Raw genomic sequence first — 115,343 nt, 5'->3', positions numbered from 1 at the left:
GTCGTAGCCGTGCATCGAGCCCGGCCGCGCCTTGTGGATCGGCGAAGCGTAGACGTGGCTGATGCCGAGTTTCGCCAGATAGGGGACGATCCTCGTCGCGTGGTCGAAGGTGAAGTCCTTGTGGAACTGCAGCCGGTAGGTCGCCCGCGGCGGCGGCGAGGCCAGCCGCGCGGCGCCCGAGCGCGGCCCACGCTCCTCTGCCGAGAGCGAGGCGGCGAGCTTGGCGAGCGGCCCGCCGGGGGCGGCGATGGCATCGAGGTCGCGGTCGAGCTTGCGGCGCCAGTTCGGGTAGCCCTCGGTGACGCCCGGCATGTTGGCCTGGCTCACCTCCCCGAGGATGTCCTCGTACTGCACGGCCGTCAGCACCGACGGGGCGCGGGCGAGGAAGCGCACGGCGGCCTCGAAGGGCGGCTGGTCCGGCACTTCCGCCGTCGGGATCAGACCCTCCTGGTTGAGCGCTTCGGCGAGGCGCCGCCGCTCGTGTACCCGCTCGTCGCGCTCGGGTCCCGCCCGGTCGGCATCGTAGAGGCCGAGCGACTGGCGCAGCTCGGTATCGACGCCGCGCCACCAGCCGACGAAGGTCGGCAGGTCGTGGGTGGTGATGGCGCAGAGCGCATCGCGCGGATACTCGGCCGGGCGCTTGAACACCCCGCCGTCGGCCCTTTCGAAGGACAGGATGCGGTAGCTCAGGATCCCGGCCTGCATCAGCGCGTCGGAGAATCCGGCCGGCGCGGTGCCGAGATCCTCGGCGATGACGAGGCACTTCGCCCGGTGGCTCTCCAGGCGCAGGACCGCCAGCATCGCTTCGAACGGCATCGCCACGTAGGCGCCGCCCTTGGCGCCCTGGCCGACCGGGATCAGGAACAGCCGGGCGAGCTGGAAGGCGTGGTCGATGCGGATCGCGCCGGCATGGCGCATGTTGGCCTGGACGAGGGCCCGGAACGCCGCGAGGCCGTCGCGCTCCAGTTCCAGCGGATCGAAGGGCGGCAGGCCCCAATCCTGGCCGCCCGGGGCCAGGATGTCCGGCGGTGCGCCGATCGACAGGCCGGCGGCGAAGCGCTCCGGATGCGACCAGATCTCCGAGCCGCCGCGATCGGCACCGACCGCGAGGTCGCGGTAGAGGCCGAGCCGCATGCCCGAGGCGAGCGCCAGCGCGGAGGCGCGGGCGAGCTGCCGGTCGGCGAGGAATTGCAGCCAGGCGTGATACGAGACCCGCTCCTGGTGCTCGGCGGCGAAGCCTGAGACCTCCGGCGTGCCGTTGCGGCGATAGGCTTCTGGCCAGTCGCCGAGCCAGTTCGCGCCGTTCGTCGCGAAATGCTCGGCCAGGGCCTCGAAGGTGGCGTGGGCTTCCAGGTTCTCACCGCCCGCAGCGCGGAAGGTCAGGAATTCGGTGTCCCGCCCGGCCCGGGCCGGCGATTCCAGCCAGAGGGCTTCGAGCACCGGGCTCAGGACCTGCCAGATTCCGGCATGATCCACCAGGGAGGCGTCGCGCAGGCGCGCGATCTCGGGGGCGGCCTCCGCCAGCAGACGCTCGGCCTGGCTGCCGGCAAGGCCGGGCAGCGTCGTGGGATCGATGAACAGCGTTTCGAGGAACAGGCGTGACGAGGGCGAGTAGGGCGAGACCTTCTGCCGGTCGGTGGGGAACAGCGCGTGGACCGGGCTCAAGCCCAGGAAGGCCGCGCCCCTCGCGCCGGCATCGGCGGCGGCCCGGCCGGCATCGGCATAGGTGCCGATGCCGAGATTGTCTTTCGAGCGCAGGCCGTAGAGCTGTGCGGCGAGGCCCCAGTCCCGGGCCCCCTCGTCGCCGAGCGCCCGCGGGCGCCAGCAGCGCTGGGGCGCGGCGATCACCGTCGCCTCGGCGCGCCGGTCGCCGAGCGTCACCGTGAGGCGGTGATAGCCGGGGGTGAGCGGCGGCAGCTCGATCGCGGCGGTCTCGAGCGCCAGCGCCACGCGCCCGTCGCGGGCGGTGCCGCGCTCGTCGACGATCCGCCAGCTCACCGTGCCGGCGGCCTCGCCCGACCGCACCGGCACCCGGGCGGCGCGGCGCGCCTCGACCGGGATCAGCGGCGGCACCAGGCCGTGGCGCAACGAGCGGATGCGGCCGAGGCTCGCCTGCGCCTCGTCCTCGGTGCCGGCCGGCAGGCCGAGGGCGGCGAGCAGGCCCCGGCGCACGTCGAGCGGGGTCTCGACGCGCTGGCCGAAGGCGTCGGTGTAGTCCGCGGCGATCCCCGCCTCATCGGCGAGCCGCGCGACGACATCCTCGGTCACGGCCATCTCAAGCCACCTCTTTCACGAACACGCCCGACCAAGCGGGCAGAACCAGGGATCCGCTGTCACCGTCCGCGACCGAGGGCGAGCGCCAGATGACGCGGCCCGTCGTCCGGGAGCCCGGCCCCCTCGCGAGCGTGAAGGCCTCGCCGCCGAACACCCCGACGAAGCGCAGGCTGCCGCCGGCGAAGGACCAGGTGACGTCGATCACGTCGGGCCGGGGCAACGTGTAGGAGCCCCCCCGCCAGGCGGTCTTCGTCAGCGGCACCACCTCGCGCTGGCGCAGGGCCAGGAGCGCCGTCGTGTCGGCCAGGACCTCGCGGTGCGGCGAGCGCTCCCGCTCCGCCCAATCGAGCGTGGAGCGCCGAAAGGTCTCCTCGGCGGTGGGGTCGGGGATGGTCTTCGCCTTCTCCTCGTCGGAGAAGGCGGCGAAGCTCTTGAACTCGCGCCGGCGCCCGTCGCGGACCGCCTTGTTCAGCTCCTCGTCGGGGGCGAAATCGACGAAGAACAGGAACGGCGTCGAGGCCGACCATTCCTCGCCCATCCACAGCATCGGGATCTGCGGGCTCAGGAGTAGCCCGGCCCGGGCCAGCGCCAGCCTCGACGGATCCGAAAGGTGGCTCAGCCGCTCGCCGAGCGCCCGGTTGCCGACTTGGTCGTGGTTCTGCAGGAAGGTGACGAAGGCCGACGGCGGCAGGTGGCCGGACATCTCGCCGCGGGGATGGTTGTCGAGGGTCTTGAACGGTTCGCCCTGGTAGGCGAAGCCCTCCGCCAGGCTCCGGGCGAGATGCGCCGCCGGCTTGTCGGAGAAGCTCTCGTAATAGCCGGAATCCTCGCCGGTGAGCAGGATGTGCCAGCCGTGATGGGTGTCGTCGGCCCATTGGGCGCTGTGCAGGATCGGCCCGCCCGTCCCGTCCCGCTCCAGCCAGCGGGCCTGGTTGGCCTCGTTCTCCAGCATCAGGTGGATCGGTCGCTCCGGATGCGCGGCGCGGATCCGCTCGGCCAGCTCGGCCAGGAAATGTTTCTCGGAATCGTCCAGGATCGCGTGGACCGCGTCGAACCGTAGCCCGTCGATGTGGAACTCCTCCAGCCAGTACAGGGAATTGTGGACGAAGTAGTCCCGCACCACCTGACCGCTGGTCTTGCCGTCGAAGTTGATGCCGGCGCCCCACGGTGTCTGGTGCCGCTCGGTGAAGAACGTCTTGGCGTAGGCGTGAAGGTAGTTCCCGGCCGGGCCGAAATGGTTGTAGACAACGTCGAGGAACACCATCAGGCCGAGGCCATGTGCGCGGTCCACCAGGCGGCGCAGGTCGTCGGGGGGGCCGTAGGCGGAATCCGGCGCGTAGGGCAGCACGCCGTCGTAGCCCCAGTTGCGGCGGCCCTTGAAGTCGGCGAGAGGCAGCAGCTCGATCGCGGTCACCCCGAGGTCGCGCAGGGATTCGAGCTTGTCGGCCAGGGCCGCGTAGGTGCCCTCCGGCGTCGCGGTGCCGACATGGCACTCGTAGATCACCGTCTCCTCGAACGGGCGCCCGGCCCAAGACCCGTCGGTCCAGGTGAAGGCACCGGGATCGATCACCTCGGAGAGCCCCGAGACATCCTCCGGCTGGAAGCGGGAGGCCGGATCTGGCACCACGAGGTCGCCGTCGATCCGGTAGCCGTAGCGGGCGCCTGCGCGCAGGCCGGGCACCGTCAGTCGGCGCCACCCTTCGCCCTGGTCGTCCAGCGGATGTTCCCGTCCGTCGACCATCAGGGCGACGCTCTTGGCAGTCGGCGCCCAGAGGGCGAAACGCACTCCCTCCGGTCCGATCTCCGCACCGAATGGCATGCTGTGGGCGCGCCGCATCGGGCCACCATCCTTCGAAAGCGTGAGTGAGCGAACGGCGTGGGGGCCGCTCTGGAAAAGTCGGTCGCCTCTGCCGGGTTCCGCGCGGGAGACCGGCGCGGCGCAGCGGGAGCTAAGGCGGCGAGCCGTCCCGGCAATGGCCGGCCGGACGGCGGCTGTGGACGGCCGGTCCCGTGCCGCGCGGCAGCCGGCTCAGACGGTCCGGTAGGTCAGAGCGCCCATGCCAGAGTAGCGGCGACGGCGGCCACGACCGCGGCTCCCGTCGCCGTCATCGTCACCCGGCCGATCCCCGTCGCCACGGACGCGACACCATCCTCGGCATAACCGAAGACCTGGCCGGCGGCGTGCTCGGCGCGGGCGAGAGAGAGGTGACGGGCGTGGCGGTTGGCGGCTTTCATCGTCGGGACGCTCCTGCGGCGCGGGCCTCCCGTCGGCGGAGGATCGACCGTCCGGACAACGGGCGGTCATGGCCGAGGTTCCGGGGAGCGCTCGCGCGTCACGGCCCTTTAAGGGAATTTGTTTACGTCTCGGTGACTCTGGTACGGGTTCTGCTGCAGGCGGATCCGTGCCGCCGTTCGACACCGACCGACCACGCCCGTTCGCCACACCCCGACGCCGCCGGAAAACCCTTTTTGTTCCGCGTTTGTTCCGGTATAGGGAGAGGATGACCTCGAATGCTGCCAGAGCCCTTCCCCCATCGCGAGGCCGTCGCGTGAGCGAGGCCGCACGAGACCTGTTCGGACCGGGAGGGAAGCCACCTGCCGGCACGGAGCCCGCCGGCAAGGAACGTGCCGGCAAACCGCTGGACCCGCTCAAGGCGGAGGCCGTCAAGCGCGCGAAACCGGTTGCCGTGCCCCCGCCCGCGGAGGCGGCGGAGGCCGGCTACGACGCCTCGGCGATCGAGGTGCTGGAGGGGCTGGAGCCGGTGCGGCGCCGGCCCGGCATGTATATCGGCGGCACCGACGAGAAGGCGCTGCATCACCTGTTCGCCGAGGTGATCGACAACTCGATGGACGAGGCGGTGGCAGGCCATGCCAGCTTCATCGAGGTCGAGCTGGAGGAGAGCGGTTGCCTCGTCGTGACCGATAACGGCCGCGGCATCCCGGTCGACCCGCACCCGAAGTTTCCGGGCAAGTCGGCGCTCGAGGTCATCATGACCACGCTGCATGCCGGCGGAAAGTTCGATTCGAAGGTCTACGAGACCTCGGGCGGCCTGCACGGCGTCGGCATCTCGGTGGTGAACGCGCTGTCGGACGTGCTCGAGGTCGAGGTCGCCCGCAACCAGACCCTCTACCGCCAGACCTTCTCGCGCGGCCACGCGCAAGGGAACCTGGAGACGGTCGGGCGGGTACAGAACCGGCGCGGCACGAGGGTGCGCTTCCATCCGGATGCCGAGATCTTCGGCGAGCACAAGTTGGATCCGCGCCGCCTGTTCAAGATGGCGCGCTCGAAGGCCTACCTGTTCGGCGGGGTCGAGATCCGCTGGCGCTGCGCTCCGGCCCTCCTGGAGGGCGTCGAGAACGTGCCGGCGGAGGCCGTGCACCGCTTCCCGGCCGGCCTCAAGGACTATCTCGCCCGCGAGATCGACGGCAAGGAGCTGGTCGCCGACAACGTCTTCTCGGGCAAGGTCACCAAGCCGGGCAGCCACGGCTCGCTCGAATGGGCGGTGGCATGGCTGTCGAACGACGACGGCTTCTCCTCGTCCTATTGCAACACCATCCCGACGCCCGAGGGCGGCACCCACGAGAGCGGGATGCGGGTGGCCCTGCTGCGGGGCCTGCGCGACCACGCCGAGCGGGTCGGCCAGGTCAAGCGGATGGCCTCGGTCACCGCCGACGACGTGATGGCGACCTGCGCGGCGATGTTGTCGGTCTTCATCCGCGAGCCCGAGTTCCAGGGCCAGACCAAGGACAAGCTCGCGACGCTGGAGGCTTCCCGCATCGTCGAGGCGGCGATCCGCGACGCCTTCGACCACTGGCTCGCCGCCTCCCCGGCCCAGGCCAACAAGCTGCTCGACTGGGTGATCGACCGGGCCGAGGAACGCCTGCGCCGGCGCCAGGAGAAGGAGGTCGCCCGCAAATCCGCGACCCGCAAGCTGCGCCTGCCGGGCAAGCTCGCCGATTGCTCGAAGGCAGGGGCCGCCGGCTCCGAGATCTTCATCGTCGAGGGCGATTCGGCCGGCGGCTCGGCCAAGCAGGCCCGCGACCGCGCCACCCAGGCGATCCTGCCTCTGCGCGGCAAGATCCTCAACGTCGCCTCGGCGAGCCGGGACAAGCTCGGGGCGAACCAGCTCCTGTCGGACCTGATCCTGGCCCTCGGCTGCGGTATCGGCAATCACTACCGGCACGACGACCTTCGCTACGAGAAGGTCATCATCATGACCGACGCCGACGTCGACGGCGCCCACATCGCTTCGCTCCTGATCACCTTCTTCTACCGGCAGATGCCGAAGCTGATCGAGCAAGGCCACCTCTACCTGGCGGTCCCTCCCCTCTACCGGCTGACGCAAGGCGCCAAGAGCGCCTACGCCCGGGACGACCGCCACAAGGAGCAGTTGCTCAAGACCACGTTCAAGTCGGGCAAGGTCGAGATCGGCCGCTTCAAGGGCCTCGGGGAAATGATGCCGGGCCAGCTCAAGGAGACCACGATGGACCCGAAGAAGCGCACGCTGCTGCGGGTCGAGGTGGTGGAGGAGGCGAAGGACGCCACCGGCGACACGGTCGAGCGGCTGATGGGCAACAAGCCCGAGGCCCGCTTCGCCTTCATCTCCGAGCGGGCGGTCTTCGCCGACGAGATCGAACTCGACATCTGATATCGACGGCCCAAGATGCCGACGCACCGACGTCGCTCTCGGGCGGGCCCGAGAGCGACGGGATCCCGGGCTCGGCGAACCTTCAAGAACGGAACCGAAGCTCGTTTCCAACGACCGTCGATAGGAACCCGGGTCCCGGGGACGCCCCCTTACCGGACCCTGACGACGAAGAAGGCCCGGCCGCGAGAGCGGCCGGGCCTTCTTCGTCTGGGGCCGGACCGGCGCGGGGAGCACGGCCCCGCAACGCGAAAAGCCCGGCCGTGAGGCCGGGCTCCGCTCCGCCGCGGGGACGGAAGGTCGAGACTAGAAGCCGTTGAACTTGTAGTTCAGGCCGGCGCGGACCACCGCGAACTCGCTCTCGCGACGGTTCTGGGCGCCGCTGACGACGACCACGCCCGGGGAGGCGGTGGTGATCAGGGTGCCGGCGTTGTTGACGGCGAAGGCGCCGCCCAGACCGCCGCGGTCCAGGTTCACGTACAGGCCCTCGACCTTCACGGTCACGGCGTTCGAACGGAAGAAGTTCAGGAACGAGTCGGTGGGCAGAGCGTACTCGACGCCGCCGCCGACGGTCCAGCCGGTCTGGAAGTCGTCGGAGGAGCGGTTCGGCAGGCCGAACTCGCGGCCGCCGCCGGCGCCGTAGGCGAAGCCGCCGGTGGCGTAAACGAGGGTGCGGTCCCAGGCGTAGCCGACGCGACCACGGACGGTGCCGAAGAAGTCGAGGCCCGAGACGCCGTTCGGGTTGAACACCGACTGGGCGGCGCAGCACGGCACGGTGCCGGCATACGAGAACCGGTTCCGGTCACGGCCGAAATCGGCGTACTGGGCATCGGCCTCGATGCCGACCACGAAGCCGGCGCCCGGGGTGAACTGATAGTTGTAGCCGATCTGGCCGCCGCCGACGAAGCCGTCGGTGCTGTTGCGGTTGCCGAAGGCGAGCACGCCGGTGCCGGGGACGCCGCCGGGGCCGGCCGGGATCAGGCCGGTGCGGTTGTCGATGCCGACGACGGTCGCGGCGCGGGTGTCAGCGGTGTTGAAGCCGTAACCAGCGTTGAAACCGGCGTAGAAGCCGGTCCAGGTGAAGACCGGCACCGGCGTGAAGACCGGCGGCGGAGCGACGCGGCGCGGCAGGTCGGCCGCAGAGGCGGCCGCGGACAGGCCGACGAGGGCCACGGAGGCGAGGAGGATCTTCTTCATTCTCTGACTGGTCCTGATTGGCGAGAGCCGGCGCGCTTCTATCCCCGGTCGGTCACCCGGTCTGTCGCATTCCTGCAACGAGGCTGGGTTTTACCCCCCCACCCGTCAACGAAAGATGAATCGAAGGCGAGCGTCGGCGCAAAAAATCGAGGTGCTGGGGTCACTTCCGATTAACCATGATCGTCCAGCGTGCCGGCTCGCATTGCCGTTGAGAAACCGACATGGCCGCTTCCGGGCACGAGACCGCGCCGCCCTCCCTCGTCCGCCGCACCTCTCTCGTCGGGAAGACCTGGCGCATGGCCCTGGTCGCCGTCGCCCTGTCGCTGGCGGCGACGCAGTACCTCGCCTCGCGCAGGCCTGCCGGGTCCGGTCCGGGCGCGACCGCCGCGCTACGCGGCGGCACCGAACCGGAGACCACCGGATCGATCGCCGGAAGCGCGGCCGGCACCCGCCTCGACCCTTGCGCGGCGACGCCGCGGCCGTAGGGCGGGCACGTACGGCGATGTCCCGCGCGGCGAACCGTCCACCGTCGGGCGGGACGGATCGGCTCACAAATCACGGTCAGCCCTTGACAAATGGACTCGCATCGGGCGTGTCCTGCGGGCGGTCGCGTGCCCGACGCGACGGAGCAATGGCGTGAACGTCCCGCCTCGGCGATCCGGCGCGGGACAGGCTGCGAAACGACCTTGCCTCCCGGCCGTTGCCGCGACGGTTTCTCCGCGCCGGCCCGATCCGCCCGCGCGCAACGGTATCTCTTCAGGATGTCATTCGCCGAACTGGGTTTAAGCGAGAAGGTCCAGCAGGCCGTCGAGGCGGCAGGCTACACCACGCCGACCCCGATCCAAGCCCAAGCCATTCCGCACGTGCTCGCGCGGCGTGACGTCCTCGGCGTCGCCCAGACCGGCACCGGCAAGACGGCGGCGTTCACGCTGCCGATGCTCACGATGCTCGAACAGGGCCGGGCCCGGGCGCGGATGCCGCGCACGCTCGTGCTCGAACCGACCCGCGAGCTCGCCGCGCAGGTCGTCGAGAACTTCGAGCGCTACGGCACGAACCACAAGCTCAACGTGGCGCTGCTGATCGGCGGCGTCTCGTTCGCCGACCAGGATCTCAAGATCACCCGCGGCGTCGACGTGCTGATCGCAACGCCCGGCCGGCTGCTCGACCATTTCGAGCGCGGCAAGCTGCTGCTCACCGGCGTCGAGCTGCTCGTCATCGACGAGGCCGACCGGATGCTCGACATGGGGTTCATCCCCGACATCGAGCGGATCGTGAAGATGGTGCCGTTCACGCGCCAGACGTTGTTCTTCTCCGCGACGATGCCGCCGGAGATCCAGCGTCTCGCCGACGACTTCCTGCACAATCCGGTCCGCATCGAGGTGGCGCGCCCCGCCTCCACCGCCAGCACCATCACCCAGCGCCTGGTCGCGACGGGCCCCGAGGGACACCAGAAGCGCAAGACCCTGCGCAAGCTGATCCGGGCGGCGGAGGAGCTGAACAACGGTATCGTCTTCTGCAACCGCAAGCGCGACGTCGCGCAGCTGCAGAAGTCGCTGTCGAACCATGGCTTCAACGTCGCGGCCCTGCACGGCGACATGGACCAGCGCGCCCGCATGGCGGCGCTCGACGCGTTCCGCTCCGGCGAGGTGCCGCTGCTCGTCGCTAGCGACGTGGCCGCCCGCGGCCTCGACATCCCGGCGGTGAGCCACGTCTTCAACTTCGACGTGCCGCACCACGCCGAGGATTACGTCCACCGGATCGGCCGCACCGGCCGGGCGGGCCGCTCCGGCGCCGCCTTCACCCTGGTCGGCCGCGGCGACGAGAAATCGCTCGCGGCGATCGAGACGCTGATCGGCCAGCCGATCCCTTGGGCGGAAGGCGACCTCGCCAGCCTGCCGGAGGACGAGGCACCCGAGCCGGGCGAGCGCCGCGGCCGCAACGGTCGCGGCCGACGGTCCGAAGGATCGCGCGCCGAAGGATCCCGCTCCGAGGGATCCCGCGGCGAAGGACGCCGCGAGGAAAGAAGCCGGGACGAGGGCCGGCGCGACGAGACGCGCCGGCGGCGCGCCCGCAGCCCACGGCCGGAGGAGGACGCGGCTCCGTCCCGCGCCAACGGCGAGGCGCCGCGCCCGTCCGAGGAGCGCCGCATGCCGGACGAGCGCCGTCCCCAGGCCGCACGGCGGTCACAGGACGACCGGCGTCCCCAAGAGGATCGGCGTCCCCAGGAGGATCGACGCCCGCACGACGACCGTTCCGCCGGCCGGCGGAGCGGCCGGCATCGCGACGACGACGCGATGCCGGAGGCGGAGATCGGCATGGGGGCTCACGTCCCTGCCTTCCTGCTACGGCCGGTTGTGCTGAAGAAGCGCACAGAGAGCGAATAGTCCGCGGATTTCGCGCCGGTGGGCGCTTCATGCGGTAACGCTTTAACTGCTTCTCCACCGACCGAGCTTACAGGTCGGAGCTAGGCGCCGACATCAAGACGGCGCCCAGCGCGGAGACGTTCGATGCCCGACATGAGCAGCGCCGAGCTTGATCGGAGCTTCCTGTTCGGTCAGCGGGCGATGGAACTGATGAAGGCGTACTGCTCACCGGCGACGCCGCGCAGCTACGCCGTGTGGTACACCTACGTGGCCGGCCTGAACCCGCCCCTCAACGAGGCGATCAAGCGGATCACCACCGAGCACGCGGTGCTCACCGACCGGACCATCGACCAGCTGTTCGAGACCTATCTCGACGGCAAGCGGCTGGCCTCCGAGACCGAGCGGGCCAGTGCCGGGGTGCTCACCGAGATCGAGCAGATCATGGAGATGCTGGATGCGGCGCTCGGCTCCACGGCCCGCTACGGCGCCTCGCTCCAGGCGTTCAGCCAGGATCTCGCGGCGCCGGCGGTGAACCGCGCCCGGGTGCGGGAGATCGTGTCCTCGCTCGTCGTCACCACCCGGGACGTGGCGGCCAACAACCGCACCCTCGAGGCGCGGATGCGCGAAAGCCGCACCGAGATCGAGACCCTGCGCGAGACCCTGGAGGCGGTCCGCGTCGAGTCCCTCACCGACCCCCTCACCGGCATCGGCAACCGCAAGCATTTCGAGGAAATGCTGCACAAGGCCGTCGACCACGCCGCCGTGCAGGGCCAGTCGCTCTGCCTCGTCGTGCTCGACATCGACCACTTCAAGCGCTTCAACGACCTCTACGGCCACCTTACCGGCGACCAGGTGCTGCGGCTCGTGGCGATGACGATGCGCGAATGCGTCGGAGCGCGGGCCACCATCGCGCGGTTCGGCGGCGAGGAGTTCGGGATCATCCTGCCGGATTGCGACAGGGTTGACGCCCGCGATGTGGCCGAGAAGGTCCGTACCAGCGTGATGGGGCGCGAACTGGTCAAGCGCTCCACCGGCGAAAGCCTGGGGCGGATTACCATCTCGGTCGGGCTGGCGGTCTACCGCCGCGGCGACACGGCGGTGTCGCTGCTGGAGCGCGCCGACCATTGCATGTTCACGGCCAAGCGCTCGGGCCGCAACCGCGTGGTCGACGATGCCGTCGCGGCCGAGACGATGAACGACGTCGCCTGAGCGGGGCCGGGCGGCGCAGGTCGCGCCGCCCTCCCCTGCGGGGTCAGGCGTGGGCGGAGGCCAGAGCGTTCGGGTCGGCCGGCGTGATCGCGACCGATTCGCCGCAGCCGCAGGCCGAAGTCTGGTTCGGATTGTTGAACACGAAATGCGACGCCAGCTTCGTGGTCTGGAAGTCCATCTCGGTGCCGAGCAGGAACAGCACCGCCTTCGGGTCGATGAAGACGCGGACGCCCTTGTCCTCGATCACGTCCTCGCCGGGCTTTCGGTCCTCGGCATATTCCATCGTGTAGCTCATCCCGGCGCAGCCGCCGTTCTTGACCCCGACGCGCAGGCCCGCGATCGGGCGTTCGGCGTCGGCCATGATGCCCTTGATCCGCTCGGCGGCGGCCTCGGTCAGCGACATCACCTTGAAGCTCGGTGCCATGTTCAAAACTCTCTCCGACGGCCGGGTTCAAGGCCCAGGCGGTTGAGGCGTGAGGTCACGTCTCGGAAGATAAGCATCCCGTTGCCGATGGTCCACCGGAGGGATGTGCTAGGGTAGGCCGTCACGGAGGCGGCGATGGCGGATGCGGCGCGGCGGCGGATGACGCCGGAGGAGTTCTTTCGGTGGCAGGAGGGCCAGGACGAGCCGTTCGAGCTCGTGGACGGCGTTCCGGTACCGAAGCATCGGATGATGACCGGGGCGAGCGTCCAGCATGATCGGGTGACGGTGAACGTCATCATCACCTTGGGCAATCAGCTTCGCGGCTCACGCTGCCGGCCGACGACGGACGATGTGTCGCTGCGCACCAGCATCACGACGATCCGGCGGCCCGACGTCACGGTCGAGTGTGGCGAATTGGTCTACGACACCCACGAGTCCCGCGAGCCGCGCCTCGTCGTCGAGGTCGCCTCCCCGTCCACCACCGCCGTCGACAGGACCGTGAAGCTGGAGGAGTACAAGCGCCATCCGACGCTCCGGTACATCCTGCTTCTCGAGACCGTGGCCCCCGTCGCCCTGCTCTATCGCCGCGAGGCGGAGAGCTGGCAACCGGAGCTGTTCGAAGGCCTCGATGCCGTGATCGCCTTGCCGGAGATCGGCGCGAGCCTGGCGCTGGCAGAGGTCTATGACGGCCTCACCTTCGCACCGCGCATCACCGACGCGATGCGCTGAACTCGCTCACCACATGTCGAGGGCGATGCGGGCCTCGTCCGACATCCGGCTCTGGTCCCACGGCGGGTCGAACACCATGGTGACGCTGCACCCTGCGATCCCCGGCACCGCCGAGACGGCGTTCTCGACCCAGCCCGGCATCTCGCCGGCGACCGGGCAGCCCGGCGCGGTCAGGGTCATGTCGATGGCGACGCTACGGTCGTCGGCGATGTCGACCCGGTAGATCAGGCCGAGCTCGTAAATGTCGGCCGGGATCTCCGGATCGTAGACGGACTTGAGCGCCGCCACGATGCCGTCGGTCAGGCGGTCCATCTCCTCCGGAGGGATCGCGGAGCCGCTCACCTGAGCGTTCACCGGCGGGGTCGTCGCGCCGCTCGCGGCGGGGGTATCGGTCATGGGGTCCTCACGCGAACATCCGTTCGGCCCGGGTCAGGGCCGAAACGAGGGCGTCGATCTCCGCCGTCGTATTATACAGGCCGAACGAGGCGCGACAGGTGGAAGTGGTGCCGAAGCGCTTGAGCAGCGGCATGGCGCAGTGGGTGCCGGCCCGCACCGCGACGCCCTGGCGGTCGATCACCGTCGCGACGTCGTGGGCGTGCGCGCCCTTCATCTCGAACGAGATCACCGCGCCCTTCTCCCGGGCCGTGCCGATGATCCGCAGGTTGTTCATCCCCCGCAACCGCTCCTGCGCATAGGCGAGGAGATGCGCCTCGTGGGCGGCGATGCGCTCGCGGCCGAGGCTCATCATGAATTCGAGCGCCGCGCCGAGACCGATCGCCTCGATGATCGCCGGGGTGCCGGCCTCGAAGCGGTGCGGGGGCGCATTGTAGGTAATGCGCTCCTCCTCGACGATCTCGATCATCTCGCCGCCGCCCTGGTAGGGCGGCAGGCGCTCCAGCCACTCCTTCTTGCCGTAGAGCACGCCGATGCCGGTCGGCCCGTAGACCTTGTGGCCGGTGAAGACGAAGAAGTCGCAATCGAGGGCCTGGACGTCGATCGCCTGGTGGACCGCGCTCTGGGCACCGTCGAGCAGCACCGGCACGCCATGGGCGTGCGCGATGCGGACGATCTCGGCCGCCGGCGTGACGGTGCCGAGAACGTTCGACATGTGGCTGATCGCCACCATCTTGGTCCGGGCTGAGAACAGCTTCTCGAATTCCTCGACCAGGAAGTTGCCCTCGTCGTCGACGGGAGCGAATTTCACCACGGCGCCGCGGCGCTCGCGCAGGAAGTGCCAGGGCACGATGTTGGAATGGTGCTCCATGATCGACAGGATGATCTCGTCACCCTCGCCGATCAGCCCGGCCCAGCCCATGCAGGTCGCGACCAGATTGTAGGCCTCGGTCGCGTTGCGGGTGAAGATGATCTCGTCGGTGGAGCGGGCATTGAGGAACTGGCGCGTCGTCTCGCGCGCGCCTTCGAAGCCCTCCGTCGCGGCATTCGCCATGAAGTGCAGGCCGCGATGCACGTTGGCGTAGGCCGTCTCCATCGCGCCCGACATGGCGTCGATCACCGCCCGCGGTTTCTGCGCCGAGGCGGCGTTGTCGAGATAGACCAGCGGCTTGCCGTAGACCTGCTGCGACAGGATCGGGAATTGCGCCCGGATCGCCTCGACGTCGTAGGGGGTCTGGAGGACGGGTGCGTTCATCTCGGGCTCTCGTGCAGGGCGTGAGAGAGGGGCCGGCCCGCAGGCCGGCCCGGTCGTATGTGCAAGCCGCGCAGGCTCAGCCGCGGCGAGCGAGCCAGGCCTCGGTCTCGGCGATCATCGCCGCGCGGGCCCCCTCGTGGGTGACCGCCTCGATCGCCTCGCCGAGGAAGGCCTGGACCAGCAGGCTCTCGGCCTGGGCGCGGGGCAGGCCGCGCGCCATCAGGTAGAACAGGAGGTCGTCGTCCGGCGCGCCGCAGGTGGCGCCGTGGCCGCAGGCCACGTCGTCGGCGAAGATCTCCAGCTCCGGCTTGTTCATCATCTGCCCCTCGTCGGTGAGGAGGAGGCAGTCCGACTTCATCTTGCCGTCGGTCTTCTGGGCGATCTGCCGGACGATGATCTTGCCCTGGAACACGCCAGTGGCGTCGCCGTCGATCACCGTCTTGAACTGCTCGCGGCTGATGCCGCCCAGAGCCGCGTGGTCGGCGAGCAAGGTCGAGTCGGCGAGCTGGCCGTCGCGGATCATCGCGGCGCCGTTGACGGTGGCGGTCGCGTCGTCGCCCGTGAAGTGCAGGTAGAGCTGGTGGCGCGACAGCACCGCCCCGGTCACCACGTTGACGGTCTCGATATGCGAGCCGGCACCGAGGCGGGCCGAGACGGTCGAGAGCGCGATGGCGGCATCGCCCTCGATGTTGAGCCGGCTGTGGAGCACGCGGGCACGGTCGCCGACCACGACGTCGAGGACGTCGTTGGGCTGGTAAGCGATCCCGTCCGGGCCCTCGTGGCTCTCCAGCAGAGTCACCTCGGACTCCTCGCCGGCCACGACCAGCACGCGGGTCGCGGTCGAGAACGCAGCCTCCCCGGTGCCGATGAAGCGCAGGTGCAGGGCCCGCTCGATCTTGGCGCCGGAGGCAACCCGGATCACCGCCCCGTCCGCCATGAAGGCGGCGTTGAGCTGGTAGATTGGGTTCTCGCGGGTCTGCTCGACCGGGGCGAGGTGATCGAGGAGCGGGTGACCCTCGGCCATCGCCTTCGCAAACGGCACCACCTCCAGGCCGTCCGGCAGGCCCGCGAGGTCGGAGAGCGCCGGCACGAGGTGGCCGTTGACGAAGGTCAGGCGCGCGGCCTCGATCCCGGCAAAGCCCCGGGCGGTCTTGACCGCGTTGCGGGCGGTCTCAGGCTCAGGCGCCTCAGCCGGCGGCGCCGCCTCGCGGAGAGCGGCACGCAGGTCGGTGTACTTGAACGCCTCGACGCGGCGGTGCGGCAGGCCCGCCGCCTCGAAATAGCGGAACGCCTCCTCGCGGGCGATGGCCGCCCCCGGGAGCTTGAGCCGCTGGACCTCGAACAGCTTCGACAGCCCGGTCTCGGCGGCGGTGCGGAGGGTGGTGACGTCGGCCATGGTCACGCGGCCTCGTTCGTCCGGTACTCGGCGTAGCCCGACGCCTCGAGCTCGAGGGCGAGCTCCTTGCCGCCGGACTTCACCACCCGGCCCTGCGCCATCACGTGCACGGTGTCGGGCACGATGTGGTTGAGCAGGCGCTGGTAGTGGGTGATGACCAGGAAGCTGCGGTTCTGGGCCCGCAGCGCGTTCACGCCCTCGGAGACGATGCGCAGCGCGTCGATGTCGAGGCCGGAATCGGTCTCGTCGAGGACGCAGAAGCGCGGCGACAGGAGCGCCATCTGCAGGATCTCCATGCGCTTCTTCTCGCCGCCGGAGAATCCCACATTGAGGGCGCGCTTGAGCATCTCGCGGTTGATCTCGAGCTTGTCGGCGGCCGCGAAGACCTGGCGCATGAAGTCGGGCGTGGTCAACTCGTCCTCGCCGCGGGTCTTGCGCTGGGCGTTCATCGCCGCCTTGAGGAACGTCATGGTGCCGACGCCCGGGATCTCCAGCGGGTACTGGAAGGCCAGGAAGATGCCGGCGGCGGCGCGGGCATCGGCCTCCATGTCCAGGATGTTCTCGCCGTCGAGCAGGATCTCGCCGTCGAGGACCTCGTAGTCTTCCTTGCCGGCGATGACGTAGGACAGGGTCGACTTGCCGGAGCCGTTCGGCCCCATGATGGCGGCGACCTCGCCGTCGTTGACGGTCAGGCTCAGGCCGTTGAGGATCCGCTTGTCCTCGATGTTGACGACCAGGTTCTTGATTTCGAGCATGGTAAAGCAGTCCTGACGGGAGTGGCCGGGCGGCACAGCATCCGTTGCAATGAATTCAGGGCGTTGGGCGGCTTCCGGCAACGAGCCGGAAGCCTGGAGACGATCAGCCCACCGAGCCTTCCAGGCTGATCGAGATCAGCTTCTGGGCCTCGACGGCGAACTCCATCGGCAGTTGCTGCAGCACGTCGCGGACGAAGCCGTTGACGATCAGCGCGGTCGCCTCCTCCTCGGAAAGGCCGCGCTGCAGGCAGTAGAACTTCTGGTCCTCGGAGATCTTCGAGGTGGTAGCCTCGTGCTCGAACACCGCGGAGGCGTTTTTCGACTCGATGTAGGGCACGGTATGCGCCCCGCACTGGTCGCCGATCAGCAGCGAGTCGCAATTGGTGAAGTTGCGCGCGCCCTTGGCCTTTTTGTGCGCCGAGACGAGGCCGCGATAGGTATTCTGCGACCGGCCGGCCGAGATACCCTTCGAGATGATCCGGCTCGTCGTGTTCTTGCCGAGATGGATCATCTTGGTGCCGGAATCGACCTGCTGCATGCCGTTCGACACCGCGATCGAGTAGAACTCGCCGCGGGAATTGTCGCCGCGCAAGATGCAGGACGGGTACTTCCAGGTGATCGCCGAGCCGGTCTCCACCTGCGTCCACGAGATCTTCGAGTTCGCGCCGCGGCAATCGCCGCGCTTGGTCACGAAGTTGTAGATGCCGCCGCGGCCTTCCGCGTCGCCCGGGTACCAGTTCTGCACCGTCGAGTATTTGATCTCGGCATCGTCGAGGGCGACGAGCTCGACCACCGCGGCGTGGAGCTGGTTGTCGTCGCGCTTCGGGGCGGTGCAGCCCTCGAGATACGAGACGTAGGAGCCTTTGTCGGCGATGATCAGCGTGCGCTCGAACTGGCCGGTATCACGCTCGTTGATGCGGAAGTAGGTCGACAGCTCCATCGGGCAGCGCACGCCCGGCGGGATGTAGACGAACGAACCGTCGGAGAAGACCGCCGAGTTCAACGTCGCGAAGTAGTTGTCGGTCACCGGGACCACCGAGCCGAGGTACTTCCGCACCAGCTCGGGATGCTCGCGCAGGGCTTCCGAGATCGGCATGAAGATCACGCCGGCCTTGGCGAGTTCCGCCTTGAAGGTGGTGGCGACCGAGACCGAATCGAACACCGCATCCACGGCGACGCGACGCTCGGGGGCGATGCCCTCCAGCACCTCGACCTCGCGCAGCGGAATGCCGAGCTTCTCGTAGGTCTTCAGGATCTCGGGATCGATCTCGTCGAGCGACTGCGCCGCCTTGCGCTTCGGCGCGGCGTAATAGTACAGCTCGTCGTAGTTGATCTTGTCGTACTCGACTCGCGCCCAGTTCGGCTCCTTCATGGTGAGCCAACGGCGATAGGCGTCGAGGCGCCATTCGAGCATCCACTCCGGCTCGTCCTTCTTGGCCGAGATGAAGCGGATCACGTCCTCGGAGAGGCCCTTCTCGGACTTCTCCATCTCGATCGTGGTCTCGAACCCGTATTTGTACTGATCGACGTCGATGGCGCGGACGCGATCGACCGTCTCCTGCACTGCAGGCATACCCGTCTCCTACCGCTGACGGCTTCAAGGGCCGCGAGGTGATGACACGGCCGGAATGGGCTGCATCCTCATGCGGCCCGTTCCCGGCGCTTATATAGGGACGAAACCAGCCGATCGAAGGCCGCGAGGAACCTTTCCCCGTCGTCTTGCCGACTGTTCCACCCCAAACTCACGCGCAGCGCCCCCGCGGACAGGGCCGGATCGACCCCCATCGCCGCGAGCACGCCGGAGCGCGAAACCTTTCCCGAGGCGCATGCCGCCCCGGACGAAACGGCCACGCCGTCGAGGTCGAGGGCGATCAGGGCCGTCTCGGCCTTGAGCCCCGGCACCGCCAGGTAGAGCGTGTTGGGCAGGCGCTCCGCCCCCGCCCCGAACACGACCGCATCGGACGCCCGCGCCCGCACGCCCGCCTCGATCCCGTCGCGCAGGGCCGCGAGGCGGGTCGCTTCCCCGGCAAGAGCCGCCCGCGCCGCCTCGGCCGCGATCCCGAAACCGACGATGCCGGGCACGTTCTCGGTGCCGCCGCGCAGGCGCGCTTCCTGCCCGCCGCCGCGGACGAGACCGGATTCGAGGGTCGCGCCCTCCCCGAGCACGATGGCCCCGACCCCCTTCGGTGCGCCGAGCTTGTGGCCCGAAAGGGTCATCGCATCCAGGCCGGTTATATTGTGCGCGACCGAAATCCGTCCAGCGGCCTGGACCGCGTCGCTGTGGAGCAGGGCGCCGTGCTGGCATGCCAGCGCCGCAACCCTCGCCAGGGGCTGGATCACCCCGGTCTCGTTGTTGGCGACCTGGACCGATACCAGCGCCGTGATGCCCCGAGCCGCCAGGGCGGCGAGCCGGGCCTCGAGCTCGTCGAGGCGCATCACCCCGTCGGCGTCGACCGGCAGGAACTCCGTCGCCTCGGCCGGGAAGCCGTGGCCCTGGAGACAGCAGGGATGCTCGGTCGCGCCGATCAGGAGCCGGGTCGGGGCCGGCAGGCCGCGCCGGCGCAGGGTTCCGGACAGGACGGCGTTCGCCGCCTCGGTGCCACCGCTGGTGAACACCACCCGGGCGGGCGCCACCCCGGCAAGGGCCGCCACCCGCCCCCGCGCCGCCTCGATGGCGGAGCGGGCGGCACGGCCCTCGCGGTGGATCGAGGACGGGTTGCCGGGAAGCTCGACGAGCGCGCGCGCGACCGCCTCCGCCACCTCGGGCCGCAGGGGCGAGGTCGCGTTGTGGTCGAGATAGACGCGCGCGCGCTCCATGCGCTGAATTCCTTTGCCTTTCCCCCCGGGGGCCGTGCTAAGGCCCGCACCGGACACGTGTAGTCAGATGGTGCGTGCTCGCCGGCGCGGAGCGCGGGATTGCGGCACCCGGTTGTTTAGAACGGTTCTAATCATTTAGAACCGTTCTAAGGGTGCTTTTATGGGAGACGGGACCCGAGTCAAGCTGCGGACCAGGTCTCCCCACCCGCGCCATCGCCGCACTCACGGACCGTTGAAGCCGGAAAGAGGTCGTTCATGCCCGAGGTCATCTTCGCCGGTCCCGCCGGTCGGCTGGAGGGGCGCTACCAGGCGCCGAAGCAGAAGGGTGCTCCGATCGCCATCGTGCTGCATCCGCACCCGCAATTCGGCGGCACGATGAACAACCAGATCGTCTACAACCTGTTCTATACGTTCGCGAATCGCGGTTTCGCGGCGTTGCGCTTCAACTTCCGCGGCGTCGGCCGCAGCCAGGGCTCGTTCGACCACGGCGTCGGCGAGCTGTCGGACGCCGCCGCCGCCCTCGACTGGGTTCAGGCGGTCAACCCCGAAGCGCGGGCGTGCTGGATCGCCGGCGTGTCGTTCGGCTCCTGGATCGGCATGCAGCTGCTGATGCGCCGCCCGGAGATCGAGGGCTTCATCTCGATCGCCGCGATGGCCAACCGCTACGATTTCAGCTTCCTCGCCCCCTGCCCGTCCTCCGGCCTGTTCGTGCACGGCTCCGAGGACCGGGTCGCGCCGGCCCGCGAGGTGATGCCGGTGATCGAGAAGGTGAAGACCCAGAAGGGCGTCATCATCGAGCACCAGATCGTCGAGGGCGCCAACCACTTCTTCGACGGCAAGGTCGACGAGCTGACCCAGACGGTCGACACCTACCTCGACAAGCGGCTGGGCAAGCGCGACGAGGCGGCGTGAGGAACGCACATCCGCGGGCCGAGCCGGTCCGCGGGTTCATGAGTACCTCCCACCCGCACCCTCAGGACGAGGGTGCGGGTGGGACGAGGGTTCCGATGCGGCCGGTCGATCCCGTCAATCCGGCACCGTGATCCCGCTCAGGTCCGCCTTCGGCTCCGGAAATTGCGGGTCCATCGCCTCGAGCGTGTCGGCGACGAGCCGTGCCACCGCGAGGTTGCGGAACCACTTCCGGTTCGCCGGGACCACGTGCCAGGGCGCGAGCCGCGTGCCGCAGAGCGTCAGGGCGTCCTGGAACGCCGCCTGGTAGGAGTGCCAAGCCTCCCGCTCGACGAGGTCGGCGGGGTCGAACTTCCAGTTCTTGGTCGGGTCGGTCAGCCGGCTCTCGAGCCGCTCCTTCTGCTCGGCCTTCGAGATGTGCAGGAAGATCTTGAGCACCGTGGTGCCCGAGAGAGTGAGCAGGCGCTCGAAGTCGTTGATGAGGTCGTAGCGCGGCCGCCACACCGACTCCGGCACCAGTTGCTTGACCCGGACGATCAGCACGTCCTCGTAATGGCTGCGGTTGAACACCCCGATCATGCCGCGGGCCGGGGCCTCCCGGTGGTAGCGCCACAGAAAATCGTGGTCGAGTTCCTCGGCGCTCGGCGTCTTGAACGACGAGACCTGACACCCTTGCGGATTCACCCCCTCGAAGACGTGCCGGATGGTGCCGTCCTTGCCGCCGGTATCGATCGCCTGGAGCACCACCAGCAGGCTGCGCTTGCGCTCGGCGTAGAGCCGTTCCTGCAGCGCCTGGATCCGGGCCCGCACCTGCGCCAGCTCGTCTTCCGCCGCCATCTTGCCGTCGGAGGAGCCCGGCGCGTCCGGATCGATCTCGTCGAGGCGGCACGGCGTCTCGGGCCGGCACTGGATCACGCCCGGCGGCGGCACCGGGACGGTCGCGCCGTGTTCGGCGAGGAAGCCCGGACTTGCCTGGGCCAGCGATCCGGCCTCGCTGGCCCAGGCCGCGGACGAGGGCCGCGGACGGCCGGGAAGCGAAACCGGCTTGTGTTTCGGGTTCTTCTTCGACATCGGGAGATTGGGGGCTCCGGCAGGGACAGCGGCGTGCGACGGATGGTGACGAGAACAACGGCGGGCAAGCGCGGCCGTTCCGAGGGACCGGGCCTGTGACCCGGCCGCCGATCTACTTCGTGCGCCACGGCGAGACCGACTGGAACGCCGAAGGCCGCCTGCAAGGCCAGCGCGACACGCCCCTCAACGCCAAGGGCCGCGGCCAGGCCGCCGAGGCCGGCGAGCGGCTGCGCGGCCTCATCGGCAGCGGCGTCGGCGACCTGCCCTACCTGGCGAGCCCGATGGAGCGCACCCGGCATACGATGGAGGGCCTGCGCGGCGCGCTCGGCCTCGATCCCGCCGGCTACGCGCTCGATCCGCGCCTGCGCGAGATCGGCTTCGGCGCCTGGGAGGGCCTGACCTGGAAGGAGGTGCGCCGCGCCGACCCCGCCCGGTCGCAGGTCCGCGACCGCGACCGCTGGGGCTTCTGCCCGCCGGGCGAGGGCGCGGAGAGCTACGCCATGGTGGCCGAGCGGGTGCGCCCGCTCCTCGACGCCCTCGACCGGCCGACGGTGATCGTCGCCCATGGCGGCGTCGCCCGCGCCGTCATGGTGACGCTGGGAGCGGCGAAGACCGAGGACGCACCCCATCTCGAGATCCTGCAGGGCCGGATCCTTGTGCTCGAGGGCGGCACGCGGCGCTGGGTCTGACGTCGCGTTTTGTCGCCGGCCGTGCCTTGAACCGGCCCCGGTTCTCGTCCACCTCCCGCCTGCCCGCCCGCGCCCTTCTCGGCGAGCGGGACAGATCCGCGCCGGATATCCGGTGATGCCGGCGTCGGGCCGGCGCCCACGCGTTCAAGGGCCCGCCCGGGCCAGCGGAGTCGCTTGATGAACCACACCGCCGGGACCGTCCGCCCGTCGAGCCACGCGGGGAGCCAGACGGCCCTGCCGCCCGCGGGAGCGGCGGTGCTGCGCGGCCCCGTGCGGCCGGATCTCATCCGCGACGAGGTGCTGGCCGAGATCTTTCGCGAGACGGCGCGGAGCCGGCCGGACCATACCGCGCTCGTCGACGCGGCGAGCGGCGGCGATTCGGCCTCGCGCTCTCGCCTGTCCTACGCTGCGGTCGACCGGCGCTCCGACGCGATCGCCGCGGGGCTGGCGGCGCGGGGCGTGAAGCCCGGCGACGTCGTGGGCCTGTGGATGGCGCGCTCGCCCGACCTGCTGGTGGCGCAGATCGGCATCACCAAGGCCGGCGCCGCCTGGCTGCCCTTCGACGCCGAGGCGCCCTCGGACCGGGTCGCCGTCTGCCTGAAGGATGCCGACGCCAAGGCGCTGGTCGTCTCGGGCGCCCTCAAGGACAAGGCGCCGACGGGTACCTGCCCGGCCCTGACCCCCGACGAGATCGCGAGCGCGGCGAACGGCCCGGCGCCCGACCTGCGCGCCGCCGGCCTGACGCCGGAGCACCCGGCCTACCTGATCTACACCTCGGGCTCGACCGGCGTGCCGAAGGGCATCGTCATCAGCCACCGCAACATCTGCCACTTCCTGCGCTCGGCCAACGACCTCTACGGTGTGACCGGCGACGACGTGGTGTTCCAGGGCGCCTCGGTGGCCTTCGATCTCTCGATGGAGGAGATCTGGGTCCCGTATCTCGCTGGCGCGACCCTGTTCGTGGCGAGCCCGGCCCAGATGGGCGACGCCGAGGCCCTGCCCGACATCCTGACCGAGGCCGGTATCACGGTCCTCGACACGGTGCCGACCTTGCTCGGGCTGATGACCAAGGACGTGCCGCGCCTGCGGCTGATCCTGCTCGGCGGCGAGGCCCTGCCCGAGCCGCTGATCACCCGCTGGGCGACACCGTCGCGAAAGCTGTTCAACACCTACGGGCCGACCGAGGCGACCGTGGTGGCGACCGCCGCCGAGATGAAGCCGGGCGATCCGGTCACGATCGGCGGGCCGATCGCCAATTACACCGCCTACATCGCCGACGAGGCGCTGAACCTCGTCGGTCCCGGCATGCAGGGCGAACTCCTGATCGGCGGGCCGGGCGTGGCCAAGGGCTACCTCGCCCGGCCGGAGCTGACGGCCGAGAAGTTCGTCGCCAACCCCTATGGCGGCGACGGCTCGGACCCGGTGCTCTACCGCTCCGGCGACGCGGTCTCGCTCGATCACGCCGGCCGCATCGTGTTCCACGGCCGCATCGACGACCAGGTGAAGGTTCGCGGCTTCCGGGTCGAGCTGGGCGAGATCGAATCCCGGATCCGGGTGCAACCCGGCATCGCCTCGGCGGCGGTGGTCCTGCGCCAGGATGACGGCGTCGACCGGCTGGTGGCCTTCGCGGTCCCCGAGCGGGGCGCGGAATTCGATCGCGGGCGCCTGCGCGCCGCGCTCGCCGAGACGATGCCGCCCTACATGATCCCGGCGCATTTCGAGGTGGTGGAGAGCCTCCCCGTCCTCGCCGCCTCCGGCAAGGTCGACCGCAAGGCCCTGCGCGCCGTAGCCCTCGCGGTGGTCGAGACCTCGGGCGAGCAGGAGGAGCCGCGCGACGAGACCGAGGAAGCCCTGCTCGCCGCGGCCCACAAGGTGTTCGGCAACCAGCCGATCCCGTTCGAGGCCGATTTCTTCGGCGATCTCGGCGGCCACTCGCTGCTCGCCGCCCGCTTCGTCTCGGCGGTGCGCGAGGTGCCGGCGCTCGCCGGCATCACCCTCCAGGACGTCTATAACGGCCGCACGCTCCGGGCGATGGCCGCGGCCTTGATCGAGCGGACCGGCGGCGCGGGGGCGGCCGCCGCGATCCACGACCTCTCCTTCGAGCCGCCGCCGCTCCGCCGGCGCTTCCTGTGCGGATTGGCGCAGGCCCTCGTGCTGCCCTTCATCATCGCGCTCGCCACCGCGCAGTGGCTCGGCATCTTCGTCACCTACCTGCTGATCACCGGCGGCGAGCTGGGCTTTTTCGCCGAGATGGCGGTGCTCCTGCTCGTCTATATCGGGCTCAACGCCGCCACCGCGCTCATCGCCATCGCCATGAAGTGGCTGGTCCTCGGGCGCACCCGGCCCGGGCGCTATCCCCTGTGGGGCACCTACTATTTCCGCTGGTGGCTGACCCAGCGCCTGACGCCGCTCGTCCACGTCAAGTGGCTCCAGGGCTCGCCGATGATCCGCATCTACCTGCGGCTGCTCGGCGCCAAGGTCGGCGAGGACGCGCTGATCTCCGACATCGAGATCGGCGCTCCGGACCTCGTCAGCATCGGCCGCGGCGCCTCCCTCGGCGGCCGGCTGACGCTGGCCAATGCCGAGGTGGTCGGCAACGAGCTGGTCATCGGCCGGGTCTCGATCGGCGACGACGTCGCCATCGGGACCTCCTGCGTCGTCGGCTACGACACGAGGATCGAGGACCATGCGGAGCTCGCCGACCTGACCACGGTGCCCTCCGGCACGCGGGTCGGCCGGGCCGAGGCCTGGGACGGCTCGCCCGGGCGCAAGGTCGGCATGGTCGACGTCTCGCACCTGCAGCCGGCGCCGGAGGCCTCGCCCCGGCGGCGGGCCGTGTTCTTCGTGATCTACGCGGTGCTGCTGGCGGCGATCCCGGCGGTCGGCCTTCTGCCGATCTTCCCGGCCTTCTACATCTTCGACCAGATCAGCGATTCGCTCGCGACGATGACCGACGTGGATTACCACGTCTACCTGCCGCTCCTGACCTGGCCGACGGCGATGCTGATGACCGCCGGCACGGTCGGGCTGATCGCCGGCATCCGCTGGCTGGTGCTGCCGCGCCTGCGCGAGGGCAGCTATTCGATCCATAGCGGCACCTACCTGCGCAAATGGGCGGTGGCGCTCGCCGCCGAGGTGACGCTGGAGACCCTCTCCTCGCTCTTCGCCACGGTCTACATGAGGGCCTGGTACCGGCTGATGGGTGCCGGGATGGGCCAGGGCGCCGAGATCTCGACCAACCTCGCGGGCCGCTACGACCTCGCGGAGGTGGGACCGCGCAACTTCATCGCCGACGAAGTGGTCTACGGCGAGGAGGAGGTACGCCGCGGCGTGATGGAGCTGGCGCCCGTCCGTACCGGTGCCCGGGTCTTCGTCGGAAACGACGCGGTGGTGCCGCCGGGCGCGATCATCCCGGACGACGTGCTGATCGGCATCAAGTCGAAGCCGCCGGCCAACGACCGCATGGCGCCGGGCGAGACCTGGTTCGGCTCGCCGCCGATCAAGCTGCCGTCCCGCCAGAAGGTCGATCTCGGTCAGGCCCAGACCTTCGAGCCCGGGATCTGGCCGCGGGTCCGCCGCGGCGTGTTCGAGGCGTTCACCTCCTCGTTCTCGCCGATGCTGTTCATCACCTTCGCCATCCTGGCGATCGATTTCGTGTTCTACCCGGCGATCCTGGCCGGCGACTGGGGCGGCCTCGCGGTCAGCTTCGTCGCCACCAGCGTGGTGATCGCGGTGCTGCAGACCCTGGTGGTGATCGCCGTCAAGTGGCTGCTGATGGGCCGCTACGAGCCCGGCATGCACCCGATGTGGTCGTGGTGGGCGATGCGCACCGAGGCCGTCGCGGTGATGTACTGGGGCCTGGCCGGCAAGGTGCTGCTCGAGCACCTGATGGGCACGCCGTTCCTGCCCTGGGTGTTGCGCCTCTTCGGCACCCGCACCGGCGAGGGCGTGTGCATGCTCGCCACCGACATCACCGAATTCGACTGCGTCACCATCGGCGACTTCGCCTCGGTCAACCGGATGTCGGCGCTCCAGACCCACCTGTACGAGGACCGGGTGATGAAGGTCGGCCGGATCGAGGTCGGCCGCGGCGTCAGCGTCGGCGCCTTCGCGACGGTGCTCTACGACACCAAGGTTGGCGACTACGCCCAGCTACGCCCGCTCACCATCGTGATGAAGGGCGAGACCATTCCGGCCAATTCCCGCTGGGAGGGCGCGCCGGCGGTGCCGGTGGTGCATCAGGCGCTGGCGGCGGAGTGACGGACAGCCCGTGACAAGGCCGTCGGCGCGCGTCTCGCTCCGATGGTTTTTCCACCCTCCTCGTCATCCCGGGACCGCGCAGCGGAACCCGGGATGACATCGTGGACGTCGGAACCGCCAGGGCAGGCCGAACGGGCCTACACCTCGGAGTTCAGCCCCAACGCCGCCAGACCCTCGTCGAGCAGGTCGCCGACATTGGGGATCCCGAGCAGGTAATCGGCGGTGCGGGTGCCGGCGGCCTCGCGCTCGCGGGCGAGGCGGACCGCGTCGGGGAATTCCTCCGGCTCCATGTCGCCGCGGCCGACGAACAGGATCGCCACCAGTTCGGCGCGCTCGTCGTCGTTGAGGCCGGCGATCATCTCGCGCAGCTCCTCCTCGGTCGCGTCGTCGGTGCCGTCGACCAGCACGTCCCGGGCGCCGTCGTCGATCGGGTTCGAGCCGGAATCGGGATCGCTCAAGCCCTCCTTCACGTCGAGGGCCCGGGCCCGCAGGATGAACTCACTGACCTTCTCAACGGCGATGTCCATCGGTCGAACCTCCTTGTGACGCACGCGACGTTTGGTGCAGCCTCAACCCGCGAAGCGCGGCGCGGTTCGCCCCTGGACGGCGAGGGCGTTCGACATCAAGTGTGCGGCGGCGAGTTCACGCCCGAGGTCCCGATGCTGATCAATTCCGCCTTCGCGGCCCTGCGGCAGGTCTTTTCCCCGCCGCTGCGCCAGATCCTGTGGAAGTCGCTCGGCCTCACGGTCGGGCTGCTGGTGCTGGTGTGGTTCGGCCTCACCAAGGCGATCGCGGCGCTGATCGCCGCGCACCCGATCTCGACCGACTACGCGATGGTCAACGCGGTGGCGTCTTTCCTCGCCGGAGCCGGGCTGTTCGTCGGGCTCGCCTACATCCTGCCGCCGGTCTCGATCCTGGTGGCGGGCTACTTCCTCGACGACGCCGCGGCGATCGTCGAGCGCACCGATTTCCCGGACGAGGTGCCGGGCCGGGCGATGCCGCTCGGGCAGGCGATGCTCTATACCCTGCGCTTCGCAGCACTCGCGCTCGCCGTGAACCTCGCGGCGCTGGCGCTGCTGCTGGTCCCGGGCATCAACGTCGCGGCGTTCTTCCTCGCCAACACCTACCTGCTCGGCCGCGAGTATTTCGAGCTCGCCGCCGCCCGGTTCCGGCCGCTGCCCGAGGCCGGCGCCATGCGGCGCCACCACACCGCCACCGTGATGCTCGCCGGCGCGCTCCTCGCCGGGCTGATGCTGGTGCCGGTCGTCAACCTGATCACGCCGCTCTTCGGCATCGCCCTGATGGTCCACGTCCACAAGGGCCTGAGCCGCGACCGGCTGCTGCGGGCGCCGGCCACCCGCCCGCCCCTGGCCATGGACCGCGACCGGATCGACGCGACCCGGCGTTGAGCCGGATCCCTCAGCCCGGGGCCGGAGGCGCCTGGACCACCGGCGCCGCCGCGGCGAGGATGGCGGCGCGGTCGCCGCCGGGGGGCGGGTAGATCCGGCTGCCGTTGATCGTCCGCTTGACGGCCTTGGCCGCCGCCCCGACCGAGACCAGGTGCTCCCGATCCCATCCCGCCGTGTAGGCGGCGCCCCAGGGACCGAGATCGAGGACCGTGACATAGTCGGGCGCCGCGAAGGGCAGGCTGTCCTGCCGGCATCCGGCGAGGTCGCAGACGGCGTTGTGGCCGGCGATCCGGCCCATCGGCCGGGCGTGCTGGCACGACATCACGGTGGCGTGGCCGGCGGCGTCGGCCCGCGCCGCCGCGACGTCGCCGGCGGCGAAGACCTCCGGCACGCCCTCGACCCGCAGGAACGCGTCGACCGGCAGCCGGCCGAGCGGATCGAGCGGAACGCCGAGCATTCCGGCGAGCGGACTCGCGCGCAATCCGGTGGCGAGCACGACCGTCAGGGCCGGCAGCCGCGTGCCGTCTGACAGGGTGACGCCGGCCGCGTCGATCGCCGCGACGCCGGCGCCGCCGCGATACGCAACGCCGGCCGCCACCAGGGCCTGCCGGATCGCCGGGCCGGCCGCGCCCATCGCCTGCCCGGCCTGGGCGGCGGGATCGACCAGCGTCGTGCCGACCGGGCCGGCGTCGCCCGCGTGGTCGCGGGCCCGCGCGAGGCGGGCCGGCAGCTCGCAGGCGATCTCCAGCCCGACGAGGCCGCCGCCGACCACGACCGCCTCCCAGCGGCCGGCGTGACGGCTTCCCGCCGCCGCGCGGGCGAGCCGCTCGAGATGGGCGGCGAGACGCTGGGCTCCCGCCAGGGTGTCGACGTCGAGGGCCGAATCGGCGCCAGGCACGTCGGGGCGCCGCAGCGCGCTGCCGGCGGCCAGGATCAGGCGGTCGTAGCCGAGGGCGACGGGCGTCGCGCCGACGGGATCGGGCTGCAGCACCACCCGGCACCCGGCCGGATCGACCGCCGCGACCGTCGCGTCGACATGCGCCACCCCGATCGGGCCGAGCACGTCGTCGTAGGGGACGCGCAGGGGCGCGAGGTCGGCCTCGTAGCAGCGCACCCGCACGATGTGGGACCGGCCGGGCGCCACCAGGGTGATGACGTCGTCGCGCCCGAGGGCGTCCCGGGTCCGCGCCGCCGCCGCGGCCGCCCACAGGCCGGCGAAGCCGCCTCCCACCACGACGATGCGCCCTGCCATCGCGGATCCCTCCCCGTCGGACCAGCCGTTCCTGATCGTAGCAGCGTGTCAGCCTCCGCCTCATCATCACCGAAAGGCGAGGGCCGTTGCGCCCTCCGCGGCCGCACGGCACCATCGCTGGATGACGACCGACACCCACGACGTCCTCAACCAGAGCCCGCCCTTCGGCGACGCGAACCTGTTCGCGGCCGATGCGGCCTTGCGGGGAGCGCTCGCGGCCCTCGGTACGCCGGCGGAGGCGGAGGGGCTTGACGCCTTCGGCGCCCGCTGGGGCTCGGCCGAGCGCCTCGAACTCGGCCGCCTCGCCAACGCGCATTCCCCCGTGCTGCGAACCCACGATGCGAGCGGGCACCGGGCCGACCGGGTCGAGTTCCATCCCGCCTACCACGCCCTGATGTCGGCGAGCGTCGCCGACGGCCTGCACGCCTCGATCTGGGACGGGGCCGACCCGGCGGGGCCGCGCCCGCACGGCCATCTCGCCCGGGCGGCAAGGGTGTTCCAAGTGGCCGGGGTCGAGAGCGGGCATCTCTGCCCGATGACCATGACGAGCGCGGCGGTGGCGGCGCTGGCGGCCGCGCCCGCTCACCTCGCCGCCTGGCTGCCGCGGATCGCGAGCCGTCGCTACGATCCGTCCTTCCGGCCCTGGTACGAGAAGGCGGGCGTCACCCTCGGCATGGGCATGACCGAGAAGCAGGGCGGCACGGATGTCCGCGCCAACACCACCCGGGCCGCGCCGACGGGCGGCGACAGCTATGCGCTCACCGGCCACAAGTGGTTCTTCTCGGCGCCGATGTCCGACGGCTTCCTGGTGCTGGGGCAGGCGCCCGGCGGCCTGACCTGCCTGCTGGTGCCGCGCCACCGGCCCGACGGGTCGGTCAACGCGCTGCACCTGCAACGCCTGAAGGACAAGCTCGGCAACCGCTCGAACGCCTCGTCGGAGGTCGAGTTCCGGCAGGCCTTCGGCTGGCGGATCGGCGAGGAAGGCCGCGGCGTCCCGACCATCCTGGCGATGGTGCAGCTGACGCGGCTCGATTGCGCGGTCGCCTCGGCGGGCCTGTGCCGCATGGCCCTGGTGCTGGCATTCCACCACGCCCGTCACCGCCGGGCGTTCGGCAAGCTCCTCGTCGACCAGCCGGCGATGCGCCGGGTGCTGGCCGACCTCGCCCTCGACAGCGAGGCGCAGACCGCCCTCGTCATGCGCCTCGCCGCCGCCTTCGACCGCGGCGAGGGGGTGCGCGCCCGGCTCCTCACCCCGGCGGTGAAGTACGCGGTGTGCAAGGCCGCGCCCGGCTTCGTCCACGAGGCGATGGAGGCGGTCGGCGGCAACGGCTACGTCGAGGAGAGCCCCCTGCCCCGGCTCTATCGCGAGGCACCGGTCAACGCGATCTGGGAGGGCTCCGGCACCGTCATGGCCCTCGACGTGCTGCGCGCCGCCGCCCGGGCGCCGGAGGAGGCGGTCGGCCTCGTGGCCGAACTCGCCGAGGACGCGGAGGGGCTGCCGGGCGTGCGCGAGGCGCAGGCCGATATCGTCGCGGCGCTCCGGGCACCCGATGCCGAGGCCCGTTCCCGCTTCGCCACCGGCCGCCTGGCGGCCCTCGCGGCCACGGCGGCCCTGGCGACCTGCGCGCCGCCGGCCCTCGCCGAGGCCTACGCGGCGACGCGGCTCGCCCGGGAGCGCGCGACGTACGGCGCCAACGGGGTCGGAGCGGTGACCGAGCTGATGCTGGGGCGGGTGCTTGCCTGAGAGCCTTTGTCGATGGGCCTCGATCAAGCCTACCGCGTCGCTCCGGGCTCCGCTGCGCGGCCTTCGGAATGACGCGAGGACGCCAGTATCGCCGGGAGCAGGCGAACAGGATCCGAGACTTCACCCGAACACGACATGCCCCATGATCCGCCCCGGCATCAGCGTGAACAATCCGGTGATCACCAGTGCTCCGAGATAGAGGCCGATCATCGTCCAGCGATGGGCCGCCACGTTGCCCCGTCGCGCGTAGAGCACCGCGCGCACCAGGGCGACGAGCGTGAACAGCGACAGGAGGTGGATCCAGCTGAACGGCCCGAACTGGCGCAGGCCCGAGATGCCGAAGGAGCTGAGCGCCACCACGGCCATCAGCCCGACCCAGAGCTTGCCCATCTGCCGATGCCGTCCCCCGCCCCGCGGCAACCCGAACTGGAGCGCTCCGAGCCCCAGGGCGGCGAGTGCCGCCGCAGCGTGGAGCTGGATCACCGGGGAGGCATGGAGGAGCGGCTGCACGGTCATGGCCGGACACCTTGCGCGGCTCGCGAGCGCGGCGGCTTGCGGCCCCTCTGGACAAGCCTATGTTGGCAGGCGCAACATACAGGGAATGTGGGCGTTGTCAACATCTGGCGAGGGGACGTACCATCATGGCAACCTGCGCCGCAGCCTGATCGCGGCGGCGCAGGCTCTCCTGCGAAGCGGCGGGATCGAGGCCGTCACCCTGCGGGAGGCGGCGCGGCAGGCCGGGGTGTCGCACAACGCGCCCTACCGGCACTTCCCGAGCCGGGAAGCCCTGCTGGCGGCAGTCGCGGCGGAGGGGTTCCGGACCCTGCACCGCACCCAGTCCGATGCGGCAGCGGAGGTCGATCCGGCGGACCGGCTCAAGGCGTTCGGACGGGCCTATCTGCGGTTCGCCGCGGAGGAGCGGGCGACCTTCCGGCTGATGTTCGGCGGCACACTCGACCCGGCGGACCATCCCGAGCTGGCGGCCGTCGCCAGGGGAACGTTCGGCGCCTTGGTGGCCGTCACGCAGGAGGACGCCACGTCCGGCAAGGGCATCGTCGGCCGGGACGCCTTGCGGGCCTGGGCCCTGGTCCACGGCCTCGCCCATCTCGTCGCCGACCGTCAGATCGACACCGCGCAGGCGGAGGCCTGCCTGATGTAGCGCCACGCTCGCTGTGGATTGTTCGCCTGCGAATGATGCAGCCTAAAAATAGGGCATTTTCGCTGGGCGAAATCCGCATCCCGAGATCAGTCAGGAGGCAGCGCTCAGTTGGCAGGGCTCTTGCAGCCACCTTCCCGTCAAACACCGACGGGGATCCTCCACGATGCCGCTGCTAACCCGCCTGCCCCTGCGCCCGTTCGGGCGGACCCTCTCGGGGCTCGCCCTCGCCCTCGCATTGACGGGGACCGCGAGCGCGCAGGGCGTGCTGCGCATCGGCATGACGGCTTCCGACATCCCGCTGACCACCGGCCAGGCCGACAATGGCGGCGAGGGCATGCGCTTCACCGGCTATACGGTGTACGACGCGCTCATCAACTGGGACCTCAGCCGGGCCGACAAGGCCTCCGACCTGACGCCCGGCCTCGCCACCTCCTGGACGATCGACCCGGCGGACAAGACCCGCTGGACCTTCAAGCTCCGCCCCGGCGTCACCTTCCACGACGGCTCGGCCTTCGACGCCAACGCCGTGGTGTGGAACCTCGACAAGCTCCTGAAGTCGGACAGCCCGCAATTCGACCCGCGCCAGTCGGCGCAGGGCCGCACCCGCATCCCGGCCGTGGCATCCTACAAGGCGGTCGACCCGATGACGGTCGAGATCGTCACCAAGAACCCGGACGCCACCTTCCCCTACCAGATCGCCTGGATCCTGATGTCGTCTCCCGCCAACTGGGAGAAGCAGGGCAAGAGCTGGGACGCCGTCGCCAAGGCGCCCTCCGGCACCGGGCCGTGGAAGGTGACCGGCTTTGTACCGCGCGAGCGCCTGGAGCTGGTGCCGAACAAGGACTACTGGGACAAGGGCCGTGTTCCGAAGCTCGATCGCATGGTCCTGGTGCCGCTCCCGGAGGCCAATGCCCGGGTCGCCGCGCTCCGCTCGGGCCAGGTCGACTGGATCGAGGCGCCGGCGCCGGACGCGGTGCCCTCGCTGAAGGCCGCGGGCTTTGCCCTCGTCACCAACCTCTACCCGCATAACTGGACCTGGCACCTGTCGCGAGCCGAGGGCTCGCCGTGGAACGACGTGCGCGTGCGCAAGGCCGCGAACCTCGCCATCGACCGCGAGGGCCTGAAGGAGTTCCTAGGGGGCCTCTCCACCCCGGCGGAGGGCTTCCTCACCCCCGGCCATCCCTGGTTCGGCAAGCCGAGCTTCAAGCTCGCGTATGATCCAGAGGCGGCGAAGAAGCTCCTCAAGGAAGCCGGCTACGGCCCGAACAAGCCGCTCGTCACCAAGGTGCTGATCTCGGCCTCGGGCTCGGGCCAGATGCAGCCGCTGCCGATGAACGAGTTCCTGCAGCAGAACCTCGCGGAGGTCGGCATCAAGGTCGATTACGAGGTCGTGGAGTGGAACACGCTGATCAACATCTGGCGCGCCGGATCGAAGTCCGACAGTGCCCGCGGCGGTACCGCGATGAACTATTCCTACCTGATCCAGGACCCGTTCACCGCCTTCATCCGCCACGCCCAGTGCAACCTGGCGCCGCCCAACGGCACCAACTGGGGCTATTACTGCGACCCGGCGATGGACAAGCTGTTCGACGAGGTCCGCACGACCTTCGAGCCGAAAAACCAGGTCGCAGTCCTGCAGAAGATCCACGAGAAATTCGTGGATGACGCGCTGTTCCTGATGGTCACCCACGACGTCAACCCGCGGGCGATGAGCAAGAAGGTACAGGGCTTCGTCCAGGCCCAGAGCTGGTTCCAGGATTTCTCGCCGATCACCATGGCGAAATGAGCGTCTGACCGATCTCCCGCCCGGCCCGCACCGGGCGGGACCACGACCCCGACAACCGGCGCTGCCTCCAGGATCCTCTCGCTCATGATCCTCTTCATCCTCAAGCGCATCGGCTACGCCGCCCCGGTCGCCCTGGGCGTCAGCCTGGTGTGCTTCCTCCTCGTCCACCTCGCGCCCGGCGATCCCCTGAGCGCGATCCTTCCCGTAGACGCCACCGCCGAGATGCAGACGCAGATGCGGGCGGCCTACGGCTTCGACAAGCCGCTGCCGGTGCAGTACGGCCTGTGGCTCTGGAAGGTGCTGCACGGCGACCTCGGCACCTCGATCGCCACCGGCCGCCCGGTCCTGGCGGAGGTCGGGCGCGCCGTCGGCAACAGCCTGATCCTCGCCTCCGTGGCGACGCTGATCGGCTTCACCTTCGGTACCTTCTTCGGCTTCGTCGCCGGCTATGCCCGCGATTCCTGGCTCGACCGGGTCGCCTCGTCGATCGCGGTGTTCGGGGTCAGCGTGCCGCATTACTGGCTCGGCATCGTGCTGGTGATCGTGTTCTCGGCCACCCTCGGCTGGCTGCCGCCGACCGGCGCGGGGCCGCAGGGGTCGGGCAACTGGGTCCCGGACCTCGAGCACCTGCGCTACATCCTGCTGCCGGCCGTCACCATGTCGGTGATCCCCATGGGGGTGATCTCTCGCACCGTCCGGGCGCTGGTCGGCGACATCCTGCACCAGGACTTCGTGCAGGCCTTGCGCGCCAAGGGCCTGTCGGAGTTCGGCGTCTTCCGCCACGTGGTCAAGAACGCGGCGCCGACCGCGATCGCCATCATGGGGCTGCAACTCGGCTACCTGCTCGGCGGCTCGATCCTGATCGAGACGGTGTTCGCCTGGCCGGGCACCGGCTTCCTCCTCAACGCGGCGATCTTCCAGCGCGACCTGCCGCTGCTCCAGGGCACGATCCTGGTCCTGGCGATGTTCTTCGTCACCCTCAACCTCCTGGTCGACGTGGTGCAGACCGCGCTGGACCCCCGCATCGAGAGGGCCTGACCGCATGTCCATCCAGACCTCGCTCGCCACCGGCGATCCCGTCGCGGCGGTCGCCGCCCCCGAGATCCCGGTCGTCGCCTCGCGCGGCTACTGGGGCAGCGTGCTGCGGCGGCTCGCCCGCGATCCGGTCGCGATGGCGGCGGGCTTCGTGATCCTGGCGATCGTGCTCGCGGCGATCTTCGCACCGCTGATCGCCCCGATGGACCCGTTCAAGGGCTCGATGATCCGGCGCCTGCGCCACGTGGGCGACGCCACCTACTGGCTCGGCTCGGACGAGCTCGGCCGCGACATGCTGACGAGGCTCCTCTATGCCGGCCGCCTGTCGCTGTTCATGGGCGTGCTGCCGGTCGTCATCGCGTTCTTCGTCGGATCGGCCCTGGGGATTCTCGCCGGCTATGCCGGCGGCTGGATCAACACGCTGATCATGCGCGTCGTCGACGTGTTCTTCGCCTTTCCCTCGGTGCTGCTAGCCATCGCGCTGTCGGGCGCGCTGGGGGCCGGCATCCTGAATTCCATCGTGTCGCTCACGGTCGTGTTCGTGCCGCAGATCACCCGCGTGGCGGAAAGCGTCACGGTGCAGATCCGCAACCGCGACTACGTCGAGGCGGCCCGGGTCTCGGGCGCGAACCCGTTCACGGTGGTGCGGGTGCAGGTGCTCGGCAACGTGCTGGGCCCGGTCTTCGTCTACGCCACCAGCCTGATCTCGGTCTCGATGATCCTGGCCTCGGGTCTCTCCTTCCTCGGTCTCGGCGTGAAGCCGCCGGAGCCGGAATGGGGCCTGATGCTCAACACCCTGCGCACCGCGATCTACGTCAACCCGGTCGTCGCGGCGCTCCCCGGCGTGATGATCTTCATCACCTCGATCTCGTTCAACCTGCTGTCGGACGGCCTGCGCTCGGCCATGGAGGTGCGCCAGTGACCGATCTCGATCCCCGCGACCGCGGCGGTCCCGGCCAGCCGCTCCTCACCGTCGACGGCCTCGTGAAGCACTTCGCCGGCAAGGGCAGCCTCTTCGGCAAGGGGCCGGCGGTGCGCGCCGTCGACGGCGTCGACTTCTCGGTGATGAAGGGCGAGACCCTCGGCGTCGTCGGCGAATCCGGCTGCGGCAAGTCGACGACGGCGCGCCTGCTGATGCAGATTTCCCGGCAGGACAAGGGCGACATCGTCTTCGACGGCGAGCTGCTGGGCTCCCGCGCCCTCGACCTGAAGGCCTATCGCCGCCAGGTCCAGATGGTGTTCCAGGATTCCTACGCCTCGCTCAACCCGCGGCTGACGGTCGAGGAATCGGTAGCCTTCGGGCCGAAGGCGCACGGCCTGTCCTCGGCGGCGGCGCTCGCCCGCGCCCACGACCTCCTGCGCCGGGTCGGCCTCGAGCCGCGACGCTTCGGCGGGCGCTACCCGCACGAGGTCTCGGGCGGGCAGCGCCAGCGGGTCAACATCGCCCGGGCCCTGGCCCTGGAGCCCCGCCTGCTCATCCTCGACGAAGCGGTCTCGGCCCTCGACAAGTCGGTGGAGGCGCAGGTGCTGAACCTGCTGACCGACCTCAAGCAGGAATTCGGGCTGACCTACATCTTCATCTCGCACGACCTGAATGTCGTGCGCTTCATGTCCGACCGGGTGATGGTGATGTATCTCGGCCGCGTCGCCGAGATCGGCCCGGCCGACGCGATCCTCGGGGCGCCGCGCCACCCCTACACGGCGGCATTGCTGGCCTCGCAGCCTTCCACCGACCCGGAGGCGCGGCTGGACGAGGCGCCGCTCACCGGCGACCCGCCCAACCCGATCAATCCGCCCCCGGGCTGCCGCTTCCACACCCGCTGCAAGTTCGCCGCGGATGTCTGCCGCACCCGCGAGCCCGGCCTCGCCGCGGTGGCGCCGGCGCATCTCGCGGCCTGCCATCTCGCGGTGCCGGGCTCCGGCCACCCGGATTCGTCCCCGGTCCCGATGGCGGCGTGAGGCTCGACCGATGAACGCACCCGTCCGCGCGAACGATACCGCCTCCTCCGACGCCCTGATCGAGGTCCGCGACCTCACGGTCGATTTCCTCGGCGGGCGAAAGCCGGTCCGGGCGGTCGGCGGGGTCGATTTCTCGATCCGCGCCGGCGAGGCCCTGGCTCTGCTCGGCGAATCGGGCTCGGGCAAGTCCGTGACCCTGCGGGCCCTGATGCGGCTCCTGCCCGAATCCCGTACCCGCATCGGCGGGCATCTCAGGGTCGATGGGCACGACGTGCTCGGGCTGAAGCCCAAGGCCCTCTCTGCCTATCGTGGCGGCACCGTCGCGATGATCTTCCAGGATCCGGGCCTCGCCCTCGATCCGGTCTACCGCATCGGCGACCAGATCGCGGAAGCCGTGATGCGCCACGAGGGCGTCTCCCGCGCCGCCGGGCGGGCCCGCGCCCTGGAGCTGTTCGAGCGCGTCCACATCCCTTCACCGGCCCGCCGCCTCGACGCCTATCCGCACGAGCTGTCGGGCGGGATGCGCCAGCGGGCGATGATCGCGCTGGCACTGGCCTGCCGGCCGAAGGTGCTGCTCGCCGACGAGCCGACCACGGCGCTCGACGCCACGGTGCAGATCCAGATCCTGCTGCTCCTGCGCGAGTTGCAGCGCGACCTCGGGCTGGCGGTGATCTTCGTCACGCACGACGTCGGCGTGGCGGTGCAGGTCGCCGACCGGGTGGCGGTGATGTATGGCGGCCACCTCGTCGAGGTCGGGGCGAGCGGCGCGGTGATCGGAACCCCGGCCCATCCCTACACGCGGGGGCTGCTGGCCTCCCGCATCACCCCGGATTCGCCGAAGGGGGTGCGGCTGGCCACCATCCCGGGCTCGCCTCCGGACCTCGCCGACCCCCCTCCGGGCTGCCCGTTCGAGCCGCGCTGCGGCCTCGTCGTGCCGGCCTGCCGCGAGGGCCTGCCCGCGCGGGTCGCGGTGGCGCCGGGCCACGCCGCGCGCTGCGTCCGGCTCGCCGGGGTCTGACGGCGAGACATCCGACACCGCGTCATGCCGCGTTGCACCCGACCCGGCCGGAGGTTAACTCCGGCGTGAGAGTCGGACGCGAGCGAGAGGCGGGGATGCGGTGAGCAAGGCGCCGGTGACGAAACGCGGGCCCGCGAAGGCGGCGGCTGCCCCCTTCGCCGAGATCGTGATGGTGTGCGCCAAGTGCGCCAAGCGGCAGGGCGTCGGCGCCAAGGCGGTCCGGGGCGGGCTGAAGCGCGCCCTCAAGGCGGACCGCCGCGGCCGCAAGGTCCGGGTGGTCGAGACCGGGTGCCTGGGCCTGTGCCCGAAGCGCAGCCTGACCCTCGCCACCGCCGGCTCCCTCGGCGCCGGCCGGCTGCTGGTGCTGGATCCCGCCCTCGACCCCGCGGCGATGCTCGACGCCCTTCTACCCGTGCGGGCAGAGGGGCCGTGACGGCGCCGACCCTCGCGGCGCGGCCGAGCCTCGGCCGGCGCCTGCTGCGGCGGGTGCCGCTCCTCGGGGCGGCGTTCGGCGTAGGGCTGGCATTGTGGCTCGTCGCCGCCAACGACGTCGGCGCGGTGGCGGATGCTTTCGGGCGGGTCGGGATCCCCGGCATCGTCGCCGTGGTGCTGGTCCGGATCGCGATCATCGCCCTGTGCGGCCTTGCCTGGGACCGCGTCCTCGCCGGGCTCGTGACCGTCGGCACCGGGCCGTTCGTGGTGCTGCGCTTCGTCCGCGAGGGCGTCAACGTGCTTCTGCCGGTCGCCTCGGTCGGCGGCGAGGTGCTGGGCGCGCGCCTCCTCACCTTCTGGGGCGTCACCGGCGCGGCGAGCGCCGCCGGCATCCTGGTCGACATGTTCTTCCAGGTCGTCACCCAGGCCCTGTTCGCGCTGACCGGCGTGGTACTGCTGTCGCAGATCGAGGGCGAGGAGGCGGCGACGCTGGCGGCCTGGTGCACCAAGGGGCTGGTTCTGACCGGCCTCGTGCTGGCCGCCTTCTTCGCGGTGCAGCGCTACGGCGGCGCCGCCTTCGTCGAGCGGCGGGTGACCGCGCTCGCCCGGCGCTTCGCGGCCGAGGGTGCGGCCCCGGCCGGCGGCGGCGTGCAGGCGGCCCTCGACGCGGTCTGGGACCGCCGGCGGTGGCTGCCCTTGAGCCAGGGCGTCCTACTCCACCTCGTCGCCTGGTTCCTCGGCGCGCTCGAGATCTGGATCGCGCTGCGCTGCATCGGCATCGAGGGGGTGACCCTCTCCGAGGCGGTGGTGCTCGAATCCTTGAGCCAGGCGATCAAGTCCGCCGCCTTCCCGGTCCCGAGCGGGCTCGGCGTGCAGGAGGGCGGCTTCGTGCTCCTCGGCGGCCTGTTCGGCATCGATCCGCACACCGCGCTCGCCTTGTCGCTGGTCAAGCGGGTGCCGGACGTGGTGCTGGGCCTGCCGGGGCTGATGGCCTGGCAGACGATCGAGGCGCGCCGCGGGCTGGTGGCGAAGCCGGTGCCGCCGGGAGTTTAGCGGGCGGAAGCCTGCTTGCACGCCGACGTCGATCGAGAGGCGTCGGCCCATGCGCCGGATCGACAGGTCGAGACATCGGACAGGGCCTCACCCCTTGGTCGCCCGCGCCAGCACCTCCGGCGTATCCGGCGCGTTCATCGCCCGGGCGGCGGTCTCGGCGGTGTGGCCGCCGGCGTCGCGGAGGCCCGGATCCGCGCCGCGGGCGAGCAGCGTCTCCACCATCTCGACCCGGTTGAACATCGCCGCGGTCATCAGGGCAGTGCGCCCGTCCGGCCCGGCGCCGTCGATCGCGGCCCCGCCGTCGAGGAGGGCGAGCACCACCGGCATCGTGCCCTTGAAGGCCGCCGCGGCGAGCGGGGTCTGGCCGCGGTCGTTGCCGATCTCCGGGTCGGCCTCGTGCGCCATCAGCACGCCGACCGTCTCGGCGTGGCCGTGATAGGCCGCCAGCATCAGGAGCGTGTCGCCCTTGTCGTTGCGCAGGTTGGGCGGCAGGCCCATCCCGAGCAGCTCGGCCAGCTCCACGTGGTGGCCGAGGCGGGCATACTGGAACACCCGGCCGGCGAAGGCGATCGTGTCCTCGTCCAGCGTCGGCTGCGCTGTCGCGCCCGGCTCGTCGTTCTGCATCGCGCTCGCATCCGTTTCGTCCGTCCGCCGGATATCGGACGGGACGGCCGGCTGCCAAGGGGCGGGGCGCAGGGAGCTGCCGCAGCATGACGTCAGGACATCTTGCGAATAGGAATTAAACCCACGTTCACTACGCTCGCTGGAAAGACCTGGAACGGCGAAGCTGTCGCATGGATGTTAGCCTCTGTTCCGGCACTTACAGAGGCACGGAGAGCCCGAGCGCCAGAGGCAAATTGTGACTGCCCTCTACAATTGCATTGTCGGAAATCACGATCTCAAGTTGGTTTTACTCGCGGCAGTTGTATGCAACCTGGCCGCAGCGACCAGCCTAACGCTCCTCGATCACGCCCGCGTGAGCGACGGCCGGCTGCGCCGGCTCTGGCTCCTCATCGCCGCCATGGCCGGCGGGACCGGGATCTGGGCGACGCATTTCATCGCCATGCTGGCCTTCTCGGCCGGCATTCCCACCGCCTACGATCTCGGCCTGACCGGCCTGTCCCTGGTGATCGGCGTCGTCATGACGGCGGCAGGCTTCTGGATCGCCCTGCGGCCGGGCCTGCCCGGCGCCGCCTGGCTCGGGGGGGCGCAGATCGGTCTCGGCGTCGGCGCCATGCACTTCACCGGCATGGCGGCCTTCGAGGTCGCCGGGCGGGTCATCTGGGATGCCGGCCTGGTGACGGCGGCGCTCGCCGCCGGGGCCGGGCTCGGGAGCCTGGCGCTCGCCGCCACCCTGCGCGACGGCTCGGTCCGGATGAAACTCACCGGGGCGCTCCTGATGGTCGCCGGCATCTGCGGCCTGCACTTCACCGCGATGACCGCCGCCGTGATCGTGCCGGACCCATCGGTCGCCCCGTCCGGCACCGCGGTGCCGGCGGAGATCCTGGCGGTGGCGGTGGCGCTCGCCAGCGTCACGATCCTGGTCCTGGCCTTCGCCGGCCTGTGGCTGCACCTGCGCGACGAGCGCCGGTCGGTCCTCGAAGGCGAGCGGATGCGCGGCCTCGCCAACGCCGCCGTCGAGGGGCTGGTCGTCTGCGACGACGACCGCATCGTCACCGTCAACGACAGCTTCGCCGACCTCGTCGGCCGCCCGGCCGAGGCGCTGACCGGCGCGTCCCTGTCGGACTTCCTGGACGATGCGGCCGCCCCGGGCCCCGCCGAGGCCGAGGCGCCGGAGGCCCAGCTGCGCCGGGCCGACGGCAGCCCGATCCCGGTCGAGGTGATCCGCCGCGTCATCGACTTCGCCGGCCGACCCCACGCCGCGCTCGCGGTCCGCGACCTCCGGGCGCGCAAGCGCGCCGAGGCGCGCATCGCCTACCTCGCCCATCACGACGCCCTCACCGGCGCGCCGAACCGCACCAGCTTCAACGACCGGCTGGCGCAGGAGATCGCGCTCGCCCGCGCCGCCGGCCGGACGCTCGCCGTCCTGTGCGCCGACCTCGACCGCTTCAAGGAGGTCAACGACCTGTTCGGCCACGCCGCCGGCGACGCCCTGCTGCGGACGGTCTGCGCGGCGATCACCGGCGCGCTCGGCCCCGGCCAGATGCTGGCGCGGCTCGGCGGCGACGAGTTCGCCGTCCTGGCGCCGAACCTCGACGCCGCCGCGGCCGAGACCCTGGGCGAGACGATCCTGGCGGCTCTGCGCCGGGCCGAGGCCGGACCGGCCGGGGCGATCGCGGCCGCGAGCCTCGGCATCGCGCTCTTCCCGCATGACGGCGACGATCCCGAGACCCTGATGGTCCAGGCCGACACCGCCCTCTATCGCGCCAAGCAGGAGGGCCGCGGCCGCCTGCGCTTCTACGAGGCGCGGATGGGGCTGCAGGTGCGCGAGCGGCGCCAGATCGAGCACGATCTGCGCCACGCCGTCGAGCGCGGCGAGCTGCGGGTGTTCTACCAGCCCCAGACCCGCATCGACAGCGGCGAGGCGGTCGGCTTCGAGGCGCTGCTGCGCTGGCAGCACCCGGAGCGCGGCACCGTGCCGCCGAACCTGTTCATCCCGATCGCCGAGGAGACCGGGAGCATCCTCGCCATCGGCGAGTGGGTCCTGCGCGAGACCTGCCGCGAGGCGGCCACCTGGGAAAAGCCCCTGCGCATCGCCGTCAACGTCTCGGCGGTGCAGGTCCATGCCCCCGGCTTCTCGGAGCTGGTCCACGAGGTCCTGTTCACCACCGGCCTCTCGCCGGCCCGGCTCGAACTCGAGATCACCGAGACGGCGCTGATCCGCGACCTGCCGCGGGCGCTCGCCACCCTGCGGCGGATCAAGGCGCTGGGGGTGCGGATCGCGATGGACGATTTCGGCACCGGCTACTCGTCGCTGTCGAACCTGCGCGCCTTCCCGTTCGACAAGATCAAGATCGACGCCTCCTTCACCCGCTCGGTCGATTCGAGCGAGCAGGCCGCCACCATCGTGCGCACGGTGCTGGGTCTGGGGCGGGGCCTCGGCCTGCCGGTCCTGGCGGAGGGCGTCGAGACCTCGGCGGAGCTCGCCTTCCTGGGGGCCGAGAACTGCCACGAGGCGCAAGGCTACCTCCTCGGCCGGCCGGCGCCGATCGGCACCTTCCACCACCTCACGGCCGGTACGGCCCCGGCGGCGGAGGATGCAGCGTAAAGCGCGCCTGCGGACTGGCAGGCGGCGGCGCGAGGCGGCATAAGCCGGGCTGGAGGGGCCGTCCGGCCCCGGAAAGCCCTACCGGGACGAGACCCCATGACCGTCAAGGCCGTCGCCACGCAGCCCTTCCCCGACCAGAAGCCCGGTACCTCGGGCCTGCGCAAGAAGGTGCCGGTCTTCCGCCAGCCCCGTTACGTCGAGAACTTCGTGCAGGCAATCGTCGACTGCCTGCCCGACCGGGCCGGCTCCACCCTGGTGGTCGGCGGCGACGGGCGCTTCCTCAACCGCGAGGTGGTGCAGACGACGCTCAGGATCGCGGCAGCCAACGGCTTCTCGCGCATCCTGGTCGGCCGCGGCGGCCTGCTCTCGACCCCGGCAGCCTCCTGCGTGATCCGGAAATACGGCGCGATCGGCGGCGTGGTGCTCTCCGCCAGCCACAACCCGGGCGGGCCCGAGGGCGATTTCGGCATCAAGTTCAACGGCCGCAACGGCGGCCCGGCGCCCGAGCCGGTGACCGAGGCGATCTTTGCCCGCACCAAGGCGATCACCGAGTACCGCATCGTCGAGGCCGCCGACATCGACCTCGACACGCTCGGCGACGTACGCCTCGGCGAGGCCATCGTCACGGTGATCGATCCGGTGGCGGATTACGCCGCGCTGATGGAGACGCTGATCGACTTCCCGGCCGTCGCGGCCCTGTTCCGCTCCGGCTTCCGGATGCGCTTCGACGCGATGAGCGCCGTGACCGGCCCCTACGCCGTGGAGATCCTGGAGCGGCGCCTCGGCGCGCCGGCCGGCACGGTGGTCAATGCTGAGCCGCTGCCCGATTTCGGAGGCCACCACCCGGACCCGAACCCGGTCCACGCCCACGACCTGATGGCGGAGATGACCGGCCCGGACGCCCCCGATTTCGGCGCGGCCTCCGACGGCGACGGCGACCGCAACATGATCGTGGCGCCCCACCTCTTCGTCACCCCGAGCGACAGCCTGGCGATCCTCGCCGCCCACGCCCATCTGGCGCCCGGGTACAAGGATGGACTGTCGGGCGTCGCCCGCTCGATGCCGACGAGCCGCGCCGCCGACCGGGTCGCCGCCGCTCTCGGGATCCCGGCCTTCGAGACCCCGACCGGCTGGAAGTTCTTCGGCAACCTGCTCGATGCCGGGCGGATCACCCTCTGCGGCGAGGAGAGCGCCGGCACCGGCTCGAATCACGTCCGCGAGAAGGACGGGCTCTGGGCGGTGCTGCTCTGGCTCAACCTGCTCGCCGCGACGGGCAAGCCCGCCGACCGGGTGGTGCGCGACCACTGGGGTTTGTTCGGCCGCGACTACTACGCCCGCCACGACTACGAGGAGGTCGAGAGCGCCGCCGCCGAGGGCCTGATGACGGCTCTGCGCGAAAAGCTCGCCGGCCTGCCGGGGCAGCGGATCGGGGACCTCACGGTCGAGGCCGCGGACGACTTCGCCTATACCGACCCGGTCGACGGCTCGGTGACGGCGCGCCAGGGCGTGCGGATCCTGTTCCGCGAGGATGCGCGCGTGGTGTTTCGCCTCTCGGGCACCGGCACCGTCGGGGCGACGCTGCGGGTCTATCTCGAGCGCTTCTCGAAGGACCGCCTCGACGCGCCCACCGCCGAGATGCTGGCCCCGGTCGTGGCCGCGGCCGAGGCGATCGCCGGCATCGCGCAGCGGACCGGCCGGACCGAGCCGTCGGTCGTGACGTAAGCGAGAGGCGCGCCCCGACCGCAAACACTCCCCCTTCCGCGGCGGAGGGTGGCCTGCGAAGCGGGCCGGGAGCGGGGAGCGCGGCGCTGATCCAGCGGCGCCCTCCGTAACGCGTGCGCCCCCTCCGGAAGCGGCGTCCCCTCTTCCGCCCCGCATGACGAAAAGCCCCCTTCCACCGCCGCCGGCCCCACAACCCCCTGGCCAAGGCCGGCAACCTGTGCTGGATATCCCCGGCCAGCAGCCGTGGAACGCACACCGCGTCGTCGGCCAATCCCGGGGATGCGGTCTCGTCTTGCGCAGGTCCGGAGAAAGCACAGCCACCGGGCGGCTCCGCCTGACGCCGAACGCGTTCGCGGAGCGCGTCGCCGGGCTCGGGCCCGGGGAGCGGCTGGCGGTGATCGGCCTCACCCGCGACGATGTCGGCGCGGTGCTGGCGGCGGGCGAGATCGGGCGGGGCGTGCTGCTCGTCGCCGCCGGGGACCTGCGCCACGCCCGGGGCGTGATCGACCGCCTGCTCGACGACCTCGCCGAGCTGGCCCTCGCCCGCTGGCCGGACTGGCCGGGTCGGGACGGGACCGCGCCCGGCACCTCCGGCCCCTGGCTCAAGGCCGCGGCGGCGTTCGCGGCGGCCGGGCAGCCGCCTCGGTTCCGGCGGGCGGCGCCGGCGCTCGAATTCGGGCAGCTGCTGCAGGCGGTGGATCCCGGCAGCGTGATCCTGGTGGCGGAGGTCGATCCGGCGGCGCCGGCCCAGGCCGCCCCGGTGATCGAGGCGTTGGAATGGTGTGCCGGGCACGGCGCCGCCTGCATCCTGGCTTTGCCGGCGCCGCCCCCCGATGCCCCGCCCTACGACCGCATCCTCTACGGCGCCTGCGAGATCGGCCGCTCCCCGAGCCCTGCGGCCGCGCGCTTCATCCCGTCGCGCTCGCGGGCGCACCCGGCCAGCCCGAGCGAGCAACGGATCGAGGCGGCGCTCGCGCGGGACCCGGAGCTCGCCGGCCTGTTCGTCGGCAACGAAGTGGTGCGGGTGGAGGGCGACGGCCGGCAACCGCGGGTCGACCTCCTGTGCCGTGAGCACCGCGTCGTCGTCGAGATCGACGGGCCGGAGCACCAGGGCAACCCGAAATTCGGCCAGGACCGTCACCGCGACTACGAGTTGCTGGTCGCCGGCTACCTCGTGCTGCGCCTCACCAACGAACAGGTCGCGGACGACCTGCCCCTCGCGGTCGAGAAGATCCGTCGGGTCGTCCGGCTGCGCCGTCCCGTTCCCGCCGGAGACCCGATTCGATGAGCGAGACGCCGACGCCGGCTCAGGCGCTGATCCTCTGGCGCCTGCTCGGCCGGCATGGCACCGCCCTCAACAGCGAGATCGCGCCGAAGAAGCCCGCGCGTGACGCCCTGGTGAGGGCCGGGCTGCTCGCGGTCGAGAAGGAGGGCCGCTCCTCGCGCCTGACCGTGACCGACAAGGGCTGGCACTGGGCCGGCGGCCACCTGCGCGATCCCCTGCCCCCGCCCCAGCGGGTGCTGCAGGACTGGCTGACGCGCCTCCACCACCACCTCGACGCCACCGGTGCGACCCTCGCCGAGTTCGTCGGCCCCGCCCCCGAGCGGGCGCCGCCGGAGAAGACGACCCGATCGTCCGCTTCGAGGGCGCCCCGCGGGCCGACGCCGCGCCGGCTCCGTGCCCGGATCGAGGCGGCCTACCTCGCCTGCACCGGTGGGCAGACAGCGAGGCCCGTGCGCCTCAGCGCCCTGCGGGCCGCGCTCTCCGACCTCGACCGCGCCACCGTCGATGCCGGGCTGGCGGCGATCCTGCGCCGCGACGAGACGATGCGGCTCACCCGGATCAGCGATCCGAAGGCCCTCGACGCCGCCGAGCGCGCGGCCGCCTTCAGCCCGGCCGGCGAACCTTTCCACGAGATCTGGATCCAGGCATGAGCGATCCTGGCATGAACGACGCCCTCGACGCCCTGCGCCGCGTCAACTTCGACTGGGTGCGGACCCTCGACAGCGTCTGGCTCGACGCCGAGCCGACCGGCGCCCCCAACGAGGCCCTGATCCCCAAGATCCTCGACGCGCTCCATGCCCAGGGTGCGGGCGCCCGCCCCCGCGGCCGGGTGCTGGTCGGCGAGCCGGGCATCGGCAAGACCCATCTCGTCGGCCAGATCCGGGGCGAGGTCTGGGCGACCGGCGGCTGGTTCGTGCTCCTCGACGTGCTCGGGCTCACCGATTTCTGGCGCAGCGCGGCGCTGAGCTACCTCACCGCCATGATGCATCCGATGCCGGACGGGCGGCGCCAGTCCGACGCGGTGCTGGCCGGGGTCGCCCGCCGCTTCCGGGTCGAGGAGCAGGTCGAGCAGGCGTTCAATACGCCCAACATCGACACGAGGCGGATCGTCGACCTCCTCGTCCGGGCGCTGATGCACGTCGATACGGGCCGGGCGCTCAAGCACCAGGACGTCTTTCGCGCGCTGTGCCTGCTGCGCTCGCAGGACCTCGCCGCCGTCGGGCTCGCCCATGCCTGGCTCCAGGGCTACGAGGCCGATCCGGCCGCCCGCGCCGGCCTCGGCTTCACGACGCCGCCTCCCGCCCCGATCGACCTGGTGCGCGGCATGGCCTGGATCATGGGACTCAGCGGCCCGACCCTCGTCGCCGTCGACCAGATCGACGGCGTGGTCGACGCGACCCGCCTGAGCCTCGACGACGATTTCGACGCCGGTCCCGGCCTCGCCGAGATGCTGGCGGCGGGCCTGATGGAGCTGCATGACGGCGCCGGCCGGGGCATGACCTTGGTCACTTGCCTGAGCGATTCCTGGCACCGGCTGCAAGAGCGCGGGCTGAAATCCGCCTTCGATCGCTTCGACCCACCCCTCATTTTGGAAGGCCTGAACGAGGCGGCCGCGGCCGCGGCACTCATTCGCAGCCGGCTCGCCCCCGCCTATGCCGATGCCGGCTTCGCACCGCCCTTCCCGACCTGGCCGTTCAGCGAGGCGGCGATCCGGGCCGCCTCCGACGCCGCGATGCGGCCGCGCACGCTGCTGATGCGCTGCGACGCCTTCCGCCGCGACTGCCTGGCGCAGGAGAGGGTGGCTCTCTGCCACGACCTCGTGGAGCCCGGCCTCACGCCGCCGCCGCACGCGGCCGAGCCGCCCTTCGACCTCGACGCCGAGCGCCGCGTCGCCGACATCTCCGGCATCCTCGACGACGAGGAGGGCGGGCTCGGCGAGCTGCTGCGGGCCGCCTTCGACCTCTATGCCCTCGAGGACGATCCCGACGACGCCGTCGACGTGGTGAGCAAGGGCGAGCCGGAGCAGCGCCTGCCGCCGCTGCATGGACGGCTGACCTTCCTCCACCGCGACGAGAACGACCGCGAGCGTCACGTCTGCTACCGCGCGCTGCTCCAGGCGCACCCGATCGCCTTCCAGGCCCGCCTGCGGGCGGCGCTGACCGCGTCGGGCATCTCGACGAAGATCCCGGGGCGCGAATTGCTGCTGGTGCGCCGCGGACCCGTGCCGGCCGGGGCCAAGACCGACGCCCTGGTCGACCGGTTCCTGGCCGCCGGCGGCAAGCTGATCGACCCGTCGGACGACGACCTGCGCACCTTCGTCGCCCTGCGCAGCTTGCGCGACCGGGCGATCCGGGACGGGAAGATGGACCGGTTCGAGCGCTGGATGCGCGACACCCTGCCGGTGCGCGGGACCCGGTTCTTCCGCGAAGCGGGCCTGCCGGGGGACGGGACGGCGGCGGAGCCGGCGCATCCGCGGCGCGGGCGCGTGCCCCTGCCGCCGCTGCCGCCCCGGCAGCCGAGGATGGCGGCCGATCCGGCCCCCGCCCACCCCGACGAGCCGGCAGCCCCCGCTCTGCGGAGCGGGCCGGAGACCCGCACGGCCGCGACCCGCGCCTTGGAGGCGCGCCCGGCCGAGGCCTCCGCGGCATCCCGACCGGCCGCACGACCGCACGCCGAGGTCGCGTCTCCCGTGCCCCCGCCGCCCGCCGCGGCGCCGTCCGCCCTCGCCCCGGCTCCCGACGCCATCCCGGTCGGCCACCGCCTCGCCCCGGACGCGCCGCCGGTCGCCCTGCCGCTGCGGCTGCTGCCCCGCCACACCGCGATCATCGCCGGCTCCGGCTCGGGCAAGACCGTGCTGCTGCGCCGCCTGGTCGAGGAGGCGGCGCTCGCCGGTATCCCGGCGATCGTGGTCGATCCGAACAACGACCTGTCGCGCCTCGGCGATCCCTGGCCGGAGCGGCCGGAGCGGTTCACCCCGGAGGACGACCGCAAGGCGGCGCGTTACGCCGAGCGGGTCGAGGTGGTGGTGTGGACGCCGGGGCTGCATGCCGGCAACCCGCTCTTCCTGTCGGTGATGCCGGACCTCGCGGCCAGCGACGACCGCGACGAGCGGGCGCAGGCGATCGAGATGGCGGCCGAGACCCTGGGACCGCTCGCCGGCGCCACCAGGACGCTTCAGCGCGGCGTGCTGGCCGATGCCCTGCGGGCCTTCGCGGCCCGGGACGGCGGCACGCTCGCCCATTTCACCGGCCTGCTCGCCGACCTGCCGGACGGCATCAGCCAGATCGGCAACGCCCAGAAACTCGCCGCCGCCATGGCGGACCAGCTCCTGGCGGCGGTCGCCACCAACCCGCTCCTGCGGGTCGAGGGAGCGGTACTCGATCCCGCCCGGCTGTTCCACGGCCCGGACCCGAGCCGCACCCGGATCTCGGTCGTCAACCTGTCGGGCCTCGCCTCGGAAGCGGCGCGGGAGGACTTCGTCAACCGGCTGCAGATGGCGTTGTTCGGCTGGATCAAGGCGCATCCGGCGCCCCGCGGCCTGCTCTACGTCGTCGACGAGGCGCAGACCTTCCTGCCCTCGGGGCGCACGCCGCCGAGCCTCGGCAGCGGCATCAAGCTGGTGGCGCAGGGGCGCAAATACGGCCTCGGCATGATCGTGGCGACGCAGGTACCGAAGGGCATCCACAACCAGATCGTGTCGAACTGCACCACCCAGTTCTTCGGCCGCCAGAGCGCTCCGGCCACGATCGCGGCGGCGCAGGAGATCATGGCGGCGAGCGGCGGGGCGGCACCCGACATCGGCCGGCTCGGCGCGGGCGAGTTCTACTTCGCCACCGAGGGCTCGGGGAAGCCGGCCAAGCTGCGCACGCCGCTCTGCCTCAGCCACCACCCGGTGAATCCACCGACGCCCGAGCAGGTCGCCGCCCGGGCCCGAGCCTCCGCATTCGCCGACGGCAAATGATCGCTCCGGCCGCTCCCCGCGGGAGCGGCCCCTCTAACGGTGAGATCGACTAACGGGTGCCTTGAGCCGACGACGAAATCTCATAAGGTCGGACGTCGCAACTCAAAAGGTCGATCGTCGCGCGTATGGATTCTGCGACCCGGAATATATTCTCAAACAATTTGATGTATACGGTCGAGGAGTGCGGCTTCGCAGGGAGCTGGCACTGGTCGTTCGAATCGGGCGAGCAACGCTGGTCGCCGGGTCTCTTCCGGCTCCTCGGGCTCAGGTCGGACCTGGCCCCCCCCTCCTACGGTCTCTTCCTCGACCTCGTGCATCCGGAAGACCAGGCGCAGATGGCCTCTCCGGGCATGGTCGCGCAGGGGGTTGTCCTGCCGCAGGCGATCGTGCGGGTGATCCGGCCCTCCGGCGAGATGCGCACCCTCTCGGTCCTGTCCGAGCTGCACGTTTCCCCGGAGGGCCGGCCCCTCGCGGTGAACGGGGTCGCCCTCGACGTCACCGACCGCGAGCGACTGCGGCAGCTGCAGCTCGCCGACGAGCGCCGACGCCAGGCGCTCTACCTGACCTCCTACACGGCCTCGTTCTTCGTCGGCCCGGACCTCGTCCACGAATTTCCCGCCGAGGTGGCGCAGGTCCACGGCCTGTCCCAGGACGAGCTTCAGGTCGATCCGTTCCTCATGGTCGTGCCGGATGAGCGCGCCGCCCTGCGTGACCGCGGCTGGGAGCGCCATGACCGCCGCTTGCATTTCCAGGCGATCTCGCGCGAGCGCCTCGCCAGCGGCGAGCTCGTCCGGTTCCGCCTCCTCGGCGTCCCGGTCTGGAGCAGCACCGGGGATTACGTCGGATGGGCCGGGATGAAGTATCCGATCCACGCCTCCGGCGTGCCCGGAACCGCGATCGGCGCCTTCGCGGATAACGGCGTGCGGCTCGGCCTCGAGCAATCGGTGCGGGGCCAGCACCTGCGCGCGGCGCGCGGCCTGCTCGCGTGGTCGATGTCGACGCTGGCCGAAGCGGGCGGCCTGTCGCTCTCGACGGTGCGGCGCCTGGAGGAGGAGGCGGAGGGCCAGGGCTCCCGCTCCCGCCACAAGGCGGTGGATGCCCTGCGCAAGGCCGGGATCCGCTTCATCGCCATGGAGGACGGCTCGATCGCCGTGGCGAAGATGTGAACGGCGAAGTCGAGCCGCCCCGACCGCCCTGCGCGCGACGACGATCGCGGATTCGTGGCTCGTCCTAACCGTGAGATGCAGCCGGGACGGCTCGCGGGCCGGGCCGAATGGTCTAGGGAGGGGGCGGGATCGACCGTCCCGGATGAATCGATCGTTCCGAACGTCTCACGCATGAATGCCGCCGACCTGAAGTCCTGCTCCGCGACCTTCCTGCATCTGATCGAGGAATGTGGATTTGCCGGATTCTGGAGCTGGTCCTTCGCCTCCGGCGAGCAGCGTTGGTCACCCGGCCTGTTTCGGCTCCTCGGGCTGAATCCGTCCGGCGGAACGGCGAGCTACGACCTGCTCGTCGACCTGCTGCATCCCGAGGACCGGATGAGGCTGGCGAGCCCGGGCGAGGTCGTGCAGGGCTACGTACCGCCGACGGCCGTCGTCCGGCTGATCCGTCCGAGCGGCGAGCTGCGCCATGTGTCGATCCTGTCCGAGCTGCGCGTCTCGCCGGAGGGCCGGCCGCTCGCGGTGAGCGGGATCGTCCTCGACGTCACCGAGCAGGAACGGTTGCGGCGGATGCAGGCGGCCGAGCAGCGCCGGCGCCACGCCCTCTACCTGAGCACCTATACCTCGACCTACGCGGTGAGCGCGGACCGCCTCCACGACTTTCCCGCCGAGGTGGCGCGGGTGCACGGCCTGCCCCTGCACGAGATCAACACGGATCCGTTCATCATGGTCCTGCCCGAGGAGCGCGCGGCGTTCCGCGACCGGGCCATGAGCGTCCATGACCCGCAGGTGCGGTTCCAGGGGACCTCGCGCGAGCGCTTGGCCACCGGCGAGGTCTGGCGTTTCCGCATCATCGGGATTCCGCTCTGGGACGGGGCGGGGCGCTACATCGGCCGGGCGGGGATGAAGTACCCGGTCCACGAGTCCGGGGAGCCGGTCCACGCGAGCGGAGCGCCGGAGGACGGCCGGGTGCGCCGGGCCCTCGAACAGGGCGTGCGGGCGCGGCACCTGCGGGCGGCGCGGGCAATGCTCGACTGGTCCATGGCGGCGCTTGCCGCGGCGAGCGGCCTGTCGCTCTCGACGGTGCGGCGCCTCGAGGACGATGCCGAGGGGAAGATCGACGAATCCCGCCACAAGGCGGTGGCGGCCCTGCGCCGGGGCGGCATCCGCTTCATCGCGATGGATGACGGGTCGTTGGCCCTCGCCCGGGCTTGAGAGCCCGAGCGAGGGAACGGGGCGGGATGCACCCCGTCGCTCCGGATGCTCTGAGAGCATTTTCCAACGAAGCGGAAACCGGTTCGTCGCGGACGATGCGGCAAGATCGAAGATCCAGAGCAGCGTTCGATGGCAACGCGATCGGGCGCTAATCCAAGTGGATTTTGCAAAATCGGTTGCCGATCCTGCGACGAACAAGGGTCTGAGCGGACGAAGCGTTGCTCTACCGACGCAAGTCCGCTCAGCGGGCCCGGTTGGCCGGGCTCGTCGCCGCGGCGTTGCCGCCGCTGTGGCTCGGCAGGTCGTCGGTGCGGGTGGTGGCGCCGGGCGCGGCCGGCATCACCGTGCCGGTGGTCATGCCGCGCTCGGGCATGCCCTTCTCGGCGTTGCTCTTCACGCTGCCGGGATTGTTCATGTTGTTCTCGGCCGAGCCGGGAACGCCGGTCTGGGCCAGGGCGGCGCCCGTCATCGCGACGGTGGCGGCGAGGGCGAGCAGGGTCGAACGCATGGCTTGTGTCCTTCTCCGAGGTGTCGTGAGGCGGCAACGCGCGGCGGTCCGGCCAAGGTCCCCACTTTCCACACATCGCGTCCCTTGCCGCCCATCGCACATGTTCCTATTTTGTTCTCGACGACGACCATCGACGGCGACGAGGAACGGAGACGCGCGATGCAGCACTCACCCGATCGCGACGAGGATGCGGGCGAGACCGCGCGCATCGAGCAGGCGGCCTGGATCGCCGCGATGATCGAGGCCGAGCGCGAGCGCGCCCTCGACGCCTGGCTCGCCCGCGAGGCCGGCTTCTAGACCCGGAATGCCTTGGGGCCGTGCCCGGTCGCGTTACGACCGGACGCTACCCCGGGTTTTTGCCTGGGTTCTCGATTGTGCGGCATTACCAGCGGCGAACCGGCATCCACGTCGCCGGACAATGCTCCGACGGGCGCGCGATTGCACGCTCGTGCGACAGACGCCGCCCGGATTTTCCGCAGACTTGACCCTTGCGTCCCGGCACGAGGCAAGTATCGTGGATCTCTATCGTTCGTAGACGAACGAAACTGCATTCCGGCGGCTCAGAGTCGCGCCGGGACCGGACGGAGGTTCTCGCCATGTCGACCCGCGACGAGACGTCGACCCGCGATGAGATGTCGACCCGCAACGGGACGTTGCTGCCTCCGTCGCGCCGCACGGTTCTCGGCGGCCTCGCTGCCGCCCCCTTGAGCCTCGCGGCGTCCCGGGCGCCGGCTCAGGGCGCTGGACAGGGAACGGGGCCGATCCGGATCGGCGAGCTGAATTCCTACGGGCGCATGGCCGCCTTCGCGGTACCCTACCGCAATGCCATGCAGCTTGCCCAGGATACCGTCAACAAGGCCGGCGGCATCAAGGCGCTCGGCGGCCGCCCGATCGAGATCGTGTTTCGCGACGACGGCTCGACGCCGGGCGACGCGACCCGTGTCGCCGAGGAGCTGCTGACGCGCGAGAACGTCGCCTTCCTGTGCGGCACCTTCCTGTCCAACGTGGGCCTCGCGGTGGCGGATTTCGCCAACCAGCGCAAGGCCCTGTTCCTCGCCACCGAGCCGCTGACCGACGCGCTCACCATGGGCAGCGGCAACCGGTACACCTTCCGGGTGCGACCCAACACCTACATGCAGACCCGCATGCTGGTGGAGGCGGTGAAGGACCGCGGCGTCAAGCGCTGGGCGATCGTGGCGCCGAACTACGAGTACGGCCAGTCGGCCGCCGCCAACTTCAAGCGCCTGATGGCTGCCGCCGTGCCGGGCTTCGAGGTGGTGGGCGAGCAATTCCCGGCTTTGGGCAAGGTCGATGCCGGCGCCACCGTCGGCGCCCTGTCGCAGATGAAGGCCGACGGCCTGTTCAACGTGCTGTTCGGCGCCGACCTCACGGCCTTCGTGCGCGAGGGCAACACCCGCGGCCTGTTCGAGAAGCGCACCGTCGCGAGCCTGCTCACCGGCGAGCCGGAATACATGATCCCGCTCGGCGACGAGACGCCGGAGGGCTGGGTCACCACCGGCTATCCCTGGGAGACCATCGACACCAACGGCCACAAGGAGTTCGTGACCGCCTACCGGGCCCGGTTCAACGACACGCCGCGCCTCGGCTCGCTCCTCGGCTACGTCGTCGTCGGCATGATCCGCGACATGCTGGAGAAGGCCGGCTCGACCGAGACCGAGGCGATGATCGCGGCGCTGGAAGGCCTGACCTCGCAGACCATCGCCGGCCCGGTGACGATGCGGGCGCTCGACCATCAGTCGACGCTCGGCGCCTGGATCGGCGAGACGGCGCTGAACGGCCGCCAGGGCACGATGAAGAATGTGCGCTACGCCGACGGGGCGAACTACATGTTCCCCGAGGCCGAGGTGAAGGCGGCCCGCAAGGCCTGATCTCCCGACACGCGCCGGAGCGAAAGGCCCCATGGACCCGTCCTTCCTCGTCCTCCAGGCACTGTCCGGGCTCGCCAGCGCCTCGTCGCTGTTCGTGATCGCCTCCGGGCTGACGATCGTGTTCGGCGTCACCCGGATCGTGAACTTCGCCCACGGCTCGTTCTACATGCTGGGGGCGTACATCGCGGTCACGATCGTGCCGCGACTCCTCGACCTCTCCTACTCGCCGGCCGCGTTCTTCCTCGGGGTGCTGCTCTCCGCCCTCCTCGTCGGTGTCGTCGGCGTCGCCGTCGAGGTACTGCTGCTCCGCCGCATCTACCGCGTGCCGGAGCTGTTCCAGCTGCTCGCCACCTTCGGCGTCGTGCTGATCGTCGAGGACCTGGTGCTCAAGATCTGGGGACCGGTCGACATCGCCGGCCCGCGCGCGCCGTCGCTCCGCCACGGCGTCGAGATCCTGGGGCAGCGCTTTCCGGCCTACGAGCTGGTGCTGATCGCGGTCGGCCCCCTGGTGCTGGGTCTCCTCTGGCTCCTCATGCACCGCACCCGCTTCGGGGTGCTGATCCGGGCCGCGACCCAGGATCGCGAGATGGTCGGCGCGCTCGGGGTCAACCAGGCGCGGCTCTTCACCCTGACGCTGTTCCTCGGCGCCAGCCTCGCGGGGCTCGGCGGCGCGCTTCAGATCCCGCGCATCCCCGCCAACGCCCACATGGACCTCTCGGTCATCACCGACGCCTTCGTGGTCACGGTGATCGGCGGCATGGGCTCGGTGCCGGGCGCCTTCGTGGCCGCGCTGATCATCGGCCAGCTCCAGGCCTTCGGCATCCTGATCTTCCCGAAGGTGACGCTGGTCCTGGTCTTCGCCCTGATGGCGGTGGTGCTGGTGGTCAAGCCCTGGGGTCTGTTCGGCCGGCCGGACGCCGGCTCGGGCCGGGTGATGCCGCCGGAGGGCATCCCGGGTCTGCGCCGCTTCCGCCCGGCGGAAGCCGCACTCGCGGGGCTCGCGATCGTCGCGCTCCTGGCGGTGCCGCTTATCGGCGACGCCTACAAGGTGAAGGTCGCGACCGAGATCCTGATCTTCGCGCTCGCCGCCTTCTCGCTGCAATTCCTGGTCGGGGTCGGCGGCCTCGTCTCGTTCGGGCACGCGGCCTATTTCGGCCTCGGCGCCTATGCGGCGGGGCTTCTCGTCACCGGGCCGTTCAAGGCGCCGATGGAACTGGCACTGCTGGCGGCGCCGCTCGCCGCGGGACTCGGCGCAGCCCTGTTCGGCTATTTCATCGTCCGGCTATCGGGCATCTACCTCGCGATGCTGACGCTGGCCTTCGGGCAGATCGTCTACGCGATCTGCTTCCAGTGGGTCGAGGTGACGGGGGGCGACAACGGCGTCGTCGGGGTCTGGCCCTCGGCCTGGGCCTCGGGCCGCACCACCTACTTCTACCTCGTCGCCGCCCTGTCGCTCGGCGCAATCGTCCTCTTGCGCCGGGTGATCTACGCGCCCTTCGGCTACACGTTGCGGGCGGCGCGCGATTCCGCCACGCGGGCGGAGGCGATCGGCCTCGACGTGCGCACCCATCGCTGGCTCGCCTTCACCCTTGCGGGCGCCGCGGCCGGGCTCGCCGGTGGGCTCTACGCCTTCATGAAGGGTTCGATCGACCCGACGCTGACCGGCATCCCGCTCTCGATCGACTTCCTGGTGATGGTTCTGGTCGGCGGCATCCAGACCGTGATGGGCCCGCTCGTCGGCGCTGCCTTCTTCCACGCGCTGAAGGACGCGGTGATGCCGCTGACCGAGTTCTGGCGCCTGCTGCTGGGGATGGCGATCATCGCGACGGTGCTCGCCTTCCCGCGGGGGCTGGCCGGCGCCGCCGAGGCCCTGCGCGGCCGCATGCCGGGCCCCAAGCCCGTGGAGGCCTCGGCATGACTCTCCTCGTCGTCGAGGGCCTGACCAAGCGCTTCGGCGGCGTCGCCGCCGCCAAGGACGTGTCCTTCACGCTGGCCGCCGGCGAGATGCTGGCGATCATCGGGCCGAACGGGGCCGGCAAGTCCACCACCTTCAACATGGTGGGTGGGCAGCTCCGCCCCGATTCCGGCACCATCGCCCTCGACGGGCGGTCGATCGCCGGGTTGCCGGCCCGGGCGATCGGGAAGGCCGGCGTCGGGCGTACCTTCCAGGTCGCCCAGACCTTCGTGTCGATGACGGTGGCGGAGAACGTCCAGATGGCGCTGCTGTCGCATCACGGCCGCTCGCGCGGCCTCTTCCGGGACGCGAGCGCCCTCTACCGCGACGAGGCGCTGTCGCTGCTGGCCGGCGTCGGGATGCGCACCGACGCCGAGCGGTCGGTCTCGGAACTGGCCTACGGCGACGTGAAGCGGGTGGAGCTGGCGGTCGCGCTCGCCTCGCGCCCGAAGCTCCTGCTGATGGACGAGCCCACCGCCGGCATGGCGCCGCGGGAGCGCTCGGGGCTGATGGCGCTCACCGCCGAGGTGGCGCGGACGAACCGCATCGGCGTCCTCTACACCGAGCACGACATGGAGGCGGTCTTCGCCCATGCCGACCGGGTGCTGGTGCTGGTGCGCGGCGAGATCGTCGCCGCCGGCACGCCGGAGGAGATCCGTGCCGACCCGCGGGTGAAGCAGGTCTATCTCGGCGAGGCCGGCACCGAGGCGGCGATGCGCGCGCGCCGGAAGGCGGTGGCATGAGGGCCCTCCTCGACGTCTCCGGCCTCACGGCTTCCTACGGCCGGGCCCAGGTGCTGTTCGGCGTCACCCTGACGCTGCGGCCCGGCGAGGTCGTGGCCCTGATGGGCCGCAACGGCGCCGGCAAGTCGACGACGCTGAAAGCCATCATGGGCGTGCTGCCGCCGACCGGCGGCACGGTCTGGTTCGAGGGCCAGGCGGTGTCCGGCTGGGAGCCCTTTCGCGTCGCCCGCCGCGGCCTCGGCTACGTGCCGGAGGAGCGGCGCATCTTCACCGATCTCACGGTGATGGAGAACCTGGAGGTCGGCCGCAAGGTGCCGGCGGACGGACGCGCCGCCTGGACGCCGGACGAGCTGTTCTCGATCTTTCCCAACCTCGCCGAGATGCGCGGCCGCCGCGCCGCCGCGATGTCGGGAGGCGAGCAGCAGATGCTCACCATCGCCCGCACCCTGATGGGCAATCCCCACGCGGTGCTGCTCGACGAGCCCTCGGAAGGCCTGGCCCCGGTCATCGTCGAGCAGATGGCCGACGCGGTGCTGCGAATGAAGGGCGAGGGCATCGCAGTGCTGCTCTCGGAACAGAACCTGAGCTTCGCCGGCGCGGTCTCGGACCGGGCCTACGTGATCGAGAAGGGTGCGATCCACTTCGAGGGCACGATGGCGGCCTTGGAGGCGGACGAGGCGGTCAGGGAGGCGTACCTGACGGTGTGAGGGGGGTCGGAGATGGCGCGGGATCTCCGTTCCCGCGTCTCACAGGCTAACTCGCTGCAAATACGGGCGCTTTCCCCTCCCCCTTGTGGGGAGGGGTTGGGGGTGGGGGTGGTGCCGGAGAAGCCTTGTGCTCGACGCGGCACCACCCCAACCTCCAACGCCTCTCCACAACTTGCAGCGATACCGGGCTTGCCCGGTATCGCCGAGGGAAGGAGGGGCGCGCGACTTTTAAAGGGTAGGGTGTCGAGACGGCGCCGGCTCACGCCCGCCCCCAACGAAACCGTTCGTAGGCGAATGATCGAGGTGTGACGTGAGACGCGTGGCGGGCATCGATGTCGGCGGCACATTCACCGACCTTCTCCTGACGGAGGTGGATTCCTCGGGCGTGCGGGTGCGCCTCGCCAAGGTGCCGACGACCGTGCGCAACCAGGCCGAGGGCGTGCTCGCGGCGATCTCCGCCGCCGCGGTGGCGCCGGCGGACCTCGACCTCGTCATCCACGGCACCACCGCCACCACCAACGCGGTGCTGGAGCGCAAGACGGCGAAAGTCGGCCTCATCACCACGGAAGGGTTTCGCGACGTCCTCGAACTCGGGCGCCGGACCCGGCCGAAGCCTTACGGCATGTTCGGCACCTTCGAGCCGCTGATCCCGCGCGAATGGCGCCGCGAGGTGCCCGAGCGGGTCATGGCCGACGGCACGGTGCGCACCCCGCTCGACGAGGCGGCGGTGGCGGAGGCCGTCCGCGCCCTGCTGGCGGAGGGCTGCGAAGCCCTGGTGATCCACTTCCTCCACGCCTACGCCAATCCCGCGCACGAGCTGCGCGCCGGCGCCGTCGCGAAGGCCCTCTGGCCGAATCCCTATGTCACCCTCGGCCACGCGCTCCTGTCGGAGTTCCGCGAATACGAACGTGGCACCACCGCCTCGGTCAACGCCGCGGTGCAGCCGATCCTCGACCGCTACATCCGCCGCCTCCAGGACGAGCTGCGCACCCAAGGCTTTTCCCGCGACCTGCTGGTGATGAACGGCAATGGCGGCACCGTGCCGGCGGGGCTCGTCGTCGAGGCGGCGGCCAAGACCGTGATGTCAGGCCCGGCCTCCGGGGTGATGGCCGCCGCCGCCACCCTCGCCCAGTCGGGGCTGAAGAACGCCATCACGTACGACATGGGCGGCACCTCCACCGACGTGGCGCTGATCGCCGGCGGCGTGCCGGAGGTCTCGGCGGAACTCACCATCGATTACGGTTTGCCGATCCACCTGCCGATGGTCGACGTCCACACGGTCGGGGCCGGCGGCGGCTCGATCGCCTCCGTCGACCGGGCGGGGATGCTCCGGGTCGGGCCCGAGAGCGCCGGCTCGGAGCCCGGCCCGATCGGCTACGGCCGCGGCGGCACCCGGCCGACCATCACCGACGCCAACCTGGTGCTCGGACGCCTCGACCCCGGCCGCCTCACCGCGGTCCGGCCGGGCGTCTCCCTCGAGGCGATCCGGGCGGCTTTCGCCCGCGACCTCGCCGGCCCCCTCGGCATGAGCGTCGAGGAGGCGGCCGAGGCGGTGATCCGGCTCGGCAACGTCCACATGACCGGCGCGATTCGCATGGTGTCCCTGTCGCGCGGCTACGACCCGCGCGACTTCGTGCTCTTCGCCTTCGGGGGGGCCGGGCCGCTCCACGCCGTGGCGCTCGCGCGGGAACTCGGCATCCCGGAAGTGCTGGTGCCGGCGCGCCCCGGCCTCACCAACGCGCTGGGCTGCCTTGTCGCCGATCTGCGCCAGGACCGGGTGCGCACGCTCAACCGGCCGCTCGACGGGTTCGACATGGCCGACCTGCGGGCCGTGCTGGAGGAGCAGGCGGCCGACGCCCTCGCGATGGTGGCCGAGGAGCAGGCCGAGATCGAGGAGACCACGGTCACCTACGGGGCCGACATGCAGTTCCGCGGCCAGACCCACCTGATCCGCGTCGCCCTGCCCTCCCCGGACATCGACCGCGCGGCGCTCCAGGAGCTGTTCGAGGCGGCGTATTTCCGCCGCTTCCAGGTCCGGCTGCCGGAGATCCGGGCGGTGCTCGTCAACCTCGTCACCTCGGTGATCGGCCGGCGCCGCCCCTTCCCGCTCGCGGCGTTGATCGATGGGCGCGGCCGCACCGATCTCGCGGGCGCCCGCCTCGGCACCCGGCCGGTCTATGCCGGCGGCGCCTGGCACGAGGCGGCGATCTACGCCCGCGAGGCCCTGCCGCTCGGGGCCGAGATCGCCGGCCCGGCGGTGATCCAGCAGATCGACGCCACCACGGTGATCGAGCCCGGCGCGACGGCGCGGGTCGACGCCATCGGCAACCTGAGGATCCGGGCAGAAGGACCATCGGCATGAGCCAGCTCGACGCGCTCACCCTCGCGGTGATCCAGGCCGGGTTGCAGCAGGTCTGCAACGAGATGGACATCGCGTTCTCGCGCTCCGCCTTCTCGCCGGTGATCGCCGAGGCCGACGACCGCTCCGACGGGATCTACGACCGCGACACCGGCGCGCTGATCTCGCAGGGCGAGTACGGGCTGCCGGTCTTCGTCGGCACGATGCAGTATTCGACCGGAGAGCTGATCCGGCTGATCCGCGAGGCCCGGGTCGGGGCACCGGAGCCCGGCGACATCTACATCGTCAACGACCCCTATCTCGGCGGCACGCACCTGATGGACGTGCGCTTCGTCCGTCCGGTCTTCGTCGAGGGCGAACTCTTCTGCTGGCTGCAGAATACCGGCCACTGGCCCGATATCGGCGGCATGGTGCCGGGCGGCTTCTCGGCCCACGCGACGGAAGTCGAGCAGGAGGGCCTGCGCCTGCCGCCGGTCAAGCTGTTCAAGCGCGGCACGATGGACCAGGAAATCTTTTCCATCATCTCCTCGAACATCCGCGTCGCCGACCAGCGCATCGGCGACATCAAGGCGCAAGCCGCCGCCCTGATGGTCGGCGAGAGCCGGCTCGCCGACCTGCTGGCGAAGGTCGGCCGCAAGACCCTGGACGCCGCGATCAAGGAGATCCGCGCCCGCTCTGCCGAGCGGATGCGGGCCGAGATCCGCCAGATCCCGGACGGCACCTACCGGTCGGAGGCCTTCGTCGATTCCGACGGCGTGGTGGACGAGCCCCTGCGCATCGCCCTGACGATGACCAAGGCCGGAGACGGCCTCACCTTCGACTTCTCGGGCTCGTCCCCGCCCTGCCGCGGCCCGATGAACTCGGTGGTGGCGACGACCTATTCCTCGGTCTACCTCGCGGTGAAGCACGTCTTCCCGGACGTGCCGATCAATGCCGGCACCTTCGAGCCGCTGACGATCGTACGGCCCGAGGGCACCTTCCTCGATGCGCGCTATCCGCGGCCCGTCTCGGGCTGCGCCGCGGAGGTGAGCCAGCGCATCGCGGAAGCCGTGTTCCTGGCCCTCGTCCAGGCGATCCCCGAGCGTGTCACGGCGGCGCCCGCCGGCACGTCGGGCAACTTCGCGCTGGGCGGCTTCGACCCGGCGAAGAACGCCCCTTACGTGATGTACCAGATCACCGGCGGCGGCTACGGCGGCAATGCCGGCCATGACGGGCTCTCCAACGGCTGCTCCACCATCGGCATCTCGAAGACCGCGCCGGTCGAGGTGATGGAGCAGTATTATCCGGTACTCTTCCGCCGCTTCGCCTTGCGCGAGGGCTCCGGTGGTGCGGGCGCCCATCGCGGCGGGTTCGGCGTCCATTACGAGGTCGAGTTGCTGCGCGGCGAGGCCCGGGCCTCGTTCGTGATGGATCACGGCCGGTTCGGGCCGCCGGGGGTGCTCGGCGGGGCCGCCGGGGCGCCGAACGTGGTGCGCATCCATCGCAACGGGGAGACGTTCACGCCGCTCCACCTGTCGAAGGACCAGAACATCGCGATCCGGGCCGGCGACCGGGTCGAGGTGATGACCCCGGGCGGCGGCGGCTACGGTGCGCCCGGGACCCGCGACCCCGCGCTCGTCGCCCGCGACCTGCGCCGGGGCTACTATCGGGCCGACGAGGCGAAAGACCTGTGGGGCGAGGACATCCTCGGGGGGACGCAGTCATGAGCGCCGACAGCCTGAGCACGCAAGCGCGCTCCAAGAAGTTCGGCGCCCAGGAGGCCGACGGCATCGTGCGCTGCGATGCCTGCCCGGTCCTGTGCCGGATCCGCCCCGGCCGCTCCGGCGCCTGCTCGCGCTACGCCAACGAGGACGGCCACCTGGTCCGCACCGACCCGGTCGTGCTGCTGCACGACGCGGCGGAGGCCGGCCGTACGCTGGTGCCGTTCGGCGCGGCGGAGTGGGACGGGCGGGTGCTCGATCCCTCGCGCACCTTCGTCACCGGCATCGGCGCCGGCACCACCTATCCGGACTACAAGCCCGCCCCCTTCATCGTGGCGAGCGAGCACGACGGCGTCGAGACCGTCACGGTCGTGACCGAGGGCATCTTCAGCTATTGCGGCGTGAAGGTGAAGATCGACACCGACCGCCATCTCGGCCCCGAGCGGGCGGCGATCCGGGTCAACGGGGAAGAAGTCGGCCACGTCACCACCGCCGAGTACGGCTCGCAGATGCTGTCGGTCGGCGGGGTGCGCCACCTCACCGGCGGCTCGAAGAAGGAGGGCAACGTCACCTGCGACACGCTGCTCCGCCTCTGCTCGGGCGATCCGGTGACGATGGTGATCGAGGGCGGCCACGAGGTCGTGGTCCAGGCCGGCCACGCGCCGATCGTCGACGGTACGCGTGAGCAGCGCATGCGCGTCGGCTGCGGCTCGGCGACCGTCGGCATCTTCGCGCAGCAATGGCTCGGCCACGCCGACGAGGTGATCGTCGTCGACGACCACATCACCGGCGTTCTCACCGAGCACCAGGCCGGCCGGGTTCTCGGCATGCGCCCGGCGGGCATCCGGGTCCGCGGGCGGCGCTCGACGCCGGGCCGCTACTTCCAGGTCGCCCAGCCGGGGGTCGGCTGGGGCGGCACCGACATCGCCGATCCGCTCGGGATCATCCAGGCGATCGACCCTGCCGCCGCCTGGCCGGGCCTGCGCCTCCTCATGACCTCGACCACCGGCGAGCACGCCCTCTGGCTCGTCCTCGACGACGACCTGAAGCCCGTCCCGGCCGAGATGCCGGCGCCGGTGCGCCACGTCGTCGACCGCATCGGCGAGAATTGCGAGCCGTCGCTGTGCACCGTCCTGTTCATGGCCGGCGCCGGCGGCAGCCTGCGGGCCGGCGTGACCGAGAACCCGGTGCTGCTCACCCGCTCGGTCGCGGCCGGCGAGACCCGGGTGACGATGGGCGGCGCGCCGGTCACGGTCTGGCCCGGCGGCGGCATCACGGTGATGGCCGACGTGACGCGGCTGCCGCGGAACGCCTTCGGATCGGTGCCGACCCCGGCGATCGTCGCGCCGATCGAGTTCACCCTGCCGCGCGACCTCTATGCGCGCTTAGGCGGGCATGACGGCGACGTGGTGGCGATGGCGGACGTCCTGCGCGAGGTCGGGCCCGCTGCGCGGATCGACGGGTGGAATCCCGCCCATCCCTGGCCGGCCGGAGAGGTCGCATGAACGCTCCCCACGCGAGTGCCGCGCCGCTCCCCGCCCCCGAGCCGGAGATCGGCGCCGGAATCCTGGACCGCTACCGGGTCGAGGACCAGATCGGCTATCTGCTCCGGCGGGCGCACCAGCGCGCCTCCTCGATCTTCGAGGCGGTGATGCGGGAGTTCTCGGTCACGCCGGTGCAATTCGCCGTCCTGTGCAAGCTGCACGACCTCGGGCCGACCTCGCAGAACCACGTCGGGCGGCTCGTCGGGGTCGATCCCGCGACGATGTTCGGCGTCGCCCGTCGGCTGACCGCCCGCGGCCTGGTGCGCCCGACGGCGGACGAGGCCGATGCGCGACTGGTGCTGCTGGCGCTCACCGACGAGGGCGTCCGGGTGATCGAGGCGATGAAGGGCCGTGGGCCCGAGGTGACGGCCCGCACCCTCGCCCCCCTCTCGCCGGCGGAGGCCGACATGCTGGTGCGCCTCATCGCGCGGCTCGGCTGACGCCCGTGGACGGCCCGGCGCACCGGTTCCTGGCCGACGGCCGGCTGCACCTGCAGCACGGGCCGATCGACCTCGTGCTGCGCGCCTGGGGCGCGGAAGCCGCGGTGGCGCAGGCGCAGGCGGCGGCCGTCGCGCGCTTCGCCACGGTCCTGGGCGAGCTCGTCGGCGAACTCCCGGAACTGCGGAAAGCCATGAGCGAACGCCCCCGGGTCGAGGGCAGGATCGCCCGCCGGATGGTCGCGGCCTGCCGGCGCCACCGGGACTTCGTCACGCCGATGGCGGCGGTGGCGGGCGCGGTGGCGGACGAGATCCTGGAGGCGATGTGCGAGGCGGGCCCCCTCGACAAGGCCTTCGTCAACGACGGCGGCGACATCGCCCTGCATCTCACCGAGGGGGAGACCCTGGCGATCGGGGTCGCCGGGGATTTCTCCCGCGGCCCGGTGCCGGCGCTGAACGGCCGGGTGACCTTGCGCCACCAGGACGGGATCGGCGGCATCGCCACCTCGGGGCGGCAGGGCCGCTCCTTCTCCCTCGGGCTGGCCGATTCGGTGACGGTGCTCGCCCGCGACGCCGCAGGCGCCGATGCCGCCGCGACGCTGATCGCCAACGCGGTCGACCTACCGGGTCATCCGGGGGTGGAAAGGGTACCGGCCACCGCGCTCGATCCCGATTCCGACCTGGGCGCCCGCCTCGTCACCGTCGCGGTGCCGGTGCTCTCGGCGGCGGAGATCGACGCCGCCCTCGAGGCCGGGCGGCGCCGGGCGGCGGGATTCCGCGAAGCCGGTCTGATCCGCTCCGCCGCCCTGATGCTCCAGGGCCGGTCCGTCAGTCTCGAAGACCCGAGCATTCTCGACAACAGAAGGGAGATCCGCCCATGATCGAGGTCCGCAAGATCGTCGTCACCGTCGAGGAGGTCCGCCACGACGGCGGTCCCGCGCTCGACGCCCCGATCCTCAAGGGCTCGGTCGCCTGCGTGCTCCGAAACCCCTTCGCCGGGCGCTACGAGGCCGAGATCACCCCGATGATGGAGGCGCTCAAGCCCCTCGGCGTCGAATGCGCCCGCAAGCTCCTCGACGCGCTCGGCGGCGATCCCGGCCGGATCGAGGCCTACGGCAAGGGCTCGCTGGTGGGCGCTTCCGGCGAGCTGGAGCACGGGGCGCTGTGGCACGTGCCCGGCGGCTACGCGATGCGCGAGCTGCTCGGCCAGGCGCTCGCCATCGTGCCGTCGATGACCAAGGTCGGGCCGATGGGCGCCTCCCTCGACGTGCCGATCCATCACAAGGACGCGGCCTATGTCCGCTCGCATTTCGACGGGATCACGGTGGCGGTGGCGGATGCCCCGCGCGCCGACGAGATCCTGTTCGCGCTGGCGATGACCACGGGCGGCCGGCCGCATGCCCGGGTCGGAGGGTTGACCAAGGATGCGATCGGGAAGTGGGACGGGCAGCGGTGAGTGCGGCGTCGGCGTGGAGCCGGCAGGCCAGCCCGGCGACGTCAAGGCTCGGCCCGTTTCCGGATTTCGCTTCGCCGCCACAGGATGCCTGAGCGGGCGCCGGAATCGCCGCGTCCGCCGATCGCGGGCGGTCGCGGCGCCCTACGCCGCCCCCCGCTCCGGCATCACCGCATCCGGCCGCGGCCCGGGGCTCGCCTCGACGCGGTTGCGGCCGTTGCGCTTGCAGCGATAGAGCGCGGCATCCGCCCGCGCGACCAGGCTGTCGGTGCTCTCGCCCGGGGTCAGGGTGGCGATGCCGAAGGAGCAGGTGCGGGGGCCGACCTCCGGCAGGGCCGTGCCTTCGACACGCTGGCGCAGGCGCTCGGCGATGGCGGTGGCGGTGGCGAGGTCCGCGCCCGGGCAGAGCAGCATGAACTCCTCACCGCCCCAACGGCCGAGGATGTCGCCGGGGCGAACGGAATCGCGCAGCAGGGCCGCGAAGGCGATCAGCACCTGGTCGCCGACCTTGTGGCCGTGGCGGTCGTTGACCGACTTGAAGTTGTCGACGTCGCCGATGATCAGCGACAAGGGAGCCCCGCCTTGGCCCGCCTGCTCCGCCGCCTCGGCCAGGGCCTCGTCGAGCTTGCGCCGGTTGAACAGCCCGGTCAGCAGGTCGGTATGGGCCAGGGCCTCGAGGTCGCGGGTGCGCTCGGCGATGCGGTCCTGCAGCGTCGCGTTCATCTCGCGCAGGTCGCGCATCAGGGCGGCGTTCTCCTCGAAGGAGCGGCGCAGCCGGTCGCGCATGGTGTTGAGGGCGCCGGCGAGCGCGTGCAGCTCGTTGCGCCCACCCGCCTCGATCGTCAGCGGCGGCGCCGCGAGGGTGTCGGCGTCGATCCGTGCGAGGTAGTCGCGGATCTGCCCCAGGGGACGACCGACCATGGTGCGGATCACGAGATAGAAGATGAACCACAGCATCAGCGACTTGATCGCGGAGTTGATCAGGATCACGTAGAGCGTATTCTTGACCTGCTCGATGGCGATGCTGTCGTCCGAATGGACGGTCCAGGAGCCGATGGGGTAGAGGCGGCCGTTCTCGTCGGTGTGGACGACCGGAAAGGTGCGGCTGAACGACGTGCCGAAGCTGCCGCTGGTGGATTTCATCTCGTCGTTGCGGCTGATATGCCAGACCTTGCCGGCCGGGTCGGTGAAGGTGCCGATCGCCTGGACGCGCTGGCCGGCCTCGTCGCGGACCTCGACGCCCACGACGGCCGGGATCTCGTGCATGCCCGCCAGGATGCCGCGCAGCACCTCGGCGTTGTAGCGCCACATCGCATCCTCGATGCCGGGGCTGAAGGTTCGCTGCAACGAATCCACGTCGTCCTGGAGGCGCTGGCTCGCGGCCCGGTAGGCGACCAGCATCTGGATCGCCGTGAGGCCGACCGCCACGACGACGTAGCAGCCGAAGATCACCCGCATCAGCCGGCCGGCGAGCGCGCGATCGCGCGCGGGCGCTTTGTCGCGCGGGGGCGGCCCGCCGCCGAAGATGCCGCCGAGGAAGCGAGGAACCGCCATGCCTTAAGCGCAGCCCCCGGGGCCGCGGCGTCGGACAACCGTGCCCGCATCATGCAGGAAGACCACGCCCGCGACGCGCTTGAGACGACGGCCTTCCTGTTCCATTCCCGCTCCCGCCCTCCGAGCCCGATCCAGTTCTGTTAGACTCGGAGCCGACATTCAAGATCCGGTTAATCGACTGCGTGCCGGCATCATAGCACTAAATTCCTAAAATTCGCCGCCCGATCGATCCGGTCCCGCCCGCCGGTGCTGCGGAAGGCCGAACATGAGAGGGTGAATTAGGCCCGTCTCGACAGTCCCGACCCGAGACGATCACGCCGTCCGGACTTGATTTATCCACGAGAATGCACCGCACGCTCAAGCGGATTCCGCGTGCCCGTCCGATCGGGCGGTGCAGGGTGGCGGGCAACGGCCTCGCGGGTTCGTGATACCGCCTCCCCAAGTCATCGTCGGGAGGCGATCGCAGGCTACGGGCCTCGGTCAAGAGGCCGTCGTCAGGCCAGCCATGCCACCAGCAGCGAGACGGTGACCACCGAGGCGACGTGCGAGAGCAGGATCGCCCCCGAGGTTACCCCGGCTTCGAGCCCGTAGAGCTTGGCGAGCGTGAACGGTCCCGAGCCGATCGGCAGGGCGCTGAGCAGCACCGCCGCCCGCGCCCAGAGGTCCGGCATCGCGAAGACCTTGTAGACGAGCAAGGCCGTCACCGCCGGCTGCAGCACCAGCTTGAGGACGACGAGGACGGCCATCGGGCGGATATCCGAGAAGCCGACCCGCTCCTGCGCCAGGAACAGCCCGATGCAGACGAGCGCGCAAGGCGAGGCTGCACCACCCAGGAGCGCGGTGAAGCGCTCGACCGGCCCCGGCACCGACGCGCCGGTGAGGCCGACCGCGAGGCCCGCGAGGGGCGCGATCAGAAGCGGGTTGCGCACCAGCGCCAGCACCACCTTGCGGGCGGTGCCCGATCCCGCCCCCTTCTGCAGGTCGAGCTCGATGAGCACGATCGCGAACAGGAACAGCACGCAGGCTGTGAACAGCGTCGCGATCACCGCCGCCGGCAGGCTCGCGGGCCCGAACACCAGGAGGCAGAGCGGGATGCCCATGAATCCGACATTGCTGTAGCCGGCATCCAGCCCCTCGATGCAGGCCTGGGCGCCGCGCAAGCCGCGCCCGAACCCGAGCCCGTAGGCCACCGCGAAGGCCGCCGCGATGCCGCCCGCGAAGGATGCCGCGAACCCGACCTGGGCGACCTGATCGGGGGTGATCTTCGCCATCGCGCCGAACATCAGCGCCGGCAGGGCGAGGTAGATCGCGAACCGGTTCAGGCTGTCGGCCGCCGCCGGCCCGAACAGGGCGGTGCGGCCGAACAGGAAGCCCGTCAGGATCAGGGCGAAGATCGGGAGAGCGGCGTTGAGGACGGCCTGCATCGGGAAAGGGCGCCGGGACCGGGCGGAGCGCCGGCAAGTGCCGCTTTGGTGCAGCTTCGGCGCAGGCGCAAGGGTGCGGCCCGCCCCGCCCGCGATCGGGAGGCGGCCGATCGCGACGCCGTGGGCGGTGGGCGCATCGTTCGAGCGGATCGCCATCCCGTTGACGATTCGACCGGCGGCATGGTCGATGCGGCGTCGACGGAACTGGATGGCCGCGACGACGAAGCGGTGGAGCCGCGCCGGGCGATGGTCTAGAACGAAAAAAGAACAGGCAGGGCGGTGGTTTAAGGCCCCGCTTCGGGGCCGGGCGACACGGCCGGTGGCACGGTGGCGGGAGATCGGGATGACGATGCGGACGACCTTCATGGTGCAGACGTTCGAGGTGCACCGGAAGCGGCTGCGGCCGGGCGCACGGGACGTGGCGCCGACGGAGAGCGGGGCGCTCAAGCGCGCCGAGGCGATCGCCGGACGGATGCCGGGGGCGGCAGCCCTGCGGATCGTCGCGGACGACGAGACGGGCGAACTCGAGAGCGTGACGATCCTCGGCCAGTTCGGGGAGATCCCCGACGACTTCGCCGAGCAGGTCAGCGGCGGCTGAGGACGGGACACACGACGATGGCTTTCAAGGCGAAATCGGCGGCGGAGACCAAGGCCGCGGAACTGGCGTCGATCCTGGTCCGGATCGCGGACCGGGAGGGCGTGCCGGTCCAGGTCGGCGTGGACGAGTTGCGCCGGGCGAGCCCGCGCCTCACCCCGCTGGCGATCGGGCAGATGTTCCGCCGCCACCGCGACGACCTGGAGGCGGCTCTGGCCGAGCGCGGCTACGCCCTTGTCGACTATGCCGACCAGGGGCCGGGGCGCGGCATGGAGTTCGCCCTTGCCGCCTCCGATGCGTAGGGCCGTCGGCGTGTGCCGCGGGCATGACGGTCCCGGGCACCTCCGGGGACCATGCGTCGGGCGCATGGCACCCTGCACGAAAGTCCGGATTGTGCAGTGCGAAAAATGGTGGGATACAGGGATCACGCAAGGACGCGATGGCGTCGTGGACTTGCCAGCCCTCTTGGGCGTTTCCTCCCTAGACTTCGGGCCACTCGCAAGAGTGGCCTTTTTTCTTGGTCGAACCTGTTTTTGCAAGCCGCCGGGTACCGGCTGCCGATCCTATCCCCTTCCGCGCAGGCCGCCCTAGATGCGGCTCCGGGAAGGGGCGCCCCAGAGAGATCATGTCCGTCGCGACATCGTTCTTCGTGCCCGCGGCGTGCCCGCCGCGGCGGCACCGCTCTGAGGAGACAGGCCATGGCGAGCCGAAACGTTGCCGATCTCTGCATCGAGACCCTGGAACGGGCCGGCGTCGAACGCATCTACGGCGTCGTCGGCGACAGCCTGAACGGTCTGACCGAGGCGATCCGCGCCCGGGGCAGGATTCGCTGGGTGCATGTGCGCCACGAGGAGGTGGCGGCCTTCGCGGCCTCGGCGGAATCGCAAGGTACCGGCGGGCTCGCGGTCTGCGCCGGGTCCTGCGGCCCGGGCCACCTCCACCTCATCAACGGCCTCTACGACGCCCACCGCTCGCGCACGCCGGTGCTGGCGATCGCCGCCCACATCCCCTCGGCCGAGATCGGCACCAACTACTTCCAGGCCACCCATCCGGAAGAGCTGTTCCGGGAGTGCAGCCACTACTGCGAGCTGGTCTCGGATCCGGCCCAGCTGCCTTACGTCCTCGAGATCGCGATCCGCACGGCTCTGGCCAAGGGTGGCGTGTCGGTCGTGGTGATCCCGGGCGACGTCGCCCTCAAGGAGGCACCGGAGCGCGCACTCGCCGCCCCGGCGACGCTCGCGCCGAAACCGCCGATCGTCCTGCCGCAGGCGGCCGAGCTCGATGCGCTGGCCGACCTCCTCAACGATGCGGGCAAGGTGACGTTGTTCTGTGGCCGCGGCTGTGCCGGGGCGCGAGACCAGGTGATCCGGCTCGCGGAGGCCCTGCAGGCGCCGGTGGTGCACGCGCTCGGCGGCAAGGAGCATGTCGAGAGCGACAACCCCTACGATGTCGGGATGACCGGGCTGATCGGCTTCTCCTCCGGCTACGCCGCGATGGAGGCTTGCGACGCCCTGCTGCTGCTCGGCACCGACTTTCCCTACCGCCAGTTCTACCCGGACCACGCCAGGATCGCCCAGGTCGACATCCGGCCGGAGAATCTCGGCCGGCGCTGCCGGCTCGATCTCGGCCTCGTCGGCGACGTCGCGGTGACGATCGCCGGCCTGCTGCCGCGGCTGAAGGCGGGCCGGGATCCGGCCCATCTCGAGCGATCCCTCGAGCACTACGCCAAGGCGCGCGAGGGCCTCGACGAGCTGGCCACCGGCACGCCCGGCCGCAAGCCGGTCCACCCGCAATACCTGGCGAGAAAGCTCAGCGAGGCCGCGGGCCCCGACGCGGTGTTCACCGCCGATGTCGGGACGCCGACCATCTGGGCGGCGCGCTACCTCGCGATGTCGCCGGGCCGGCGGTTGATCGGCTCCTGGGCGCACGGCTCGATGGCGAACGCCATGGCGCACGCGATCGGGCTGCAGGCCGCCCTGCCGGGCCGGCAGGTGATCGCGCTGTCCGGCGACGGCGGCTTCAGCATGCTGATGGGCGACCTCCTCACCCTGGTGCAGGAGAAGTTGCCGGTGAAGGTGGTGGTGTTCAACAACGGCACCCTCGGCTTCGTCGAGATGGAGATGAAGGCCGCCGGCTACCTCGATACCGGCGTCGCGCTCCAGAACCCGGACTTTTCCGCCATCGCCCGCGCCGCGGGCCTGCACGGGCGCCGGGTCGAGGATCCGGGCGACCTGGAAGGGGCGCTCGCCGAGATGCTGGCCCATGACGGCCCCGCCCTCCTCGACGTGGTGACCAACCGCCAGGAACTCGCCATGCCGCCGCGGATCCAGGCCGAGCAGGTCAAGGGCTTCAGCCTCTACGTGATGCGGGCGGTGATGAACGGCCGCGGGGACGAGATCCTGGACCTGGCCAAGAGCAACCTGATCCGCTGAGCGGATCGGCGATGCGCGAAGCGGACCCGGCCGCCGACCGTCCCGGAGCTTCGGCCCGGTGTCGTTCCCGTGCGCGGGCGCGGCGAGCGCCGAGGGCAACGACGGGCGCGCCGGATCGAGACGGCATTCCTGGAACTGCAGTGTGAACGGTCGGGCTTTGCGGCGGTCTCGCCTTCCCGACATCGACGCATCGCGTCGATGGCCCGGCAGCTCGACGGTGAATCGACCGGATGTGGCGCGGTCGATGCTGCCGGTCCAGGATTCGGGCCGGGTTCCGGCAGACCGGTCGGAGCCGCCGCGTCGACGCGGGCGCATGGGGACGATGCGGCAGCTATGTCCTTCGGACTAGACCGATCGGCCTGATGCTGCGATGACCCTGCGGCGGTGCCCGCTCTGTACGGGCGCACCGCCGAGTGTTTCTCCGGGCGGGACAACAGAACCGCCTCGTCGTCCCGATTAGGGCACGACAAATACTGATCGGATTTTCTTGCATCTCCACAAACACAAACAATAAAAACTCTCATTGTAATAGCTAAAAAACATAGTTCTTGTTCGACGACATCGATTTTGTCATTCGGTTTCCAGCCGCGACCCACCGTGCCCTGCCTCACGCTGTTCCGGTCGACGTCGCCGTTCTTCGCTCACCCTGGATGCCCTCATGCCCGTTCCGTTGTCGCGTCGCGCCTCTCCCCTCTCGCAGACGGGGCGTCGCCTGACCCGGTCGCTGCTGTCGGGCGTGGTTCTGTCGGGCGGCATGATGGCGGGCGCACGCGCGCAGGATGCGGCCGAGATCGCGCTTGATGCGATCAGCATCGAGGGCGCCGCCCGGCCGGCGACCGCCACCGCCGCCGGCACGCAACCGGGCGGGGCCCGCGGGCCGGTCCCGGGCTACGTCGCCGCGCGCAGCGTGGTGGCGACCAAGACCGACACCCCGATCCTCGAGACCGCGCAATCGATCACCGTCATCGGCCGCCAGCAGATCGAGGACCAGAACGCGCTGACCATCAACCAGGCGCTGCGCTACAGCCCGAGCGTGACGACCGAGCAGCGCGGCGGCGCCGGCGGGACCCGGCTGGAGCAGTTCGCGATCCGCGGCTTCACGGCGCCGCTCTTCCTCGACGGGATGCGCCTGCCGACCAGCCGCGACGCCTTCCCGTCGGTCGATCCCTACCGGGTCGAGCGCATCGACATCATCAAGGGCCCGGCCTCGGTTCTCTACGGCCAGTCCGGCCCCGGCGGCATCGTGAACCTGACGTCGAAGATGCCGCAATTCGTCCGCCACGGCGAGGTCTTCGTCCAGGGCGGCGGCTTCAGCGAGGTTCGCGGCGGTTTCGATGTCGGCGGGCCGATCACCTCCGGGACGACGATCCCGGGCTCGGAAGAATTCGCCTACCGGGTGACGGGCCTCGGCTGGAACGGCGACGGGCCGGCGACGACGACCCGGGTCGAGCGCGCCTTCATCCAGTCGAGCCTGACCTGGCGCCCCTCGGCCGACACCTCGCTCACCGTGCTGGGCCTCTACCAGCGCGATCCGTTCTCCGGGTTCTACGGCGGCTTCCCGGCCTTCGGCACGGTCTTCCCACGCAATTTCGGCAACGGCATCGTCGGACGCCTGCCGGTCGATTTCTACGACGGCGACCGCAATTTCGAGCAATCGGACCGGACGCAGGCCGCGGTGACCTACATCCTCGACCACCGCTTCGACGACGCCTTCCGCTTCCACTCCTCGGGCCGCTTCCTGCGGACGGAAGGCCAGTATCGCAGCGTCTACGGCGCGTTCAGCGCGACCACGCCGATCTCGGCGCCCTCGGCGCTGACGACCGGGCCGCTGATCAACCGCTCGCGCATCGCCACCGACGTGGCGATCGACGCCTACACGATGGACAACTACTTCGAGGCCAAGTTCGACACCGGGCCCTTCGCCCACACGGCGTTGTTCGGCGTCGACCACCAGACGATCAAGACCCGCACGCTCTCGACGCCGTTCCCGGCGGCGCCCGACCTCAACGCGCTCGCGCCGAACTACGACATGGCCATCGCGGTGCCGGGCTTCACCAGCAACGCCCGCATCACCGCGCAGCAGACCGGCGTCTACCTCCAGGACCAGATCAAGTTCGACCGCCTGCTCCTGACGCTGGGCGGGCGCTACGACACCGCGCGGACGAGCGGTCCGACCCGGACGCTCGCCACCGGTGCCGTCGCCTTCCAGGACGTGCCGTCCGAGGCGCTCACCTACCGGGCGAGCCTGCTCTACCTCTTCGACGGCGGCGTCGCCCCTTACGTCTCCTACAGCGAGGCGTTCGAGCCGATCGCGAGCGGGCGCATCTACGACCCGGCCTTCGGCACGACCGGGCGCATCCCGGACCCGATCTCGAGCCGGCAATACGAGGCCGGCATCAAGTATCAGCCGCCGGGCACCGACATCCTGCTCACCGCGGCGGCCTTCGACATCAAGCGCTCGAACACCCTGACGCCGGACCCGGTGAACGGCCCGACCTTCAGCCTCCAGACCGGCGAGATCGGCGTGCAGGGCGTGGAGTTCGAGGCCCGCGCCACCCTCGCCGGGGGGCTGAACCTGATCGGCGGCGTCTCCTTCCTCGACGTGCGCAACACCCGCGACACCAACACGACCGTCAACCAGGTCACCGGCCAAGCCGTGCCGATCGTGGGCCTGCGACCCGTCCAGGTGCCGGACCGCACCGCCTCGCTGTTCGTCGATTACACGTTCGGGTCCGGCCCGCTCCTGGGCTTGAGCCTCGGCGGGGGCTTTCGCTATCTCGGCGGCTCCTGGGGCGACCCGGCCAACACCTTCCGGGTGCCCGAGGCCGTGCTGGTCGATGCGGTCGCGCGCTACGACTTGAAGCACCTCGACCCGAAGCTCACCGGCTTCGACCTCCAGGTCAACGCGCAGAACCTCCTCGACGACCGCACCGTGACCGGCTGCTTCTCCTACGCGACCTGCTTCTACGGCCTGCCGCGCACGGTCTATGCGACCCTGCGTTACCGTTGGTAAGGGGATTGCCATGAACCGTTCCTCTTCGCTTTCCGCCCGCGCGTCGGTCGCGGGACGCCTCGTCCTCGCGGCGGGAGGCGGCTACGCGGTCGCGGCGTTCACCACCGCCCTCCTGTCGCTGACCCTGCCGATGCCCCGGGCGGAGGCGGTGACGACGGCGACGCTTCTGAGCTTTCCCGTCATGGTGAGCATCGTCGTCGTCGCCTTCGCGGCCCGCTCGCTTGGGCGCGCCGCCGCGATCGTCGGCGGGCTAGCCCTGGCGCTGGCGCTCGCCCTCCGGCTCGTCGCCGGATCGCCCCCGTTCGGATTCGGGTCATGAGGCAGGGTTTCCGCCAGTCGATGGCCTGGCTCCACACTTGGTCCGGGCTCGTGGTCGGCTGGGTGCTGTTCGCGGTCTTCGTCACCGGCACCGCGACCTATTACCGGACCGACATCTCGCGCTGGATGCAGCCGGAGCTGCGGCGCGAGGCGACCATGTCGCCCGAAGCCCTGGCCGCCTCGGCCGATCTCGCGGTCGCGCATCTGCAGGCCCATGCGGGCGGGGCGCGGACCTGGTTCGTCACCCTGCCGACGCCGGACCGGCCCCTCGTCGAGCTGTTCTGGCGCAACAGGCCGGGCACGCCGCCCGGGCACGTCCTCCTCGATCCGCGGACCGGCGCGCCCGCCGCGCTGCGGGCGACGCGCGGAGGCGACTTCTTCTACCGCTTCCACTTCGAGCTGAATCTGCCGCCGCTCTGGGGCCGCTGGATCGTCGGGATCTGCGCCATGGTGATGCTGGTGGCGCTGGTCAGCGGGATCGTCACCCACCGGCGGATCTTCGCCGACTTCTTCACCCTGCGGCGGGACAAGGCGGCGCAGCGCGGCTGGCTCGACGCCCACAACGTCAGCGGCGTGCTGGCGCTGCCGTTCCACCTGATGATCACCTATACGGGGATGGTGACGCTGGCGCTGATGTACATGCCCTGGGGCGTCACCGCAGCCTATCGCGGCGACCAATCCGCCTACTTCGCGGAGACCGGGCAGATCACGAGAGACCGGCCGGCCACCGGCGAGCCCGGCACCCTCGCCCCGGTCGGGCCGATGGTGGCCCGGGCGCTCGCCACCCTCCCGGGGCCGCTCGAGCGCCTGACCATCGTCAACCCGCGCGACGCGAATTCCACGATCGTGGCGGTGTTTGAGGAGCCGCACGGCCTCTCGCACGAGCACCCGCAGGTCGCCTTCGCGGGCACGAGCGGGGCGATCGTGGAGGTCCTGTCCGGGGCGTTGAGGCCGGCGGCCAAGACCTTCACCACCCTGGTCGGCCTGCACGAGGCGCATTTCGCCGGTGCCGCCCTGCGGGTGCTGTTCTTCCTGTGCGGGCTGATGGGCAGCGCGATGGTGGGGAGCGGGCTGGTGCTGTGGACCGTCGCCCGCCTGCCGAAGGCCGGCGCGGCGACGGGGTTCGGCTGGCGCATCGTCCACACGCTCAACCTCGGCACCATCGCGGGCCTGCCGGCGGGAATCGCCCTCTACTTCCTCGCCAACCGGCTGCTGCCCCTCGATCTCGCCGGCCGGGCCGACTGGGAGGTGCGGGCGTTCTTCGGCGCCTGGATCCTCGTCGCGGTCGCCGGGGCGTGGCCGGCGCCGCGGCGGGCCTGGCGTCTGGCGCTCGCCGCCGTCGCGGGCCTGTTCGTCGCGGTCGTGGTCGCGGATGCCGCGACCGCATGCGGGCTCTGGGACGACCCGGCCTGGTTCCTCGGCTTCGACGCCGCGCTCCTGGGGCTCGCCGCCGGCTTCGCGCTGATCTCGCACAAGGTCGCCCGCTTCGCCGCCCCCCGCCGGGCGCGCCGGGCGGTCCCCGAGCCCGCGCCGCGGATGGAGGCGGCATGACGGCGTCCACCTCGACGCTCGTCGTCGGCGCAGGCCTCGGCTTCCTCGGGCTCGCCGCCCTGTGCCTGAGCCTGGGGCGGCACCACCAGGCCCTGTGGCCGACGCCGCCGGATCGCCGGCGCGTCCTGGGGCTCCGCGTTGCCGGCTGGACGCTGATCGCCCTGTCGCTCGCCGCCGCCATCCGCCTCGAGGGCTGGAATTTCGGCCCGGTCGACTGGATCGGCTCGCTGACCGGGGCGGGCCTTCTCCTGATCGTCGTCCAGTCGTACCGGCCGCGGGCGCTCCTCTGGCTGGTCCCGCTGGCGGCGGCGGTGACCGCCGCCGCGGCGCTCGGGGCGCTGGCCTGAGGGACGGCGAGCATTTCGCCGGTGGACGAGCGCGCTCCGTCCGGTCCCACATCCCCCGGTCATTCCGGGCCCGCGCGGAGCCCGGAATGACGCGGAGGATTTCAGTTCGCCCGGCGCCGTTTCACGATCCCCGACGCGCGATCAGGGATCCCGCCTCACCCCCGCCGCGACTCGTCCGCGAGCCGCCGCAGGTCCGCCACCACCGCCGGCGTGCCGGAATAGAGCAGCCCGCCGGTCAGCATGTCGTCGGAGCCGAGATACTCGGCGACGCCGCCGGCCTCGCGGACCAGCAGCAGGCCGGCATAGCAATCCCAGGCGTTGAGGCCGGGATCGTAGTAGCCGGCGAGCCGCCCGGCGGCGACGTAGGCGAGCATCAGGGCGCCCGAGCCGTTGCGGAACAGCACGCCGCCCTCGCGGTAGAGGCCGTGTACGAAGGCGGCGGCCTCCGCGGCCGGGGTCTTCTGGGTGGCGCCGAAGCCGATATTGGCGGAGCCGAGCAAGGCCGTCGGATCGACCCGCAGGCGCCGGCCGTTCACCATGGCGCCCTGGCCGGCCAGCGCCGCGTAGGTCTCGCGCAGGACCGGCGCCTCGATCACGCCGACGACCAGCCCTTCGGGGCCGCGCACACCGATCGACACGCACCAGTTCGGCTGGCCGTTGAGGAACGGGCTGGTGCCGTCGATCGGATCGACGACCCAGACGTAACCCGACCGGCTCGGGACCGGATCGTGCTCCTCGCCGATCACGCCGTCCTCCGGGAAGGCTTCGGCGATGCGGGCACGGATCAGCAGCTCGACCTCGCGGTCGGCCTGCGAGACGAGATCCTGGGCGCCGCTCTTCTGCTCGATCACCAGGTCGTCGCGGGCGTTGAAGTAGCCGAGCGCCGTCTCGCCGGCGGCGCGGGCGATGGCGAGGGCGGCGTCGTAGCGCGCGCGGGCGGCATCGGTGGTCATGATCGGTCCTTCGAAGGTGGATGCGGCCGTCCTACACGGCCGGAGATCTCAGGGATGCGACGGGGCGCCGGCGACCTCCGCACCGATCACCTGGGCCAGCGCCGCCGCGATGGCGGCCCTCGCCTCCGGCGAGGCCGGGCTCTGCGGCGGCACCGGATCGCCGACGGCGTAGCCCTGCAGCGCCAGCGCCGCCTTGACGCAGGCCGCGAGGTTGTAGCGGGCGAAGACCTCGTTGAAGGCCCAGACCCGCTTCTGCAGCGCGACCGCCTCCGGCCACCTGCCGTCCCGGCACAGCCGGTAGAGCGCCAGGCACTCCCGCGGGATGACGCAGGCGGGGCCGGCGAACCAGCCCTTGCCGCCGAGCATCATCACGCTGGCGGCGATGTGCGAGGAGGCGGCGAAGACGTTGAGGTCGTCGCCGACCCGGTTGATGATCGAGAGCAGGCGCCCGGTATTGGTCGAGGCGTCCTTGATGCCGACGATGTTCGGATGGCGGGCGAGCCGCGCGATCGAGGCGACGGAGAGGTCGGCGCGCTGGAAGTTCGGGTTGGTGTAGAGGATGATCGGCAGGTCGGTGGCATCGGCCACCGTCAGGAAGTAGCGCTCGACCTCGGCCTCGTTGAGCGGGAAATAGGCGTCGAGGATCAGCACGATCCCGTCCGCCCCCGCGGCCCGGCAGGCCCGCGCCTGGGCGACCGCGCCGCGGATCGCCGTCGAGGCGACGCCGGGCAGCACCGGCACGCGGCCGGCCGCCGCCGCGACCACCGCCGCCACGGTGTCGCGCTTCTGCGCCTCGTCGAGATAGGCGAACTCGCCGGTGCTGCCGAGCGGCGTCAGGCCGTGCACGCCCGCTGCGATCAGGTCGTCGCAGAGCGCCGCCGTCACCCCGGCCTCGACCCGGCCCTCCGCGTCGAGGGGCGTGACGAGATAGGGGATGATGCCGTGAAACCGCGCCATCGTCAGCGATCCGCGAAGGTGCGCACCAGGGCGTGGGCGATCGCCATCGGCGGCGGGGTCATCAGGCCGTCCGGATGGGTGCGATCGAGCATCCGCCGCACCTCGTCGCGGGTGAACCAGCGCGCATCCTCGAGCTCGGTCCGGTCGAGCACCAGGGCGTCGCCGTCGGCCTCGCCCTCGCATCCGATCATCAGCGAGGACGGGAACGGCCAGGGCTGCGAGAGGTGGTATCGCACCGCACCGACCCGCACGCCGGCCTCCTCGAAGGTCTCGCGCCGCACCGCGTCCTCGATGGTCTCGCCGGGTTCGAGGAAGCCGGCGAGGCAGGAATAGACGCCCGGCAGGAACCGGGCCTGGCGCCCGAGCAGGCACCTTTCGCCGTTCGTCACCAGCATGATCACCACCGGGTCGGTGCGCGGGAAATGCTCGGTGCCGCAGGACGCGCAGTCGCGCCGGAAGCCGCCGCAGGAGAGCGTGGTGGCGGTGCCGCAATTGGCGCAGTAGCCGTGCCGGGCGTGCCAGCCCAGCAGCGACTTGGCGGTGGCGAGCACCCCCATCTCGGGCGCCGGCACCGCCCCCTCGACCGCGACCGCGCGGGCATCGATCACCCGGAAGGCCGGATCGCCGGAGAAGAGCGCCGCCGCATCCGCCGGCAGCGCACCCGCGAAGGCCGGGCGGCCGCCGACCCGGCCGAGGAACAGCTCGGGCGAAGGCTGGCCGGCCCGGGCGGCATCGTCGGGCTTCAGCAGGCAGGTGGCGCACCCCTCCGTCACCCGCAGCACCGGCACGTCGCCGCAGAACAGCAGCAGGCCGGCATCCGGGGTGTCGGCCAGCGTCGGGGTCGGTCCGCTGCGCTCGGCGGAATGGCGCTCGAGCAGGCTGTGGGCGTAGCCGAGGCGATCGAGGGAGGAGGACAAGGTCGGACCTCATGCATCATCGTGCGGAGCCCGGCGCGGCCCCTCGCGTCGGAGCCAGCATGGGCAGGCAAAATGATGCAAAAGCAAGGCGTCGGGCGGGGGCGGGCCATGCTTGCGGTGCAGTGGGCGGGGAGAGGCTGCGTCTCTCGGACGACGGTACGGGACAACGGCCGATGGGCAGCCGCCGGGCGGGTGATCCGTCGCAACGCCGATCCGCTCTCCCGGGCGCGTGCAGCGTCGGCGGAACGCGCCCCGGGATCCGGCACAAGACGTCGCGGCGCGTCCAGGTCTGCATCGTTGCTGCGTCGAAAGCCGCTTCGCGGCACCTCCCGCAGCTGAACCACGGATCTCTTTCCGCAACCGTTCCAATCATCCGGGAAAACGTGAAATCGACGAGACGCCGACGCTGGATCGAACTGATCGACGTGACCTGAGCGTTCCGCTCCCACGCGCGACCTCGTTTGCGGGGTGAGCGGAATGTCCCTCACACCACCGTCCGGGCCGCCGCCTCCGCCGGAACCGGCCGCGGCCGCCGGTCCTCGCCGATCGCCACGAAGGTGAAGAGCGCCTGGGTGACCTTGATGGTCTCCTCGCTCTCGCGGGCGCGGCGCCAGGCCTCGATCTGGATGCGGATCGAGGAGCGGCCGACCGAGACGATGTGGGCGTAGAGGCTGACCTCGTCGCCGACCACCACCGGGTGCAGGAAGGTCATGCCCTCGACCGCGATGGTGGCACAGCGCCCGCGGGCGCGGCGAGCCGCGACGTTGCCGGCGGCGAGGTCCATCTGGGCCATCAGCCAGCCGCCGAAGATGTCGCCGGCCGGGTTGGTGTCGGCCGGCATGGCGATGGTGCGGATCACCGGGGGGCCCCAGGCGGCGAGGGGGGCGGAAGGAGCATCGGGCATCGGCGGGATCGGGCGAGGGTGGGAGGGAGACGCGGGCGTTCCTCGCCCGACATCGGTGGGAAGTCCAGGTGACCTTACGTCTGGCCGCAAGGACCGTGCCGGAACGATCGGAGAGGGACGCATCCCGGACAGGCCGGGGCCCGGATTCGACCGCAAGAACCGGGTATCGGCGCAGAACCGGAAGCGGGCACGGTGCAGCCTTCCGACGCCCGGGACCCCTTCATGCCGCCGATGCCCCTGCCCCGCGCCTTCACGCGCCTCGCCGCCGCGAATCTCGCGGCGCAATCCGCCGAGCAGATCGCGCTCGCGGCGATCCCGATCGTGGCAGTGCTCGGCCTCGGGGCGCGGGAGGGCGAGGCCGGGCTGCTCCAGACGGCGCTCACCCTGCCCTTCCTGGTCGCGGCGATACCCGCGGGGCTGCTCGCCGACCGGCTGCCGCGACGGGGCCTGATGGCGACTGCGGAACTCATGCGGGCGGCGGCCCTCGCGACGATCCTCGTCCTGGCGGCCTCAGGGCATGCCGGCTGGCCGCTGCTCGCCGGGCTCGGCTTCCTGTCGGCCTGCGGCACGGTGGTGTTCAGCGTCGCCGGCCCCGCCCTGGTGCCGGCCCTGGTGCCGCCGGCCGCGCTCGGCGCCGCCAATGCCCGCATCGAGCTCGCCCGCACCGTCGCGTTCGCGGGCGGGCCGGCGCTCGGCGGCGCGCTGGTCGGGTGGACCGGGGCGGCGCCGGCCTTCGGGGTCGCCGTGGCGCTCTCCCTGGCGGCGGCCCTGGCGCTCGCCGGCATCGCCGAGCCGCCGCGGCCCTCGTCTCCCCGCCGCCATCCGGGCCGCGAGATCCGCGAGGGCGCCGCCTTCGCGTTCCGTCATCCGCTCCTGCGGCCGGTGCTGGCGACCCAGGTGGTGTTCAACACCGCGTTCTTCCTGCTGCTCGCGTCCTTCGTGCCCTACGCCGCCCGGCACCTGCGGCTCGACGCCGCCGGAATCGGCATCGTGCTGGGGCTCTACGGCTTCGGCATGATGGTGGGCGCGCTCCTCGCGCCGTTCGTCCTCCGGCGCCTGCGCTTCGGCCACGTCGTCGGCATCGGGCCGCTCGCCGGCCTCGCCGCCTCCGCCACCGTGGCGCTGACGATCCCGCTGCCGAGCGCAGCGCTCGCCGGGCTCGGGCTGTTCCTCCTCGGCGCCGGGCCGATCCTGTGGGTGATCAGTACCACCACCCTGCGCCAGGCGGTGACGCCGGCGGCCCTCCTCGGCCGGGTCTCGGGCCTGAGCGTGATGACGCAGGGCGCGCGGCCGATCGGTGCCGCCCTGGCGGCGCTTGTCGGGGGGCTCGCCGGCGCCGAGGCCTGCCTCGTCCTGGCGGTCCTGGTCTTCGGGCTCCAGGCGCTCCTGATCTGGGCCTCGCCGGCGGTGCGGCTCGCGCACCTGCCGGCGGAGCCGCCTCACCACTCGGACGCGTCGTCCCCGTCGTCCCTCAAGCCGTCCAGCACGTCGAGGCAGCCCTGCAGGATGTAGGCGGCGGCGAGCTTGTCGACGAGTTCGCCGCGCCGGGCCCGGGACGCGTCGGCCTCCAGCAGGGTCCGGGTGACCGCCGCGGTGGACAGGCGCTCGTCCCAGAAGAGCACCGGCAAGGGCAGTATCGGCTTCAGGTTGCGCACGAAGGCCCGGGTCGATTGCACCCGCGGCCCCTCGCTGCCGTCCATGTTGAGCGGCAGCCCGACCACCAGCCCGCCGACGGTGTGCTTGGTGGCGATCGCCGCCAGGGCCGCGGCGTCCGGGGTGAACTTGACCCGCTTGATCGTCTCCAGCGGCGAGGCGATCCGGCGCTGCACGTCCGAGAGGGCGAGCCCGATGGTCTTGGTGCCGAGGTCGAGCCCGAGCAGGCGGGCACCGCCGCGCGACTCGGCGGCGAACGCTTCGATCGCCTCCCGGTTCACGGCCGGCCTCCGCGCGTTAGGTAGGCCTGGCCGGCCCCGCCCCGCCCGTGCGTCCGGGCGGTCGGCCGCCGGCTCCTGCCTTCACGCATTCTTCGCCCGGAGTTCGTCCGATGCGCATCACCTGGTTCGGCCATTCCGCCTTCCGCCTCGATTTCGGGTCCGCTCACGTGTTGATCGATCCGTTCTTCAGCGGCAACCCGGCCTTCGAGGGCGACCGCAAGGCCGCGACCGCGGGCGCGACCCATATCCTGATCACCCACGGCCACGGCGACCATGTCGGCGACACGGTCGAGATCGCGGCCGAGACCGGCGCCAAGGTCGTCACCAACTACGACCTGTGCATGTGGCTGGCCTCGAAGGGCGTGACGCAATTCGAGCCGATGAACACCGGCGGCACCGTCGATGTCGGGGGCTTCCAGGTCAGCCTGGTGCGGGCCGACCACTCGGCCGGCATGAGCGAGGCCGGGGTCACGGTGCCGCTGGGGCTGCCGAACGGCGTGATCGTGCGCGCCGAGGGCGAGCCGACGGTCTACCACATGGGCGATACCGACATCTTCGGCGACATGGCGCTGATCCAGGAGATCTACCGCCCCGACGTGCTGATGGTGCCGGTCGGCGACCGCTTCACCATGGGGGCCGAGACCGCGGCGCTCGCGGTCAAGCGCTTCTTCAAGCCGAAGGCGGTCATCCCCTGCCATTACGGCTCCTTCCCGATCGTCGATCCCGACGCCGACCGCTTCGTCGCAGCCCTCGACGGCAGCGGCGTGCAGGTGATCGTGCCGCACAAGGGCACCGCCGTCACGGTGCAGTAGGGCGACCGCCCGCCCTCCCCCGGGGGCGGCCGGCCCGGGAGGCGGTGCCTCCGTTAAGGTTAACGAAAGGTTGACATGGCGATGTGGTGCCGGCGGCGTTAACGAGACGTTAACCTGCCGTCTCCCGTGAACGAGGTCGCCGTGGCTGCCGTCATCCTTCCCTTCTCGCTCGCCGGCGGCCGTCAGGGGCAGGCCCCCGCCGAGCGGGATCCGGCCCCGCGCGACCAGGGCTGGATGACCGTCGATCTCGACGGCACGGTGAGCCCTCTGCGCGGCCGGCTGCCCGCCGCCGCCGGCCGTTTCGCCGAGGCGGACGCGCCGCCCCGCCGACGGGTGCCGGCCGAGGCGATCCTGGCGATCGGCCGACGGATGCTGCGGACCGCGCCCGCACAGGCCCCCGCCCCGCAGGTGCCCGCCTCGAAGGTGCCCACGGCCGCGGCCACGCGGATGCCGCGCAAGCACAAGCTGATGCTGCTGACCGCCGCCGCGGTGCTCTATACCGGCGGCATGGAGGCGCGCCGGCACTTCAAGCCGCGGGCGGTGATGATCGAGGTGCCGAGCACCCGGGCCCACGCTATCGCGGCCCTGGCCCAGCGGATGCCGGCGGCCTGAGCGCCCCGCCCGTTGCGGCAGCGCGAAGGCCGGTGCTATAGCCCCCGGCGGCCGTGGCCCGGCCGCGGGCCGCTGGAAGCCCGGTCCCCCGCCTGTCCGAACGGAGTGCTCATGTCGGTCGACGCCAAGACGGTCCGGCGCATCGCGCATCTGGCGCGGATCGCGGTCACCGACGACGAGGTGGCGCCGCTCCAGGACGAGCTGAATGCCATCCTGTCCTTCGTCGAGCAGCTCGACGCGGTCGACGTGTCCGGCGTCGAGCCGATGACCTCGGTGACCCCGATGGCGATGAAGAGCCGCGAGGACGTGATCACCGATGGCGGGCACGCCCGCGAGATCGTGTTCAACGCGCCGCTGACCGAGGACAATTATTTCGTGGTGCCGAAGGTCGTCGAGTAATCGACCTGGACGACCGACGAACGCGCACCCATGGCGGCCCTGACGGCCCCGACAGGACGAGACGACCGTGAGCACCAAGCCGGCAGAGCTGACCGACCTCACCCTGGCGCAGGCCCGCGACGGACTGCGGGCGAAGGACTTCTCCGCCCGCGAGCTGACGCAGGCCCATATCGCGGCGATCGAGAAGGCACGCGTGCTCAACGCCTACCTGCTCGAGACGCCCGACCGGGCGCTCGCCATGGCCGACGTCGCCGACCAGAAGCTGGCCGCCGGCGAGGCCCGGCCGCTCGAGGGCCTGCCGCTCGGCATCAAGGACCTGTTCTGCACCCACGGGGTCACCACCACGGCGGGCTCGAAGATCCTGGAAGGCTTCCAGCCGCACTATGAATCGACCGTCACCCACAACCTGTGGCGCGACGGCGCGGTGATGCTCGGCAAGCTCAACCTCGACGAGTTCGCCATGGGCTCGTCGAACGAGACCAGCGCCTACGGCCCGGTGATCTCCCCATGGCGGCGCCAAGGTGCCGGCGGGACGAGGTCCGACACCAGGCTGGTGCCCGGCGGCTCGTCGGGCGGCTCGGCCGCCGCGGTCGCGGCCCGCCTGTGCCTCGGCGCCACCGCGACGGATACCGGCGGCTCGATCCGCCAGCCGGCGGCCTTCACCGGCACGGTCGGGATCAAGCCGACCTACGGCCGCTGCTCGCGCTGGGGCACCGTCGCCTTCGCGTCGTCCCTCGACCAGGCTGGGCCCATCGCCCGCACGGTGCGCGACACCGCGATCCTGCTGACCTCGATGTCCGGCCACGACGACAAGGACACCACCTCGGTGAACCTGCCCGTGCCCGATTTCGAGGCGGCGGTGAACCGTGGCGTCAAGGGCCTGACCATCGGCATCCCGAAGGAATACCGGGTCGACGGGATGCCGGCCGAGATCGAGCGGCTGTGGCAGCAGGGTGCCGACTGGCTGCGCGATGCCGGCGCCAAGGTGGTCGAGGTCTCGCTCCCGCACACGAAATACGCTCTCCCGGCCTATTACATCGTGGCGCCGGCCGAGGCCTCCTCGAACCTCGCCCGCTACGACGGCGTCCGCTACGGCCTGCGTGTGCCGGCGAAGGACATCGTCGGGATGTACGAGGGCACCCGCGCCGCCGGCTTCGGCCGCGAGGTCAAGCGCCGGATCATGATCGGCACCTACGTGCTCTCGGCCGGCTATTACGACGCCTATTACGTCCGGGCGCAGAAGATCCGCACCCTGATCAAGCGCGACTTCGAACAGGTCTACGCCTCGGGCGTCGACGCGATCCTGACCCCCACCACCCCGTCCGCCGCCTTCGGCTTCGGCGAGAAGGCGAAGGCCGACCCGGTGGAGATGTACCTCCTCGACGTGTTCACCGTGACGGTGAACATGGCGGGTCTTCCCGGCCTGGCGGTGCCGGCGGGGCTCGACGGGCAGGGCCTGCCGCTCGGCCTCCAGCTGATCGGCCGTCCCTTCGACGAGGAGACGCTGTTCGCCGCCGGCCAGGTGATCGAGGAGGCGGCGGGCCGCATCGCCCTGCCGCAGGCGTGGTGGGCGTGAACCACCCGACCGTCCCCTATTATCCGCCCGATGTCTGGATCATGGCGGCGTTCGACCCGGTGCTGATCGGGCTCGCGCTGTTTCTCGGCTGGAAGGCGGACCAGTTCGGCAAGGTCGTGCTCGTCGCCATGATGGCGCTCGTCGCCTCGGTGCTGGTGTCGTGGGTGCTGACCGGGATCGGGGTGCCCTGGCCGGCGCCGATCGGGCGGGAACTCCCGACCTTCTTCCCCGTCCGCACCGGCGCGGCGCTGATCTACGCGATCGTCGGCTACACCGCCCGGCGGACCTTCGCGCCGCGCGCTTGACGCGCTTGACCGGCGCGCACGACCCTTCCTACTAGGCGCATCCTCACTCCTCTCTCCTGCGGGAGAGGGGGAAAGTCGTGCGAGAGACCGAGACCCTCATGAACGCTCCCGTGAACCCCAAGAAGCTGATCAAGGGCGCGCTGGGCGACTGGGAGGTGGTGATCGGCATGGAGATCCATGCCCAGGTCACCAGCCGCTCGAAGCTGTTTTCCGGCGCGCCGACCGCCTTCGGGGCCGAGCCGAACGACAACGTCTCGCTGGTCGACGCCGCGATGCCCGGCATGCTGCCGGTGATCAACCGCGAATGCGTTGCGCAGGCGGTGCGCACGGGCTTGGGCCTCAAGGCGCAGATCAACCACCGCTCGGTGTTCGACCGGAAGAACTACTTCTACCCGGACCTGCCCCAGGGCTACCAGATCAGCCAGTACAAGAGCCCGATCGTCGGCGAGGGCGAGGTGCTGGTGGATCTCCCCGACGGCGAGAGCATCCGGGTCGGAATCGAGCGCCTGCACCTGGAGCAGGATGCCGGCAAGTCGCTGCACGACCAGTCCCCGACGATGAGCTTCGTCGACCTCAACCGGTCGGGCGTGGCGCTGATGGAGATCGTCTCGAAGCCCGACCTGCGCTCGTCGGAGGAGGCCAAGGCCTACGTGACGAAGCTGCGCACCATCCTGCGCTACCTCGGCACCTGCGACGGCGACATGGAGAAGGGCAACCTGCGCGCCGACGTGAACGTCTCGGTGCGCAAGGTCGGCGACCCCTTCGGCACCCGCTGCGAGATCAAGAACGTCAACTCGATCCGCTTCATCGGCCAGGCGATCGAGGTCGAGGCGCGGCGCCAGATCGCCATCATCGAGGATGGCGGCACGATCGACCAGGAGACCCGCCTGTTCGACCCGACCAAGGGCGAGACGCGGTCGATGCGCTCGAAGGAAGAGGCGCACGATTACCGCTACTTCCCCGACCCGGACCTGCTGCCACTCGAATTCGACCAGGCCTTCGTCGATGGGCTGGCCGCCGGCCTGCCGGAGCTGCCCGACGCCAAGAAGGCCCGCTTCATCGAGGCTTACGGCCTCTCGCCCTACGACGCGACGGTGCTGGTGGCCGAGCGCGCCTCCGCCGACTATTTCGAGGCGGTGGCCAAGGGCCGCGACGGCAAGATCGCGGCGAACTGGGTCATCAACGAGCTGTTCGGCCGCCTGAACAAGGAGGGCAAGGGCATCGAGGACAGCCCGGTCTCGGCAGCCCGGCTCGGTGCGATCGTCGATCTCATCGGCGACGGCACCATCTCGGGCAAGATCGCCAAGGACGTGTTCGAGATCGTCTGGAGCGAGGGCGGCGAGCCGCGCCAGATCGTCGAGAGCCGGGGCCTGCGCCAGGTGACCGATACCGGCGCGATCGAGGCGGCGATCGACCAGATCATCGCGGCGAATCCCGACAAGGTCGAGCAGGCCAAGGCGAAGCCCACCCTGCTCGGCTGGTTCGTCGGCCAGACCATGAAGGCCACCGGCGGCAAGGCCAATCCGGCGGCAGTGAACGCGCTGCTGAAGGCGAAGCTCGGGATCGAGTAAGGGGCGGCAGGCCTCTCGGCACCGGCGCAGGTCTTCCCCCCTCGCCCCGCGGGGGGGGAGAGAGGAAGACCCGCGCCCTCGTCTCGAATCGAACCGCTCCTACTCTGCCGCCGCCAGCGCCGGACGCCGGTCGGGCACGCCGTCGAGGGCCGCCGGGCGCGGGCCGCCGGTGGCCCAGTCGAGCAGTTCCACCGTGTGGACGATCGGGATGGCGGTGCCCTTCCCGATCTGGGTGGCGCAGCCGATATTGCCGGTGGCGATCACGTCGGGCCGCACGCGCTCGATGTTGGCGACCTTGCGGGCGCGCAGGTGTGCGGCCAGTTCCGGCTGCAGGATGTTGTAGGTGCCGGCCGAGCCGCAGCAGATATGGCCTTCGGGTACGTCCTTCACGGTGAAGCCGGCCCGCGCCAGCAGCGCCTTCGGCTCGGTGCGCAGGCCCTGGCCGTGCTGCATCGAGCAGGCGGAATGGTAGGCGACGACGAGGTCGGTCTCGACGACCGGCTCGGTCAGGCCGAGGCCCGTCACGTACTCGGTGACGTCGCGGGCGATCCCCGCCACCCGGGCGGCCTTCTGCGCATAGGCCGGGTCGTCGCGGAACATGAAGCCGTAATCCTTGATCGTGGTGCCGCAGCCCGAGGCCGTGACCACGATCGCGTCGAGCCCCTCGCCGTCCATCTCGGCGATCCAGGCGTCGATGGTGCGCCGGGCCAGGGCGTGCGAGGACTCCTCGTGGCCCATATGGTGGGTGAGCGCGCCGCAGCAGCCCTCGCCCCTGGCCTGCACCACCTCGACGCCGTGGCGGTTGAGCAGCCGGATCGCCGCCTCGTTGAAGTCCGGCCGCAACACGCTCTGGGCGCAGCCGCGCAGGAGCGCCACCCGGCCCCGGCGCGGGCCGGCGGGCGGGAAACGGCCGGGCTTGTCGTGCGCCGAGCGGGTCGGCAGCGCGCCCGGCGCCAGGTCGAGCATCGCGGCGAGCCGGTTGCCGACCTTCGGCATCCTGGCGGCGAGGCCGCGGAACGGCCGGCCGAGGGTGGCGCCGAGCAGCGCCAGGCGGAAGCGGTTCGGGTAGGGCAGGACCCGCGCCAGCACCGCCCGCAGGAACCGGTCCTCCGCCGGGCGGGAATAGGTCTTCTCGATATGTGCGCGGGCATGGTCGACGAGGTGCATGTAATGCACCCCCGACGGGCAGGTGGTCATGCAGGACAGGCAGGACAGGCAGCGGTCGACGTGCTTGACCACCTCGGGGCTCGCGGGCTTGCCCCCCTCCAGCATGTCCTTGATCAGGTAGATGCGCCCGCGCGGCGAATCGAGCTCGTCGCCCAGCAGCAGATAGGTCGGGCAGGTGGCGGTGCAGAAGCCGCAATGCACGCAGGTGCGCAGGATCTTCTCCGAGGCGGCCATGGCCGGGTCGGCGAGCTGCGCGGGGGTGAAGCTGGTCTGCACGGCGGTTCCTCGGGGACGGATTCTTGAGGGGGCGATTCTTCGGTGCCCTCGCCCGCCGTTTCTAGACCATTTTCAAGGTGGCGGGAGCGGCTTTCGCCGCCGCCCCCCGCGCACGGTGCCGCACGGCTCACGCGCTCCCGATCGCGACGCCGGCGATGAGCACCATCACCCCTCCGAGCACCACCTGCAGGGCGGCGCGCCAGAACGGCGTGTCCATGTAGCGGGTGCGGATGGCCGAGATGGCGAGCAGCTCCACCGCCACCACCAGGGCGGCGAGGATAGTCGCGACCGCGAAGGCGTTCGACCAGGAATCCGGCATCAGGTAGGGCAGCGTGTGGCCGAGCCCCCCGACCGTCGTCATGAGGCCGCAGACGAGGCCGCGCAGCCAGGGCGAGCCGCGCCCGGTGATGCTGCCGTCGTCGGACAGGGCCTCGGTGAAGCCCATGCTGATCCCGGCACCGATCGAGGCCGCGAGGCCGACGAGGAAGGTCTGCCAGTTGTTGTGCGTGGCGAAGGCGGCGGCGAAGAGCGGCGCCAGCGTCGAGACCGAGCCGTCGATCAGCCCGGCGAGCCCCGGCTGCACGTAGCGCAGCACGAACAGGCGGTGGGCGGCGCGGGCCTCCTCGTCGGCGGCGTCGCCGCTCTCCTGCTCGGCGGTCAGCGCCTCGGCCCGGCGGCCGTGGCCGCGCTCGATCTCGGCGAGCCGCACGAAGAGCTGGCGCACCCCGAGATCGCGGGTGAGCTCCGCCGCCCGCTCGTAGAAGCCGGCGGCCTGCGCTTCCATGGCCTGCGCCTCCCGCCGCATCCGCCCGGCATCGAGCCCCTGCCACCAGACGGCCCGGCGCCGCGAGAACCCCCTCACGTCCTCCCGCCGCACCGGCGGCAGGTGCTCGCCGAAGCGCGCGCGATAGGCGGCGTAGAGGTCGTCGCGGTGCCCCCGCTCCTCGTCGGCCATCGCCTCGAACAGCCCGGCCGAGCCCGGCAGCTCGGCCCGCAGGCTGTCGGCGAAGCTGCGATAGATGCGGGAGTCCTCCTCCTCGCTGGCGATGGCCAGCGCGAGAACCTCGCGCTCGGTGAGATCGGTCAGGGCCTTCACGGGCACGCTCCTGTTTGGAATGGATCCAATCTATATATTTGAGTTATTCCAAACAAGGGCTCGTTCTCGGTTGGGGCCGGCCGGCTGCCGCCCGGCCGGGTGCGCCCCCTCGACGACGGCGCTCCGGTCCGGCATTCTGGCGTGGAGAGGTGTCGGGTTTTCAGCCCTGCGTTGACGTCGTTCTTTGACATCGTGAACGGTACCAGCTACTTAGCTGGTAGAGGCTCCCCCGCGCATGCGGGGATCGACCTTCCCTCCGGAGCGGCCCGATCCGGCCCGATGGGGCTCCCCCGCGCATGCGGGGATCGACCCTGGGCGTTGCGTGCGTGGCCCAGCGCGATGTTGGCTCCCCCGCGCATGCGGGGATCGACCCCCTTGCAGCCGCTGCGTCATCCGCTCGATCTCGGCTCCCCCGCGCATGCGGGGATCGACCCTCGGTCATGGACCTCTCGTCCAAGACCACGAAGGCTCCCCCGCGCATGCGGGGATCGACCCGCGCAGCAGGCTAGCGAGCGTGGCCGATTGGTGGCTCCCCCGCGCATGCGGGGATCGACCGCCTCCCCTCGCGCCGAGGCGTCGGGCGGGTCCGGCTCCCCCGCGCATGCGGGGATCGACCTTGACAGCGGCGGATCGTCAGGACGGCCGGCGCGGCTCCCCCGCGCATGCGGGGATCGACCCCGGAAGCGGAAGATGACGTGCCGAGAGCCAGGGGCTCCCCCGCGCATGCGGGGATCGACCCCTCGTTCGCGACAACGACAAGCTGACGGCCGACGGCTCCCCCGCGCATGCGGGGATCGACCGTCGAGATAGCCGAGATAGATGCCAACGGCGAAGGCTCCCCCGCGCATGCGGGGATCGACCCGCAGCGGCCCCGGCCGATCGCGAGAAGCTGGTGGCTCCCCCGCGCATGCGGGGATCGACCCGCCTTCTACACCATGGCCCAGGTCTACGGGGTGGCTCCCCCGCGCATGCGAGGATCGACCCTTCTCCAATCTCCCGTTCGAGTTCACCCCGATGGGCTCCCCCGCGCATGCGGGGATCGACCGTGGCCGTGGCGGGGGCCGACGGTGGCCAATGAGGCTCCCCCGCGCATGCGGGGATCGACCTTTGGCCCATGGTCCCCGGATCGTATTCGAGGCGGCTCCCCCGCGCATGCGGGGATCGACCCGAGTACCAGAAGCCGCGCTCGCGATCGATGCGGGCTCCCCCGCGCATGCGGGGATCGACCCCAGAACAACAATCCGTTCTCGTCTGTCCTTTAGGCTCCCCCGCGCATGCGGGGATCGACCCGATGTTGACGCCGGACGGTTGGGTGTACTGGCGGCTCCCCCGCGCATGCGGGGATCGACCCTGCTCCGCCACACGGCGGGCCGCCATCGCCTTGGCTCCCCCGCGCATGCGGGGATCGACCCTGCTCCGCCACACGGCGGGCCGCCATCGCCTTGGCTCCCCCGCGCATGCGGGGATCGACCTTGAGCAGGACTTCTCGCGTCCGTGGGTGCAGACGCTCCCCCGCGCATGCGGGGATCGACCCCGACGATGGCGGCCAGCCTGCTGGCAATCCTGGGCTCCCCCGCGCATGCGGGGATCGACCCGGCGGGTAGGCGCGGCCGGGTTCGCATGGCTCGGCTCCCCCGCGCATGCGGGGATCGACCGCCTCGTGGTTAGCGGGATGGACGGAGGGGGAGGGCTCCCCCGCGCATGCGGGGATCGACCCCGCCGATGTTCACGCCGCTGTTGGCATTGGTGGGCTCCCCCGCGCATGCGGGGATCGACCCCTGAGCACCCTCGGCGACATCGCGGCGCTGGTGGCTCCCCCGCGCATGCGGGGATCGACCGTCTTTCCGCTCATCGCTCGCCGATTCCCTCTCGGCTCCCCCGCGCATGCGGGGATCGCCCCCCTTCGATCGGGTCGCCGTCGCACTCGCCCTCGGCTCCCCCGCGCATGCGGGGATCGACCCACCGTCGGCTCACCGACCTCGACCTACGTCGAGGCTCCCCCGCGCATGCGGGGATCGACCCGCCCACTTCCACGCCTGGACTGGGAAGGATCTGGCTCCCCCGCGCATGCGGGGATCGACCCGAGCGCACGGCGGGCTTCTTCAGGCGGTAGCGGGCTCCCCCGCGCATGCGCGGGGATCGACCGCACGACGTCGACACCCTCCGCGAGGCGGTGAAGGCTTCCCCGCACATGCGGGGATAGACTCTGATCGGCCTTCGCCCGGGGCTACAATGGTCCGGCTCCCCTGCCCACACGGGGATGGACCCGGCGCAGGCATCGGCTGGCGGCTGGCCTCTGTCGCTCCCCTGCCGCGCGGGGATCCCGCCGCTCCCCGGGGCGCGTGCGGCACCACACATCGCCGCCGGTCCTCGCCCCCTGCCGGCGGTTGCCTCGCGGGCTCGAACGGAGCATGACGGCGCCCGGATTCGCGGGGGGCCGCGCGCCTCGTCTGGGGCGAAACCGCCGCGTCCCTCTTCCCGCGTGTCCCGTCCACGAAAGGCCCGCACGAAGTGCCCGCATGAGCGTCGTCACCCGCATCGCCCGCAGCCGGGCCGCCCAGGAGAGTCTCGGCGCCCTCGGCGCGGGCTACCTGAAGCTGGTGCGGCGCACCAACCGCTTCAGCCTCGATCCGCCCGAGGCCTATGACTGGCTGTCGCCGCTGCGGCCGTTCATCATCGCCATGTGGCACGGCCAGCACCTGATGGTGCCGTTCGTGCGCCGGCCGCAGGACCGGGCCGCCACCATGGTGTCGCGCTCGGTCGACGGCGGGGTGAACACCGCGGTGCTCGAGCGCATGGGCGTGCGGGTGATCCGCGGCTCCGGCGCCCGGCGGCCGAGCGAGATGTGGGCGAAGGGCGGGGTGTCGGCCCTGCGCGGCTGCCTCAAGGCGCTGGAGGACGGCGAGACGGTGGCGTTCAGCGCCGACGTGCCGAAGGTGTCGCGGCGTTGCGGCGAGGGCATCGTGATGCTGGCGCGGCTGTCCGGCCGCCCCGTCGTGCCGACCGCCGTGGTAACGAGCCGCCACCTGCAGTTCGACAGCTGGGACCGGGCGAGCCTCGGCCTGCCCTTCGGCCGCGGCGTGATGGCCTTCGGCGAGCCGATCGCGGTCCCGCGCGACCTCGATGCGGCGGGGATCGAGGCGGCGCGCCTGCGCATCGAGACCGGCCTCAACGCGGTCCATGCCCGCGCCTTCGCGCAGGTCGGCCGGGTCGATCCGGTGCATACCCGCAAGGAGAAACCCGCCCACGGGGCGAAGGCCGCGCGATGACCCGCGAGGGCGTCCCGGCGCTGCTGCGCGCCTACCATTACGGGCTGATCGCCGGCGAGCCGGCGCTCGCCGGCCTGCTGGCCTGGCGGCGGCGGCGCGGCAAGGAGGATCCGGTCCGCCTGCCCGAGCGCACCGGACGGCCGGGCAAGCCGCGGCCCGCCGGGCCCCTGGTCTGGGCCCACGGCGCCAGCATCGGCGAGGCCCTGTCGCTGCTCGGCCTCGTCGAGCGCCTGACCCGGCGCGGCTTCACGGTGCTGGTCACCTCGGGCACCCGCACCTCGGCGGAGCTGCTGGCGCGCCGCCTGCCCGGCGGCGCCCTGCACCAGTTCGCCCCCCTCGACGCGCCGCGCTACCTCGCCCGCTTCCTCGACCATTGGCGGCCCGACCTGGCGCTGGTCGCCGAATCGGAATTGTGGCCCAACACCATCCTGGCGCTGGACGCGCGCGAGGTACCGCTGATCCTGGTGAACGGCCGGATGTCCGAGCGCTCGGCCCGCGGCTGGGGGCGCACCCCGGCGGTGGCCCGGGCGATCCTGTCGCGCATCGCGCTCTGCCTCGCCCAGAGCCAGGAGGAGGCCGAGCGCTTCGCCCGCCTCGGCGCGCCGCGGGTCGTGGCCGGCGGCAACCTGAAATTCGATGCCGGCCCCCCGCCGGCCGATCCCGAGCAGCTGCGCCGGCTCGCCGACGTGATCGGCGAGCGCCCGGTCTGGCTCGCCGCCTCGACCCATCCCGGCGAGGAGGCGGCGGCCGCCTCCGCCCACAAGGCGCTGGCGCGCCGGCATCCGGGCCTGCTCACCATCGTCGTGCCGCGCCATCCCGATCGCGGGCCGGGCGTGGCCGCCGAGGCGATGGCGGCGGGCCTCAGGGTCGGGCGGCGGGCGGCGGGCGGGCAGCCGCACGACAAGGTCGACCTCTACGTCGCCGACACGGTGGGCGAGCTCGGCCTGTTCTACCGGCTGTGCCCGCTCGTCTTCGTCGGCGGCTCCCTCGCCCGCCACGGCGGCCAGAACCCGATCGAGCCGGCGCGGCTCGGCGCCGCGATCCTGTACGGCCCGCACGTGCGCAACTTCGCCCAGGTCTACGCCACCCTCCAGCGCGCCGGCGGCGCCCGGCCGGTGCGGGATGGGCAGGAGCTGACGGCGACGCTCGACGCGCTCCTGGGCGACGCCGCCGGCCGCCGGGCGATGGCCCGGTCCGGCGCGGCGGCGATCGAGTCGGCCGGAGGCGCCACGGATCGGGCGATGGCGGCCCTCGAACCCTTCATCTGCCAGCTCAAGATCGCCGGGCGGTTCGCCCCGTGAGGGCACCGCCGGGCTTCTGGTGGCGCGAGGCGCCGACGCCCGCCGCCCGGCTGCTCGCGCCGCTCGGTGCGGCCTACGGCGCGCTCGCCGCCCGCCGGATGGCGAAAGGCGGCGCGGCGGCGGCCTGCCCGGTGGTCTGCATCGGCAACTTCACCCTCGGCGGCGCAGGCAAGACCCCGACCGCGCTGGCGGTGGCGGCCCTGCTCCGCGAACTCGGCCGGCGCCCGGCCTTCCTCAGCCGGGGCTATGGCGGGCGCCTCGCCGGCCCGGTGCGGGTCGATCCGGCCCGGCACGGCGCGGCGGAGGTCGGCGACGAGCCGCTGCTGCTCGCCCGCGCCGCCCCGGTCATCGTCGCCCGCGACCGGGTTGCGGGGGCCGCGGCCTGCCGCGCGGCCGGCGCCGACGTGGTGGTGATGGATGACGGGCTGCAGAACCCGAGCCTCGCCAAGGATCTGGCGCTGGCGGTGTTCGACGGCGCGGTCGGCCTCGGCAACGGGCTGGTCTTCCCGGCGGGCCCGTTGCGGGCGCAGGCCTCGGTGCAATGGCCGCGCATCCACGCCGCCCTGGCGATCGGCGAGGGCGCATCCGGGGAGCGGATCCTGGCGGAGGCTCGACGACGCGGACTGCCGGCCCTGCATGGCCGTCTCGTGCCGGACCGGCACGCGGCCGCGGCCCTGCGCGGTCGTCCGGTCCTGGCCTTCGCGGGAATCGGCCGGCCGGAAAAATTCTTCGCGACCCTGCGCGATCTCGGGGCCGACCTGCGCGAGGCCCGCCCCTTCCCCGACCACCACGCCTTCACGGCGGCGGAGGTGCAGGCCCTCACGGCCGAGGCGGCGGGCCGGGACCTCCTCCTGGTGACGACCGAGAAGGACCGGGTGCGCCTCCCGGCGGACATGCCGGTCGCGACACTGCCGGTGATGCTGGCGCTCGACGAGGCGGAGGTTCTGGCGGATTTGCTGCGGGGTCTTCGAAAGCCTGCCTGATTCGACCGGTGAAACGCACACCTGAGTGTCATCCCGCGCCTCGACGACGTCGAGAACCCTGGATGACATCGAGGGTGTCAGGACCGTCGGAGCGGCCCGTTTCGGCGAAGGGACCGCTCAGGCGGTCTTCGGCGCCCGCAGGCGCACCATCACGGCGTCGGGATCGGCATAGGCCTCCTGGCGCTCGACGCTCCAGTAGCGCAGGGCGTCGAGGGGGATCTCCACCCCGGTCACGGCGCAGCGCACGAACCGGCCGGGCCGCACCACCCGCAGGTTGCTGTCGCCGTACTCGACGACGGCCTCGCCGGACCCGCCGCGCTCGAACCGTCCCAGCATCGCTTCATTCCTCTCGACCGGATCCTCGCGGGTTTAGGGCGCCCGCGCCGGCTTGTCGACGGGCTCGACGGCGGGCGCGGGCACGGTCATGATCGCAGCCCCTCCGCAGCGCGCGCGAGAGCGACGCAAAGGGCCGAGAATGGACCCGATCGACACCCTGTTCTCTGCCGCCCGGGCGGCCCAAGGGCGGGCGCACGCGCCCTATTCGCTCTTCCGCGTCGGCTCGGCGATCCGCGACGAGGCCGGGGCGGTGCATGCCGGCTGCAACGTCGAGAACGCCGCCTATCCGGTCGGCACCTGCGCCGAAGCCGGGGCGATCGCCGCGATGATCGCGACGGGAGGCCGGCGCATCGCGGAGATCCTGGTGCTCGGCGACGGCGAGGCGCTGGTGACGCCCTGCGGCGCCTGCCGCCAGCGCATCCGCGAATTCGCCGGCCCCGACACGCCGATCCACGTCGCCGGGCCGGACGGCGTGAGGAAGACCTTCACCCTCGACGAGCTGCTGCCCGCCTCGTTCGGGCCGGACAACCTCGCGTGAGCGGGGCACCGGAGGATCCCCGCATCGGGGACGCCGCCGCCTTCCTGCGGGCGCGGGGTTTCGATGGCGGTTTCGCGCTCGCCCTCGTCACCGGCACCGGGCTCGGCCCCCTGGCCGAGCGGCTGACGGACAGGATCGCCCTGCCCTACGGCGAGATCCCGCACTTTCCGGCCTCCGGCGTCTCCGGCCATGCCGGGCGGCTGGTGGCGGGGGTTCTGAGCGGGCGCCGGGTCCTGCTGTTCCAGGGCCGCGCCCATCCCTACGAGCACGGCGACGCCGCGGCGATGCGGGTGCCGGTCGGCGTGGTGGCGGCGCTCGGCGCCCCGCCGCTCCTCCTCACCAACGCGGCGGGCTCGCTCCTGCCCGCCGCCGGGCCGGGCAGCCTCGCGCTCATCACCGACCACATCAACCTGTCGGGGCTCAACCCGCTCTACGGCGAGCCGTCCGACGCCCGCTTCGTGCCGATGGTCGCGGCCTACGATCCGGCCCTGCGGGCGGCACTGACGGAGGCGGCGGCGGAATGCGGCGTGGCGCTGCACGCGGGCGTCTACGCCTGGTTCTCGGGTCCCAGCTTCGAGACGCCCGCGGAGATCCGCATGGCGAAGACCCTGGGTGCCGACCTCGTCGGCATGTCGACGGTGCCGGAGGTGATCCTGGCGCGGTTCTTCGGCCTCAGGGTCGCGGGCCTGTCGCTCGTGACCAACTACGCCGCCGGGTACGAAGCGGGCCCCGGCGCCAACCTCGGCGCCCCGAACCACGCCGAAACCAAGCGGGTGGCGGCGCAGGCGGCGGACGATGTCGGGCGCCTCGTCGCGGCCTTCCTCACCCGCGACCCCTGATGCCTTTCCCCAGGACGACCTCATGACGCTGCTGCCGCAGGAACTGATCCGCCTCAAGCGCGACGGCCACGCGCTGGCCCCCGAGGCGATCGAGGCCTTCATCGCCGGGCTGACCGACGGAAGGGTCACCGAGGGCCAGGCGGCGGCCTTCGCGATGGCGGTGTTCTTCCGCGGCCTGTCGCTGCCGGAGCGCGTCGCGCTGACCCGGGCGATGACCCGCTCGGGCACGGTGCTGACCTGGGACCTGCCCGGCCCAGTCCTCGACAAGCACTCGACCGGCGGCGTCGGCGACACGGTGAGCCTGCCCCTCGCCCCCATGGTGGCGGCCTGCGGCGGCTACGTGCCGATGATCTCCGGCCGCGGGCTCGGCCATACCGGCGGCACCCTCGACAAGCTCGACAGCATCCCGGGCTACACCACGGCGCCGGACAACGCGCTGTTCCGGCGCGTCACCCGCGAGGTGGGCTGCGCGGTGATCGGCCAGACCCCCGACCTCGCCCCCGCCGACCGGCGGCTCTACGCCATCCGGGACGTCACCGGGACGGTCGAATCCCTCGACCTGATCACCGCCTCGATCCTGTCGAAGAAGCTCGCCGCCGGGCTGCAGGGCCTCGTCATGGACGTGAAGGCGGGCTCGGGCGCCTTCATGGCCCGCACCGAGGAGGCGCGGGGCCTCGCCGAGAGCCTGGTCACGGTGGCGAACGGCGCCGGCCTGCCGACCCGGGCGCTCCTCACCGACATGGACCAGCCGCTGGCCTCCGCCGCCGGGAACGCCGTCGAGGTGGCCTACGCCCTCGACTACCTTGCCGGCCGCCGGCGCGAGCCGCGCTTCCACGCCGTCACCCTGGCGCTCGGTGCCGAGATGCTGGTGCTGGGAGGCCTGAGCCCCGACGCCGCCGAGGCCTCGGCCCGCCTGGAGGAGGCCCTGGCCTCCGGCCGCGCCGCGGAGGTCTTCTCCCGCATGGTGACGGCGCTCGGCGGGCCGGCGGACCTGATCGAGCAGCCCGCGCGCCACCTGCCCCGCGCGGCCGTGATGCGCCCGATCCCCGCGCCCCGGTCGGGCCGGGTGGGCGCGATCGCGACGCGGGACGTCGGCGTCGCGGTGATCGGCCTCGGGGGCGGCCGCACCCGCCCGCAGGACGGGATCGACCACGCCGTCGGGCTCACGGAACTGGCCGGGCTGGGAGACGAGGTCGGGCCGGACCGGCCGCTCGCGGTGGTGCATGCCCGCAGCGAGGCGGAGGCCGCCCGGGCGGAGGCGGCGATCGTCGCGGCCTACCGGATCGGGCCGGAGGCGCCGGCCTTGCGCGCGCCGATCCTGGAGCGGATCGGCTGACACCATGTCCGGAAGGTGATGTTCGGACATGGCATCACCAGCCCGAGTGGCGCCCGAGCGAAGCCGACATCCGCATTGCGAAGCAATCAGTCGGATTTCGTATGATGGGTTCAGGCGCCCGAGACGGCGCCGGGCGGCAGGAACTCGACCTCGCAGGCCGCCGAGCGGCGCACGACCTCCTCCGGATCGGTGAGATCGTGCAGCTGGTCGAACAGCTCCTTCAGCCTGCGGCCCGGGCTGACCCAGAAGATCGCCCGGTTGGGCCGGTCGGTGCGGTTGTAATAGGCGTGCGGCTTGCCCTTCGGCATGCGGACGAGGTCGCCGGGCCCGGCCTGGAGCCACGTGCCGTCGAGGTAGAGGTCGAACGTGCCCTCCAGCACGTAGATGAACTCGTCCTGCGTCGGGTGGATGTGGGGCGGCACGAAAGTCCCCGGCGCATCGAGGGTCTCGAAGGCGAAGCTGCTCTCGCAATCGGACTTGTGCCAGTAGGTATGGCCGAGGACGTTCCAGACCGTGCCGTCGACGCCCTCCCCGGCCCGGGTGATGCCGGCCGGCAGGATCTTCGCTGCGCTCATGACTATCGCTCCCCGCTGAGCCTCAGGGCCGCGACCCGATCGGACGTCGGGCCGCGATCCCTCCGGGATCATCCGTGATCGGGGGTGGATCGGCTATCCCGCCCGCCCGGCCGCTATCCGGATCGCGCGAGAAAATCTGCCTCCTGCCCGCCGACGACTCTTGTGCCGGCTTCCGAGTCGCGGGCAGGATCGGCCATCGGCCTGGACGACCGGATGGGCCCGTGGACGACGCCCTCTCCCATGCACGCCCGCTCTCCCGTTTTGCCCGGGTCGCGACCCGGGACGCCGACGAGGCGCGCGAGGGGGTCGGGCGGATCTTCTGCCCGCACCGGCTGGTGCCGGTCGGCCCCGGCGCCGCGTCGCTGTTCGACGCCCGCCACCACGCCGTCGCCTTCGGCGACCTGACGCTGAACTACGTCGCCTACGGCGCCCGGGTCGAGATCGATCCCGGCTGCCTCGAGCGCTTCGCCCTGCTGCAGATCCCGCTCGCCGGACATGCCCTGGTCGAGAATGGCGGCCGCCGCACGCGCGCCGGTGCCGGGCGGGCGACCCTGCTCTCCCCGGCCCTGCCGACCCGGATGGTCTGGGAGGCCGGCTGCGAGAAGCTGATCCTGCGGGTACCGCGCGACCTTCTGGAGGAGCACCTCGCCCGGATCCTCGACCGGGTCCCGCGCGCCCTCGCCTTCGATCCCGCCATCGACCTGGAGCGGCCGCGCGGCGCGGCGATCGCCGCCCAGGCCCGGCTGTTGCTGCACCTCGCCGAGGCCCGCGAGCGGCCGGACGCCGCGTCCGGCCCCCACGAGCACGAATTGTCCTCCGCCCTGGTCGCGCTCCTCGTCGGGCACATGCTGGAACGGGGCGAGGCCCGGGAGGCGCCGGCGCCGCGGGTCTCGGTGGCGCCCGCCCATGTGCGCCGGGCGGAGGACTACATCCGCGCCCATCTCGACGCGGCGCTGACCCTGCCCTGCCTCGCCGCCCGGGCCGGCAGCAGCGTCCGCTCGCTCCAGGAGGGCTTCCGGCACTTCCGCGGCGGCACGATCTCGGGCTTCATCCTGGCCCAGCGCCTCGATCGGTGGCGCGAGCTGATCCTCGGCGCAGGCCCCGAGGCGAAGGTGGGCGACCTCGCCTTCTCGGTCGGTCTCAACCATCTCGGCCGGGCGGCAGCCTCCTACCGCGACCGCTTCGGCGAGACGCCGTCCCAGACGCTGCGCCGGCGGCGCCCTTGACCCTCCGGGCAACGACGGACCAGCTCCTTCCAAGCAAGACCCGCGAGAGCTTCCACCGGAGCCCGGCGTCGCTTCGCCATTCGGTTCCGCAGCTTCCCCCTTCCCGCATCTCCTTGCGCCGACGCCGCAATCGTCCGGGAAAGGGCGGAGACCGACGACCGGCCATCGGCCCCTTCGAGGCAGGCGGGAGCCGCGCGCTCCTGAACCCTGCGCGATCCCCTCGCCGTCAGGCGGCCCGCACCGTCCCGGCGGCCGGGCTGCCTGCCGGCTCGGCCCGGTAGGCCGGCGCGCGGGCGAGGAGCCGGGCATAGACCGCCGGCCGCAGCGGGGCGAAGAGCGCGGTGAGCGGGTTGGCCTCGCGGGTCGGCACGCCGATATCGCCGAGCAGGTCGCCGAAATGCCGGTTGTGGTAGGGGGCGATGCACAGGCCGCCGTAATGCGCGGCAGCGGGACGCTCGGTGCGCCTCCAGGTCAGCGAGCGGGCGATCTCCGCCTCCATCCGCGCCCGGGTCGGCTGGCGGGCGAGCCGGCCGTCCATGTAGCGCACGAGCCAGGCCGCGCCGAGCTCGGCCGAGAGATTGGTGGCGAAGCTCGAATTGAAGCCGACGAAGCCGAGATCGGGCAGGTCCGGGTTCACCATCATGCGGTAGAGCCGGTACTGCCCGTCCGCGTCGATCAGCCGGGCGCGGTCGGCGCCCTCCAGGATCGGAATGTCCTGGCGCCATCCGGTCGCCATCACCACGAGGTCGGCCGGCACCCGCTCGCCGCCGGTGAGCACGACATCGTTCCCGTCATAGGACGCGATCGTGCCCCGATGCGCGGCGATCCGCCCCTGCCCGACCATCGCGTAGAAGCCCGGCGTCTCGATCGAGAGATTGCAGTGGATGTCGTCCTCGATGCGCGTCGCCGGGCGCAGGCCCTTGCGCTTCAGCCCGAACTGCACCGTCAACAGGGCTTCCAGGGCGCGCCAGTTCGCCCAGACCAGCGGCGCGGCGAGCCGTTGCGCCAGCCGGCGGAGAGGGCCGGCATCAAAGGGCAGGAACATCGCCTCGGCGGCGCGGCAATAGAGGATCCGCTTGAAGTTGACGAGCCCGCCGAGGAAGTACGGGATCTTCCAGGCCGGATCCCGGTACACGATCGTGACCGCGGCAGCCCCGTGCTTGACCGCGCTGACCGCGACGTCCGTCGCCGATTTCGAGTAGCCGAGCACCACGACCCGCCGGCCGCGGACCGTTTCGGCGTCGGTGTGCTCGCTCGAATGCAGGATCGTGCCGCCGCCCGCGCGGAACCCCTCGGCGCCGGGATGGACGGGAAAGTTCTTCTGGCTGAACTGGCCGGTGCAGATCGCGACGAAGTCGAAGGCCTGCGTGGTCGGCACGCCGTCCGTCCCGGTCGCCGTCACGTCCCAGCCCGGTCCGGAGCGCTTCTTCAGGGACGTGACCGTGCAGCCGAAGCGGATCGCCGGGACGAGGCCGAACCGCTCCGCATAGGCGCGCAGATAGGCGTGGACCTGGGCGCCCGCCGGCCATTCCGGATACCCGGCCGGCATCGGCATCTCGCTGAAGGCGTAGATGTCCTTCGGGGTCTGGGTCCGCACGTCGGGATAGGAGCGGGACGGCTCCCACACGCCGCCGAGATCCGGCCCGCGCTCCATCACGGTGACGGGGTGCCCGCGTTCGCGGAATGCCTTGGCGGCGGCGAGCCCGCTGATGCCCGAGCCGATGACGCAGACGGTGCGTGGCGCGACCATGGTCCTACCCTCCCGAACGCGGAGGCGCCGTGCGATGCCGGCGCTTCGGTCGGGAAAGTGTCGGACCGGGACGGCGACGGGGCTATCCCGGATGCGCCGCGCCTATCCGCATCGCGCGGGAAAGTGGCGCGCTCGGCCCCCTCATACGCGGTCCGGTCGATCGCTTCGCGTTGCCGACGGCGGCTTCGCCCGAGCGCCGCGGGTCCGGCGATACGCTGTCCGGAAGGAATCCTCCGGAGAGCGTCTCACCCCTCGATCTCGATCCGCGCCTCGACCCCGAGCAGCCGCCCGAGCCCGCGCAGCCGGTTCGACAGGCGGTCGCTCGCCAGATCCTTCAGGTCCTGCGGCAGGGTGAGGGTGATGGCGCCGTCGCGCATCGCCAGCGGCGTGCGGGGCAGGATGCCCTCCATCGCCACCGAAACCGGGAAGGCGACGCGCAGGACCGCGCCGAGGAGCCGCGCCTGCTCGAACAGCCGCGGGCCGGCGAGCTGGCGGAGCAGCGGGCTCGCCTTCTCGGGGGCGACGCCCTCGTGGCGGAAGAACACCGCGACGGCGAGGTAGGCCCGGCCCGGATGGTCGATGCCGACGAAGGAGCCGTGGGCGATGACGTTGAGGCTCTGCTCGCCGCGGTAATCCGGATGGGTGCGCCAGCCGATATCGGCCAGCAGGCAGGCGGCATGGCGCAGGCGCCGCTCGTCGGCGGTCTCGGGCGTCGACAGGCTCGCCATCAGCGCGTCGGTCCAGGCCTGCAATTCGGGGCCGTGGCCGGGGCTGCGGCAGCGCAGGCGGTTGAGCTCGCTCGCTGCCAGCAGCAGCGGGTCGCGGGCGCGGGCCGCGTCGTCGAGCTTCTCGAACAGCAGGCCCTCGCGCACGCCGGTGGCCGAGATCGCGATCTCGCGCGGCCGGCCGGAGCGGATGACCTCTTCGAGCACCACCGCCCCGTAGGCCAGGAGCGGGCGGCGCGCCTCGGACACGCTCTCGACGGCGGCGAGCGTCGCGGCATCGGATTGCTCGACGACCTGGAGGAAGGACAGCTCGTCGTTCGGCTCGATCGTGTAGCCGTGCATGACGTGCAGGCGGTAGTCCCGCGCCGCCTGGTGCAGGCGGGCGAGGGCCCGCCAGGTGCCGCCGACGGCGTAGAAGGTGCGGCCCTTCAGCGTATCGAGCTGCGGGCCGGCCTTCTTGAGGGCCTCCGCCGCGAGCTTGCGCGCCTTCTTGAGCGAGCCGCCGCTGAGATCCTGGAGTGCGAGCCCGCCGAGCGGCATGGTCACGCCGCTGCCGATCGCCGAGCCGCGCACGTCGACGAGTTCGAGGCTGCCGCCGCCGAGATCCCCCACCACCCCGTCGGGAGCGTGGAATCCCGAGATCACGCCGTAGGCCGACAGCTCCGCCTCGCGCCGGCCGGAGAGCAGCTCGATCGGGTGGCCGCAGGCGGCCTCGGCGGCTTCGAGGAAGGCTGGGCCGTTCTCGGCGTCGCGGGCGGCGGCGGTGGCGAGCACGAAGACCCGGCCGACATGCATCGTCTCGCACAGCACCCGGAACCGGGCCAGCGCCTGGAGCGCCCGGCGCACCGCCTCCTCGTTCAGGCGGCCGGTGGTCAGCACGTTGCGGCCGAGGCCGCACAGGACCTTCTCGTTGTAGAGCGGCGTCGGCGCCCGGCTGATGCCCGAATAGGCGACCAGCCGGACGGAGTTCGAGCCGATGTCGATGATGGCGATGGGGGCGCCGGGCTCGATCCGGGCGAGCGCGGCTTCGTTCAGGGCGGTCTGATCCAGGCCCATCCAGGTCCTCATGGCGGGGGGCGCTGCCCGACGGCGGCCCCCGGGACCGGCCCGGACCGCCGCGTCAGGCGCGCTGGGCGCGCCGGCTGAGCGCGCGCGGACTCGATTTCTTCGATGCCTTCCCGCGGCCCGACAGGCTCGGGTTGGTCATGAAATACTTGTGCGCGTTGAAGGGTTCCTCGCCCTCGGCGGGCTCGATCCGCTCGCTCGCGCCCGACGCCAGTACACGCCAGCTCTGCTGGTTGTCGAGGAGATTCGCCATCATGATCTGGTCGAGCACCTGCTGGTGCACCGTCGGGTTGAGGATGGGCAGCATTGCCTCCACACGGCGATCGAGGTTGCGGCTCATCAGGTCCGCCGACGAGATGTAGACCCGGGCCTTGGGGTGCGGCAGCCCGGCACCGTTGCCGAAGGCGTAGACCCGGCCGTGCTCCAGGAAGCGCCCGACGATCGACTTGACCCGGATGTTCTCAGACAGGCCCGGCACCCCGGGCCGCAGGCAGCAGATGCCGCGCACCACGCAATCCACCGGCACGCCGGCCTCGCTGGCGTCGTAGAGCGCGTCGATGATCTGGGTATCGACGAGCGAGTTGCACTTGATCCAGATCGCCGCCGGGCGCCCGGCTTTCGCGTGGGCGATCTCCTCGGCGATGTGCTCGAGGAGCCGCGCCTTCATGGTCAGCGGCGAGACCGCCATCCGCTCCAGTTCCGCCGGCTCGGCGTAGCCGGTGATGAAGTTGAAGATCCGCGAGACGTCGCGGCCGATCAACGGGTCGGCGGTGAAGAACGACAGGTCGGTATAGATCCGGGCGGTGATCGGGTGGTAGTTGCCGGTGCCGACATGGCAGTAGCTCACCAGGCGGTCGCCCTCGCGGCGCACCACCATCGAGAGCTTGGCGTGGGTCTTCAGCTCGATGAAGCCGAACACCACCTGGGCGCCGGCCTTCTCGAGATTGCGGGCCCAGCGGATATTCGCCTCCTCGTCGAAGCGCGCCTTCAGCTCGACGAGGGCCGTCACCGACTTGCCGGCCTCCGCCGCCTCCGCCAGGGCCGCGACGATCGGCGAGTTCGACGAGGTGCGATAGAGCGTCTGCTTGATCGCCACGACGTTCGGGTCGCGGGCGGCCTGCGACAGGAACTGCACCACCGCGTCGAACGACTCGTAGGGATGGTGGACGATGAAGTCCTTCTGGCGGATCGCCGCGAAGCAATCGCCGCCGCTCTCGCGGATGCGCTCGGGGAAGCGCGGGTTGTAGGGCTTGAACTTCAGGTCCGGCCGGTCGATCCCGACGATCTGCGACAGCTCGTTGAGGGCCAGCATGCCCTCGACGAGGAAGACCGCATCGACCGAGATCTCCAGTTCGTCGGCGACGAAGTTGCGCAGGTCCTCCGGCATGTTGGCGTCGACCTCGAGCCGGATCACCACGCCGCGGCGGCGCTGCTTGAGCGCCGTCTCGAAGTGGCGCACCAGGTCCTCGGCCTCCTCCTCGATCTCGAGGTCGGAATCGCGCACCACCCGGAAGCCGCCCTGGCCCTTGACGAGGTAGCCCGGGAACAGGCGGCTGGTGAACAGCACGATCACCTGCTCGACGGCGACAAACCGCGCGCTGCCGCTGCCGGTCGGATCGGGCAGGCGCACGAAGCGGTCGATGATCGAGGGCAGGCGGATCAGCGCGCGCAGCACCCTGCCGTCCCGCGGCCGCACCAGGGTCAGCGCGATCGTCGAGCCGAGATTCGGGATGAACGGGAACGGATGCGCCGGATCGATGGCGAGCGGCGTCAGCACCGGGAAGATGTGCTGGAGGAAGTAATCCTCGAGCCAGGCCGCCTCCTCGGCGGTGAGGTCCATCGCCTCGACGAGGTCGATGGCGTGCTCGTGCAACGCCGCGCGCAGCTCGCGCCAGCGCCGCTGCTGGTCGCGGGCGAGGCCCGACACCTCGGCGTCGATGCGGGCGAGCTGCTCGGACGGCGAGAGACCGTCGGCGGAGGGCGCGGTCAGCCCGGCCCGGACCTGGTCGTGCAGGCCGGCGACCCGCACCATGAAGAACTCGTCGAGGTTGTTGGCCGAGATCGACAGGAAGCGCAGCTGCTCCAGCAGGGGGTGGCCGGTATTCGAGGCCTCCTCCAGCACGCGGCGATTGAACTGCAACCAGGACAATTCACGGTTGACGAAGCGGCCGGGCTCGTGGCGCAAGGCCCGGCCGGCCTCCACCGCCTCGGCCTTGGCCAGGCGGGCGGCCGCCTGCGCCGCATCGGCCTCGTCGGCGGCCCTCACCGCCTCGGGGGCGGCGAGCCCTTCGACCGCATCGTGACGGACACCCTCGGTGGTCGCAGGCGTCGCCTCGGTCTCGTCGAGGACCGGGATGGCACTGGCTCCGGCTGCGGTGTCCGACACGGTGGCTCCTCCTTGATCGATGCCGGGTGAGGGCTTCCAGCCCATTCCGGTGACAGGACAGTTTGACAATTGCGTGAAAGGCGGTGCCCGGTCCGCCTCATGAAGCGATGGAGGACTGTTGTAAGACCTTAATCCTCGTCGTCCGGTTCCTCGCCCGCCTCCTCGCCGCCCTCGTCCTCGCTCCCCTCCAGGGTCGCGAGTGTCGCCAGGGCGAGCGGCCGGGTGATGCGCCGGCGCCGGCTCAACCCCTCGCGGTCGAGGAGCGCCACCACGTCGCGGGCCCGCGCCAGCGACCGGTCGAGGCGCAAGGTGAGCGCGTCGACCACGCTGGTATCGACGACGAGCTGGCGGTCGAGGAAGAGCTTCACCAGCACGACCTTGAGCAGCGCCTCGTCCGGGGGCCCGAGGCTCACGCCGGGGGCGAGGCGCAGGCGCGAGCGCAGGTCGGGCGTCGCGACGCCCCAGGCCTCGACCGGGCCGGAGCCCGTCACCACCACGCTCAGGCCCCGCTCGCGGACGAGATTGAGGAGGTGGAACAGGGCCCTCTCGTCGCGGCCCTCCGGCCGGTCGGCATCCTCGATCACCAGGGCGTCGGCCTGCGCGAGGTCCGGCACCGCCTCCGCCGTCACCGCGGCGACCGGCAGGGTGAGCGCGCCGGAGCGCTCGGCGAAGATCGCCGCCAGGTGGCTCTTGCCGCTGCCCGGCGGGCCGGTGAGCACGAGGACCCGGTCCGGCCATTCGGGCCAGGCCTCGATGCGGGCATAGGCCGCCTCGTTGCTCGGGCTGACCAGGAAGTCCTCGAGGCCGAAGCGGGGGGCGACGGGCAGGTCGAGGGCGAGCTGGCGCGGCTGGTCGGACATGCGGGAGTCGGGCGCCTCTTGCGGGTCAGGGCTTCGATATGGCGGGCGGGACGGAATTCGCCACCGCCGGATTGGCGAGCGCCGGCTTTGCTACTGCCGGCTTTGCTACTGCCGGCTTGGCCACCACCACCGTCGCGTCGGGTCCGAGGATCGGCGTGCCGTCGTGGTAGAGGCGGCTTTCGAGATAGCGTTTCACCCCGAAGCGGGCGACGACGCCGAGGGCCGCCGCCACCGGCACCGCCAGGAGCAGCCCGAGGAAGCCGAACAGCGAGCCGAAGGCGAGCAGCGCGAACATCAGCCAGACCGGGTGCAGCCGCACCGCGTCGCCGACGAGCTTGGGCTGGAGCACGTTGCCTTCCAGGAACTGGCCGACCAGGAAGATCCCGACCGTCAGCACCACCGAGACCCAGTCCGGCCAGAACTGCACCAGGGCGACGCCGGTGGAGAGCAGGAAGCCGGTGAGCGAGCCGACATACGGGATGAAGGTGAGGAAGCCGGCCATCAGGCCGATCAGCACGCCGAAATTCAGCCCGACCAGCCAGAGGCCGACCGCATAGAAGGTGCCGAGGATCAGGCAGACCAGGCTCTGGCCGCGGATGAAGGCGGTGATCGCCCCGTCGATGTCCCGGGCGAGCATCCGGGCGGTGTCGCGGTGGCGCGGCGGCACCCAGCGGTCGAGGGTGGCGATCATCCGGTCCCAGTCGACGAGCAGGTAGAAGGCCACCACCGGCGTCACCACCAGGAGCGAGATGATGCCGACGACCGCCTGGCTGCCCGACCACAGCGAGCGCAGGAACCCGAGGATCCAGGCCACGGCCTGGCCCATCAGGTTGCCGACGGAGGATTGCAGTTCCTGGAGCGCGCCGTGGCCGCCGGCCCGCTCGATCAGGGGACCCGCCCGCTCGGCGATGATCGCCTGGAGCTTCGCGATCATCGCCGGCAGCGAGGCGACGAGGGCCGCGACCTGGTTCGCCGCGAGCGGCACCACCAGGATCAGGGCGAGGATCAGCCCGCACAGGAACACCGCCAGGATGATCAGCGTCGCGGCGAGCCGCCCGACCCCGAGCCGCTCCAGCCGGTCGGCGACCGGATCGAGGGCGTAGGCGAGGGCCGCGCCGGCCACGAAGGGCAGGAGCACGTCGCGCAGCTGGTAGAGCAGGAAGACCAGCAGGGCGAGGACGGCCAGGGTGATGGCGGCCCGGCGTTGGATCGGCATCGCGGTTCGAGCCCGTCGCACGCGCGAATCCGTCGCGCCCCGGCCGGCCCGAGATGGAAGCGGCGCGCCGCAGGGTCAAGCCCGATGGCCGGGGGGCGGGCGGCACGGGTCCGGGCGGGCCGTCCGGCCGATTTCCGGACATCCCGACGCCCGCGACCGGGCGAAGGCGCACCAGGGTAAATCCGGACTTGCCGCATCTCAGGCGATTCGACGGGCCGTGCCGGCACCGTTCTTTACGTCTCCCTGCGAGCCTCGGACCAGCCTCGTGGAGACCGCCGATGTCCGCCCGCCCCAACACCGAACCCGTCCTCTCGGTCCGGCCGGACGATCCGGTGCGCCCGCGCGGCGCCGGCGAATCCGGGCGGCTCGCCTGGGTCGACGTGGCGAAGGGCATCTGCATCATCCTGGTGGTGATGATGCACTCCACCCTCGGGGTCGGCGAGGCGATGGGGGGCGAGGGCTTCATGCACCACGTCGTGGAGTTCGCCAAACCGTTCCGGATCCCGGATTTCTTCCTCCTGTCCGGCCTGTTCCTCGGCCGCGTGGTGGACCGCGACTGGCGGCTCTTCGCCGACCGGCGCATCGTGCACTTCGCGTATTTCTACCTGCTGTGGCTGGTGCTCCAGTCGGCGGTGAAATACGCCCAGATCACCGACGGCGCAGGCCCGGGCGCCTTCCTCGCCCACCTCGCCCACGGGCTGGTCGAGCCGTACTCGACCCTGTGGTTCATCTACCTTCTGGCGGTGTTCTCGGTCGCGGTGAAGCTCCTGCGCCGGCTGCCCGGCCCGGCGCTGCTGATCGGCGCGGCCCTGCTGCAGCTCGCCCCGATCCATACCGGCTCGACCCTGATCGACGAGTTCTGCGCCCGCTTCGTCTACTTCGTCGCCGGATACCTGTTCGCGGATCGCATCTTCGGCTTGGCCGACACGGTGCGGGCGAAGGCCGGCCCGGCGCTGGCGGGGCTGGCCCTCTGGGCGGTGATCGAGACCGTGTTCGTCGTCACGCCGACCGGATTCCCGTCGCATCCGACCCTCGCGAGCCTGCCGGGCGTGAACCTCGTGCTGGGTGCGGCCGGCGCGGTCGCCATCGTGGCGGCGGCCGCCCTTCTGACCAAGGCGGGCGGACCCGTCACCGCCGCCTTCCGGGCCTGCGGCGAGCGCTCGATCGTGATCTACCTCGCCTTCTTCCTGCCGATGGCGGCCTTGCGCACCGTGCTGATCCGCAGCGGGGTCATCGAGGATGTCGGGCTGGTCTCGGCGCTCGTGACTTTGGCCGCCGTGACGGTTCCCCTCGCCATCGAGCGGGTGGTCCGCCACACCCCCGCCCGGTTCCTGTTCCGCCGTCCGGCCGCCTTCCACCTCGTCGGCGAGGAGCGTTCGGCCCCGGGGCCGCGCCTCGCCCCGGCGCGGACGGCCTGAGGCCTCAGCGCCGCCCTCCGGCCCTCGGCCGCACCAGGCGGTCGAGGAAGTTGGCGATCTCGCGCCGGCGGCGATCCGGCACCAGAACCTCGGCGGTCACGCCGAGGCGCCAGGCGAGGTCGGCCCGACCCTCCGGGTCGCGGTGCAGGTCGCGCAAGGCATCGGCATAGGCGTGGAGCGCCGCCTCGTCGCCGCACAGGCCGGCCTCCACGACGCCCTCGGCCGAGAGCCGCAGCATCGCCGCAACCTCGTCGAGGTCGAGCTCGGGATGGTACTGCGTGCCCCAGAACACCCCGTCGCCGAGGCGGATCTCGATCGCCTGGACGTCGAGCCGGTCGTTGCCGGCGAGCACCCGGCTTCCCGGCGGCGGCTCGATCACGGCGTCGTCGTGGATCGCCGGCGCGTCCCAGGCCGACGGCCGTCCGTCGAGGAGCGGGTGGCCGATCCCGGTTTCCGTCCGGCTGATGCCGCGGGCGAGGCCGTATTCCGGGCCGCGCGGGTTGCGGGCGGCCCGGCCGCCTGCGATCGTGGCGGCGACCTGCACGCCCCAGCACGAGCCGAAGACCGGAATGCCGGCGGTCAGTGCCGCCCGCACCAGTTCGCATTGCCGGGTCACCGCGGGACCGCCCTCCTCGACATGGAGGGTCGAGCCGGTGAGGACCAGGGCGTCGCAGTCGGAGAGCGCCCGCGGCAGCACCGCTTCCGGATCCGCCGGGGCGACGAGGTGGCAGCGCGCCTCCGGGGCGAGCGTCGTCAGGATGCCGGCATAGGTCTCCGCGGAAGTCCTGGCGCAGACCGTGAGATGCCTCTCGCGACCGGCCCGGTCGTTCCCATCCGCCACCAGCAGGTGCAACATGTCGGCTCCTTGTCAGAGCCTGCGCAACGTCCCCCGGGAGGCGCCGTTCCGGGCGCGGCTTGCCGCAGCCCCCGAGTCGCCCACCTAAGTCGTTCGTATCTTTCGACAAAATTTCGGTTAACGGCCCTTAAACCCGCCTCATTTACCGTCTCTTGAGTGCCCCGCGAGGCCGGTGGCGCCCCGCGAGGCCTGCAGCGCCCCGCGAGGCCGACATGTCCGGGGCGAAGGGGAACTCGGCAGGATGGCGAAGGGTCGCGAGCGGACAGGTCGGGTCGAGCCGCGTTTCGAGGCGGACGGGCCCACGGACCCGGCCTCCCTCGACCTGCGCCTCTCCCGCGGCGACCGGGCGGGGGGCGGCGTGGCGAAAGGTGCTTCCAAGGGGTCGGCCAACGGATCGGCCAAGGGGTCCAAGGCGCCGCCGAAGCGGGCCGCCCGCGCGGCCGCGCCGGTGTCGCGGCGCCGGCGGCGCTCGTTCTTCGGCACCCTCGTCTACGGCACGGTGATCCTGGGTCTCTGGGGGCTGGTGGCGGTGGCCGGCATCGTCGCCTACCACGCCTCGCAGCTGCCGCCGATCGACCAGCTCGCGGTCCCGAAGCGCCCGCCCAACATCGCGATCCTGGCCTCCGACGGCTCGCTGCTCGCCAATCGCGGCGAGACCGGCGGCCGCACGGTGAGCATCCGCGAATTGCCGCCCTACCTGCCCCGCGCCTTCGTGGCGATCGAGGACCGGCGCTTCTACGGCCATATGGGCATCGACCCGATCGGCATCGCCCGCGCCATCGGCCAGAACCTGACCCGGCGCGGTGTCGCGCAGGGCGGCTCGACCCTGACCCAGCAGCTCGCCAAGAACCTGTTCCTGACCCAGGAGCGCACCGCCTCGCGCAAGATCCAGGAAGCGATCCTGGCGCTCTGGCTGGAGCACAAGTACACCAAGGACGAGATCCTCGAACTCTATCTCAACCGGGTCTATTTCGGGGCCGGCGCCTACGGCGTCGAGGCGGCGGCGCAGCGCTACTTCGCCAAGCCGGCGAAGGACGTGACGCTGGCAGAGGCCGCGATGCTCGGCGGCCTGGTCCAGGCGCCGTCGCGGCTCGCTCCCAACCGCAACCTGCCGGCGGCGCAGGCCCGCGCCGCCCAGGTGCTGGCGGCGATGCAGGAACTGGGCTTTGCCAAGCCCGCCGACGTGAAGGTGGCGCTCGCCCAGCCGGCCAAGCCCGCGCGCGCCAAGGGCGGCGGCTCGGCCAACTACGTCGCCGACCTGGTGATGGACGTGCTCGACGATTACGTCGGCAAGATCGAAACCGACGTCGCGGTCCAGACCACCGTCGATCCGTCGATCCAGGCGGTCGCCGAGCGGGCGCTGGTCGACGAGTTGAACCAGAAGGGCGCCCGCTACAATGTCGGCCAGGGCGCCGTCGTGTCGATGCGGCCGGACGGGGCGATCCGCGCGCTCATCGGCGGGCGCGACTACGCCCAGAGCCAGTTCAACCGCGCCACCACGGCCAAGCGCCAGCCCGGCTCGGCCTTCAAGCCCTTCGTCTACCTCGCGGCGGTCGAGCGCGGCCTGACTCCCGATACGGTGCGCGAGGACGCACCGATCACCATCAAGGGCTGGAACCCGGAGAACTACTCGCGCAACTACAGCGGGCCCGTGACCTTGCGCGACGCGCTCGCCCACTCGCTCAACACCGTGGCGGTGCGCCTCGGCCAGGAGGTCGGCCCGAAGGCGGTGGTGCAGACGGCGCAGCGCCTCGGCATCGCCTCCCCCCTGCAGGCGAACGCCTCGATCGCGCTCGGCACCTCCGAGGTCACGCCGCTCGAACTGGTCGGCGCCTACGCGGCCTTCGCCAATGGCGGCATGGGCGTGATTCCCTACGTGATCGCCAGCGTGAAGACCGTCGACGGCCGCACGATCTACAAGCGCGGCCCGAGCGGCCTCGGCCGGGTGATCGAGCCCGGCGCGGTCGGCATGATGAACGCGATGCTGCACGAGGTCTTCGTCAGCGGCACCGCCAGGAAGGGCGACATCCCGGGCTGGGAGCTGGCCGGCAAGACAGGCACCAGCCAGGACTTCCGCGATGCCTGGGTGGTCGGCTTCTCCGGTACCCTCGTCACCGGCGTCTGGCTCGGCAACGACGACGGCGAGCCGACGAAGAAGGTCTCTGGCGGCAACCTGCCGGTCGAGATCTGGAACCGGGTGATGACCGCGGCGCTCCGCAGCGACAAGCCGGTGCCGCTCCCCGGCGCCGCCCGCTGGCGCCGCGGCAGCAACGCCGTCGCGGCCGCCACCGCCCCGGGCGAGCCCCAGACTCTGGGCGGCCTGATCGACGACCTCGTGGGCGGCGGCCAGCCCCCGGCTCGCCAGGCACCGCCGCCGCGGGGCGGCGGGCCGACGCGGGAGGACAAGAACTTCCTGGAGCGGCTGTTCGGGATCGATTGAGGCGAGACGCTGACGCGCTCCCGGGCATGGGCGACCGGTCGAGAGCGGGTCGCGACGCCATTTTTCCCCCACCCAGCACCTCAGGCTGAGGGTGGGACGTCGCGTCCGTCGAGACGGATCCGGTCGTCGTTCCATCCTGCATCGTTCCGTCGCCTCCCCCTCCCCTCCACCCACCGGTCGAGCGGCCAATGCCGCCGCGTCGGCGCCGCGAGGAATTGAAGCATCAGACCGGCATCGCCGAGGAGCAGAACGACCGGATAGCCTTCACGTTCACGGTGAGACGGGCCGTCCGGGACGCGGCCGCCCGGAGGCTGGACGATCCGACCTCCCTCATCATCGCCGGTATCGGTAGCAACGACACAGTCGAGCGTTTGGATTCGTGCGAGGCTGCGGAAGCGCGCATCCGGTCGGACAGGACAGAGGATGACAATCAGAGGAGCGAATAGCTGGACACAATCAGGAGAGGCAAAAAACCTCCCTCGAACCAAGATCTCCAAGCAATCTGACCTGCATCTCGGATTGGCGGTCGGCGAATTTCAAACCACCGCAGATATAGCAATTGAAAAATACCCCTCCGACGATGCATCGGCGCGGGAAATAAAAAATCCCCTCAATTCGCAGTCAGCCGCATTTGTATTTCCGGTCAACTACAAACAAAATCAAATTTTTTTCACATGCTGCTGGAAACACTGGCCCTTGACGGCAAGAGTTCCAGCGGCCCGGCCGCGAAAGATCGGGCACGCCTCGCCCCGCCCGCGCCTCAGCGCGGGTTCGGGTTCATCGGGTCGGCGCCGGCCGGCATCGGGCCGTCATTGGTCGGGAAGAAGCGCCGCGAGGGCGACTGGCGCGGCTGCACCGGCGTGCCGCGCAACGGCTCGACATCGACCTGGCCCTGGCGGTTCACCTGGCGGGCGCGGGGCGCCTCCTCGCCGCGGGCCTGCTCGCGGCGCTTGCGGCCCTCGGGCTTGGCGGCGGCCACCGGCGCATCCTCCTGCTCCTTCGGCTCGGCCACGAGGTCGGTGCCGCCTTTGCAGTCGACCAGCCACACGTCGTAGATCGGGTGCTCGATCGCGTGCAGGCCCGGGCTCGAGGCGAACATCCAGCCGGTGAAGATCCGACGGTACTTGTTCTCGAGGGTGACCTCGTCGACCTCCAGGAAGGCCGTGGTCTTGGCGCTCTCGGTCGGGGGCCGGGTGTAGCAGACCCGCGGCGTGAGCTGGAGCGCGCCGAACTGCACCGTCTCGTCCACCGCCACCTCGAACGAGACGGTGCGGCCGGTGATCTTGTCGAGGCCGGCGAAGACCGCGGTCGGGTTGCGGATCTTGTCGGCCCGGGCCGGGGCCGGCGCGAGCACCGGCCCCAGCACGACGCCGCCGAGGAGCAGGAAGGCGCCCGCGGCGCGGCGTGCAGTCATGCGGCTCAAACCCAGTCGCTCCCGGCCGTTCCGAGACGGCCCTTGGCTCGCGAGACGGCCCAAGCCCAAGACGGAATCTCGGCCGGCCTCTCGTGCCCGAATCACACGGGCGCGCGGGCGCCCCTCGGACGGCCCGCGATAGACACCCGGAGGATGGTGGAAAAAGGGCGGCTCGCCCGGCACGCTTACTCGCCCGGGACCCACGGCACGTAATCGCCGGTCGCCGCCGGCCGCTGGCCGTAGGAGAGCTGCGAACCGCGCGGCCGGTAGGCCGCGACCGTGCCGGTGAGGTTCTCCTCGTGCGGCTTCTGCCACTCGCGCGGGACGTAAGTCTCCTCGGAGGGCGCCACGTCGGTGGCGTGGCACAGCCAGCCGCGCCAGCCGGGCGGCACCTTCGAGGCGTCGGCATAGCCGTTATAGATGACCCAGCGCCGCTCCGAGCCGACCGAGGCGTCGATCAGCGGGCCTTGCGCCCGGTAGTAGCGGTTGCCGAGCTCGTCCGTGCCCACGAAGCTGCCGCGGCGCTTGGTGTAGAATTCCAGGCTGACGGTCGAGCCGCTCCACCAGGTGAAGATCCGAAGCAGGGTGTCTTTCAGCGCCATCGCGACCGTCTCTGGGCTAACGCCCCCGGGAATGGGAGGGAGCCCCCCCGTCGTCGCGCGGGACTATGGTGAGATGGCCCCCGGATGTCCAGCGCGTCCCGCGCCGCAGCGAAAATCCGTGCCCCGGGGCCCGCCCGCGGCCGGTTCCAGCCCCCCGAACGGTCAACGGCCTGTGAACAAGTCGGTGGCCCACCGCCCCGCTTGCTGTGGGCGGCGAGAGGGTCCGCGGCGATTCTCCCATACCCTCCGCGGGCTTAGGCGCGGGTCCGGCGCTATCCACAGGAATTCGGCCCTTAACACTATATGTAGGGAGGAACGGAGTCCGTCGACACTAGTTGTTGACGTGTGGCCGCCAGGGTCGGTAGTTTCCAGGGTAGAGGACGGGCGATCCC

At 71.4% G+C, this 115,343-nt stretch carries 97 protein-coding genes (1 of these 97 only partly in view); 61 read left to right on the top strand and 36 right to left on the bottom strand.

Annotated elements, in window-relative coordinates:
* The 3 genes from G4G93_RS18920 to G4G93_RS18910 form a co-directional block, all read right to left on the bottom strand.
* Positions 1-2,274 carry the 5' portion of a malto-oligosyltrehalose synthase gene (locus G4G93_RS18920; RefSeq protein WP_165086277.1) on the bottom strand. Its footprint begins 2,649 nt before the window's first position, so 2,274 of the gene's 4,923 nt are visible here — the first part of the coding sequence; it begins with the start codon at positions 2,272-2,274; the stop codon falls past the left edge of the window.
* Position 2,275: 1 nt separating this feature from the next.
* The gene (gene treZ, locus G4G93_RS18915; RefSeq protein WP_165086275.1) at positions 2,276-4,111 is read right to left on the bottom strand and encodes a malto-oligosyltrehalose trehalohydrolase; all 1,836 of its coding nucleotides are present in this window, start codon (positions 4,109-4,111) and stop codon (positions 2,276-2,278) included.
* A 209-nt stretch (positions 4,112-4,320) separates the two neighbouring features.
* A complete protein-coding gene (locus G4G93_RS18910) occupies positions 4,321-4,509 on the bottom strand; it encodes a hypothetical protein (protein ID WP_165086274.1) in 189 nt (62 codons plus the stop codon).
* Between the two features lie 314 nt (positions 4,510-4,823).
* Here G4G93_RS18910 and parE point away from each other — a divergent pair, with 314 nt between their 5' ends.
* On the top strand, positions 4,824-6,923 hold the full coding sequence (gene parE, locus G4G93_RS18905) for a DNA topoisomerase IV subunit B (RefSeq protein WP_165086272.1): 2,100 nt from the start codon (positions 4,824-4,826) through the stop codon (positions 6,921-6,923).
* 303 nt (positions 6,924-7,226) lie between these two features.
* Here parE and G4G93_RS18900 read toward each other — a convergent pair whose 3' ends face one another.
* Positions 7,227-8,117: an outer membrane protein gene (locus G4G93_RS18900; RefSeq protein ID WP_165086270.1), complete on the bottom strand. Its 891-nt coding sequence runs from the start codon at positions 8,115-8,117 to the stop codon at positions 7,227-7,229.
* A gap of 221 nt (positions 8,118-8,338) precedes the next feature.
* On the opposite strand from G4G93_RS18900, the gene G4G93_RS18895 reads away from it, so the two are divergent.
* From G4G93_RS18895 to G4G93_RS18885, 3 genes are all read left to right on the top strand, one after another.
* Positions 8,339-8,602, top strand: coding sequence for a hypothetical protein (locus G4G93_RS18895; protein ID WP_165086268.1), 264 nt, complete (start codon positions 8,339-8,341; stop codon positions 8,600-8,602).
* Positions 8,603-8,878: 276 nt separating this feature from the next.
* Positions 8,879-10,501, top strand: a complete 1,623-nt coding sequence (locus G4G93_RS18890; RefSeq protein ID WP_165086266.1) for a DEAD/DEAH box helicase — start codon at positions 8,879-8,881, stop codon at positions 10,499-10,501.
* A 123-nt stretch (positions 10,502-10,624) separates the two neighbouring features.
* Entirely contained in the window at positions 10,625-11,689 is a 1,065-nt protein-coding gene (locus tag G4G93_RS18885; RefSeq protein WP_165086264.1) for a GGDEF domain-containing protein, read from the top strand.
* A 43-nt stretch (positions 11,690-11,732) separates the two neighbouring features.
* Here G4G93_RS18885 and G4G93_RS18880 read toward each other — a convergent pair whose 3' ends face one another.
* Positions 11,733-12,113, bottom strand: coding sequence for an iron-sulfur cluster assembly accessory protein (locus G4G93_RS18880; RefSeq protein ID WP_165086262.1), 381 nt, complete (start codon positions 12,111-12,113; stop codon positions 11,733-11,735).
* Between the two features lie 135 nt (positions 12,114-12,248).
* Between G4G93_RS18880 and G4G93_RS18875 the strand changes: the two genes are divergently transcribed.
* A complete protein-coding gene (locus G4G93_RS18875; protein ID WP_165086261.1) occupies positions 12,249-12,842 on the top strand; it encodes a Uma2 family endonuclease in 594 nt (197 codons plus the stop codon).
* A 6-nt stretch (positions 12,843-12,848) separates the two neighbouring features.
* On the opposite strand, the gene G4G93_RS18870 is transcribed toward G4G93_RS18875, so the two are convergent.
* The 6 genes from G4G93_RS18870 to G4G93_RS18845 form a co-directional block, all read right to left on the bottom strand.
* The gene (locus G4G93_RS18870; protein ID WP_246736883.1) at positions 12,849-13,154 is read right to left on the bottom strand and encodes an SUF system Fe-S cluster assembly protein; all 306 of its coding nucleotides are present in this window, start codon (positions 13,152-13,154) and stop codon (positions 12,849-12,851) included.
* A 91-nt stretch (positions 13,155-13,245) separates the two neighbouring features.
* Positions 13,246-14,490 (bottom strand): cysteine desulfurase, encoded by a 1,245-nt coding sequence (locus G4G93_RS18865; protein ID WP_165086258.1) that lies wholly within the window; start codon positions 14,488-14,490, stop codon positions 13,246-13,248.
* A 76-nt stretch (positions 14,491-14,566) separates the two neighbouring features.
* Entirely contained in the window at positions 14,567-15,886 is a 1,320-nt protein-coding gene (gene sufD, locus G4G93_RS18860) for a Fe-S cluster assembly protein SufD (RefSeq protein ID WP_165086362.1), read from the bottom strand.
* A gap of 2 nt (positions 15,887-15,888) precedes the next feature.
* The gene (sufC, locus tag G4G93_RS18855) at positions 15,889-16,641 is read right to left on the bottom strand and encodes a Fe-S cluster assembly ATPase SufC (RefSeq protein ID WP_165086257.1); all 753 of its coding nucleotides are present in this window, start codon (positions 16,639-16,641) and stop codon (positions 15,889-15,891) included.
* Between the two features lie 103 nt (positions 16,642-16,744).
* Positions 16,745-18,214, bottom strand: a complete 1,470-nt coding sequence (gene sufB, locus G4G93_RS18850; protein ID WP_165086256.1) for a Fe-S cluster assembly protein SufB — start codon at positions 18,212-18,214, stop codon at positions 16,745-16,747.
* Between the two features lie 68 nt (positions 18,215-18,282).
* Complete coding sequence (locus G4G93_RS18845) at positions 18,283-19,458, bottom strand: cysteine desulfurase family protein (protein ID WP_165086255.1); 1,176 nt, start codon at positions 19,456-19,458, stop codon at positions 18,283-18,285.
* Positions 19,459-19,713: 255 nt separating this feature from the next.
* Here G4G93_RS18845 and G4G93_RS18840 point away from each other — a divergent pair, with 255 nt between their 5' ends.
* Entirely contained in the window at positions 19,714-20,370 is a 657-nt protein-coding gene (locus G4G93_RS18840) for an alpha/beta hydrolase (protein WP_048436017.1), read from the top strand.
* 114 nt (positions 20,371-20,484) lie between these two features.
* On the opposite strand, the gene G4G93_RS18835 is transcribed toward G4G93_RS18840, so the two are convergent.
* Entirely contained in the window at positions 20,485-21,438 is a 954-nt protein-coding gene (locus G4G93_RS18835) for a polyphosphate kinase 2 family protein (protein ID WP_165086253.1), read from the bottom strand.
* A 95-nt stretch (positions 21,439-21,533) separates the two neighbouring features.
* Here G4G93_RS18835 and G4G93_RS18830 point away from each other — a divergent pair, with 95 nt between their 5' ends.
* Both G4G93_RS18830 and G4G93_RS18825 read left to right on the top strand, forming a co-directional pair.
* Positions 21,534-22,127 (top strand): histidine phosphatase family protein, encoded by a 594-nt coding sequence (locus tag G4G93_RS18830; protein ID WP_165086252.1) that lies wholly within the window; start codon positions 21,534-21,536, stop codon positions 22,125-22,127.
* A gap of 177 nt (positions 22,128-22,304) precedes the next feature.
* Entirely contained in the window at positions 22,305-26,387 is a 4,083-nt protein-coding gene (locus tag G4G93_RS18825) for a Pls/PosA family non-ribosomal peptide synthetase (protein WP_165086251.1), read from the top strand.
* A 137-nt stretch (positions 26,388-26,524) separates the two neighbouring features.
* Here G4G93_RS18825 and G4G93_RS18820 read toward each other — a convergent pair whose 3' ends face one another.
* Complete coding sequence (locus tag G4G93_RS18820) at positions 26,525-26,914, bottom strand: DUF3775 domain-containing protein (RefSeq protein ID WP_165086250.1); 390 nt, start codon at positions 26,912-26,914, stop codon at positions 26,525-26,527.
* Between the two features lie 132 nt (positions 26,915-27,046).
* Between G4G93_RS18820 and G4G93_RS18815 the strand changes: the two genes are divergently transcribed.
* On the top strand, positions 27,047-27,796 hold the full coding sequence (locus G4G93_RS18815; protein WP_165086248.1) for a sulfate transporter family protein: 750 nt from the start codon (positions 27,047-27,049) through the stop codon (positions 27,794-27,796).
* A gap of 10 nt (positions 27,797-27,806) precedes the next feature.
* Here G4G93_RS18815 and G4G93_RS18810 read toward each other — a convergent pair whose 3' ends face one another.
* Positions 27,807-29,048, bottom strand: coding sequence for an FAD-dependent oxidoreductase (locus tag G4G93_RS18810; protein WP_165086247.1), 1,242 nt, complete (start codon positions 29,046-29,048; stop codon positions 27,807-27,809).
* Positions 29,049-29,169: 121 nt separating this feature from the next.
* Here G4G93_RS18810 and G4G93_RS18805 point away from each other — a divergent pair, with 121 nt between their 5' ends.
* On the top strand, positions 29,170-30,792 hold the full coding sequence (locus G4G93_RS18805) for an isovaleryl-CoA dehydrogenase (protein WP_165086246.1): 1,623 nt from the start codon (positions 29,170-29,172) through the stop codon (positions 30,790-30,792).
* A gap of 120 nt (positions 30,793-30,912) precedes the next feature.
* Here the strand turns inward: G4G93_RS18805 and G4G93_RS18800 are convergent, their stop codons facing one another.
* Positions 30,913-31,308: a DUF2306 domain-containing protein gene (locus tag G4G93_RS18800; protein ID WP_165086245.1), complete on the bottom strand. Its 396-nt coding sequence runs from the start codon at positions 31,306-31,308 to the stop codon at positions 30,913-30,915.
* 94 nt (positions 31,309-31,402) lie between these two features.
* Here G4G93_RS18800 and G4G93_RS18795 point away from each other — a divergent pair, with 94 nt between their 5' ends.
* The 8 genes from G4G93_RS18795 to G4G93_RS18760 all read left to right on the top strand — a co-directional run bounded on the left by G4G93_RS18795 (position 31,403) and on the right by G4G93_RS18760 (position 39,234).
* A complete protein-coding gene (locus G4G93_RS18795) occupies positions 31,403-31,951 on the top strand; it encodes a TetR/AcrR family transcriptional regulator (RefSeq protein WP_165086244.1) in 549 nt (182 codons plus the stop codon).
* Positions 31,952-32,114: 163 nt separating this feature from the next.
* Entirely contained in the window at positions 32,115-33,737 is a 1,623-nt protein-coding gene (locus G4G93_RS18790) for an ABC transporter substrate-binding protein (protein WP_165086243.1), read from the top strand.
* Between the two features lie 84 nt (positions 33,738-33,821).
* Positions 33,822-34,775, top strand: a complete 954-nt coding sequence (locus G4G93_RS18785; RefSeq protein ID WP_165086241.1) for an ABC transporter permease — start codon at positions 33,822-33,824, stop codon at positions 34,773-34,775.
* A 4-nt stretch (positions 34,776-34,779) separates the two neighbouring features.
* Positions 34,780-35,694, top strand: coding sequence for an ABC transporter permease (locus G4G93_RS18780; protein ID WP_165086239.1), 915 nt, complete (start codon positions 34,780-34,782; stop codon positions 35,692-35,694).
* Positions 35,691-36,731 (top strand): ABC transporter ATP-binding protein, encoded by a 1,041-nt coding sequence (locus tag G4G93_RS18775; RefSeq protein WP_312892109.1) that lies wholly within the window; start codon positions 35,691-35,693, stop codon positions 36,729-36,731. Before G4G93_RS18780 ends, G4G93_RS18775 begins: the two co-directional genes overlap by 4 nt.
* A 10-nt stretch (positions 36,732-36,741) precedes the next feature.
* Positions 36,742-37,749: an ABC transporter ATP-binding protein gene (locus tag G4G93_RS18770; protein ID WP_165086237.1), complete on the top strand. Its 1,008-nt coding sequence runs from the start codon at positions 36,742-36,744 to the stop codon at positions 37,747-37,749.
* A 100-nt stretch (positions 37,750-37,849) separates the two neighbouring features.
* Positions 37,850-38,182, top strand: a complete 333-nt coding sequence (locus tag G4G93_RS18765) for a (2Fe-2S) ferredoxin domain-containing protein (protein WP_165086236.1) — start codon at positions 37,850-37,852, stop codon at positions 38,180-38,182.
* Positions 38,179-39,234 (top strand): lysylphosphatidylglycerol synthase domain-containing protein, encoded by a 1,056-nt coding sequence (locus G4G93_RS18760; protein WP_312892108.1) that lies wholly within the window; start codon positions 38,179-38,181, stop codon positions 39,232-39,234. The genes G4G93_RS18765 and G4G93_RS18760 overlap by 4 nt, the downstream gene beginning before the upstream one ends.
* Positions 39,235-39,321: 87 nt before the next feature.
* On the opposite strand, the gene G4G93_RS18755 is transcribed toward G4G93_RS18760, so the two are convergent.
* Positions 39,322-39,858, bottom strand: coding sequence for an ankyrin repeat domain-containing protein (locus G4G93_RS18755; RefSeq protein WP_165086235.1), 537 nt, complete (start codon positions 39,856-39,858; stop codon positions 39,322-39,324).
* Positions 39,859-40,093: 235 nt separating this feature from the next.
* Here G4G93_RS18755 and G4G93_RS18750 point away from each other — a divergent pair, with 235 nt between their 5' ends.
* The 7 genes from G4G93_RS18750 (at position 40,094) to G4G93_RS18720 (ending at position 51,809) form a co-directional block, all read left to right on the top strand.
* Positions 40,094-42,463, top strand: coding sequence for an EAL domain-containing protein (locus G4G93_RS18750; RefSeq protein ID WP_165086234.1), 2,370 nt, complete (start codon positions 40,094-40,096; stop codon positions 42,461-42,463).
* Positions 42,464-42,559: 96 nt separating this feature from the next.
* Positions 42,560-44,185: an alpha-D-glucose phosphate-specific phosphoglucomutase gene (locus G4G93_RS18745; RefSeq protein WP_165086233.1), complete on the top strand. Its 1,626-nt coding sequence runs from the start codon at positions 42,560-42,562 to the stop codon at positions 44,183-44,185.
* A 292-nt stretch (positions 44,186-44,477) separates the two neighbouring features.
* Positions 44,478-45,473: an endonuclease domain-containing protein gene (locus G4G93_RS18740; RefSeq protein WP_246736872.1), complete on the top strand. Its 996-nt coding sequence runs from the start codon at positions 44,478-44,480 to the stop codon at positions 45,471-45,473.
* Positions 45,470-46,120, top strand: coding sequence for a hypothetical protein (locus G4G93_RS18735; RefSeq protein ID WP_165086231.1), 651 nt, complete (start codon positions 45,470-45,472; stop codon positions 46,118-46,120). Before G4G93_RS18740 ends, G4G93_RS18735 begins: the two co-directional genes overlap by 4 nt.
* Positions 46,117-49,431: an ATP-binding protein gene (locus G4G93_RS18730; protein WP_246736871.1), complete on the top strand. Its 3,315-nt coding sequence runs from the start codon at positions 46,117-46,119 to the stop codon at positions 49,429-49,431. The genes G4G93_RS18735 and G4G93_RS18730 overlap by 4 nt, the downstream gene beginning before the upstream one ends.
* A 164-nt stretch (positions 49,432-49,595) precedes the next feature.
* Positions 49,596-50,597, top strand: a complete 1,002-nt coding sequence (locus G4G93_RS18725) for a PAS domain-containing protein (protein WP_165086230.1) — start codon at positions 49,596-49,598, stop codon at positions 50,595-50,597.
* Between the two features lie 171 nt (positions 50,598-50,768).
* The gene (locus tag G4G93_RS18720; RefSeq protein WP_165086229.1) at positions 50,769-51,809 is read left to right on the top strand and encodes a histidine kinase; all 1,041 of its coding nucleotides are present in this window, start codon (positions 50,769-50,771) and stop codon (positions 51,807-51,809) included.
* Between the two features lie 241 nt (positions 51,810-52,050).
* On the opposite strand, the gene G4G93_RS18715 is transcribed toward G4G93_RS18720, so the two are convergent.
* Entirely contained in the window at positions 52,051-52,317 is a 267-nt protein-coding gene (locus G4G93_RS18715) for a hypothetical protein (protein ID WP_165086102.1), read from the bottom strand.
* Between the two features lie 159 nt (positions 52,318-52,476).
* On the opposite strand from G4G93_RS18715, the gene G4G93_RS18710 reads away from it, so the two are divergent.
* The 11 genes from G4G93_RS18710 to G4G93_RS18660 all read left to right on the top strand — a co-directional run bounded on the left by G4G93_RS18710 (position 52,477) and on the right by G4G93_RS18660 (position 65,106).
* Positions 52,477-52,614 (top strand): hypothetical protein, encoded by a 138-nt coding sequence (locus G4G93_RS18710; RefSeq protein ID WP_165086228.1) that lies wholly within the window; start codon positions 52,477-52,479, stop codon positions 52,612-52,614.
* Between the two features lie 335 nt (positions 52,615-52,949).
* Positions 52,950-54,206 (top strand): ABC transporter substrate-binding protein, encoded by a 1,257-nt coding sequence (locus G4G93_RS18705; protein WP_165086357.1) that lies wholly within the window; start codon positions 52,950-52,952, stop codon positions 54,204-54,206.
* A 31-nt stretch (positions 54,207-54,237) separates the two neighbouring features.
* On the top strand, positions 54,238-56,124 hold the full coding sequence (locus G4G93_RS18700; protein ID WP_165086227.1) for an ABC transporter permease: 1,887 nt from the start codon (positions 54,238-54,240) through the stop codon (positions 56,122-56,124).
* Positions 56,121-56,903, top strand: a complete 783-nt coding sequence (locus G4G93_RS18695; protein WP_165086226.1) for an ABC transporter ATP-binding protein — start codon at positions 56,121-56,123, stop codon at positions 56,901-56,903. Before G4G93_RS18700 ends, G4G93_RS18695 begins: the two co-directional genes overlap by 4 nt.
* The gene (locus G4G93_RS18690) at positions 56,900-57,610 is read left to right on the top strand and encodes an ABC transporter ATP-binding protein (RefSeq protein ID WP_165086225.1); all 711 of its coding nucleotides are present in this window, start codon (positions 56,900-56,902) and stop codon (positions 57,608-57,610) included. The genes G4G93_RS18695 and G4G93_RS18690 overlap by 4 nt, the downstream gene beginning before the upstream one ends.
* A gap of 310 nt (positions 57,611-57,920) precedes the next feature.
* The gene (locus G4G93_RS18685) at positions 57,921-59,972 is read left to right on the top strand and encodes a hydantoinase/oxoprolinase family protein (protein ID WP_165086224.1); all 2,052 of its coding nucleotides are present in this window, start codon (positions 57,921-57,923) and stop codon (positions 59,970-59,972) included.
* Complete coding sequence (locus G4G93_RS18680; RefSeq protein WP_165086223.1) at positions 59,969-61,675, top strand: hydantoinase B/oxoprolinase family protein; 1,707 nt, start codon at positions 59,969-59,971, stop codon at positions 61,673-61,675. Before G4G93_RS18685 ends, G4G93_RS18680 begins: the two co-directional genes overlap by 4 nt.
* Positions 61,672-63,174, top strand: a complete 1,503-nt coding sequence (locus G4G93_RS18675) for a 6-hydroxynicotinate reductase (protein ID WP_165086222.1) — start codon at positions 61,672-61,674, stop codon at positions 63,172-63,174. Before G4G93_RS18680 ends, G4G93_RS18675 begins: the two co-directional genes overlap by 4 nt.
* Complete coding sequence (locus G4G93_RS18670) at positions 63,171-63,653, top strand: MarR family winged helix-turn-helix transcriptional regulator (RefSeq protein ID WP_165086221.1); 483 nt, start codon at positions 63,171-63,173, stop codon at positions 63,651-63,653. The genes G4G93_RS18675 and G4G93_RS18670 overlap by 4 nt, the downstream gene beginning before the upstream one ends.
* Positions 63,654-63,658: 5 nt before the next feature.
* Positions 63,659-64,531 carry a UPF0280 family protein gene (locus G4G93_RS18665; protein WP_165086220.1) on the top strand — a complete coding sequence of 291 codons (873 nt, stop codon included), beginning with the start codon at positions 63,659-63,661 and terminating at the stop codon, positions 64,529-64,531.
* A complete protein-coding gene (locus G4G93_RS18660; protein WP_165086219.1) occupies positions 64,528-65,106 on the top strand; it encodes an amino acid synthesis family protein in 579 nt (192 codons plus the stop codon). The genes G4G93_RS18665 and G4G93_RS18660 overlap by 4 nt, the downstream gene beginning before the upstream one ends.
* A gap of 141 nt (positions 65,107-65,247) precedes the next feature.
* On the opposite strand, the gene G4G93_RS18655 is transcribed toward G4G93_RS18660, so the two are convergent.
* Positions 65,248-66,657 carry a GGDEF domain-containing protein gene (locus G4G93_RS18655; RefSeq protein WP_165086218.1) on the bottom strand — a complete coding sequence of 470 codons (1,410 nt, stop codon included), beginning with the start codon at positions 66,655-66,657 and terminating at the stop codon, positions 65,248-65,250.
* Between the two features lie 494 nt (positions 66,658-67,151).
* On the bottom strand, positions 67,152-68,081 hold the full coding sequence (locus tag G4G93_RS18650; RefSeq protein ID WP_165086217.1) for an AEC family transporter: 930 nt from the start codon (positions 68,079-68,081) through the stop codon (positions 67,152-67,154).
* 48 nt (positions 68,082-68,129) lie between these two features.
* Between G4G93_RS18650 and G4G93_RS18645 the strand changes: the two genes are divergently transcribed.
* The 8 genes from G4G93_RS18645 (at position 68,130) to G4G93_RS18610 (ending at position 76,337) form a co-directional block, all read left to right on the top strand.
* Positions 68,130-68,336: a hypothetical protein gene (locus tag G4G93_RS18645; RefSeq protein ID WP_165086216.1), complete on the top strand. Its 207-nt coding sequence runs from the start codon at positions 68,130-68,132 to the stop codon at positions 68,334-68,336.
* 88 nt (positions 68,337-68,424) lie between these two features.
* Positions 68,425-68,679 carry a hypothetical protein gene (locus tag G4G93_RS18640; protein ID WP_165086215.1) on the top strand — a complete coding sequence of 85 codons (255 nt, stop codon included), beginning with the start codon at positions 68,425-68,427 and terminating at the stop codon, positions 68,677-68,679.
* Positions 68,680-68,696: 17 nt separating this feature from the next.
* Positions 68,697-68,978 carry an adenylosuccinate synthase gene (locus G4G93_RS18635; RefSeq protein WP_165086214.1) on the top strand — a complete coding sequence of 94 codons (282 nt, stop codon included), beginning with the start codon at positions 68,697-68,699 and terminating at the stop codon, positions 68,976-68,978.
* Between the two features lie 396 nt (positions 68,979-69,374).
* A complete protein-coding gene (poxB, locus tag G4G93_RS18630; RefSeq protein WP_165086213.1) occupies positions 69,375-71,108 on the top strand; it encodes a ubiquinone-dependent pyruvate dehydrogenase in 1,734 nt (577 codons plus the stop codon).
* A gap of 658 nt (positions 71,109-71,766) precedes the next feature.
* Positions 71,767-74,121 (top strand): TonB-dependent siderophore receptor, encoded by a 2,355-nt coding sequence (locus tag G4G93_RS18625; protein WP_165086212.1) that lies wholly within the window; start codon positions 71,767-71,769, stop codon positions 74,119-74,121.
* A 10-nt stretch (positions 74,122-74,131) separates the two neighbouring features.
* The gene (locus G4G93_RS18620) at positions 74,132-74,440 is read left to right on the top strand and encodes an iron transporter (RefSeq protein WP_165086211.1); all 309 of its coding nucleotides are present in this window, start codon (positions 74,132-74,134) and stop codon (positions 74,438-74,440) included.
* The gene (locus G4G93_RS18615; protein ID WP_165086210.1) at positions 74,437-75,990 is read left to right on the top strand and encodes a PepSY domain-containing protein; all 1,554 of its coding nucleotides are present in this window, start codon (positions 74,437-74,439) and stop codon (positions 75,988-75,990) included. The genes G4G93_RS18620 and G4G93_RS18615 overlap by 4 nt, the downstream gene beginning before the upstream one ends.
* Positions 75,987-76,337, top strand: a complete 351-nt coding sequence (locus G4G93_RS18610; RefSeq protein ID WP_165086209.1) for a DUF3325 domain-containing protein — start codon at positions 75,987-75,989, stop codon at positions 76,335-76,337. The genes G4G93_RS18615 and G4G93_RS18610 overlap by 4 nt, the downstream gene beginning before the upstream one ends.
* Before the next feature lie 155 nt (positions 76,338-76,492).
* Here the strand turns inward: G4G93_RS18610 and G4G93_RS18605 are convergent, their stop codons facing one another.
* The 4 genes from G4G93_RS18605 to G4G93_RS18590 all read right to left on the bottom strand — a co-directional run bounded on the left by G4G93_RS18605 (position 76,493) and on the right by G4G93_RS18590 (position 80,068).
* Positions 76,493-77,290 (bottom strand): inositol monophosphatase family protein, encoded by a 798-nt coding sequence (locus tag G4G93_RS18605; RefSeq protein ID WP_165086207.1) that lies wholly within the window; start codon positions 77,288-77,290, stop codon positions 76,493-76,495.
* 48 nt (positions 77,291-77,338) lie between these two features.
* Positions 77,339-78,247, bottom strand: coding sequence for a dihydrodipicolinate synthase family protein (locus tag G4G93_RS18600; RefSeq protein WP_165086206.1), 909 nt, complete (start codon positions 78,245-78,247; stop codon positions 77,339-77,341).
* Positions 78,248-78,249: 2 nt separating this feature from the next.
* Positions 78,250-79,164 (bottom strand): NAD(+) diphosphatase, encoded by a 915-nt coding sequence (gene nudC / locus G4G93_RS18595; protein WP_165086205.1) that lies wholly within the window; start codon positions 79,162-79,164, stop codon positions 78,250-78,252.
* Between the two features lie 484 nt (positions 79,165-79,648).
* Positions 79,649-80,068 (bottom strand): acyl-CoA thioesterase, encoded by a 420-nt coding sequence (locus G4G93_RS18590; RefSeq protein ID WP_165086204.1) that lies wholly within the window; start codon positions 80,066-80,068, stop codon positions 79,649-79,651.
* A gap of 222 nt (positions 80,069-80,290) precedes the next feature.
* On the opposite strand from G4G93_RS18590, the gene G4G93_RS18585 reads away from it, so the two are divergent.
* Positions 80,291-81,580, top strand: a complete 1,290-nt coding sequence (locus G4G93_RS18585; RefSeq protein ID WP_165086203.1) for an MFS transporter — start codon at positions 80,291-80,293, stop codon at positions 81,578-81,580.
* On the opposite strand, the gene ruvX is transcribed toward G4G93_RS18585, so the two are convergent.
* Positions 81,508-82,002 (bottom strand): Holliday junction resolvase RuvX, encoded by a 495-nt coding sequence (ruvX, locus tag G4G93_RS18580; protein WP_165086202.1) that lies wholly within the window; start codon positions 82,000-82,002, stop codon positions 81,508-81,510. The two genes, G4G93_RS18585 and ruvX, sit on opposite strands and share 73 nt — an antisense overlap.
* Before the next feature lie 110 nt (positions 82,003-82,112).
* Between ruvX and G4G93_RS18575 the strand changes: the two genes are divergently transcribed.
* The 6 genes from G4G93_RS18575 to gatB all read left to right on the top strand — a co-directional run bounded on the left by G4G93_RS18575 (position 82,113) and on the right by gatB (position 87,277).
* A complete protein-coding gene (locus G4G93_RS18575; RefSeq protein ID WP_165086201.1) occupies positions 82,113-82,814 on the top strand; it encodes a metal-dependent hydrolase in 702 nt (233 codons plus the stop codon).
* A 141-nt stretch (positions 82,815-82,955) separates the two neighbouring features.
* A complete protein-coding gene (locus tag G4G93_RS18570; RefSeq protein WP_165086200.1) occupies positions 82,956-83,426 on the top strand; it encodes a hypothetical protein in 471 nt (156 codons plus the stop codon).
* Positions 83,427-83,537: 111 nt separating this feature from the next.
* Positions 83,538-83,825, top strand: a complete 288-nt coding sequence (gatC, locus tag G4G93_RS18565) for an Asp-tRNA(Asn)/Glu-tRNA(Gln) amidotransferase subunit GatC (RefSeq protein ID WP_093568433.1) — start codon at positions 83,538-83,540, stop codon at positions 83,823-83,825.
* Positions 83,826-83,892: 67 nt separating this feature from the next.
* Positions 83,893-85,401, top strand: a complete 1,509-nt coding sequence (gene gatA / locus G4G93_RS18560) for an Asp-tRNA(Asn)/Glu-tRNA(Gln) amidotransferase subunit GatA (protein WP_165086199.1) — start codon at positions 83,893-83,895, stop codon at positions 85,399-85,401.
* A gap of 41 nt (positions 85,402-85,442) precedes the next feature.
* On the top strand, positions 85,443-85,706 hold the full coding sequence (locus tag G4G93_RS18555) for a hypothetical protein (RefSeq protein ID WP_165086355.1): 264 nt from the start codon (positions 85,443-85,445) through the stop codon (positions 85,704-85,706).
* Between the two features lie 98 nt (positions 85,707-85,804).
* Positions 85,805-87,277, top strand: coding sequence for an Asp-tRNA(Asn)/Glu-tRNA(Gln) amidotransferase subunit GatB (gene gatB, locus G4G93_RS18550; RefSeq protein WP_165086198.1), 1,473 nt, complete (start codon positions 85,805-85,807; stop codon positions 87,275-87,277).
* A 99-nt stretch (positions 87,278-87,376) separates the two neighbouring features.
* Here the strand turns inward: gatB and glcF are convergent, their stop codons facing one another.
* Positions 87,377-88,720: a glycolate oxidase subunit GlcF gene (gene glcF, locus G4G93_RS18545; protein ID WP_165086197.1), complete on the bottom strand. Its 1,344-nt coding sequence runs from the start codon at positions 88,718-88,720 to the stop codon at positions 87,377-87,379.
* A 127-nt stretch (positions 88,721-88,847) separates the two neighbouring features.
* Positions 88,848-89,816, bottom strand: coding sequence for an iron exporter MbfA (gene mbfA / locus G4G93_RS18540; protein ID WP_165086196.1), 969 nt, complete (start codon positions 89,814-89,816; stop codon positions 88,848-88,850).
* A gap of 2,519 nt (positions 89,817-92,335) precedes the next feature.
* Between mbfA and G4G93_RS18535 the strand changes: the two genes are divergently transcribed.
* The 3 genes from G4G93_RS18535 to lpxK are packed head-to-tail and all read left to right on the top strand — an operon-like array spanning position 92,336 to position 95,369.
* Positions 92,336-93,085, top strand: a complete 750-nt coding sequence (locus G4G93_RS18535; RefSeq protein WP_165086195.1) for a lysophospholipid acyltransferase family protein — start codon at positions 92,336-92,338, stop codon at positions 93,083-93,085.
* Positions 93,082-94,386 carry a 3-deoxy-D-manno-octulosonic acid transferase gene (locus G4G93_RS18530; protein ID WP_165086194.1) on the top strand — a complete coding sequence of 435 codons (1,305 nt, stop codon included), beginning with the start codon at positions 93,082-93,084 and terminating at the stop codon, positions 94,384-94,386. Before G4G93_RS18535 ends, G4G93_RS18530 begins: the two co-directional genes overlap by 4 nt.
* Positions 94,383-95,369: a tetraacyldisaccharide 4'-kinase gene (gene lpxK / locus G4G93_RS18525; RefSeq protein ID WP_165086193.1), complete on the top strand. Its 987-nt coding sequence runs from the start codon at positions 94,383-94,385 to the stop codon at positions 95,367-95,369. The genes G4G93_RS18530 and lpxK overlap by 4 nt, the downstream gene beginning before the upstream one ends.
* 117 nt (positions 95,370-95,486) lie before the next feature.
* Here the strand turns inward: lpxK and G4G93_RS18520 are convergent, their stop codons facing one another.
* Positions 95,487-95,705, bottom strand: a complete 219-nt coding sequence (locus G4G93_RS18520) for a DUF2093 domain-containing protein (RefSeq protein WP_165086192.1) — start codon at positions 95,703-95,705, stop codon at positions 95,487-95,489.
* A 139-nt stretch (positions 95,706-95,844) separates the two neighbouring features.
* Between G4G93_RS18520 and cdd the strand changes: the two genes are divergently transcribed.
* From cdd to deoA, 3 genes are read left to right on the top strand one after another with little or no spacing between them, the layout of a single operon-like run.
* Positions 95,845-96,243: a cytidine deaminase gene (cdd, locus tag G4G93_RS18515; protein ID WP_165086191.1), complete on the top strand. Its 399-nt coding sequence runs from the start codon at positions 95,845-95,847 to the stop codon at positions 96,241-96,243.
* A 23-nt stretch (positions 96,244-96,266) separates the two neighbouring features.
* Positions 96,267-97,082 (top strand): purine-nucleoside phosphorylase, encoded by an 816-nt coding sequence (locus G4G93_RS18510; protein WP_165086353.1) that lies wholly within the window; start codon positions 96,267-96,269, stop codon positions 97,080-97,082.
* A 22-nt stretch (positions 97,083-97,104) separates the two neighbouring features.
* Positions 97,105-98,418 (top strand): thymidine phosphorylase, encoded by a 1,314-nt coding sequence (gene deoA, locus G4G93_RS18505; protein WP_165086189.1) that lies wholly within the window; start codon positions 97,105-97,107, stop codon positions 98,416-98,418.
* Between the two features lie 110 nt (positions 98,419-98,528).
* On the opposite strand, the gene G4G93_RS18500 is transcribed toward deoA, so the two are convergent.
* Positions 98,529-98,993, bottom strand: coding sequence for a cupin domain-containing protein (locus G4G93_RS18500; RefSeq protein ID WP_165086188.1), 465 nt, complete (start codon positions 98,991-98,993; stop codon positions 98,529-98,531).
* 221 nt (positions 98,994-99,214) lie between these two features.
* Here G4G93_RS18500 and G4G93_RS18495 point away from each other — a divergent pair, with 221 nt between their 5' ends.
* Positions 99,215-100,219, top strand: a complete 1,005-nt coding sequence (locus G4G93_RS18495) for a helix-turn-helix domain-containing protein (RefSeq protein WP_165086187.1) — start codon at positions 99,215-99,217, stop codon at positions 100,217-100,219.
* Positions 100,220-100,445: 226 nt separating this feature from the next.
* On the opposite strand, the gene G4G93_RS18490 is transcribed toward G4G93_RS18495, so the two are convergent.
* From G4G93_RS18490 to G4G93_RS18470, 5 genes are all read right to left on the bottom strand, one after another.
* A complete protein-coding gene (locus G4G93_RS18490) occupies positions 100,446-101,969 on the bottom strand; it encodes an NAD(P)/FAD-dependent oxidoreductase (protein ID WP_165086186.1) in 1,524 nt (507 codons plus the stop codon).
* Positions 101,970-102,214: 245 nt separating this feature from the next.
* Positions 102,215-103,750: an exopolyphosphatase gene (ppx, locus tag G4G93_RS18485; RefSeq protein WP_165086185.1), complete on the bottom strand. Its 1,536-nt coding sequence runs from the start codon at positions 103,748-103,750 to the stop codon at positions 102,215-102,217.
* 64 nt (positions 103,751-103,814) lie between these two features.
* The gene (locus G4G93_RS18480) at positions 103,815-106,145 is read right to left on the bottom strand and encodes an RNA degradosome polyphosphate kinase (protein ID WP_395411904.1); all 2,331 of its coding nucleotides are present in this window, start codon (positions 106,143-106,145) and stop codon (positions 103,815-103,817) included.
* Between the two features lie 128 nt (positions 106,146-106,273).
* The gene (locus G4G93_RS18475) at positions 106,274-107,005 is read right to left on the bottom strand and encodes a hypothetical protein (RefSeq protein ID WP_165086184.1); all 732 of its coding nucleotides are present in this window, start codon (positions 107,003-107,005) and stop codon (positions 106,274-106,276) included.
* Positions 107,006-107,030: 25 nt separating this feature from the next.
* Positions 107,031-108,215 carry an AI-2E family transporter gene (locus G4G93_RS18470; RefSeq protein WP_165086350.1) on the bottom strand — a complete coding sequence of 395 codons (1,185 nt, stop codon included), beginning with the start codon at positions 108,213-108,215 and terminating at the stop codon, positions 107,031-107,033.
* A gap of 284 nt (positions 108,216-108,499) precedes the next feature.
* Between G4G93_RS18470 and G4G93_RS18465 the strand changes: the two genes are divergently transcribed.
* Positions 108,500-109,639: an acyltransferase family protein gene (locus G4G93_RS18465; protein ID WP_165086183.1), complete on the top strand. Its 1,140-nt coding sequence runs from the start codon at positions 108,500-108,502 to the stop codon at positions 109,637-109,639.
* Between the two features lie 4 nt (positions 109,640-109,643).
* On the opposite strand, the gene G4G93_RS18460 is transcribed toward G4G93_RS18465, so the two are convergent.
* On the bottom strand, positions 109,644-110,495 hold the full coding sequence (locus G4G93_RS18460; RefSeq protein WP_165086181.1) for a type 1 glutamine amidotransferase: 852 nt from the start codon (positions 110,493-110,495) through the stop codon (positions 109,644-109,646).
* Positions 110,496-110,736: 241 nt separating this feature from the next.
* Between G4G93_RS18460 and G4G93_RS18455 the strand changes: the two genes are divergently transcribed.
* A complete protein-coding gene (locus tag G4G93_RS18455) occupies positions 110,737-112,935 on the top strand; it encodes a transglycosylase domain-containing protein (protein WP_165086180.1) in 2,199 nt (732 codons plus the stop codon).
* Positions 112,936-113,123: 188 nt separating this feature from the next.
* Complete coding sequence (locus G4G93_RS18450; RefSeq protein WP_165086178.1) at positions 113,124-113,381, top strand: hypothetical protein; 258 nt, start codon at positions 113,124-113,126, stop codon at positions 113,379-113,381.
* A gap of 314 nt (positions 113,382-113,695) precedes the next feature.
* On the opposite strand, the gene G4G93_RS18445 is transcribed toward G4G93_RS18450, so the two are convergent.
* Positions 113,696-114,358, bottom strand: a complete 663-nt coding sequence (locus G4G93_RS18445) for a DUF2155 domain-containing protein (protein ID WP_246736869.1) — start codon at positions 114,356-114,358, stop codon at positions 113,696-113,698.
* A 176-nt stretch (positions 114,359-114,534) separates the two neighbouring features.
* Entirely contained in the window at positions 114,535-114,951 is a 417-nt protein-coding gene (locus G4G93_RS18440; protein ID WP_139037688.1) for an NADH:ubiquinone oxidoreductase subunit NDUFA12, read from the bottom strand.
* Positions 114,952-115,343 lie beyond the last annotated feature (392 nt).

The organism is Methylobacterium sp. DB0501 (assembly GCF_011043735.1).
GTDB lineage: Bacteria > Pseudomonadota > Alphaproteobacteria > Rhizobiales > Beijerinckiaceae > Methylobacterium > Methylobacterium alsaeris.
The sequence above is the reverse complement of the archived record's forward strand: the minus strand, read 5'-3'. Positions and strand labels throughout refer to the sequence as shown.

Coding starts and splice junctions, on each gene's coding strand:
- G4G93_RS18725 (WP_165086230.1), top strand. CDS start 49,596: ATGTATACGGTCGAGGAGTGCGGCTTCGCAGGGAGCTGGCACTGGTCG.
- G4G93_RS18535 (WP_165086195.1), top strand. CDS start 92,336: ATGAGCGTCGTCACCCGCATCGCCCGCAGCCGGGCCGCCCAGGAGAGT.
- G4G93_RS18785 (WP_165086241.1), top strand. CDS start 33,822: ATGATCCTCTTCATCCTCAAGCGCATCGGCTACGCCGCCCCGGTCGCC.
- G4G93_RS18600 (WP_165086206.1), bottom strand. CDS start 78,247: ATGGCGCGGTTTCACGGCATCATCCCCTATCTCGTCACGCCCCTCGAC.
- G4G93_RS18705 (WP_165086357.1), top strand. CDS start 52,950: ATGTCGACCCGCAACGGGACGTTGCTGCCTCCGTCGCGCCGCACGGTT.
- G4G93_RS18880 (WP_165086262.1), bottom strand. CDS start 12,113: ATGGCACCGAGCTTCAAGGTGATGTCGCTGACCGAGGCCGCCGCCGAG.
- G4G93_RS18605 (WP_165086207.1), bottom strand. CDS start 77,290: ATGACCACCGATGCCGCCCGCGCGCGCTACGACGCCGCCCTCGCCATC.
- G4G93_RS18870 (WP_246736883.1), bottom strand. CDS start 13,154: ATGGACCGCCTGACCGACGGCATCGTGGCGGCGCTCAAGTCCGTCTAC.
- G4G93_RS18695 (WP_165086226.1), top strand. CDS start 56,121: ATGACTCTCCTCGTCGTCGAGGGCCTGACCAAGCGCTTCGGCGGCGTC.
- G4G93_RS18840 (WP_048436017.1), top strand. CDS start 19,714: ATGCCCGAGGTCATCTTCGCCGGTCCCGCCGGTCGGCTGGAGGGGCGC.
- G4G93_RS18720 (WP_165086229.1), top strand. CDS start 50,769: ATGAATGCCGCCGACCTGAAGTCCTGCTCCGCGACCTTCCTGCATCTG.
- G4G93_RS18620 (WP_165086211.1), top strand. CDS start 74,132: ATGAACCGTTCCTCTTCGCTTTCCGCCCGCGCGTCGGTCGCGGGACGC.
- G4G93_RS18450 (WP_165086178.1), top strand. CDS start 113,124: ATGCCGCCGCGTCGGCGCCGCGAGGAATTGAAGCATCAGACCGGCATC.
- G4G93_RS18770 (WP_165086237.1), top strand. CDS start 36,742: ATGAACGCACCCGTCCGCGCGAACGATACCGCCTCCTCCGACGCCCTG.
- G4G93_RS18520 (WP_165086192.1), bottom strand. CDS start 95,705: ATGCTGGGACGGTTCGAGCGCGGCGGGTCCGGCGAGGCCGTCGTCGAG.
- G4G93_RS18500 (WP_165086188.1), bottom strand. CDS start 98,993: ATGAGCGCAGCGAAGATCCTGCCGGCCGGCATCACCCGGGCCGGGGAG.
- G4G93_RS18825 (WP_165086251.1), top strand. CDS start 22,305: ATGAACCACACCGCCGGGACCGTCCGCCCGTCGAGCCACGCGGGGAGC.
- G4G93_RS18895 (WP_165086268.1), top strand. CDS start 8,339: ATGGCCGCTTCCGGGCACGAGACCGCGCCGCCCTCCCTCGTCCGCCGC.
- G4G93_RS18810 (WP_165086247.1), bottom strand. CDS start 29,048: ATGGCAGGGCGCATCGTCGTGGTGGGAGGCGGCTTCGCCGGCCTGTGG.
- G4G93_RS18610 (WP_165086209.1), top strand. CDS start 75,987: ATGACGGCGTCCACCTCGACGCTCGTCGTCGGCGCAGGCCTCGGCTTC.
- G4G93_RS18640 (WP_165086215.1), top strand. CDS start 68,425: ATGACGATGCGGACGACCTTCATGGTGCAGACGTTCGAGGTGCACCGG.
- G4G93_RS18800 (WP_165086245.1), bottom strand. CDS start 31,308: ATGACCGTGCAGCCGCTCCTCCATGCCTCCCCGGTGATCCAGCTCCAC.
- G4G93_RS18635 (WP_165086214.1), top strand. CDS start 68,697: ATGGCTTTCAAGGCGAAATCGGCGGCGGAGACCAAGGCCGCGGAACTG.
- cdd (WP_165086191.1), top strand. CDS start 95,845: ATGGACCCGATCGACACCCTGTTCTCTGCCGCCCGGGCGGCCCAAGGG.
- G4G93_RS18730 (WP_246736871.1), top strand. CDS start 46,117: ATGAGCGATCCTGGCATGAACGACGCCCTCGACGCCCTGCGCCGCGTC.
- G4G93_RS18805 (WP_165086246.1), top strand. CDS start 29,170: ATGACGACCGACACCCACGACGTCCTCAACCAGAGCCCGCCCTTCGGC.
- G4G93_RS18680 (WP_165086223.1), top strand. CDS start 59,969: ATGAGCCAGCTCGACGCGCTCACCCTCGCGGTGATCCAGGCCGGGTTG.
- G4G93_RS18710 (WP_165086228.1), top strand. CDS start 52,477: ATGCAGCACTCACCCGATCGCGACGAGGATGCGGGCGAGACCGCGCGC.
- G4G93_RS18910 (WP_165086274.1), bottom strand. CDS start 4,509: ATGAAAGCCGCCAACCGCCACGCCCGTCACCTCTCTCTCGCCCGCGCC.
- G4G93_RS18460 (WP_165086181.1), bottom strand. CDS start 110,495: ATGTTGCACCTGCTGGTGGCGGATGGGAACGACCGGGCCGGTCGCGAG.
- G4G93_RS18660 (WP_165086219.1), top strand. CDS start 64,528: ATGATCGAGGTCCGCAAGATCGTCGTCACCGTCGAGGAGGTCCGCCAC.
- G4G93_RS18875 (WP_165086261.1), top strand. CDS start 12,249: ATGGCGGATGCGGCGCGGCGGCGGATGACGCCGGAGGAGTTCTTTCGG.
- G4G93_RS18865 (WP_165086258.1), bottom strand. CDS start 14,490: ATGAACGCACCCGTCCTCCAGACCCCCTACGACGTCGAGGCGATCCGG.
- G4G93_RS18815 (WP_165086248.1), top strand. CDS start 27,047: ATGCTGATCAATTCCGCCTTCGCGGCCCTGCGGCAGGTCTTTTCCCCG.
- G4G93_RS18900 (WP_165086270.1), bottom strand. CDS start 8,117: ATGAAGAAGATCCTCCTCGCCTCCGTGGCCCTCGTCGGCCTGTCCGCG.
- G4G93_RS18615 (WP_165086210.1), top strand. CDS start 74,437: ATGAGGCAGGGTTTCCGCCAGTCGATGGCCTGGCTCCACACTTGGTCC.
- G4G93_RS18755 (WP_165086235.1), bottom strand. CDS start 39,858: ATGCAGAACGACGAGCCGGGCGCGACAGCGCAGCCGACGCTGGACGAG.
- gatC (WP_093568433.1), top strand. CDS start 83,538: ATGTCGGTCGACGCCAAGACGGTCCGGCGCATCGCGCATCTGGCGCGG.
- G4G93_RS18440 (WP_139037688.1), bottom strand. CDS start 114,951: ATGGCGCTGAAAGACACCCTGCTTCGGATCTTCACCTGGTGGAGCGGC.
- G4G93_RS18475 (WP_165086184.1), bottom strand. CDS start 107,005: ATGTCCGACCAGCCGCGCCAGCTCGCCCTCGACCTGCCCGTCGCCCCC.
- ppx (WP_165086185.1), bottom strand. CDS start 103,750: ATGGGCCTGGATCAGACCGCCCTGAACGAAGCCGCGCTCGCCCGGATC.
- treZ (WP_165086275.1), bottom strand. CDS start 4,111: ATGCGGCGCGCCCACAGCATGCCATTCGGTGCGGAGATCGGACCGGAG.
- deoA (WP_165086189.1), top strand. CDS start 97,105: ATGACGCTGCTGCCGCAGGAACTGATCCGCCTCAAGCGCGACGGCCAC.
- G4G93_RS18780 (WP_165086239.1), top strand. CDS start 34,780: ATGTCCATCCAGACCTCGCTCGCCACCGGCGATCCCGTCGCGGCGGTC.
- sufC (WP_165086257.1), bottom strand. CDS start 16,641: ATGCTCGAAATCAAGAACCTGGTCGTCAACATCGAGGACAAGCGGATC.
- G4G93_RS18625 (WP_165086212.1), top strand. CDS start 71,767: ATGCCCGTTCCGTTGTCGCGTCGCGCCTCTCCCCTCTCGCAGACGGGG.
- G4G93_RS18735 (WP_165086231.1), top strand. CDS start 45,470: ATGAGCGAGACGCCGACGCCGGCTCAGGCGCTGATCCTCTGGCGCCTG.
- poxB (WP_165086213.1), top strand. CDS start 69,375: ATGGCGAGCCGAAACGTTGCCGATCTCTGCATCGAGACCCTGGAACGG.
- G4G93_RS18555 (WP_165086355.1), top strand. CDS start 85,443: ATGGCGGCGTTCGACCCGGTGCTGATCGGGCTCGCGCTGTTTCTCGGC.
- G4G93_RS18650 (WP_165086217.1), bottom strand. CDS start 68,081: ATGCAGGCCGTCCTCAACGCCGCTCTCCCGATCTTCGCCCTGATCCTG.
- gatB (WP_165086198.1), top strand. CDS start 85,805: ATGAACGCTCCCGTGAACCCCAAGAAGCTGATCAAGGGCGCGCTGGGC.
- G4G93_RS18885 (WP_165086264.1), top strand. CDS start 10,625: ATGCCCGACATGAGCAGCGCCGAGCTTGATCGGAGCTTCCTGTTCGGT.
- G4G93_RS18675 (WP_165086222.1), top strand. CDS start 61,672: ATGAGCGCCGACAGCCTGAGCACGCAAGCGCGCTCCAAGAAGTTCGGC.
- G4G93_RS18590 (WP_165086204.1), bottom strand. CDS start 80,068: ATGCCCGATGCTCCTTCCGCCCCCCTCGCCGCCTGGGGCCCCCCGGTG.
- G4G93_RS18700 (WP_165086227.1), top strand. CDS start 54,238: ATGGACCCGTCCTTCCTCGTCCTCCAGGCACTGTCCGGGCTCGCCAGC.
- G4G93_RS18465 (WP_165086183.1), top strand. CDS start 108,500: ATGTCCGCCCGCCCCAACACCGAACCCGTCCTCTCGGTCCGGCCGGAC.
- G4G93_RS18745 (WP_165086233.1), top strand. CDS start 42,560: ATGACCGTCAAGGCCGTCGCCACGCAGCCCTTCCCCGACCAGAAGCCC.
- G4G93_RS18530 (WP_165086194.1), top strand. CDS start 93,082: ATGACCCGCGAGGGCGTCCCGGCGCTGCTGCGCGCCTACCATTACGGG.
- G4G93_RS18790 (WP_165086243.1), top strand. CDS start 32,115: ATGCCGCTGCTAACCCGCCTGCCCCTGCGCCCGTTCGGGCGGACCCTC.
- G4G93_RS18670 (WP_165086221.1), top strand. CDS start 63,171: ATGAACGCTCCCCACGCGAGTGCCGCGCCGCTCCCCGCCCCCGAGCCG.
- G4G93_RS18655 (WP_165086218.1), bottom strand. CDS start 66,657: ATGGCGGTTCCTCGCTTCCTCGGCGGCATCTTCGGCGGCGGGCCGCCC.
- G4G93_RS18820 (WP_165086250.1), bottom strand. CDS start 26,914: ATGGACATCGCCGTTGAGAAGGTCAGTGAGTTCATCCTGCGGGCCCGG.
- G4G93_RS18490 (WP_165086186.1), bottom strand. CDS start 101,969: ATGGTCGCGCCACGCACCGTCTGCGTCATCGGCTCGGGCATCAGCGGG.
- G4G93_RS18845 (WP_165086255.1), bottom strand. CDS start 19,458: ATGGAGCGCGCGCGCGTCTATCTCGACCACAACGCGACCTCGCCCCTG.
- G4G93_RS18690 (WP_165086225.1), top strand. CDS start 56,900: ATGAGGGCCCTCCTCGACGTCTCCGGCCTCACGGCTTCCTACGGCCGG.
- sufB (WP_165086256.1), bottom strand. CDS start 18,214: ATGCCTGCAGTGCAGGAGACGGTCGATCGCGTCCGCGCCATCGACGTC.
- G4G93_RS18715 (WP_165086102.1), bottom strand. CDS start 52,317: ATGCGTTCGACCCTGCTCGCCCTCGCCGCCACCGTCGCGATGACGGGC.
- G4G93_RS18585 (WP_165086203.1), top strand. CDS start 80,291: ATGCCGCCGATGCCCCTGCCCCGCGCCTTCACGCGCCTCGCCGCCGCG.
- G4G93_RS18455 (WP_165086180.1), top strand. CDS start 110,737: ATGGCGAAGGGTCGCGAGCGGACAGGTCGGGTCGAGCCGCGTTTCGAG.
- sufD (WP_165086362.1), bottom strand. CDS start 15,886: ATGGCCGACGTCACCACCCTCCGCACCGCCGCCGAGACCGGGCTGTCG.
- G4G93_RS18890 (WP_165086266.1), top strand. CDS start 8,879: ATGTCATTCGCCGAACTGGGTTTAAGCGAGAAGGTCCAGCAGGCCGTC.
- G4G93_RS18575 (WP_165086201.1), top strand. CDS start 82,113: ATGCGCATCACCTGGTTCGGCCATTCCGCCTTCCGCCTCGATTTCGGG.
- G4G93_RS18835 (WP_165086253.1), bottom strand. CDS start 21,438: ATGTCGAAGAAGAACCCGAAACACAAGCCGGTTTCGCTTCCCGGCCGT.